Origin of the sequence: Arthrobacter sp. L77 (genome assembly GCF_000816565.1) — a bacterium.
Lineage (GTDB): Bacteria > Actinomycetota > Actinomycetes > Actinomycetales > Micrococcaceae > Arthrobacter_D > Arthrobacter_D antioxidans.
In genome coordinates, this window is sequence record NZ_JWSU01000004.1 from 335,182 (window position 1) to 448,270 (window position 113,089).

The 113,089-nt window shown below is 69.6% G+C and carries 109 protein-coding genes and 1 tRNA gene (2 of these 110 running past the window's edge); 58 read left to right on the plus strand and 52 right to left on the minus strand.

Annotated elements, in window-relative coordinates; all coding sequences use genetic code 11:
• The 4 genes from RY94_RS04115 to RY94_RS04130 form a co-directional block, all read right to left on the minus strand.
• Window positions 1-360, minus strand: the start of a protein-coding gene (locus tag RY94_RS04115; RefSeq protein ID WP_052273914.1) for an MBL fold metallo-hydrolase. 639 nt of this gene lie to the left of the window's left edge; the window shows 360 of its 999 coding nt (coding positions 1-360); it begins with the start codon at window positions 358-360; its stop codon lies off the left edge, out of view.
• Between the two features lie 98 nt (window positions 361-458).
• Window positions 459-908, minus strand: a complete 450-nt coding sequence (gene lepB / locus RY94_RS04120; protein ID WP_231554408.1) for a signal peptidase I — start codon at window positions 906-908, stop codon at window positions 459-461.
• An 86-nt stretch (window positions 909-994) separates the two neighbouring features.
• Window positions 995-2,605: a multicopper oxidase family protein gene (locus RY94_RS04125; protein ID WP_043442096.1), complete on the minus strand. Its 1,611-nt coding sequence runs from the start codon at window positions 2,603-2,605 to the stop codon at window positions 995-997.
• 128 nt (window positions 2,606-2,733) lie between these two features.
• Window positions 2,734-3,261: a hypothetical protein gene (locus RY94_RS04130; RefSeq protein ID WP_156135010.1), complete on the minus strand. Its 528-nt coding sequence runs from the start codon at window positions 3,259-3,261 to the stop codon at window positions 2,734-2,736.
• Window positions 3,262-3,458: 197 nt separating this feature from the next.
• Here RY94_RS04130 and RY94_RS04135 point away from each other — a divergent pair, with 197 nt between their 5' ends.
• Window positions 3,459-5,747: a fibronectin type III domain-containing protein gene (locus RY94_RS04135; protein ID WP_043442099.1), complete on the plus strand. Its 2,289-nt coding sequence runs from the start codon at window positions 3,459-3,461 to the stop codon at window positions 5,745-5,747.
• 78 nt (window positions 5,748-5,825) lie between these two features.
• Here RY94_RS04135 and RY94_RS04140 read toward each other — a convergent pair whose 3' ends face one another.
• From RY94_RS04140 to RY94_RS04150, 4 genes are all read right to left on the minus strand, one after another.
• The gene (locus tag RY94_RS04140) at window positions 5,826-7,247 is read right to left on the minus strand and encodes a sensor histidine kinase (protein WP_231554409.1); all 1,422 of its coding nucleotides are present in this window, start codon (window positions 7,245-7,247) and stop codon (window positions 5,826-5,828) included.
• Between the two features lie 21 nt (window positions 7,248-7,268).
• Window positions 7,269-8,543 (minus strand): BTAD domain-containing putative transcriptional regulator, encoded by a 1,275-nt coding sequence (locus tag RY94_RS04145; RefSeq protein ID WP_052273916.1) that lies wholly within the window; start codon window positions 8,541-8,543, stop codon window positions 7,269-7,271.
• A gap of 338 nt (window positions 8,544-8,881) precedes the next feature.
• A complete protein-coding gene (locus tag RY94_RS18660) occupies window positions 8,882-8,986 on the minus strand; it encodes an MFS transporter small subunit (protein WP_442853434.1) in 105 nt (34 codons plus the stop codon).
• A gap of 1 nt (window position 8,987) precedes the next feature.
• On the minus strand, window positions 8,988-10,376 hold the full coding sequence (locus RY94_RS04150; protein ID WP_043442102.1) for an OFA family MFS transporter: 1,389 nt from the start codon (window positions 10,374-10,376) through the stop codon (window positions 8,988-8,990).
• A gap of 179 nt (window positions 10,377-10,555) precedes the next feature.
• On the opposite strand from RY94_RS04150, the gene RY94_RS04155 reads away from it, so the two are divergent.
• Window positions 10,556-11,884, plus strand: coding sequence for an APC family permease (locus RY94_RS04155; protein WP_043442104.1), 1,329 nt, complete (start codon window positions 10,556-10,558; stop codon window positions 11,882-11,884).
• Between the two features lie 38 nt (window positions 11,885-11,922).
• On the opposite strand, the gene RY94_RS04160 is transcribed toward RY94_RS04155, so the two are convergent.
• A complete protein-coding gene (locus RY94_RS04160) occupies window positions 11,923-12,465 on the minus strand; it encodes an acyl-CoA thioesterase (RefSeq protein ID WP_043442106.1) in 543 nt (180 codons plus the stop codon).
• Between the two features lie 62 nt (window positions 12,466-12,527).
• Here RY94_RS04160 and RY94_RS04165 point away from each other — a divergent pair, with 62 nt between their 5' ends.
• Together RY94_RS04165 and RY94_RS04170 are read left to right on the plus strand one after the other, a co-directional pair.
• Window positions 12,528-13,265 (plus strand): maleylpyruvate isomerase family mycothiol-dependent enzyme, encoded by a 738-nt coding sequence (locus RY94_RS04165; RefSeq protein WP_052273917.1) that lies wholly within the window; start codon window positions 12,528-12,530, stop codon window positions 13,263-13,265.
• A gap of 65 nt (window positions 13,266-13,330) precedes the next feature.
• On the plus strand, window positions 13,331-14,332 hold the full coding sequence (locus RY94_RS04170) for an NADP-dependent oxidoreductase (RefSeq protein WP_043442109.1): 1,002 nt from the start codon (window positions 13,331-13,333) through the stop codon (window positions 14,330-14,332).
• Window positions 14,333-14,497: 165 nt separating this feature from the next.
• On the opposite strand, the gene RY94_RS16625 is transcribed toward RY94_RS04170, so the two are convergent.
• On the minus strand, window positions 14,498-15,130 hold the full coding sequence (locus tag RY94_RS16625) for a GNAT family N-acetyltransferase (RefSeq protein ID WP_156135011.1): 633 nt from the start codon (window positions 15,128-15,130) through the stop codon (window positions 14,498-14,500).
• Between the two features lie 266 nt (window positions 15,131-15,396).
• On the opposite strand from RY94_RS16625, the gene RY94_RS16630 reads away from it, so the two are divergent.
• Together RY94_RS16630 and RY94_RS04185 are read left to right on the plus strand one after the other, a co-directional pair.
• Entirely contained in the window at window positions 15,397-15,708 is a 312-nt protein-coding gene (locus RY94_RS16630) for a hypothetical protein (protein WP_052273919.1), read from the plus strand.
• A 189-nt stretch (window positions 15,709-15,897) separates the two neighbouring features.
• A complete protein-coding gene (locus tag RY94_RS04185) occupies window positions 15,898-16,725 on the plus strand; it encodes an aldo/keto reductase (RefSeq protein ID WP_043442112.1) in 828 nt (275 codons plus the stop codon).
• 40 nt (window positions 16,726-16,765) lie between these two features.
• On the opposite strand, the gene RY94_RS04190 is transcribed toward RY94_RS04185, so the two are convergent.
• Window positions 16,766-17,428: a pyridoxine/pyridoxamine 5'-phosphate oxidase gene (locus tag RY94_RS04190; RefSeq protein ID WP_231554410.1), complete on the minus strand. Its 663-nt coding sequence runs from the start codon at window positions 17,426-17,428 to the stop codon at window positions 16,766-16,768.
• A gap of 112 nt (window positions 17,429-17,540) precedes the next feature.
• Here RY94_RS04190 and RY94_RS04195 point away from each other — a divergent pair, with 112 nt between their 5' ends.
• The 5 genes from RY94_RS04195 (at window position 17,541) to RY94_RS16640 (ending at window position 22,638) form a co-directional block, all read left to right on the plus strand.
• Entirely contained in the window at window positions 17,541-18,335 is a 795-nt protein-coding gene (locus RY94_RS04195; RefSeq protein ID WP_043442117.1) for a phosphatase PAP2 family protein, read from the plus strand.
• Window positions 18,319-18,945, plus strand: a complete 627-nt coding sequence (locus tag RY94_RS16635; protein ID WP_052273920.1) for a TetR/AcrR family transcriptional regulator — start codon at window positions 18,319-18,321, stop codon at window positions 18,943-18,945. Before RY94_RS04195 ends, RY94_RS16635 begins: the two co-directional genes overlap by 17 nt.
• Before the next feature lie 106 nt (window positions 18,946-19,051).
• Window positions 19,052-20,512, plus strand: a complete 1,461-nt coding sequence (locus RY94_RS04205; protein ID WP_043443540.1) for an amino acid permease — start codon at window positions 19,052-19,054, stop codon at window positions 20,510-20,512.
• Window positions 20,513-20,642: 130 nt separating this feature from the next.
• A complete protein-coding gene (locus tag RY94_RS04210; RefSeq protein ID WP_043442120.1) occupies window positions 20,643-22,142 on the plus strand; it encodes an APC family permease in 1,500 nt (499 codons plus the stop codon).
• A gap of 85 nt (window positions 22,143-22,227) precedes the next feature.
• Entirely contained in the window at window positions 22,228-22,638 is a 411-nt protein-coding gene (locus RY94_RS16640) for a DUF4190 domain-containing protein (protein WP_052273921.1), read from the plus strand.
• Window positions 22,639-22,681: 43 nt separating this feature from the next.
• On the opposite strand, the gene ppk2 is transcribed toward RY94_RS16640, so the two are convergent.
• Entirely contained in the window at window positions 22,682-23,632 is a 951-nt protein-coding gene (gene ppk2, locus RY94_RS04220; protein WP_082046041.1) for a polyphosphate kinase 2, read from the minus strand.
• A 155-nt stretch (window positions 23,633-23,787) separates the two neighbouring features.
• Here ppk2 and RY94_RS04225 point away from each other — a divergent pair, with 155 nt between their 5' ends.
• Both RY94_RS04225 and RY94_RS04230 read left to right on the plus strand, forming a co-directional pair.
• On the plus strand, window positions 23,788-24,645 hold the full coding sequence (locus tag RY94_RS04225; protein ID WP_052273922.1) for a DUF1684 domain-containing protein: 858 nt from the start codon (window positions 23,788-23,790) through the stop codon (window positions 24,643-24,645).
• A 55-nt stretch (window positions 24,646-24,700) separates the two neighbouring features.
• Entirely contained in the window at window positions 24,701-25,396 is a 696-nt protein-coding gene (locus RY94_RS04230; protein WP_043442123.1) for an alpha-ketoglutarate-dependent dioxygenase AlkB family protein, read from the plus strand.
• On the opposite strand, the gene RY94_RS04235 is transcribed toward RY94_RS04230, so the two are convergent.
• Genes RY94_RS04235 through RY94_RS04245 form a run of 3 tightly spaced genes read right to left on the minus strand, consistent with a single transcriptional unit; the run spans window position 25,360 to window position 27,068 of the window.
• Window positions 25,360-25,875, minus strand: a complete 516-nt coding sequence (locus tag RY94_RS04235) for a mycothiol transferase (protein WP_043442126.1) — start codon at window positions 25,873-25,875, stop codon at window positions 25,360-25,362. The two genes, RY94_RS04230 and RY94_RS04235, sit on opposite strands and share 37 nt — an antisense overlap.
• Window positions 25,872-26,273 carry a hypothetical protein gene (locus RY94_RS04240; protein ID WP_156135012.1) on the minus strand — a complete coding sequence of 134 codons (402 nt, stop codon included), beginning with the start codon at window positions 26,271-26,273 and terminating at the stop codon, window positions 25,872-25,874. Before RY94_RS04240 ends, RY94_RS04235 begins: the two co-directional genes overlap by 4 nt.
• Window positions 26,274-26,327: 54 nt before the next feature.
• The gene (locus RY94_RS04245) at window positions 26,328-27,068 is read right to left on the minus strand and encodes a FadR/GntR family transcriptional regulator (protein WP_052273923.1); all 741 of its coding nucleotides are present in this window, start codon (window positions 27,066-27,068) and stop codon (window positions 26,328-26,330) included.
• A 115-nt stretch (window positions 27,069-27,183) separates the two neighbouring features.
• Here RY94_RS04245 and RY94_RS04250 point away from each other — a divergent pair, with 115 nt between their 5' ends.
• Window positions 27,184-28,473, plus strand: a complete 1,290-nt coding sequence (locus RY94_RS04250) for an alpha-hydroxy acid oxidase (RefSeq protein ID WP_052273924.1) — start codon at window positions 27,184-27,186, stop codon at window positions 28,471-28,473.
• Window positions 28,474-28,622: 149 nt separating this feature from the next.
• Window positions 28,623-28,943 (plus strand): hypothetical protein, encoded by a 321-nt coding sequence (locus tag RY94_RS04255; protein ID WP_156135013.1) that lies wholly within the window; start codon window positions 28,623-28,625, stop codon window positions 28,941-28,943.
• 67 nt (window positions 28,944-29,010) lie between these two features.
• Here RY94_RS04255 and RY94_RS04260 read toward each other — a convergent pair whose 3' ends face one another.
• Window positions 29,011-29,313 (minus strand): DUF4193 domain-containing protein, encoded by a 303-nt coding sequence (locus RY94_RS04260; protein WP_043442134.1) that lies wholly within the window; start codon window positions 29,311-29,313, stop codon window positions 29,011-29,013.
• Window positions 29,314-29,464: 151 nt separating this feature from the next.
• Between RY94_RS04260 and RY94_RS04265 the strand changes: the two genes are divergently transcribed.
• From RY94_RS04265 to RY94_RS04290, 6 genes are all read left to right on the plus strand, one after another.
• Window positions 29,465-30,046, plus strand: a complete 582-nt coding sequence (locus RY94_RS04265; RefSeq protein WP_331374818.1) for a DUF2243 domain-containing protein — start codon at window positions 29,465-29,467, stop codon at window positions 30,044-30,046.
• Window positions 30,039-30,884: a cytochrome c oxidase assembly protein gene (locus RY94_RS04270; RefSeq protein ID WP_197060588.1), complete on the plus strand. Its 846-nt coding sequence runs from the start codon at window positions 30,039-30,041 to the stop codon at window positions 30,882-30,884. The genes RY94_RS04265 and RY94_RS04270 overlap by 8 nt, the downstream gene beginning before the upstream one ends.
• A gap of 90 nt (window positions 30,885-30,974) precedes the next feature.
• Window positions 30,975-31,727 (plus strand): hypothetical protein, encoded by a 753-nt coding sequence (locus RY94_RS04275; RefSeq protein WP_043442137.1) that lies wholly within the window; start codon window positions 30,975-30,977, stop codon window positions 31,725-31,727.
• Window positions 31,728-31,900: 173 nt separating this feature from the next.
• A complete protein-coding gene (locus tag RY94_RS04280; protein ID WP_043442140.1) occupies window positions 31,901-33,223 on the plus strand; it encodes an alpha-amylase family glycosyl hydrolase in 1,323 nt (440 codons plus the stop codon).
• A gap of 53 nt (window positions 33,224-33,276) precedes the next feature.
• The gene (locus RY94_RS04285; RefSeq protein WP_043442142.1) at window positions 33,277-33,546 is read left to right on the plus strand and encodes a hypothetical protein; all 270 of its coding nucleotides are present in this window, start codon (window positions 33,277-33,279) and stop codon (window positions 33,544-33,546) included.
• A 109-nt stretch (window positions 33,547-33,655) separates the two neighbouring features.
• Window positions 33,656-34,111 carry a DUF5684 domain-containing protein gene (locus RY94_RS04290; protein ID WP_197060589.1) on the plus strand — a complete coding sequence of 152 codons (456 nt, stop codon included), beginning with the start codon at window positions 33,656-33,658 and terminating at the stop codon, window positions 34,109-34,111.
• A gap of 152 nt (window positions 34,112-34,263) precedes the next feature.
• Here the strand turns inward: RY94_RS04290 and RY94_RS04295 are convergent, their stop codons facing one another.
• Together RY94_RS04295 and RY94_RS04300 are read right to left on the minus strand one after the other, a co-directional pair.
• Window positions 34,264-34,902, minus strand: a complete 639-nt coding sequence (locus RY94_RS04295; RefSeq protein ID WP_043442144.1) for a hypothetical protein — start codon at window positions 34,900-34,902, stop codon at window positions 34,264-34,266.
• A 357-nt stretch (window positions 34,903-35,259) separates the two neighbouring features.
• A tRNA-Ala gene (locus RY94_RS04300) sits at window positions 35,260-35,332 on the minus strand.
• Window positions 35,333-35,444: 112 nt separating this feature from the next.
• Between RY94_RS04300 and RY94_RS04305 the strand changes: the two genes are divergently transcribed.
• The 3 genes from RY94_RS04305 to RY94_RS04315 all read left to right on the plus strand — a co-directional run bounded on the left by RY94_RS04305 (window position 35,445) and on the right by RY94_RS04315 (window position 40,526).
• Window positions 35,445-37,022, plus strand: coding sequence for a DHA2 family efflux MFS transporter permease subunit (locus RY94_RS04305; protein ID WP_052273926.1), 1,578 nt, complete (start codon window positions 35,445-35,447; stop codon window positions 37,020-37,022).
• 36 nt (window positions 37,023-37,058) lie between these two features.
• Window positions 37,059-38,537, plus strand: coding sequence for a S10 family peptidase (locus tag RY94_RS04310; RefSeq protein WP_043442145.1), 1,479 nt, complete (start codon window positions 37,059-37,061; stop codon window positions 38,535-38,537).
• Between the two features lie 219 nt (window positions 38,538-38,756).
• Window positions 38,757-40,526 carry a glycoside hydrolase family 15 protein gene (locus tag RY94_RS04315; RefSeq protein ID WP_043442147.1) on the plus strand — a complete coding sequence of 590 codons (1,770 nt, stop codon included), beginning with the start codon at window positions 38,757-38,759 and terminating at the stop codon, window positions 40,524-40,526.
• Between the two features lie 3 nt (window positions 40,527-40,529).
• On the opposite strand, the gene RY94_RS04320 is transcribed toward RY94_RS04315, so the two are convergent.
• A complete protein-coding gene (locus tag RY94_RS04320) occupies window positions 40,530-41,030 on the minus strand; it encodes a DUF456 domain-containing protein (protein ID WP_043442149.1) in 501 nt (166 codons plus the stop codon).
• A gap of 567 nt (window positions 41,031-41,597) precedes the next feature.
• On the opposite strand from RY94_RS04320, the gene RY94_RS18665 reads away from it, so the two are divergent.
• Window positions 41,598-42,197: a hypothetical protein gene (locus RY94_RS18665; protein ID WP_043443561.1), complete on the plus strand. Its 600-nt coding sequence runs from the start codon at window positions 41,598-41,600 to the stop codon at window positions 42,195-42,197.
• 85 nt (window positions 42,198-42,282) lie between these two features.
• Here RY94_RS18665 and RY94_RS04330 read toward each other — a convergent pair whose 3' ends face one another.
• Window positions 42,283-43,200, minus strand: a complete 918-nt coding sequence (locus tag RY94_RS04330) for an SDR family oxidoreductase (RefSeq protein ID WP_043442151.1) — start codon at window positions 43,198-43,200, stop codon at window positions 42,283-42,285.
• Window positions 43,201-43,578: 378 nt separating this feature from the next.
• Window positions 43,579-44,382: an SGNH/GDSL hydrolase family protein gene (locus RY94_RS04335; protein ID WP_043442153.1), complete on the minus strand. Its 804-nt coding sequence runs from the start codon at window positions 44,380-44,382 to the stop codon at window positions 43,579-43,581.
• A 103-nt stretch (window positions 44,383-44,485) separates the two neighbouring features.
• On the opposite strand from RY94_RS04335, the gene RY94_RS04340 reads away from it, so the two are divergent.
• The 3 genes from RY94_RS04340 (at window position 44,486) to RY94_RS04350 (ending at window position 46,298) form a co-directional block, all read left to right on the plus strand.
• Window positions 44,486-45,325, plus strand: coding sequence for an SDR family oxidoreductase (locus RY94_RS04340; RefSeq protein WP_043442154.1), 840 nt, complete (start codon window positions 44,486-44,488; stop codon window positions 45,323-45,325).
• 6 nt (window positions 45,326-45,331) lie between these two features.
• Entirely contained in the window at window positions 45,332-45,961 is a 630-nt protein-coding gene (locus RY94_RS04345) for a flavin reductase family protein (protein ID WP_043442156.1), read from the plus strand.
• Between the two features lie 106 nt (window positions 45,962-46,067).
• Entirely contained in the window at window positions 46,068-46,298 is a 231-nt protein-coding gene (locus RY94_RS04350; RefSeq protein WP_043442158.1) for a zinc-ribbon domain-containing protein, read from the plus strand.
• 15 nt (window positions 46,299-46,313) lie between these two features.
• Here RY94_RS04350 and RY94_RS04355 read toward each other — a convergent pair whose 3' ends face one another.
• The 5 genes from RY94_RS04355 to RY94_RS04375 all read right to left on the minus strand — a co-directional run bounded on the left by RY94_RS04355 (window position 46,314) and on the right by RY94_RS04375 (window position 53,781).
• Complete coding sequence (locus RY94_RS04355) at window positions 46,314-47,072, minus strand: anti-sigma factor domain-containing protein (protein ID WP_043442160.1); 759 nt, start codon at window positions 47,070-47,072, stop codon at window positions 46,314-46,316.
• Window positions 47,059-47,622: an RNA polymerase sigma factor gene (locus RY94_RS04360; protein ID WP_043442162.1), complete on the minus strand. Its 564-nt coding sequence runs from the start codon at window positions 47,620-47,622 to the stop codon at window positions 47,059-47,061. Before RY94_RS04360 ends, RY94_RS04355 begins: the two co-directional genes overlap by 14 nt.
• Before the next feature lie 74 nt (window positions 47,623-47,696).
• Entirely contained in the window at window positions 47,697-48,386 is a 690-nt protein-coding gene (locus RY94_RS17135) for a class F sortase (protein ID WP_043442165.1), read from the minus strand.
• A gap of 77 nt (window positions 48,387-48,463) precedes the next feature.
• Window positions 48,464-49,282, minus strand: a complete 819-nt coding sequence (locus tag RY94_RS04370) for a DUF4397 domain-containing protein (RefSeq protein WP_043442168.1) — start codon at window positions 49,280-49,282, stop codon at window positions 48,464-48,466.
• A gap of 152 nt (window positions 49,283-49,434) precedes the next feature.
• Window positions 49,435-53,781, minus strand: coding sequence for an FtsK/SpoIIIE domain-containing protein (locus tag RY94_RS04375; RefSeq protein ID WP_043442170.1), 4,347 nt, complete (start codon window positions 53,779-53,781; stop codon window positions 49,435-49,437).
• Window positions 53,782-53,896: 115 nt separating this feature from the next.
• On the opposite strand from RY94_RS04375, the gene RY94_RS04380 reads away from it, so the two are divergent.
• The 9 genes from RY94_RS04380 to RY94_RS04415 all read left to right on the plus strand — a co-directional run bounded on the left by RY94_RS04380 (window position 53,897) and on the right by RY94_RS04415 (window position 62,326).
• Window positions 53,897-54,178 (plus strand): WXG100 family type VII secretion target, encoded by a 282-nt coding sequence (locus tag RY94_RS04380; RefSeq protein WP_052273928.1) that lies wholly within the window; start codon window positions 53,897-53,899, stop codon window positions 54,176-54,178.
• Between the two features lie 52 nt (window positions 54,179-54,230).
• Window positions 54,231-56,126, plus strand: coding sequence for an RDD family protein (locus RY94_RS04385; protein ID WP_043442172.1), 1,896 nt, complete (start codon window positions 54,231-54,233; stop codon window positions 56,124-56,126).
• Between the two features lie 22 nt (window positions 56,127-56,148).
• On the plus strand, window positions 56,149-57,996 hold the full coding sequence (locus tag RY94_RS04390) for a hypothetical protein (protein WP_043442173.1): 1,848 nt from the start codon (window positions 56,149-56,151) through the stop codon (window positions 57,994-57,996).
• A gap of 27 nt (window positions 57,997-58,023) precedes the next feature.
• Window positions 58,024-58,284: a hypothetical protein gene (locus RY94_RS04395; RefSeq protein ID WP_043442175.1), complete on the plus strand. Its 261-nt coding sequence runs from the start codon at window positions 58,024-58,026 to the stop codon at window positions 58,282-58,284.
• 74 nt (window positions 58,285-58,358) lie between these two features.
• Window positions 58,359-60,356: an alpha/beta hydrolase gene (locus RY94_RS04400; RefSeq protein WP_197060590.1), complete on the plus strand. Its 1,998-nt coding sequence runs from the start codon at window positions 58,359-58,361 to the stop codon at window positions 60,354-60,356.
• Between the two features lie 89 nt (window positions 60,357-60,445).
• The gene (locus RY94_RS04405) at window positions 60,446-60,967 is read left to right on the plus strand and encodes a hypothetical protein (protein ID WP_043442179.1); all 522 of its coding nucleotides are present in this window, start codon (window positions 60,446-60,448) and stop codon (window positions 60,965-60,967) included.
• Window positions 60,968-61,117: 150 nt separating this feature from the next.
• Window positions 61,118-61,513, plus strand: coding sequence for a hypothetical protein (locus RY94_RS17665; RefSeq protein WP_156135014.1), 396 nt, complete (start codon window positions 61,118-61,120; stop codon window positions 61,511-61,513).
• Window positions 61,514-61,626: 113 nt separating this feature from the next.
• Window positions 61,627-61,788: a hypothetical protein gene (locus tag RY94_RS17670; RefSeq protein WP_156135015.1), complete on the plus strand. Its 162-nt coding sequence runs from the start codon at window positions 61,627-61,629 to the stop codon at window positions 61,786-61,788.
• A gap of 256 nt (window positions 61,789-62,044) precedes the next feature.
• A complete protein-coding gene (locus RY94_RS04415) occupies window positions 62,045-62,326 on the plus strand; it encodes a hypothetical protein (protein WP_156135016.1) in 282 nt (93 codons plus the stop codon).
• A 162-nt stretch (window positions 62,327-62,488) separates the two neighbouring features.
• On the opposite strand, the gene RY94_RS04420 is transcribed toward RY94_RS04415, so the two are convergent.
• Together RY94_RS04420 and RY94_RS04425 are read right to left on the minus strand one after the other, a co-directional pair.
• A complete protein-coding gene (locus RY94_RS04420) occupies window positions 62,489-63,337 on the minus strand; it encodes an HpcH/HpaI aldolase/citrate lyase family protein (protein WP_043442188.1) in 849 nt (282 codons plus the stop codon).
• A gap of 126 nt (window positions 63,338-63,463) precedes the next feature.
• Complete coding sequence (locus RY94_RS04425) at window positions 63,464-64,759, minus strand: DUF2254 domain-containing protein (RefSeq protein WP_052273929.1); 1,296 nt, start codon at window positions 64,757-64,759, stop codon at window positions 63,464-63,466.
• A gap of 244 nt (window positions 64,760-65,003) precedes the next feature.
• On the opposite strand from RY94_RS04425, the gene RY94_RS04430 reads away from it, so the two are divergent.
• From RY94_RS04430 to RY94_RS04440, 3 genes are all read left to right on the plus strand, one after another.
• Window positions 65,004-66,368: an MFS transporter gene (locus RY94_RS04430; RefSeq protein WP_043442191.1), complete on the plus strand. Its 1,365-nt coding sequence runs from the start codon at window positions 65,004-65,006 to the stop codon at window positions 66,366-66,368.
• Between the two features lie 374 nt (window positions 66,369-66,742).
• Window positions 66,743-67,909, plus strand: coding sequence for a thiamine pyrophosphate-binding protein (locus tag RY94_RS04435; RefSeq protein WP_442853439.1), 1,167 nt, complete (start codon window positions 66,743-66,745; stop codon window positions 67,907-67,909).
• Window positions 67,910-67,929: 20 nt separating this feature from the next.
• Window positions 67,930-68,526 carry a thiamine pyrophosphate-dependent enzyme gene (locus RY94_RS04440; RefSeq protein WP_052273932.1) on the plus strand — a complete coding sequence of 199 codons (597 nt, stop codon included), beginning with the start codon at window positions 67,930-67,932 and terminating at the stop codon, window positions 68,524-68,526.
• A 2-nt stretch (window positions 68,527-68,528) separates the two neighbouring features.
• On the opposite strand, the gene RY94_RS04445 is transcribed toward RY94_RS04440, so the two are convergent.
• Window positions 68,529-69,095, minus strand: coding sequence for a dihydrofolate reductase family protein (locus RY94_RS04445; protein ID WP_043442194.1), 567 nt, complete (start codon window positions 69,093-69,095; stop codon window positions 68,529-68,531).
• Between the two features lie 22 nt (window positions 69,096-69,117).
• The gene (locus RY94_RS04450; RefSeq protein WP_043442196.1) at window positions 69,118-69,852 is read right to left on the minus strand and encodes an MOSC domain-containing protein; all 735 of its coding nucleotides are present in this window, start codon (window positions 69,850-69,852) and stop codon (window positions 69,118-69,120) included.
• A gap of 225 nt (window positions 69,853-70,077) precedes the next feature.
• On the opposite strand from RY94_RS04450, the gene RY94_RS04455 reads away from it, so the two are divergent.
• Window positions 70,078-71,130 (plus strand): zinc-dependent alcohol dehydrogenase family protein, encoded by a 1,053-nt coding sequence (locus RY94_RS04455; protein ID WP_043442198.1) that lies wholly within the window; start codon window positions 70,078-70,080, stop codon window positions 71,128-71,130.
• Entirely contained in the window at window positions 71,120-74,362 is a 3,243-nt protein-coding gene (locus RY94_RS04460; protein ID WP_052274103.1) for an HAD-IA family hydrolase, read from the plus strand. Before RY94_RS04455 ends, RY94_RS04460 begins: the two co-directional genes overlap by 11 nt.
• Here RY94_RS04460 and RY94_RS04465 read toward each other — a convergent pair.
• From RY94_RS04465 to RY94_RS04485, 5 genes are all read right to left on the minus strand, one after another.
• Entirely contained in the window at window positions 74,325-76,958 is a 2,634-nt protein-coding gene (locus RY94_RS04465; protein WP_043443573.1) for a cation-translocating P-type ATPase, read from the minus strand. The genes RY94_RS04460 and RY94_RS04465 overlap by 38 nt on opposite strands.
• Before the next feature lie 167 nt (window positions 76,959-77,125).
• A complete protein-coding gene (locus RY94_RS04470; protein WP_043443574.1) occupies window positions 77,126-77,809 on the minus strand; it encodes an LmeA family phospholipid-binding protein in 684 nt (227 codons plus the stop codon).
• Window positions 77,810-77,886: 77 nt separating this feature from the next.
• Window positions 77,887-79,218 (minus strand): phenylacetate--CoA ligase PaaK, encoded by a 1,332-nt coding sequence (paaK, locus tag RY94_RS04475; protein WP_043442202.1) that lies wholly within the window; start codon window positions 79,216-79,218, stop codon window positions 77,887-77,889.
• A 43-nt stretch (window positions 79,219-79,261) separates the two neighbouring features.
• Complete coding sequence (locus tag RY94_RS04480) at window positions 79,262-80,005, minus strand: IclR family transcriptional regulator (RefSeq protein WP_043442203.1); 744 nt, start codon at window positions 80,003-80,005, stop codon at window positions 79,262-79,264.
• A gap of 1 nt (window position 80,006) precedes the next feature.
• On the minus strand, window positions 80,007-81,935 hold the full coding sequence (locus tag RY94_RS04485; RefSeq protein ID WP_043442206.1) for an FAD-binding monooxygenase: 1,929 nt from the start codon (window positions 81,933-81,935) through the stop codon (window positions 80,007-80,009).
• Window positions 81,936-82,166: 231 nt separating this feature from the next.
• On the opposite strand from RY94_RS04485, the gene RY94_RS04490 reads away from it, so the two are divergent.
• From RY94_RS04490 to RY94_RS04510, 5 genes are all read left to right on the plus strand, one after another.
• Window positions 82,167-82,892: a GAF and ANTAR domain-containing protein gene (locus RY94_RS04490; protein ID WP_043442209.1), complete on the plus strand. Its 726-nt coding sequence runs from the start codon at window positions 82,167-82,169 to the stop codon at window positions 82,890-82,892.
• A 278-nt stretch (window positions 82,893-83,170) separates the two neighbouring features.
• Entirely contained in the window at window positions 83,171-83,860 is a 690-nt protein-coding gene (locus RY94_RS04495) for a GAF and ANTAR domain-containing protein (protein ID WP_231554412.1), read from the plus strand.
• 64 nt (window positions 83,861-83,924) lie between these two features.
• Complete coding sequence (locus tag RY94_RS04500) at window positions 83,925-84,635, plus strand: GAF and ANTAR domain-containing protein (protein ID WP_043442210.1); 711 nt, start codon at window positions 83,925-83,927, stop codon at window positions 84,633-84,635.
• Window positions 84,636-84,805: 170 nt separating this feature from the next.
• Window positions 84,806-85,567 carry a GAF and ANTAR domain-containing protein gene (locus RY94_RS04505; protein ID WP_231554413.1) on the plus strand — a complete coding sequence of 254 codons (762 nt, stop codon included), beginning with the start codon at window positions 84,806-84,808 and terminating at the stop codon, window positions 85,565-85,567.
• 39 nt (window positions 85,568-85,606) lie between these two features.
• Entirely contained in the window at window positions 85,607-86,320 is a 714-nt protein-coding gene (locus RY94_RS04510) for a GAF and ANTAR domain-containing protein (RefSeq protein WP_043443581.1), read from the plus strand.
• Here the strand turns inward: RY94_RS04510 and RY94_RS04515 are convergent.
• From RY94_RS04515 to RY94_RS04545, 6 genes are all read right to left on the minus strand, one after another.
• Complete coding sequence (locus RY94_RS04515) at window positions 86,310-87,038, minus strand: sensor histidine kinase (RefSeq protein ID WP_043442213.1); 729 nt, start codon at window positions 87,036-87,038, stop codon at window positions 86,310-86,312. The genes RY94_RS04510 and RY94_RS04515 overlap by 11 nt on opposite strands.
• Window positions 87,039-87,124: 86 nt before the next feature.
• A complete protein-coding gene (locus RY94_RS04520; protein WP_043442215.1) occupies window positions 87,125-87,697 on the minus strand; it encodes a TetR/AcrR family transcriptional regulator in 573 nt (190 codons plus the stop codon).
• A complete protein-coding gene (locus tag RY94_RS04525; protein WP_043442218.1) occupies window positions 87,690-88,514 on the minus strand; it encodes an alpha/beta fold hydrolase in 825 nt (274 codons plus the stop codon). Before RY94_RS04525 ends, RY94_RS04520 begins: the two co-directional genes overlap by 8 nt.
• 120 nt (window positions 88,515-88,634) lie before the next feature.
• The gene (locus tag RY94_RS16650) at window positions 88,635-89,075 is read right to left on the minus strand and encodes a class F sortase (RefSeq protein ID WP_082046051.1); all 441 of its coding nucleotides are present in this window, start codon (window positions 89,073-89,075) and stop codon (window positions 88,635-88,637) included.
• 392 nt (window positions 89,076-89,467) lie between these two features.
• A complete protein-coding gene (locus RY94_RS17140) occupies window positions 89,468-90,619 on the minus strand; it encodes an ice-binding family protein (protein ID WP_231554414.1) in 1,152 nt (383 codons plus the stop codon).
• 317 nt (window positions 90,620-90,936) lie between these two features.
• Window positions 90,937-91,626 (minus strand): TetR/AcrR family transcriptional regulator, encoded by a 690-nt coding sequence (locus tag RY94_RS04545; RefSeq protein ID WP_043442223.1) that lies wholly within the window; start codon window positions 91,624-91,626, stop codon window positions 90,937-90,939.
• Between the two features lie 89 nt (window positions 91,627-91,715).
• Here RY94_RS04545 and RY94_RS04550 point away from each other — a divergent pair, with 89 nt between their 5' ends.
• From RY94_RS04550 to RY94_RS04565, 4 genes are read left to right on the plus strand one after another with little or no spacing between them, the layout of a single operon-like run.
• Entirely contained in the window at window positions 91,716-92,522 is an 807-nt protein-coding gene (locus tag RY94_RS04550) for a DUF4386 domain-containing protein (protein WP_082046052.1), read from the plus strand.
• A gap of 5 nt (window positions 92,523-92,527) precedes the next feature.
• Window positions 92,528-93,124, plus strand: a complete 597-nt coding sequence (locus RY94_RS16655) for a hypothetical protein (protein ID WP_052273935.1) — start codon at window positions 92,528-92,530, stop codon at window positions 93,122-93,124.
• The gene (locus RY94_RS04560) at window positions 93,121-94,101 is read left to right on the plus strand and encodes an NAD-dependent epimerase/dehydratase family protein (RefSeq protein ID WP_043443588.1); all 981 of its coding nucleotides are present in this window, start codon (window positions 93,121-93,123) and stop codon (window positions 94,099-94,101) included. Before RY94_RS16655 ends, RY94_RS04560 begins: the two co-directional genes overlap by 4 nt.
• 59 nt (window positions 94,102-94,160) lie before the next feature.
• Entirely contained in the window at window positions 94,161-94,949 is a 789-nt protein-coding gene (locus tag RY94_RS04565; RefSeq protein ID WP_043442229.1) for an SDR family NAD(P)-dependent oxidoreductase, read from the plus strand.
• 42 nt (window positions 94,950-94,991) lie between these two features.
• Here RY94_RS04565 and RY94_RS04570 read toward each other — a convergent pair whose 3' ends face one another.
• From RY94_RS04570 to RY94_RS04585, 4 genes are all read right to left on the minus strand, one after another.
• Entirely contained in the window at window positions 94,992-95,777 is a 786-nt protein-coding gene (locus RY94_RS04570) for a hypothetical protein (protein WP_043442231.1), read from the minus strand.
• 95 nt (window positions 95,778-95,872) lie between these two features.
• Entirely contained in the window at window positions 95,873-96,370 is a 498-nt protein-coding gene (locus RY94_RS04575) for a GNAT family N-acetyltransferase (protein WP_197060592.1), read from the minus strand.
• A 28-nt stretch (window positions 96,371-96,398) separates the two neighbouring features.
• Window positions 96,399-96,665 (minus strand): helix-turn-helix domain-containing protein, encoded by a 267-nt coding sequence (locus RY94_RS04580; RefSeq protein ID WP_052273937.1) that lies wholly within the window; start codon window positions 96,663-96,665, stop codon window positions 96,399-96,401.
• Entirely contained in the window at window positions 96,665-97,147 is a 483-nt protein-coding gene (locus RY94_RS04585; protein ID WP_331374866.1) for a DUF2975 domain-containing protein, read from the minus strand. Before RY94_RS04585 ends, RY94_RS04580 begins: the two co-directional genes overlap by 1 nt.
• 276 nt (window positions 97,148-97,423) lie before the next feature.
• On the opposite strand from RY94_RS04585, the gene RY94_RS04590 reads away from it, so the two are divergent.
• From RY94_RS04590 to RY94_RS04620, 7 genes are all read left to right on the plus strand, one after another.
• On the plus strand, window positions 97,424-98,737 hold the full coding sequence (locus tag RY94_RS04590; RefSeq protein ID WP_043442235.1) for a UDP-glucose dehydrogenase family protein: 1,314 nt from the start codon (window positions 97,424-97,426) through the stop codon (window positions 98,735-98,737).
• A 138-nt stretch (window positions 98,738-98,875) separates the two neighbouring features.
• Window positions 98,876-100,084: a glycosyltransferase family protein gene (locus tag RY94_RS04595; protein ID WP_043442237.1), complete on the plus strand. Its 1,209-nt coding sequence runs from the start codon at window positions 98,876-98,878 to the stop codon at window positions 100,082-100,084.
• A complete protein-coding gene (locus tag RY94_RS04600) occupies window positions 100,071-101,327 on the plus strand; it encodes a glycosyltransferase (protein ID WP_231554415.1) in 1,257 nt (418 codons plus the stop codon). Before RY94_RS04595 ends, RY94_RS04600 begins: the two co-directional genes overlap by 14 nt.
• Window positions 101,324-102,454 carry a glycosyltransferase family 4 protein gene (locus tag RY94_RS04605; RefSeq protein WP_043442239.1) on the plus strand — a complete coding sequence of 377 codons (1,131 nt, stop codon included), beginning with the start codon at window positions 101,324-101,326 and terminating at the stop codon, window positions 102,452-102,454. The genes RY94_RS04600 and RY94_RS04605 overlap by 4 nt, the downstream gene beginning before the upstream one ends.
• Window positions 102,455-102,522: 68 nt before the next feature.
• Entirely contained in the window at window positions 102,523-104,295 is a 1,773-nt protein-coding gene (locus tag RY94_RS04610; RefSeq protein WP_052273938.1) for an ABC transporter ATP-binding protein, read from the plus strand.
• Window positions 104,292-105,503, plus strand: a complete 1,212-nt coding sequence (locus RY94_RS04615; protein WP_043442242.1) for a phosphotransferase family protein — start codon at window positions 104,292-104,294, stop codon at window positions 105,501-105,503. The genes RY94_RS04610 and RY94_RS04615 overlap by 4 nt, the downstream gene beginning before the upstream one ends.
• Window positions 105,503-106,561: a phosphotransferase gene (locus tag RY94_RS04620; protein ID WP_043442245.1), complete on the plus strand. Its 1,059-nt coding sequence runs from the start codon at window positions 105,503-105,505 to the stop codon at window positions 106,559-106,561. Before RY94_RS04615 ends, RY94_RS04620 begins: the two co-directional genes overlap by 1 nt.
• 39 nt (window positions 106,562-106,600) lie before the next feature.
• Here RY94_RS04620 and RY94_RS04625 read toward each other — a convergent pair whose 3' ends face one another.
• From RY94_RS04625 to RY94_RS04655, 7 genes are all read right to left on the minus strand, one after another.
• Window positions 106,601-107,278 (minus strand): response regulator transcription factor, encoded by a 678-nt coding sequence (locus RY94_RS04625; RefSeq protein WP_043442248.1) that lies wholly within the window; start codon window positions 107,276-107,278, stop codon window positions 106,601-106,603.
• Window positions 107,275-108,714: a sensor histidine kinase gene (locus tag RY94_RS04630; protein ID WP_231554416.1), complete on the minus strand. Its 1,440-nt coding sequence runs from the start codon at window positions 108,712-108,714 to the stop codon at window positions 107,275-107,277. Before RY94_RS04630 ends, RY94_RS04625 begins: the two co-directional genes overlap by 4 nt.
• Window positions 108,715-108,871: 157 nt before the next feature.
• Window positions 108,872-109,300 carry a hypothetical protein gene (locus tag RY94_RS18075; RefSeq protein WP_043442250.1) on the minus strand — a complete coding sequence of 143 codons (429 nt, stop codon included), beginning with the start codon at window positions 109,298-109,300 and terminating at the stop codon, window positions 108,872-108,874.
• Between the two features lie 149 nt (window positions 109,301-109,449).
• Window positions 109,450-110,139 (minus strand): GAP family protein, encoded by a 690-nt coding sequence (locus RY94_RS04640; RefSeq protein WP_082046054.1) that lies wholly within the window; start codon window positions 110,137-110,139, stop codon window positions 109,450-109,452.
• Window positions 110,112-110,621 carry a TetR/AcrR family transcriptional regulator gene (locus tag RY94_RS04645; RefSeq protein ID WP_052273939.1) on the minus strand — a complete coding sequence of 170 codons (510 nt, stop codon included), beginning with the start codon at window positions 110,619-110,621 and terminating at the stop codon, window positions 110,112-110,114. The genes RY94_RS04640 and RY94_RS04645 overlap by 28 nt, the downstream gene beginning before the upstream one ends.
• A gap of 84 nt (window positions 110,622-110,705) precedes the next feature.
• Window positions 110,706-111,563 (minus strand): alpha/beta fold hydrolase, encoded by an 858-nt coding sequence (locus tag RY94_RS04650; protein ID WP_052273940.1) that lies wholly within the window; start codon window positions 111,561-111,563, stop codon window positions 110,706-110,708.
• Window positions 111,560-113,089, minus strand: the 3' portion of a protein-coding gene (locus RY94_RS04655) for an MFS transporter (protein WP_052273941.1). The gene runs 129 nt beyond the window's last position; 1,530 of the gene's 1,659 nt are visible here — the last part of the coding sequence; its start codon lies off the right edge, out of view — the gene reads right to left on this strand; it ends in the stop codon at window positions 111,560-111,562. The genes RY94_RS04650 and RY94_RS04655 overlap by 4 nt, the downstream gene beginning before the upstream one ends.

The window sequence follows — 113,089 nt, forward strand, 5'->3', positions numbered from 1 at the left end:
GAGGGCGGCACGCTCCGCACCGTGCATCGCCAGGGGTGCGCCCGACGCCCGCCGCAGGCGGGCGGCCATGCCCACGTGGTCGGGGTGCAGGTGCGTCCCGGTGATCCCGGTGACGGCCCCGTCCGGCGCGACCGCCACCAGCGCCGATGCCAGCCGGTCCCAGTTCGCGTCGGAGTCCCACCCGGGGTCGATGACGTGGACGCCGCCGTCCGCACCGCGCAGCAGGTACGTGAAGGAGTAGGCGAGGTGCCCGCCCGGCATGGGCTGCGCGAGGGACCAGACGTCGTCGCGCACCTGCTCCAGCGGCGGGAGCTCCCCGCGGTCGGAGGCCGCGAGGTGCTGCGTGCCGGTGTTGTGCATGTGCCCTCCCGATGGTCTCCTCCCACCGTAGCCCCGCAGCGGGACCTGCGGGACCCGGCCCGCGGGGCCGGGTCCCCCTGGCCCGCAGGGCGTGCTGCCTACTTCGTCGCCGTGATCACGATGCCCTCGATCGACGTCACGGGGATGTCCCCGAAGTCCCGGGAATCGATGGAGACGGCGCGATTGTCTCCCAGCAGGAAGACGCTCCCGGCCGCGACGGTCACGGGGCCGAAGTACGTCGCGTCGATGCGGCTGTGATCGACGAACGCCTCTGCCACGAGGACGTCGTCGACGTACAGTTCCGCGTCGCGGATGGCGACGCTCTGCCCTTCGCCGGCCACGACCCGCTTGATGGCGGTGTGGCCGTCGACGGGGTTCGTGAAGGCGACGACGGCACCGTTCTCGATCGCGCCGGCGGCCGCGGGCTTGTAGACGAAGGCAATGGAGCCGGAGGCGATCGCCGGCTCCATGCTGTCCGACCGCACGATGAAAGGCTCCACCACCCATGCCCTGAGGGACAGGACCGCCAGCACCACGATCGTCGCCACGAGGATGCCGGGTCCACGTCCGCGATGGTCGGGTGGCCGCCCGGTGCGTGGACGCCCCGACCCCTGCCCCGGTCCTCGGACGACCCTCAATCCGTCTCGTCGTCCCATTCGGGCCGGGCCACCGTCATCGGATCGTTGCGGTCGTAGTCGGTTTCCCTGAGGCCCACCCGGAACTGGGCCATCATGTCGTGGTCCTCGTGCGGCAGATTGTGGCAGTGCATCATGTAGAGGCCCTGGTGCGGGGTGAATTTCATGAGGAGACGCACGGTCTCCCCCTCCCCGACATAGACCACGTCCTTGGGGCCGCGCTCGTAGGGGAAAGCCGCCCGTCCGTTCCGGCTGAGAACCTGGAAGTCGACCAGGTGGATGTGGAGCGGGTGGAACCAGCCGCCCGAGCCGTTCTCCACCTCCCAGATCTCCACCGAATCGAGGGCGGGATCGGCGACCACCCGCTTGTACCCGGTGGCGATGACGTCCTGCCAACTGTCGTCGTTGATGGTCCACAAGTTGGTGACATCGCTACGCTTCAGCCGGAACCGGCGCGTCTTCACGGCCTGCGCGGCCGTCAGCGACATGGGTTCGCTGCCGACCAGCGTGGTGGGGATCCGGTTCCAGGTGGGGTCCGTCGTGTCCACCGGCTCGTCGGTGACGTCGAACGCCATGATCTTGTGGGTGAAGTCGTAATCGACGTTGTTCCTGTTCGAGAGGTTGCGCAGTTCGATCCGCTGCCCGGTGGCGTACTTCCGGAAATCGATGAGGACCTCGTAGCGCTCCGCTCCCGCATGGCGGTAGTTCGCCACGCTCTGGGCCGTCGGGACCAGACCGCCGTCGGTCGCCACGACGACGAGGGGGGCCCCGGTACTGAGTGTCGGCCGCAGTGACCGGGAGATGGAGCTGTTGAGGATCCGGAAGCGATACACACGCTTCTGGACCTTCATCACGGGCCACGGCCTGCCGTTGACCAGGATCACGTCGCCCCAGAGGCCGGAGTGGCTGTTGTCGTCATACCCCAGGGACCCGTTCTCCGCGAACATCGCATCACTGATGGTCAGCGCGACGTCGTACCGGCCCTGCGGGAGGAGCTGCCGCTCCACGGGGTCGTGCAGGTGGTACTGCGCCGCCAGGCCGGAGTACGCGTTGAGGGCCGTGAAGTGCACCCCGTGGTCGTGGTACCACAGGCTCCGGGCGGGCTGGACGTTGGGGTAGCGGTAGTCCTTATAGAAGCCCGGGTGCGTGATGTCGCTGGCATAGCCGTCGTACTGGGGCAGCGACGCCGAGCCGTGGAGGTGCGTGGACGTGGACAGCGCGTGTCCGTCCAGCGCATGTTGTGCCGGCAGCTGGTTGCGCACCCGCAGGACCGCCTTCGTGCCCTGGTCCAGGCTGATGGTCGGGCCCGGGAACAGTCCGTCGTAGCCGAGGACGGGTGTGGTCAGCCGAGGCAGGATCCGGGCCGTGGCGGCCTTCTGGGTCACCCTGTAGTAGTTGACGGGCAGCCCGTCCGCAGGATCGATTCCCGTGGCGTACGGCTGGAGGACGGGGGCCTGGACGAAGGGCACCTGGAAGGGCCTCGGCATCTCCCGGTCGTTGAGCCGGCTCGCGGACTTGGCGTCCACCGATCGTGTGGGCAGGATCGCACCGCCTGCACCAAGGGCGCCCAGCCCTCCCAGCAGCAGTACGCGACGACGTGACACTGACATGAGCTGTCTCCTAACCTCGATGCCGCGACTGTGCCGCACCCAGGTTGGGGATTCCCTGCACCGGACGGACCAGCCCTTGGAGAATGCCTGTAGAAGGCTTGGAGAGCCCCGGACTCGGGGCCCGCGCTCTAGCTTCCGCCCCGGTGGTGTCCGGGTCCGAGCGCCAGCCCGGGCCCGCCCGGCAGTTCGAGGGTCAGATCGATGGCCCGGTCCGGGAGGTCGAACACGAGGACGGCGTCGACGGTCTCGCCCTGGCGCGCCGTGGCAGGCGCAGGGGAGAACCAGACCGCGTCCCAGGAGCCGGAACCCAGGCCCGACACGGCGTAGCGGGAGGGGTCGAAGACCAGCCCGTCCTCCTCCATCGCCGTCAGCTCCAGCATGATCCGGACCCTGTGCAGGCCCTCTCCCGGCGGCCCGTCGAGCGCGGGGGAGGGCACGGGCGGCAGCCACTCGTCGGCCTCGACCGGTATCACCCCCTGGATGCGCGCGAGTCCCCCGTCGACGTCGGCCGAGGCACCGAGGAGCACCGGCGGTGTCCGGGGGGCGGCCGTCAGTGCGCCGACCGCGATGCTCACCACGAGGGCGAGCAGAAGCATCGGGACGAGCAATCGTGTGCGCCTGAGCGCTGCAGGGGACGCCATGCCGGTCAGTGTCACGCCGTCTCCTAGGGAATCCCTAGGAACCAGGACCGGCACGCGCGAGCGTGCTCCTCGACGGCACGGGTGCCGCCTCCCCGGGAGGCCCCGACGCACGGAACCGTGGACGAGGGCCAGCATTTCCCCAAGGTGGTCCTCCTAGCGTGTGGGCGTGCGCGAACCTCGCACACACTCACCCGAGGATCAGTGAGGTTGTCATGAATACTGCAGTGCATGAACCGGGGCAGCTGAAGTCCCGCAGCCGGAGGCACGGGCGGACGGCGATGGTCGCCACCGTCTCGGCCGTCCTTGGCGCCACGTCCCTCCTGGCCGTCCCGGCGGCCCACGCGGCCGTGCCGTCGTTCCCCGACAATCTGGTGGTCTTCCCCGATCGGGACTTCGTGACGATCGAGGGGTACCAGGACCGCATCGGCCAGACGGCCACCGTGGAGGTGCGCCGCCCCGGGGTCGGGGTCGTCGGTTCCGCACAGAGCGTCGTCTCCGCCGGCGACGTCGCCTTCGAGATCAACCATCCCGGGGGCGTGTGCTGGGGTGCCGGCACCGGCCTGAAGGTGACGCCCGATATCCTGCCGGGCGACACCGTCGCCATCAGTTTCGGCGGCAGCGAGGCCGGTGCCACCGTTGTCCAGGACACCTACGTCACGGCTGCTTCGACCCTGTCCGGCAACACCGTGACCGTGAAAGGTCATGTCGGTCCAGGGGTGGACAGGGACCAGATGGAACAGCGCATCGTCGAGCCCGCCCTCAAGGACACCGGGGTGGGGCGCCGCGACGTCCGCGCGGTCCCGGGCGACCTGGCACAGGAGGACGGCTACCGGTCGCAGCTCCAGTTCGGCATCGACGGCCCCGACACGTTCACGGCGACCTACATCCTGGACGACGCCGTTGCAGCCGAACTCGTGGCCGATGCCGGTGGCGCCCGGTCCATGGCCTGGCAGGAGCAGGACGCCGACGGCAATCGGCAGGGCCTGACCATCTCCGAGTTCGGGGAACTCGGAGGTCCCGGCATGGGCGGCTGCCCGAACGGGCCCCTGCAGTCGGGTCCGGCCGGTCCCACGAGTATCGCCGCCGCCAGGGTCGATGGGGACCTCAGGGTGAACTGGACACCGGCCCAGGCCATCCCGGGCACGCCCGCCATCACCGGCTACCGCGTCACTGCCGTGGCCCGAACAGTCACAGGCAGCGAGCAGGTCGAGACCGGGGTCCGCATCAGCAGCCCGAGAGCCACCAGCACCACCCTCCGGGGTCTTGCAGCGGAAGAGGAGTACGACGTCTACGTGGTGTCCGTCAGTGACATCGGCGAGACGTTCCCGGCTGTCCATGCGATCACCCGGACCGACACCGTGGCCCCGACCGTCCAGGCCTCCCCCAACGGCGGGACGTTCCCCACCGCGCAGCAGGTGACCCTGACGGCCGACGAACTGGGCAGCGACATCTACTACACCGTCGATGGGACCGATCCCGTCGCCGGCGATACGAGCACCACCCAGTCGATGCTCTACACCGGACCGATCACCGTCGCGCAGACCGGTACCATCACCTTCGCCGCCGTCGATCCGTCCGGCAACGTCTCCGACAACGGTGAAGTGACCTTCACCATCACCGACGACCCGGTACCCGCCGCCCCGGCCTTCACCGCCCCGCCCACCGCCGGGCAGGGAACGGCGGAGGTGTCGTGGACGGCGCCCGACCCCGGAGCACCAGGACTCACCATCGACAGCTACACGGTCCAGGCCTACACGACCGAGGGTGAGGCGGCCGGCGCCCCGAGGACCGTACCGGGCGACGTCACGACGCTGGTCTACGACGGTCTCACCGGCGACACCGCCTACCAGTTCACCGTCCGGGCGATCAACAGGAACGGTGCCGGACCCGAATCGGCCAGGAGTGCCCCTGTCACCGTGCAGGGTGCGCTGGTCGCCGTCGCAGGCGAGGACCAGACCGTCGCACGCCGGTCGACGCCGACCGCCGTCACCCTGGACGGCGCCGGCTCCACCACCACGGACGCCACCTTCCAGTGGGAGCAGGTCCTCACCGGACCCGCAGACCCCGACAGGGTCACCCTGACCGGGGGCACCACCCTGAAGCCGACGTTCACCCTCCCGGTCTACAGGACACCGATGACCAACAATCCCCTCACCTTCCGGCTGACGGTCACCTCGGGCGGAAGCACGAGGACGGACGAGGTCAAGGTGGTACCGGTACCGGACCGGGTCACCATCGGCCAGGCCCAGTGGAAGTCCGGTGACCTGCGGATCGGCGGCACCGGCACCGTGGTCGGCGGAACGATCACGGTCCGCGTGGGCGGCCCGACCGGACGGATCCTGGGAACAGCACCCGTCACCGCTGCAGCCGCGCCGGAGACCGGCGGCGTCTACACCCTCCGGTTGCGCAATGTCGCTGCAGGGACCACGAACCCCGGCAGGGTCTGGATCGAATCCACGGTGGGAGGTACCGCTGGGCCGACCACGGTCACCAACAAGTAGCACACTGCACCTGACACCCGGGGTCCGGCAGCTTCCACAGGAAGCAGCCGGGCCCCGGGTGATCTGTTTCCTGGAGGTTCACGTGGCTTCCACCTCATCGACCTCCCGCACCGGAGCAGCCGCGGGCTTCTTGCCGGACCAGCGCATCACGGGGGCGGACTCCCCGAACGTCGCGACGACCGACGTCCCGTGCCCCGGCGAGGAGCTGATGTGGAGGGATCCCCCGGCCGACCGGATGGTGTCGGCCAGGATCCTCAGGCCGAAGTGGTCCTCCGCCCGATGCTCCTTCGCATCGAAACCGATCCCGTCATCCGACACCGAGATCCGGGTCTGCCGGCCGGACTGTCGGATCCGCATCTCCACCGATCGCGCCGCGGAGTGCTTGGTGGCGTTGACCAGGGACTCACGGGCCACCCGGTAGACCAGGGCGCCCTGGTCCCGGTCCAGGACGAGAGTGTCCGGGATCTCCACGACGAAGGCGATCCCGCGCTCCACCAGGAGTGACTGCAGTCGCAGAAGGGAGGCTTTCAGCCCGAGTTCCTCGAGATCGGGCGGGTAGAGCTCGCTGGTCATGGCACGCAGTTTCCGGACATCATGCTGCAGCATCGTCCGAGCATTGGAGAACACCGGACGGAGTTCGGCGGTGCCGCGGCGTTCCTCCGATTCCAGGGCATAGGCCAGTCCGGACAGATCCTGGATGACTTCGTCATGGAGTTCGCCGGCGATCTGCCGTCGCTCGTTGTCCGATGCCTCTATGGCGCAGCGCAGGAGGGCGTTCCGGGTGGCCTGATGCACCTGGATCCTGCGTGCCAGACGAACGGCCGGCACGAGCTGCGCCAGTTGCAGGACGGCCAGCGACAGCACCATCGGCGGGATCATGCCCATCAGGACGGAATGCTGCTCACGGCGCACCGCTTCCCCGGCGGAATAGGTCTCGAAGACCATCGGGGCACCGGACCGGGAGGTGGACCGCACGTAGACCTCCACGAGTTCGCCGGAGCCGACCTCGAACGCGTTCTCGTCCGACGTCTGGTACTCCAGGCTCGCTGTTCCCGGGCCTCCCTCGAGGAGCAGGCGGGCCCATTCCTCGTGCTCGAATTCCTGGCCGATGAGCGATTCCGCATCCGAGTAGACCACCCGGCCGTTCTCGTCCCACACCTTGATCCTCGACACGTTGCCGCTGTTCAACCAGGGAGCCAGTCTCTGGTCGAGCACCTGCAATGCCGCCGGGTCACCGGCGAGGAGTTCCTCGGTGATCAGTGGCCCGACCACGTTGTCGGCCAGTCGTTGCGTGATGTCCCGGGCATTGGCCAGGGCGTGCCGCTCTGCTTCGGCCCGCACCCAGAAAGCGACAGGGGTCGCAACCAGCACGAGCGCAAGGAGGCCGACGGCGAGGAACTGCAGGACGGCGAAGCGGACCTCGCGCTGTTCTGCGACTTCATGAACAGGCAGGACGCCCGGGGGGACGTCGGTGACCTCGCCTGGTCGGGGCCCGTGCACGGCGGCGGCGCCCGGTCGGCTCTACGCGGGCTCCGGTGAGGCCTTGGCGGAGTTGCCGAGCCTCGCCACCAGCGAAGGGTGCACGATCATGTTTCCCGGGCGGGCGTGCCTCAGCGTGTCCAGCATGATCCCCAGCGCTCCGTCCTTCGGGAGGAACCCACAGATCCCCATGCGTGCTGCTTCACGGAGCGCTTCCTGGGACGGGTTGCCCGTCAACATGACGATCCGCGCCTGGGGGTCCTCCGAGAAGATCCGCTCCGCAGCGTTCAGCCCTGATCCGTCGGAGAGATACAGATCCATGACCACGACGTCGGGCCGTAGCTCACGGAACCTGTCGACAGCTTCACCCACGGTCGTCGCCGCGCCGACGCTCCTGAAATCGGGTTCCCGGTCCAGCGCACCGGCCAGCAGGTCCGAGAACGTGGTGTGGTCGTCGACGATCAGGATGCTCAGTCGCTCCCTGCCGGGTGCCGCTCCGAGCGAAGGGAAGAACCGTTCCCCCGAGGCCGGGGCCAGTGGGCGGTGGGAACCAGCCTCGTCGAACGGAGCGGTCGTCGCCAGCAACCGGGCGTGGGCCTCCTTGAGCAGCGCACCCGGAGCACACCCGAGCTCCTCGTCCATGACCCGACGGCAGCGCTCGTAGGCCCTCAGTGCGGCGGTGCTCTCGCCCTTGCCTTCGAGTCCCAGGATCAGGGCTGTCCACGCCCGCTCGTCCAGGGGGTCCTCACGGACCGCCAGGTCGCCCCAGCTGATGGCCCGGCCCACCTCGCCCACGAGAAGTGCCGATTCTGCCGCCAGGACCCGGACGCGGCGGACCCGCTCGGCATGGAGGGTCCGCTCCTCCTCGGCCCAGGCCGGCAACACCTCGTCACCGAACAGCGGGGCCGCAGCAAGGTCGAGTGCTTCGCTCAGCAGCGTGAGCGCAGCATGCGGCGTGGCTGCCTCGGCCTGCCGCGTGAGGACTCCAAACCGGTCCAGATCGAGATCGACCAGCGCCCGATCGACCACGTACCCGCCGGGGACCGTGCGTAGCGGGCCCGTTCGACCGGCACCCGGCTGGAGACTGCGGCGCAGGACGCTGACGTAGCTCTCCAGCGTGGGCAGTGCGACCGCAGGGTGCTTGTCGTTCCACAACAGATCCATGATCCGGGTCTTCGACACGGCCGAACCGAAGTTGAGGAGGAGGATCTCCAGCACCTGCCGGGGCTTGGGCCCGCCGAGATCACCGGCGCTGAGCTCGGTGTCCCCCCGAAGAACCGTCAGCGGTCCCAGGACGGAGATACTCAGCCGTACCATGTCGCTGCACACGGTCAAGGGGCCACCTGAAGTGCTTGCTTCTTCTGCCAGATCCAACGTGACCACAATGTCCTGCCCTATGTCATCGAATGCCCTGCCTGCCATCTAAGGACGCGCGACGGTGCGGCGCCAGAGGGGTACCTACGCAATGGTCGGGGCCCGCTACGCAGCGGTGGTCAGCAGGTTACTCAGCGGCAGGGACGGGCTACTGCCACCCATTCACCGGGGCTGTGGGGCTGGTCGATGGGGTCAACCAGGACGAGGCCCGAGTCGGCTGGTGGATCATCAGCAACTCGGGCCTCGTCGATCGACGGCTCACCCCGCGCGGGGCTTCCTGCTCAGCCCCCGAAGAGGGCCGCGGCGCGGGTGAGGGTCTGGAAGACACCGTAGGCGAGGGGCACTCCGACGAGTGCCCAGACTGCGGTGATTCGTGCTCCGGCCATGTCAGGCCTCCTTCGCAAATTCTCTCGGCGCGTTCCGGACGGGTTCGTGGAAGCGGGCGTTCACGGGCTTGACGAGCAGGTTGGCGATGAAGCCGATGATCAGCAGTACCACCATGGTGAGCAGGGCAGGCTGGTAGGCGCCCGCGGTGAGCTCGCCCGGGGTGCCCTGCGCGTCGAGGAAGGCGTTCACGATCAGCGGTCCGGCGATCCCGGCAGCGGACCATGCGGTGAGCAGTCGGCCGTGGATGGCGCCGACCTGGTAGGTGCCGAACAGGTCGCGCAGGTAGGCCGGTGCCGTGGCGAAGCCGCCGCCGTAGAAGGAGATGATCACGAAGGCGAGCGCCACGAACAGCAGGGTCGTGGAGGAGCCGGCCAGGGCGAGGATCAGGTACAGGACCGCGCCCACGCCGAGGTAGATCATGTAGATGCGCTTGCGGCCGATGAGGTCCGACATGGTCGACCAGCCGAACCGGCCGCCCATGTTGCCGATGGACAGCAGGCCCACGAAGCCGCCGGCGACGGCGACGGAGACCGCCGTCGTACCGTCCGCGCCGCGGAAGAAGTCCTGGATCATCGGGGAGGCCTGCTCCAGGATGCCGATGCCCGCCGTGACGTTGCAGAACAGGACCACCCACACGAGCCAGAACTGGGGCGTCCTGATCGCGTTCGCGGCGGAGACGTTGTCGGTGGTGATGAGGGGCTTGGACTTCAGCTGGGAGGGATCGAAGCCGTCCGGCTTCCAGCCCTCGGCCGGCACCTTGATGGTGAAGGCGCCGAACATCATGTAGACGAAGTAGATGACCGCGAGGGTCAGGAACAGCTTCCCGACGGCGTCGCCGCTGGCCACCCAGCCCTCGGCGCCCGAATTCGGGTCGTACATGCGGAGCAGCTGCGTGGACAGGGGGCTCGCGATGAGCGCGCCGCCGCCGAAGCCCATGATCGCCATGCCCGTGGCAAGGCCGGGGCGGTCGGGGAACCACTTGATCAGCGTGGACACGGGAGAGATGTAGCCGATCCCCAGCCCGATGCCGCCGATGAAGCCGTACCCGAGGTAGACGAGCCACAACTGGTTCGTGAAGATGCCGAGCGCTCCCACCAGGAAACCGGAGGTCCAGAGCACGGCAGAGGTGAACATGGCCTTGCGCGGACCGTTGCGATCCACCCAGGTGCCGAGGAGGGCGGCGGACAGGCCGAGCATCACGATCGCGATCGAGAAGATGATGCCGATCTGCGTCAGCGTGGCGTCGAAGTGCGCCGTCAGTGCGGTCTTGTAGACGCTGGTCGCGTACGCCTGGCCGATGCACAGGTGGACGGCCAGCGCGGCGGGCGGGATCAACCAGCGGTTGAATCCCGGTTTGGCGATGGTGTGGTCGCGGTCGAGCCAACTCATCGATGGCCTCTCTGTCAGCTTGAGTGGCCTCCCCCGGCCATTGTTGTCGAAAGCAATTATGCGGTGCATCACAGCAGGCCGGAGTACAACCCGCGATCGGCGGTAGTGGTGGCGCGTCGAGCGGTTCTGTGATCCGGAAAATACCCAGCCGACTTAGTAGTTTCGTTACACTGGCGCTCATGACCATCACCGAGCAGAGCCCCGACACCAGACTGAAGCGCGGGATCACCGGCCCGCTCCTGTACCTCTTCATCCTCGGCGACGTCCTCGGGGCCGGCGTCTACGCCCTGGTCGGTGTCATCTCGGGGGAGGTGGGCGGCGCCATCTGGATGCCGCTCATGGTCGCACTGGCGCTGGCCCTCCTGACGGCCGGATCCTACGCCGAACTGGTCACCAAGTACCCGAAGGCCGGTGGGGCCGCCGTGTTCGCCGAACGTGCCTTCAGGAAGCCGTTCATCTCGTTCCTCGTCGGCTTCTGCATGCTCGCCGCCGGGGTGACCAGCGCCGCCGGGCTCGCCCAGGCCTTCGCCGGCGGCTACCTCACCACCTTCATCGACGTGCCGGCGACGCCCGCCGCGCTCGTCTTCCTCGTGCTCCTGGGCCTGCTGAACATGCGCGGCATCAAGGAGTCGGTGCGCAGCAACGTGGTCATGACCGTCATCGAGGTCTCGGGCCTCGTCCTCGTGATCGTCGTCGTCGGGATCTTCCTGGCCGCCGGCAACGGTGACCTCTCGCGTGTCAACGAGTTCCCTCCCGGCGTGGGCCCGGCGTCGGCAGTCCTGGCGGCGTCGCTCATCGCCTACTACTCCTTCGTGGGCTTCGAGGTCTCCGCGAACGTCGCCGAGGAAGTCCGCGACGTCAGCCGCGTCTACCCGCGGGCCCTCTTCGGCGCGCTCCTCACGGCCGGCGTCGTCTATCTCCTGATCGGGCTGGCCTCCTCCGCCACCCTCGCCCCCGACCAGCTCGCGGGCTCGAGCTCGCCGCTGCTCGACGTCGTGGCGGCCACCGGCGCGGGCATCCCGGGCTGGCTCTTCAGCCTCGTGGCCCTGATCGCCGTTGCCAACGGCGCCCTGCTCACCATGATCATGTCGAGCAGGATCACCTTCGGAATGGCCGAGCAGGGCCTCTTCCCGTCGGTCTTCGACCGCCTGCTGCCCCGCCGCCGCACCCCCTGGGTGGCCATCGTCGCCACGACGCTGGTCGCCATGGCACTGACGCTGACCGGCGGGCTCGAGTCCCTCTCCCAGACCGTCGTCCTGCTGCTGCTCTTCGTCTTCCTCAGCACCAACATCGCCGTGCTCGTCCTGCGCAAGGACACGGTGGAGCACAAGCACTTCCGCATCCCGGCGGTCTTCCCCTACCTCGCCATCGCGTCCTGCATCCTGCTGCTCACCCAGCAGACGGCCGAGATCTGGGTCCGCACCGGCATCCTGCTCGCCCTCGGCCTCGTCCTGTACGGCGTGCAGCGACTGGTCCGCGGACAGGCACGAGACGCCGCCGACCGGTAGGTTCTTCCGCCGCCCCCTCGCCGGGTCACCCGCCGGTCCTACCAGGAGTGGGGTGCGGGTTTCCGGGTGCTGGGCAGTGCGTTGTTGAGGCGCCATTCGTGGATCCACTCGGGCAGCACCAGATCAGCCGGCGGCGCCCCGAACGCGGCGATGATCTCCTCGTTGCCGACCGGCCCGGAGGACGAGACGAGTCGCGTCGCGATGAACGCCCGCGCGTAGATCTCGCCGTCGGCCACGGCGCGCTGCTCGAAATAGATGGCGCGCTCGTCCAGGCCGATGATGCGCGTCTCCACGGTGTAGCGCTGGCCGAGCTGGAGCGATTTGCGGAAGCTGATGGTCTCCCCGGCGGCCACCGGGCTCCACCCGCGGCGGCGCATCAGCCGCCACACCCCGCTGCGCACCATCAGGTCGAAGCGGCCGAGGTCGAAGACCGAGAAGTACATCCCGTTGTTCATGTGCATCGCGATGTCGATGTCCGTGAGGAGGACCCGGAGGGTGACACTGCTGGATCCCCAGATACCGAGGCGCGATCGCCTGCCGGATCGGAAGAGCTGCAGCATCGTGCGGAGGATCAGGTGCATGGACAAGATATTACTCGCCAGTAACATAAGCGGGGTCGGACGCACCCGCCTACACTCGGTGGATGGACCAGGCCTCCCCGCACGCCCTTCCGTTCAGCCGGTACCGGGAGTTGCTGGACCGGGAGTACCGGATCCTCGCCGACCTCGTCCCCTCCACCCTCGACCTGCCCGTGCCCGCGTGCCCGGGCTGGACGGGCGAGGACCTCGCCCGCCACACCGCGATCGTGTTCCTCCACAAGGCGGAGACCATCCGGACGGGCGAGCGCCCGAGCCACGGGTGGCCTCCCGTGAGCATCGGCAGCTTCCCGCCGCAGGCACTGCTCGCCCATTCCTTCACCAGCCTCACCGACCAGTTCGACCGGCACCGCCCGGAGGATCCGGTGGAGACGTTCGTCCCCTGGGACCAGACCGTCGGATTCTGGATCCGGAGGCTCACCCACGAGACCGCGATCCACCGGGTGGACCTCGAGGACACGGCAGGGGGCGACCCCACCCCGATGGACCCGGATCTCACCGTGGACGGCATCGACGAGGTGCTGACCGTGATGCTCGTCCGCAGCCAGCCGGACCACGCGGCGTCCGGAGCGGTGGTACGCCTCGAGGCGGGCGGGCACTCCTGGGACGTCCGCCTAGCCCCGGGGCAGGTCGAGGTCACGCGTGACGCGACGGCGAACGGGCAGCCGACCGTCCGGGCGGAGCCGCAGGCGCTGCTCCTGTGGCTGTGGGGCCGCGCGCCGCAGCCCCTCCCGCCGTCGGATGCCGTCGAGGAACTCCGCGCACGCCTGGCCCGGGCCCTCTAAACGGAATAGATCCTCCGGATCCCGGGTTGGCACCAGCAGGAAGCAACCGAGCATGAGGAGCAGCAATGACCGCCAGTACCCAGATCCAGCTCGTCCGCCGTCCGGTCGGCGCGCCGACCCAGGAGGACTTCGCCACCGTGGCAGTGGAGCTGCCCGGACTCGGAGAGGACGAAGTGCGCGTCCGTAACGAGTACGTGTCCGTGGACCCCTACATGCGCGGCCGGATGAACGACTCCACGTCGTACGTCGCGCCCTTCGGACTCAACGAGACCATGACCGGCGGAGCGGTGGGCCGGGTGGTGGAATCCACGTCCGAGGCGATGCCCGTCGGCGCGGCGGTCCTCCACGGCTACGGATGGCGCGACGTCGCGCAGGGTCCGGCCACCCACTTCTCCCCCCTGCCCGAGACGGAACTGCCGCTGTCCGTCTTCCTCGGTGCCGCGGGCATGACCGGACTCACCGCCTACGCGGGACTCAAGCGGGTGGCCGGACTGAAGGAGGGCGACGTCGTCTTCATCTCCGGCGCGGCCGGCGCGGTCGGCTCCATCGCGGGCCAGATCGCCCGCAAGCTGGGCGCCTCGCGCGTGATCGGCTCGGCCGGCTCAGCGGAGAAGGTGGCCCTCCTCAAGGAGAAGTACGGCTACGACGAGGCGTTCAACTACAAGGACGCCCCCGTGCGCCGGCAACTCCGCGACCTCACGCCGGACGGGATCGACGTCTACTTCGACAACGTGGGCGGGGACCACCTCGAGGCCGCGATCGACCGCCTCAACACCGGAGGCCGTGCGGCCCTGTGCGGCGCGATCTCCCAGTACAACAACACCGAGCGAACCCCCGGCCCCGACAACATGGCGAACCTGGTCACGCGGTCCCTCACGCTGGAGGGCTTCATCGTGGGCCAGCACCAGGACCTGCAGGCCGAATTCGCCGAGCGCATGACCGGCTGGCTCGCCGATGGCAGCATCGTGTTCGACGAGACCGTGGTGGACGGCATCCAGAACGCCGTCGAAGCCTTCCTGGACATGATGAACGGCGCCAACACCGGCAAGATGCTCGTCCGCGCCTGAGCACCCGTGTCGCAGTCCGCCGCCCGGCGGGCTGCGCTACTGGCGCCAGCGTCCACGGACACGACGACCACCGCCGTGGGCAAGGCCGGCCCGTACCTGCGCTACCTCATCGAGGCGCGCACCCGCTTCCCGACGGCCGACCCGGCCGTCGATCCGGGCGCGGACTCAGGCGTCCGCGGAGACGAGCAGGGCCGCTTCGAGCCGCTTGCGCTGGTCCACGGGCAGGAGCGCGCGGTACTGGGGGAATTCCCGGAGGAACTCGCGCACCCGCGGGCAGTAGGGCACGACGGCGATGCGCCGCTGGTGGGCATTGAGGAGTACCCGACGGATCAGCGCGGGTTCGACGTCCACGGGGTCGAACTGCGGATCGACGACGGCCTGGATCAGCACGGCGTGCGAACCCTTCATCTCGTACTTGACGTGGCCCACCATGGTGCCGTCGCTGAAGAGCTCGAAGCGCGAGAACAGGGAATTGTCGCGGAAGCCCCCGCGCGCCTTGGTGGGTTCGCTGCGTGTCTCGGCCTGCACCTCGCGGCGCTCGATCTCCTCGACCAGCAGCTCGTAGTGGTGAACGGCTTCCATCGCGGGGAAGTCGCGGTCGAGCATCCGGTACGTCTGGTTGCAGAGGACCCTCAGCTGCCGGTTCGACACGATGGAGAGGTCGGTGGGGAAGCCCGCGTCATCCGGCCGGGCTGCCGGATTCCGGGTGGCTTCAGGGACCACGGCCATCCCGAACTGCTGGGGGGCAGCGGCCTGCGCTGTCTGGGTACGGTAATCGGCGAACGAAGAAGATCGCATGGTCAGCTCCACGATGGTGGTTCAAAGGCCCGCTGCTAGGCTCTACGACAACTATACCGTGTCCCGGACCGATCCGAAATCGGACATTCTTCACATACCGTTCCCGCCGCTGCACGATCCGATGCGGGCTTGAGTGAAACTTGAGGAGCCAAAGGAGCCCACCCGGACGCCGAGCGGACTATCGTGACAGGAGGACCGGCAGTCCGCGTCCGGATGATCCTGGACCCGAGGAGCCCGCGTTGCAGCCCCAGACAGCCTGTGCGGCCATGACGGAATCCTCCCTGACCCTCCACGAGGTGTACCTCCACTACCTCAATTCGGGTGGCTTCTTCGACGAGTTCGAGATGGATGCCTATCTCCACGGCCTCACCCCGCTGCCCCGCGAGGAACGTGACTGCATCGCCCAGGCCGTGAACGAACTCATCGACGACCTGCTCGCGAGCGGCGTACGGGGCCGCCCGTCACGCGCGTCGTACAGCCGCGCCCCTGAGCCGCTGCACTCCCCGCAGCCCGCGCGCGGGACGCCGTCCACCGGTCACGCAGGCCGCCACGGGACAGGGCCTACCCGACGGGCGTGACGGTGAGCGCGATCGCAGCGCAGGCGGCCGGGACACGACGGAGCAGGGCACACCTCGTCCCGGCGCTCCGCCCCGGCGAACCGACAGGATATCCCAACCACGAAGGAACCCGGCGGGGGTGTTTGACGGGAGGATCGCCGCGGGACAGGCTGGTGCCGACCCCCTCACCTCCCGACCAGGAGCACCACCATGGCACCCGCCCCCACCGTCCTGCTCCGCAGCGGCGCACACCTCCCCCTCCTCGGCCTCGGCACGTGGCCGCTGAACGACGCCGAGGCCGCGGACACCGTGGACCTCGCCCTCAGGACCGGCTACCGGCTGATCGATACGGCGGAGAACTACCGGAACGAGCGGGGCGTCGGGGAGGGCATCCGCCGCTCCGGAGTCCCGCGGGAGGAGCTCTTCGTCGCCACGAAGTTCAACCGTGAACACCACAGCCGGGACGGCGTCCGGCGCGCCTTCGAGACCAGCGCCGGCCTGCTGGGCCTCGACTACGTCGACCTGCTGCTGGTCCACTGGCCCAATCCCGGCCAGGGGCGCCAGGTGGAAGCGGTCGAGGGCATCGTCGCGCTGCTGGAGGAGGGCCTCGTCCGCGCGGTGGGCACCTCGAACTACAAGCCGGCGCATCTGCAGCAGGTCATCGACGCCGGGATGATCCCCGACGTGAACCAGATCCAGCTCGACCCGCAGCGGCCGCGCATCGTGGAACGCGCGTTCCACAACGACCACGGCATCGTGACCCAGGCCTGGAGCCCGCTGGGCCAGGGCAGCGGGCTGCTCGACGAGCCCGCCGTCGTCGCGATCGCCGAGGCGCACGGCCGGACCCCCGCGCAGGTGGTGCTGCGCTGGCACGTACAGCAGGGCATGGTCGCCATCCCGAAGTCCTCGAACCCCGAGCGGCTGGCCCGGAACCTGGACATCTTCGACTTCGAGCTCTCCGGGGCGGAGCTGGCCGCCCTCTACGTTCTCGACGCCGGCCGGGCCGACGTCGTCGACTCGGACGAGTTCGGGCACTGAGCCGGCGCGCGGCCCGGGTGGTACAGCGGCCGGGTCCGCCCTAGGGCCAGAGCATCTCCCGGCGCCAGCCTTCACCGAAACGGCTGTACAGCAGGCGGGTGTGGCGCCGCTCCTGGTCGGCCTGCCAGAACTCGACGACGTCGGGCGCCACGGTGAAGACCGTCCAGGTGGTCGAGGCGAGGCGGTCCGCCGCCTCGATGCGGCGCACCTGCTCCGCCACCGCGGTGTCGACGTCGTCCCGGCTGCGCACCACCGTGCTCTGGCTGCCAGCCAGCACCAGGGCACGGGCCACCGGGTGGCGGCGCTGGAAATCGGCGTCGTTCTCCTCCGTGGTTCCGGTGGAGACCGCCCCCCGGATCCTGACCTGGCGGCCGGCCTCCGGCCAGAAGAAGGTCAGCGCGGCGGAGGGAGTCCCCGCCAGCTGGCGGCCCTTCGGACTGTCGCTGCTGGAGGCCACCTGCCATCCCTCGGGCGTCAGGTCCTTCAGGATCACGATGCGCGCATCCGGCAGGCCGTCATCCCCCACCGTCGCGAGGTTGAGCGCGTGGGGAGCGGCGACGCCGTCCTCCACCGCCCGCTGCAGCCATTCGACGAACAGCGGGATCGGGGAATCGGGAGCTGCCGCAGGGTCGAAGGGCGGCATCTCGTCGGGGAACACCGGAACGCCGCGGACGATGTCGCGGATCATGCCTGGATCGCTCATGCGGCCAGCCTAGCCCTCGTGCCCTGCGGCATCCGCCCGACTGCTGCTCAACCCGGCGCCCCGGGCCTCCCCCCGGGATGCCGTTCCCCGGGCCGGGGCATAGAGTCGGTGGATGCCAGCGCACCAGGACCACTACGTCGGACCCCGAGACCTCACCCGGTGGACGTCGCCGGTGGGCCGGTTCCTCGTCCGGTGCGTCCGCCCGCTCGCCCGCTGGGCCGGTCCGCATGCGGCCCTGCTGCTCCTCATCGCGGTCGGCGGCGGGGTCGCCGCTGCCCTCACCGCGGCGTCGGCCGAAGTGTACGAGTCGGTGGTGGAGGCCGACGGCGTCGCAGCCCTGGACCAGCCGGCCCTGGACCTCGCCGTGTCGATGCGCGAGGGCTGGTTCGACGCCTTCATCACCGGCTACACGAACATCGGCGGGCCGATCGGCATGCCCATCCTCGCCGTGTCGATCATGGTGCTGCTCGCGGTCCACCGCCGCTCCTGGACCCCCGTGATCCTGCTGCCGGCCGCGGCGTTCGGCTCCCTCCTCATGACGGTCGCCGGCAAGGATGCGATCGGCCGCCTGCGTCCGCCCATCGACCTGGCCGTCCCGCCCTACGAGTCCTCGCCGTCGTTCCCCAGCGGGCATTCCCTCAACGCCGTCGTCGTCGCCGGCATCGTGGCGTACCTCCTCGTCCTGCGGCAGGAGCGCAAGCGCACCCGCGCGCTGACCGTCACCCTCGCCGTCGCCTTCGCCGTGACCATGGGCCTCAGCCGGGTCTACCTCGGCCACCACTGGCTCACGGACGTGCTGGTCGCCTGGACGCTCGGGGTCGCCTGGCTCGCCGTCGTCATCACCGCGCACCGGCTCTACCTGACGTTCCGCCTGCACCGGACAGCCACCCGTGGCGTCCCCGCCTGAGCAGCCCAACGCCGGCCCGATGCCCGCCCTGCGGCCGCTCCGGCGGGACGCCCGGCACAACCGCGAGGTGGTCCTCGCCGCCGCCCGGCGCATGTTCGCCGTCCACGGCGCGGAGTGCAGCTTCGAGGACATCGCCCGCGAGGCCGGGGTGGGCGTGGGGACCGTGTACCGACGGTTCCCCGATCGCCGCACCCTCATCGAGGCCATCCTCGAACAGCGCGTGACGGACGTCGACGCGGCGGTCTCCGAGGCCCTCGCGCTCGAGGACACCTGGGCGGCAGCGCGCCTGTTCATCGGTTCGGCGGCCCGCATGCAGCTCGAGGACCGCGGACTGCGCGAGCTCCTGCACGACCACGGCTTCGTGTCCGCGGGGCTCGCGATGCTGCGGCATCGGATCGCTCCGGCCGCCGAGGAGTTCGCCGCACGGCTGAGGCACGCCGGCGCGCGGGAGGACCTCACCGGCGACGACGTGCTGGTGCTCATCCGCATGCTGGGCTCACTGCCTCCGGAGGCAGGCACGGCGGCCGCGACCGGCCGGGATGCGGGGTTCGAGCGATACCTCGGCCTCGTCCTGGACGGCGTCCGCCGGCGGCCGGCCGCGGAAGGATAAGCAGAACCGACGGATTTCCGTCAAGAATAATGATTACCCCTTACCGACGGCCCGCTTCATACTGGGGGGTGCCATACAGGCATCCCCCACCCAGGAACGGACGATGATGTCGGACAAATCAGCCCTGCAAGGCTCACGATCGGTGTTGCGGCGCAAACCGATCGACAACGTCGAGGACGAGACGGGCCGCTCGACCCTGTTCAAGAGCCTCGGCCTCTGGCAGCTGACCGCCATCGGCGTCGGCGGCATCATCGGCGTCGGGATCTTCACGCTCGCGGGGCTCGTCGCGAACGGCGGCCCGGACGGCGAGCCGGTGGGCCCGGCCGTCCTCATCTCCTTCCTCATCGCGGGCCTGGCCAGTGCGGCCGCCGCGCTGTCCTACGCCGAGTTCGCCGGGATGATCCCCCGCGCCGGCTCCGCCTACACCTACGGCTACGTGGCCCTCGGTGAGATCATCGGCTGGTTCATCGGCTGGGACCTGCTCCTCGAGTACATCGCGATCGTGGCCGTCGTGGCCATCGGCATCTCGGGGTACTTCACCGAGTTCATGTCCGGCATCGGCGTCACCGTGCCCACGTGGATGCAGGGCACGCCGGACACGATCGAGGGCGGCGTGATCAACGTGCCGGCCATCGTGGTCTGCCTGCTCGTCACCTTCATCCTCAGCCGCGGCACCAAGACCTTCGGCCGGTTCGAACTCATCGCGGTCGGCCTGAAGATCCTGCTGATCCTCGGCATCGTGGGCCTCGGCTTCTTCTACGTGAACGCCGAGAACTACTCACCGTTCGTCCCGTCCGGTTTCGGCGCCGTCTTCGCCGGTGCCGCCACCGTGTTCTTCGCCGTGTTCGGGTACGACGCCATGAGCACCGCCGCCGAGGAGGCCAAGGACGGCAAGAAGCACATGCCGAAGGCCATCCTCCTGTCCCTCCTCATCGCGATGATCCTGTACGTCCTGGCGACCCTCGTCCTCACCGGGATGCAGAACTACAAGGACATCAGCCCCACCGCAGGCTTCGCCTCGGCCTTCCAGTCCGTGGGGCTCCCCGTCGTCGCGACGATCATCTCGGCCTTCGCCGTCATCTCCATCCTCACCGTCATGCTGACCTTCCTCCTCGGCGTCACCCGGGTCTGGTTCTCGATGAGCCGCGACGGGCTCCTGCCGGCCTGGTTCTCGACGACGGACCGCAACGGCACGCCGCAGCGCGTCACCTGGATCGCCGGGATCGCCTCGGCGTTCCTCGCCGGGGTGTTCCCCATCCGAGCCGTCGCCGACCTCACCAACATCGGCATCCTCGCGGCGTTCGTCGTCGTCTGCATCGCGGTGATCGTCCTGCGGCGCACACGTCCCGAGGTGCCCCGGACGTTCAAGCTGCCGCTGATGCCGATCGTCCCCGCGTTCGGCGTCCTCGCATCGCTGTTCCTGATGCTGCAGCTGCACTGGGAGACGTGGCTGCGCTTCGGCGTGTGGCTCCTGATCGGCCTCGCCATCTACTTCTTCTACGGCCGGAAGCACTCGCTCATGAACCCGGACAGCCCGCGCCACGCGCTCATGAAGCAGCAGGCCTAGCCTTCACCGGGTGGGACGGGGCCCGCGTCACGAACGTGCGGCGGGCCCCGCCAGCTCCTATCCTCGACAGGTGCGCGGCCTCCCCGCGGCCCGAGACCCACCTCCCCCACCACCGAAGGACCAGCCCCCCATGGACCTCTTCCGGACCAAGTCCATCGAGCAGTCGATCAAGGACTCCGATGAAAAGGGGCACGGCCTCAAACGGTCCCTCACCACGTGGGACCTCATGGTGATGGGCGTCGCCGTCGCCGTGGGCGCCGGCATCTTCTCGGTGGGCGCGCAGGCCGCCGCCTTCAACGCGGGCCCCGCGGTGACCATCTCCTTCGTCCTCGCCGCGATCACGTGCGCCCTCGCGATCATGTGCTACGCCGAGTTCGCGACGGCACTGCCCGTCGCGGGAAGCGCCTACGTCTTCACCTACGCCACGATGGGTGAGCTGATCGCCTGGATCATCGGCTGGAACCTGATCCTCGAGCTGCTCATGGCCGCCGCGGTCATCGCGAAGTTCTGGGGCGTCTACCTCTCCGATCTGTTCAGCGCGCTCGACCTCGACGTCCCCGCGGAGGTCAGCCTGCTGGGCCTCGACCTCGCCTGGGGGCCGCTGCTGATCGTCGCGGTCTTCACCGCCGTCCTGATCTGGGGCACCAAGCTGTCCGCGCGGGTCAACAGCGTCTTCACGATCATCAAGATCGGCATCGTGCTGTTCGTGATCGTCGTGGGCTTCTTCTACGTGAACCCCGAGAACTACACGCCGTTCATCCCCGCCTCCGAGCCGGCGACGGACGGCGGCACCGGCTGGGCCGACCAGCCCTTCCTCTCCTTCCTCAGCGGGGCCACACCGGCCGCCTTCGGTTTCACCGGCATCATCTCGGGCGCGGCGCTGGTATTCTTCGCATTCATCGGGTTCGACGTCGTCGCCACCTCCGCCGAGGAGGTGAAGAACCCGAGCCGCACCCTCCCCCGCGGCATCTTCGCGGGCCTCGCCGTCGTCAGCGTGCTCTACATCCTGGTGACCCTGGTCGTGACCGGCATGGTCCCCTACACCGAGCTCGGGGCCTCCGGCGCCCCCTCGCTCGCCACCGCCTTCCAGCTGGTCGGCGCGGACTGGGCCGCGGGCGTCATCTCTGTGGGCAGCCTGATCGGGCTGACCACCGTGATCATGGTGCTGCTGATGGGCCTGGCGCGCGTGATCTTCGCGCTCAGCCGCGACGGGCTGATGCCGCGCGCGCTCAGCCGCACCTCGGACAAGCATGGGACGCCGGCGCGGACGCAGGTGCTCTGCGGTGTGGTCGTCGCCCTGCTCGCCGGGTTCACGCAGGTGGAGGTCCTCGCCGAGATGATCAACATCGGCACGCTGTCCGCCTTCATCACGGTGAGCCTCGGGATCATCGTCCTGCGCCACAAGCGGCCGGACCTCACGCCGGCCTTCCGCGTCCCGTTCGGCAAGGTCATCCCGATCGCCTCCGCCCTCCTCTGCCTCTACCTGATGTTCAACCTCGCCACCATCACGTGGCTGTTCTTCGCGGGGTGGCTGGTACTCGGCTTCGCCATCTACTTCGCCTACGGCAACCGGCATTCCCGCCTCGGGGCGCAGCAGCGCACGGAGGCGGAGGATTCCGCGTCCGTGTGAGGTGCGCGGGCGTCCCGGACACGAGATGATGGTCTCCCCGGGGTAGCGTCGCCGGGGGACCGCCGAGCCGATCAGGAGAACCACGATGTCCCAGGATCCCTATCCCAGCGAACTCCCCTCCCCCGGCCACAGGAACCCGTACGACGGCGGTGCCTACGGGAATCCCGGCGGCTACCCGCCGGGCAGCCCCTACCAGCCGACCGGCAGCTATCCGTCGGGCCTCTACCAGTCCTCGTACCAGACGATGGAGGGCGAGAAGGCGGCCCAGCTCTCCCTGATCCTCGGCCTCGTGGGGTTCTTCGTGGCGGGCATCATCCTCGGGCCGCTCGCCATCTGGCAGGCCCGGAAGGCCGAACGCCTCGGCGTGCCCGCCACCGCGGGGAAGGTCCTCGGCTGGATCGTCACGGCCCTCTACGCGCTCGCGATCCTGGCCGGCATCCTGTTCGTCGTCCTCATCATCGTGGGATTCGGCGCCACGGCCAGTTTCGGCGGCTGACCAGCGGTTCCAGCGGCCGACGGCCACTCGGGTCGGCGGCCCCTCAGAGCGTGGGGAACAGGTGGGTGGCCTGCTCGCCCGCCTCGAACACGCGCGAGTGCGGCCCCGTCCCGACGATCAGCGGATCGGGCGTCCCCACGATGTCGTGGTCCTTCTCGTCGTAGTCGAGGACGTACAGGATGTAGCGCATCGCCTCGATCCGGGCCCGCTTCTTGTCATTGCTCTTGATGACCGTCCACGGGGCATCGGCCGTGTTCGTGTAGAAGAACATCGCCTCCTTGGCCGCCGTGTACTCGTCCCACTTGTCGAGGGACTGCAGGTCCATGGGGCTGAGCTTCCAGCGCCGCACCGGGTCCGTGTGTCGCTTGGCGAAGCGGCGCCGCTGTTCCGCCTGCGACACCGAGAACCAGAACTTGGTGAGATGCGTGTCGCTGCGGACGAGCATGCGTTCGAATTCGGGGGCCTGCCGCATGAACTCGAGGTACTCCGTGGGCGAGCAGAACCCCATGACGCGCTCCACCCCGGCCCGGTTGTACCAGGACCGGTCGAACAGCACGATCTCGCCGCCCGAGGGGAGCGTGGAGACGTAGCGCTGGAAGTACCACTGCGTCTTCTCCTTGTCGCTCGGCTTGTCCAGGGCCACGATCCGCGCGCCGCGCGGGTTCAGGTTCTCCATGAAGCGCTTGATGGTCCCGCCCTTGCCGGCGGCGTCACGCCCCTCGAACACCAGCGCGACCTTGGCCTCGTTCGCCCTGACCCATCCCTGCATCTTGAGCAGTTCGATCTGGAGGGCCCGCTTGGCCGTCTGGTACTCCCGCTCCGTCATCTTCTTCTTGTACGGGTAGTCCTCGCGCCACGTCGGCTGGTCCGGGTGCGGCAGGAGCATGGGGGCATCGCCCGCCGTGTGGGGGCTGGGGACCGGGATGGCCGGCGCTTCGAGGGCGGGGGCGCTGTCGACCACGGCGCCGTTGCGGACTGCTTTTCCTGAACTCATCCCTGGTCCTCCGGATTCGACCGTGCCGCGCGGATGCCCCATCCTCTCAGAGAAAGCGCCCCGGAGATACGGTGCCGGGAGATACGGTGCCGGGGAATCCCCGGCGCCCCCCACGGGTTACAGCCCACGACCGACCCGCCGAGCAAGGAGCACCCGTGACCCATGTCCCGACCCCTGAGGAACGCTGGCTCCGCTTCCGGGCCTCCCGTGATGCGGCACTGGCCGAGGAGCACGGCTGGCTGACCCTGACCTCCTTCCAGTGGCTCGGCAGGGAGCCGGCGCGGGTCGACGTCGTGCCCGGGCTCTGGTCCTCCACGGGCGACGCCGCGCGGCTGACCGCAGGGGCGTCGGACGGCCTGACCGACCTGACCGATCCGACCGGCGGCAGGATCGTGGAGGGGACCGTCGAGGCGACCCTCGACGACGAGGGATCGCTGATGTGGGTGGCGCACGGCGGGGCGGACGGACGCCGCGTCGTCGTCGAACTGGCGCGGCGCGCCGGCCGCTACGCCCTCCGGACCAGGGATGCCTCCTCGCCCACGCTGACCCGCTTCACCGGCGTACCCACCTTCGACTACCGGCCCGATCTCGTGGTGGAGGGACGGTTCGAACCGTACGGGGAGCCCCTGCACGAACCGACCCCCACCGCCCACCCGAAGGTGCCGGGCATGCACGAGACGGCAGGCGACGTGGTCTTCTCCCTTCCCGGCACCCGCCGCCCGTTCCGGCTCCACGCCGCCCAGGACGCGTCAGGGGCGCTCTCGATCACCTTCCACGACACGACGAACGGCATCACCACCGCGGCATGGCGCAAGGTGACCACGCGCCGGCCCCGCCCGGACGGCGGAGTGGTCCTCGACTTCAACCGGGCGATCAACTACCCGAGCGCCTTCACGCTCTACGGGACCTGCCCCGCGCCGGTCGGCGCGAACGTGGTCGACGCCCCCATCGAGGCGGGGGAGAGAAGCCCGGCGGGCGTTCCGGCGGCGTCCGGGGCCTCCATGACGGGGTAGATGCACGGGAGGAACGCCGCGCATCGGCGGGACGAGGCCGGAGCACAATGGTGGGGTGACCGATCCGTTCGACGCCCTGATTCCCCGCCCGCGACGGGAGCTCGCACCCGGCGCCGTGCACATCCCCGACTGGCTGGACCCCGACCGGCAGCGCCGCCTGGTGGACCTCTGCCGCACCTGGGCGAGCGGTCCCGTCCCGATGCGCGCGGTGACCATGCCGACCGGCGGGGTGATGTCCGTGAAGAGCGTGAGCCTCGGCTGGCACTGGCTGCCGTACCGGTACAGCCGCACGGCCGACGACGTCGGAGGCGCCGCCGTCGCGCCCTTTCCGGACGTGCTGCGCTCGCTGGGGCGTGACGCCGTGACGGCCGCCTACGGGGAGCACGAGGGCTCCTCCTACGAGCCCGACGCCGCCCTCGTGAACTACTACGACGACGCGGCCCGGATGGGCATGCACCAGGACCGCGAGGAGCGGATGAACGCTCCGGTCGTCTCGCTGAGCCTCGGTGCGGCGTGCGTGTTCCGCTTCGGCAACACGGAAAGCCGGAACCGCCCCTGGCAGGACGTGCAGCTCGCCTCCGGCGATCTGTTCGTCTTCGGCGGACCCTCGCGCTTCGCCTATCACGGTGTCCTGCGGACCCTTCCCGGGACCGCGCCGGCCGGCATCGGCTTCGAAGGGCGGCTCAACATCACGCTGCGGCAGACGGGCCTCGATCAGGGCCGGTCGGCGAGGATGATCCCGCGGGCGTAGGCGGCCTGGCCGGCGTGCTGCACGGCGTCGTCGAGCACGCTCACGAGCCGGACGAGCAGGGTGACCGGCGGATCCCACCGCTCATCGACCACCCGGTGCAGGTCCTGTTCCCCGAGGTCCGCCACGAGGCTCCGGGAGAGCCGGTGGACCGCGTCGAAATAATCCAGCAGCTGCTGGGCGGACGCCACGCGCACGGCGTCGACCTGGTCCCCCGAGTGCCCGTAGCCGGTGTCCTCGCGGTCCAGCGGGAGGTCCCAGAGGTCGGCGAAGCCACCGGCCCGCCACACCTGGTCGTGGCCGAACGCCTCGGCGAGGTGGCTGTCCTCCACGCGGGTGAGGTGCCAGACCAGCCAGGCGATCGAGTTCGCGGATCCACCCGGGCGGACGGACAGCTGGTGGGCATCGAGGCCGCGCACGGCGCCGCGGACGAGGTCCGGCAGCCGACCCAAGGCTTCGGAGAGGACCTCGACGGACGTCATCGGCCATCCCGTCCTGCGGCGCGGGCCGTCCCGGGCCGGCGGAGCCGACGGCGCCGGGCGCCCGGCACGAGCGGGAGGATCACGGCAGTGTCGCGAAGCCCCGCGGGCGCGTCCTCGGCATCCGGCTGCTCCGCGCGGGCTTCCCGCCGTTCGAGCTCCTCGACGACGGCGTGGTAGCGCTCCCGGCTCTCGAGGGACGGACGGTCCAGGTCGAGGACCTGGTAGGTGCGGTTGCAGAGGATCCGGAGGTGGCGGGTCGACATGCTCCGGAGATCGTCAGGGACGTCGGCATCCGCCCCGAGGAGGCCGGGGAGGAGGGTGCGCCGGCTCTCCCGGACGGGTGGCACCCCGTGCAACCACGCGGTGGGATGTTCGAGGTTGTGAGGAAGATGTTCCATGGCCTGCTCCACTGTGAAGGTCCATGGCCCGCTGCTCGACCAGTTCCCTGCAGTCTAGGTGTCCGGCATCCTGATGGAAAGCGTCTCGCGCTGGAAGGAATCGCTTGCACCGTGCGGTACGCCGGCCTCCCGGTAGAAGCCCTCGATATGGTCGCGGATCAGGTCCGCCGCCGCCACGCCCCGGCCGGCCAGCACCGCCTCCAGGATGGCGCGATGCTCGCTCCGGAGGCGGTCCGAGGTGGCGCTCCAGTCCGGGAGTCCGGCCGTGAGCCGCTGCGTGTACGCGGCGATCGATCCGCGGAGCGATCCCATCATGGCCCCGATCAGCACATTGCCGGCCGCCTCGGCGAGCGCCACGTGGAAGAGGGCATCGCGCTCGAGGAAACCGTCCGGGCCGTCGTCGTGCTGGTCCATCTCGTCGAGGAGGAGGGCTGCGCGCGCCAGGGCGGGCGAGTCCGGGGAGGCATGGGCCGCCGCCCACGTCTCGAGCAGCAGTCGTGTCTCGACGACATCCGTGACGGGCAGGTGCGTGCTCGCGACGTGGAGCCGCAGCGCGGAGTCCAGGGCCAGCGCCGGGTTGCCGGTGATGACCGTCCCCGCCTGCGGGCCGGAGCCCACACCGGCGCGGACGACGCCGAGCGCCTCGAGCACACGGGTCCCCTCGCGCACGGACGCGCGGGAGATGCCGAGCCGCTCCGCCATCGCGCGCTCCCCCGGCAGGCGTGAGCCGATGGCCAGCCGACCCGCCGCGAGTTCCTGCTCGAGCCATGCAGAGACCGCCTGGTGATTGCGCATGCGGCCAGCATAGCTTGTGTGGTCGGACCACAGGCCGTAGGATCTGTGGCCTGACCTCACCCGGCGCTCGACGACCGCCGGTGGGCGTCGGCCCGACGACGAGCAAAGGCAGACCATGCAGACACCCTCGAAGGCATCCGTCCCTCCCGCCCTGAGGCGCCGCATCCCCAGGGTCGCGGACCTCGCACCGCTCATGCAGTTCAAGAAGCCGGAGTTCGGTGGCGCCGCGCGCCTCCAGCGGGCCAACACCATCTGGGATCTCCGCGACCTCGCCAAGCGGCGCACGCCCACCGCGCCCTTCGACTACACGGACGGTGCGGCGGAGGCCGAGATCTCCCTGGGGCGTGCACGGCAGGCGTTCCTCGACGTCGAGTTCCGGCCGGGCATCCTGCGGGACGTGGAGACGGTCAGTACGGTCACCCCGATCCTCGGGCGGGACGCCGCGCTGCCGTTCGGCATCGCTCCGACAGGCTTCACCCGCATGATGCAGTCCGAGGGCGAGTACGCCGGCTCCCAGGCCGCCGCGGCAGCGGGAATCCCCTACACGCTCTCGACCATGGGCACGGCGTCCATCGAGGACGTGGCGCAGGCGGCGCCGGACGGGCGCAACTGGTTCCAGCTGTATCTGTGGACGGATCGCGACCGTTCCATGGAGCTCATCGCCCGCGCCGCCGCCGCGCGCAACGACACCCTCATGGTCACGGTGGACACCGCCGTCGCCGGAGCCCGGCTCCGGGACGTCCGGAACGGGATGACGATCCCGCCAGCGCTGACCCTGAAGACCGTCGTGGACGCTTCGTACCGGCCGGCCTGGTGGTTCAACTTCCTCACCCACGAGCCGCTGTCCTTCGCCTCCCTCTCCCGCTACTCCGGCACGGTGGCGGACCTCATCAACTCGATGTTCGACCCCACCCTCACGTTCGAGGACCTCGACTGGCTGCGCAGCGTGTGGAAGGGCAATCTCGTGGTGAAGGGCATCCAGACGCTCGACGACGCCAAGAAGGCGGTGGACCACGGCGCCGACGGCATCATCCTGTCCAACCACGGTGGACGCCAGCTGGACCGCGCTCCCGTCCCGCTGCACCTGCTGCCGCGCGTCGCCGCCGAACTGAAGGGCAAGACGGCGATCATCCTCGACACGGGCATCATGAGCGGCGGGGACGTCGTCGCCGCCGTGGCACTCGGCGCCGACTTCACCCTGATCGGCCGGGCCTACCTGTACGGGCTCATGGCCGGAGGCCGGAAGGGCGTGGACCGCACCATCGAGATCCTCGGCACGCAGACCGCGCGCACCATGCAACTGCTGGGCGTGGACCGGATCGGGGACCTCAACCCCGACCACGTCCGGTTGCTCGGCGAGGCCCCTGCCGACGCGGATCTGCCGGACGCCGCGATGACCCTGTAGGTACCGTTGCCGAGGACCGTCCCGGGCCTCCGGATCCAGTTACATCCCGATTCGATAACGATTGCCTGAAGAGCCCGGATGCCGGTCTAGTCTTTTCTGCAGTGGACCTGCTTCGGGCGGAGCCCAGGGATCAGTCGTGGGAGACCAATATGGCGCGTAGTCGGGTGCACCATCCGCTGCACTACCGGCGCGCCCGCTCCCTGCTGTTCGTGATCGGCCTCTTCTGGCTGTGGCTGTGGCTCGGCAGCGGGGCACTCCTGGACGGGCTCCACCACTCCCCGGTCCACGCGGCGCTGGCGGTGTACGCGCTCGCCATCGTCATCCTCGTATCCATCCCCGCCGCGCTGCTCGCCGTGATCCGGATGATCCTCACACACCCCCGCCGGACCGCCGTCGTCGTACCACTGCCCGCCGCCCGGCAGGCACCGCGCGAGGACGCGCACTGGTGGTACGGCGAGAAGGCCTCCTGAGGACGGCCGGCCGGAGACCGGGTCGGCCCCCTGGCGAGGGAGCACCACCGGCCCGCTCCAGCGGTGACTAGTCCGCGCAGTCGGTGCAGTACTGACGGCCGTTCTTCTCGAGGGCCACCTGGCTGCGGTGCCGGACCAGGAAGCAGGACGCACACGTGAACTCGTCCTCCTGCGGCGGGATCACCTGGATGAGGAGCTCCTCGCCGGAGAGGTCGGCGCCCGGCAGGTCGATGCCCTCCGCGGTGTCCCCGTCCTCGACGTCGACCGACGACGACTGGGCGGTACTGCCGCGGTTCGCCTGCAGCGCCTCCAGGGATTCCGCTTCCTTGTCCTCGTCGTTGTTGCGCGGTGCGTCGTAGTCCGTTGCCATGCCGATACCGTTCTTCGTGGGGGGCCGGTGCCCGATGGGGCTCGTGCAGCAATCGATTGTAGTAGCAGGAACCGACGCCGGCCCGGGTTCCAGCGCTCGGCGTGGCGCCCGTCATACCACCCGGCGCCCGAGGCGGCCCGTCCGGGAAGCGGTGGACTCTTCCCGGGTCCACTGGCACGCTGGAGACCGGCCCAACCCATCGACGACGGGGACCATCATCGCCTCCTCCACGCGACCTCCCGCACCCGCTCCACGGACGGGCCCGCATCAGTTCGGGCGCCGGAACGTGCTGGTGGGGGTCCTGTTCGGCTGCGGGATCATCGCGTTCATCGACGAAGCCGTGTTCCACCAGTTGCTCCACTGGCACCACTTCTACGACCGGTCGACGCCCGCCGCCGGCCTCGTGTCCGACGGCCTGTTCCACGCCTTCAGCTGGTTCGCGACCGTGGCCTCGCTCTTCCTGTTCGCCGACCTCCGACGCCGCGGCGCGCTCGACACCCGCCGATGGGTGGGCGGAATCCTCGTGGGAATCGGCGCCTTCCAGCTGTACGACGGCCTGGTGCACCACAAGGTCCTGGATCTGCACCAGATCCGCTACGGCGTGGACCTCCTTCCGTACGACCTGCTGTGGAACGGTGCCGCCGTGGTGTTCGTGGTCGCGGGCCTCCTGGTGCTCCGGACGGCCGGGCGTGCCGGGCGTGCCGGGCGTGCCGGCGCCGCGGATCGTGCCTGACGCTCCGCACCACCCCGGCTCGCCGACGTCCGGCGCCACCGACCCGGCCGTCTTCGCGCTCGATGCCGCCGCCGGCGTCGTCTGGCTCGGTCTCGCGGTGCTGTACCTCGCGGCCGGGCGTGCCGCGGTGCTGCGCGGGCGCGACGCCCGTCCGCTCCGGCACTCGATCGCCTGGCTGTCCGGGACGGCGCTCGGACTCGCAGTGACCGCCGGCCCCCTCGCACGCGCAGCCGCCACGAGCTTCACCGGGCACATGGCCGTCCACCTGGTCCTCGGCATGGTCGTCCCGCTGCTGCTCGTCCTCGGCGCTCCCGCCACGGCCTTCCTGCGTGCAGTGCCGGCCAGGGTGGGGCGCGGGTACAGCAGGATCGTCCGTGCCGCGCCACTCCGACTGCTCGTCCATCCCGTCACCGCAATGGTCCTCGCCACGGCGCCCATGGCCCTCCTGTACTGGGACGGCGCTGCGCTCGCGGTGCAGCACCATGCCGCCCTCGGACCACTCCTCCACGTCCACTTCGTAGCGTCCGGCGCCCTCTTCGCCTATGCCGTCATCGGAATAGATCCTCATCCACAGCGTGCCCCCGCCTGGGTCAGGGCCGGAGCGATCGTCGTGTCGATCGCCGTGCACGGGATGGTCGCCAAGCACCTGTACGCCGTGGCCGGCCGGGATGGGCTGCCGCCCGACACCGAGCAGGCGGCGCAGCTGATGTACTACGGCGGCGACGTGGCGCACGCCCTCCTGCTCGTCCTCTTCTGCGCACAGGTCTATCGCGACACCGGGCGACGCCTGTCCCCGGGCAGGGCGAAGCGAAGGGCCCCGACGAGCGGCGGCGCATGACCGGGCGGGGCGCGCCGGTCCTGGTGACACCGGGTTGGTATCGTCACCCCAGCAGGGCCACGAGTGCCCCGCCACACCTGGGGGTCCTTCATGTCGCGTGTCCTGTTCCGCCCCGTCCTCGCCGGCAGCATCCTGCTGGCCCTGACCGCCTGCGGCGGCGGAGGCACACCGTCCGGCGAACCCGCACCGACGGCCGGCTCCGTGGAGACGGCTCCTGCCGCCAGCTCCTCACCGGCAGAGGTGGATCCGGGTACCTACTCCAGCGAGGACCTCGCGGAGATCCTGGCGACCATCACGACGCCGGATGGCTCGCCCCTCACCATCGTGCCCCCGGATCAGGTGTCGGCAGCCCTGGGCCAGGCCACCCTGTTGATGGACGGCGTGACGATCACGCCGTCCGAGTGCGACGTCGTCCCCCAGGACTTCGCGAAGCTGGCCGGGGACGCGGAAACGGCCATCGGCGTGGCGCCGGCGGCCGACGGCCTGTCCGCCGTGTCGGCGAGTATCGCGGTCGCGGACGGAGTCGAGGACCGGCTCGCGGAGAACGCCGAGAAGGAGCTCGCCCTCGTCTCGACCTGCTCGACGTACCAGATCGAGATGCAGGGAGTCATCGTGCGGGGCACCATGGAATCCGCGGGGACCGGCATGGAGGGTTCCACGTCCTTCGGGATCAGGAACTCCATCGTGCTGCCCGACGGCCAGCAGCAGAACAACACCACCGTGACGGCTGCTCGAGGCGACCTGCTGGTCACCGTCACGAGCCAGGTGACGGGTTCACCCAGCGCGTCCTCGGCAGTTCTGGAACAGCTGGCGGGACGCGTCCTCGCAGCGGCCGAGGGGTAGACCCCGACATGGACACCGGCACTGCGGGGAGTCCGCGCACCTGGATCCGCGCCTTGTCCAGGATCTCGCCGCGGGCGGCCGGCAGCTCGTCGACGTAGGCTGGTCAGCGCCCCGGCTGCAGCCGGGGCGCTGCCCGACCAGGGCGGGCGTGAGCAGACGGAAGGGCCTGTGCCATGAACGAACCCGAGTGGGTCCAGCACGCGATCTGGTGGCAGGTCTATCCTCTCGGCTTCACGGGCGCGGAGAAATCCGCCACCCAGGAGCCGGCCGCGGCGCATCGCCTGCTCGATCTGATCCCCTGGCTCGACTACGCCGTGGAGCTGGGCACATCAGGACTGGCACTCGGCCCCGTCTTCACCTCCGAGACGCACGGCTACGACACCACCGACTACTTCACGATCGACCCGCGACTGGGCACGCTCGAGGACTTCGACACCCTCGTCGCGGAAGCAGCCGGGCGCGGACTGCGCATCATCCTCGACGGCGTCTTCAACCACACGGGCCGCTCCTTCGCGCCGTTCCAGCAGGTCCTCGCACAGGGGCCGGATGCCCCGACCGCTGCCTGGTTCTCCCTCGACTGGCCCGACGGCGCCGGTCCCGGCGTCGAGCCCGGGTACCGCGACTTCGAGGGCCATCACCACCTGGTGGCCCTGAACCACGAGGAGCCCGCCGTCGCGGACTTCGTCGTCGAGGTCATGGAGTACTGGCTGGGGCGCGGGGCGGACGGCTGGCGGCTCGACGCCGCCTACGCCGCGCCGTCGCAGTTCTGGGCCGGGGTCACGCGGCGCGTCCGGGCGGCGTATCCCGATGCGTACTTCGTGGGTGAATACATCCACGGGGACTATGCGGCGGCGGTCCGGACCGGAGGCATCGATTCCACCACGCAGTACGAGCTGTGGAAGGCCATCTGGAGCTCGCTCAACGATGCGAACTTCTACGAACTCGCCGCCGCCCTCGAGCGGCACGACGCGCTCCTCGACGCCTTCGCTCCGCTGACCTTCATCGGGAACCACGACGTCACGCGCATCGCGAGCAAGCTCGAGGACCCCGCCCTCGTGGAGCACGCCGCCGTCGTCCTCTTCACGGTCGGCGGCACGCCGTCCGTGTACTACGGGGATGAGCAGGGCTACCGCGGCATCAAGGCGGACCGCGCCGGGGGCGACGACGACGTCCGCCCGCTCTTCCCGCCCTCACCGGACGATCTCTCCCCGATCGGCCATCCCGTCTTCGCCCTGCACCAGGAACTCATCGGACTGCGCCGTCGGCATGCATGGCTGCACCGGGCGACGACCACCATGCTCCACCTGTCCAACGAGGTGCTCGCCTACCGCACCGCGCTGGGCCCCGACGCGCTCGTGGTGCTGCTGAACCTCTCGCACGAGGCCCGGCGGGTCGGGATCGCGGGGGCCTCGTCCGTCCTCGCCGGGCAGGCGGCGGTCGACGACGGCACGGACTCGGCGCTCGTGCCGGCACGCGGCTGGGCGGTCCTCGGCTGAGGCACCTCCCGCGTGGATAATGGAGTCCCACACCATGTTGCAGGGAGGGTCTGATGAGTTGGGACGCGCAGTCCGGGACCACGGACACGGCCGATTTCACGCCCTGGCCACGGCCGGTCCCGTGGCATGTGCTCAGTGCGATCAAGAAGGTGCTCCTCGTGGCCGCGGTCCTGGTGGGAGTCCACCAGCTCTTCCCCTCCACGAGCATCGGCTCCTCCCTGAGCAGTACCTTCACGCTGCTGGTCGTGATGTCCTGGCTCGGACCGCTCGCCCGCATCCTCGCGGCGAAGCCCTGGACACGCAAGGCGCCCGACGCCGAGTAGCCGACGCGGCGCGACGGTGACCCTCGCCTCGTCCCCTTTTCATTAAGCGCGCTGCACTGTTCGATTCATGACACTGACCTCCGCCCTTGCCTCAGGCATGCTCCCGGCGATGACCACCACCACGACCGACCCCGCCGCTGCCGCGGGTGCCGCGATCGGCGGCCTCCTCGGCTTCGTGATCGCCATCGTGATCACCGGCCTCGCCCTCATGGGGATGTTCAAGAAGGCCGGCCAGCCCGCATGGGCCGCCTTCGTGCCGCTCTACAACATCATCGTCCTGCTGCGCATCTCGGGGCTGTCCCCGTGGCTGGTCATCCTGGCGTTCATCCCCGTCGCGCAGATCGTCCTCGCCGTACTCCTCGCCATCAACGTCGCCAAGGTCTTCGGCAAGGGCGTCGGCACGGCGGTCCTGATCTTCTTCTTCGCCGTGATCATGTACTTCGTCCTGTCCTACGGATCGGCGCGCTACCTCGGCCCCGAAGCCGCCCGCCACCCCCTCGGCCAGGCTCCCCAGCAGGGCCGCGACGCCGTCGACTCCTTCAAGACCGGCCAGTACCAGTCCTGATCCCCTGATTCCCGGCCCGGGTCCCCGGGCCTCCACGACGACAGAAGCGGGGCCCCTGGTGACAGGGGCCCCGCTTCGTCCGTGCGGGACCGTGGAGCGATCATCGTCCCGCCGGAGCGGACGTGGCTGGACGGACGGTCCTCGTCAGCCGGCTAGGAATGGTCCGTCGAATCCTCGAGTACCTGGCACAGATCGACCACACCCCGGGTGGTGTCCCTCACGATCTCCACGGAATCGGGTTCCGCGGCGTTCTCGTCCTCGGAGAGGCTGGTCTCGATCTTCAGCTTTCCGTCGTCGAAGGAGAAGAGCTCCGGGAACCCTCCTCTGTCCAGCGCCGCCGAGTCGGTCGCACTCACCGGGTAGACGATCGAGGGCCCTTCCAGCACTTCCACGACGACCGACTTGTCCGCCGAGATCCGCTGGCTGCCCGGTCCGGAGACGTCCAGCTCGTCGATGAAGCCCCCGTCCGGGAGGTCCCCGCCAGGGTCCGCCGTCAGATCCACGGTGCCGCTGCCCCGGAATTTGACCACCGTGGACCCGTCGCGCTTGACCCTGGACTTGTAGTGGACGTCCTGGACGTCTCCGGAGGTCATGGTGACACTGGTCCCGCACGCCGGGAACGCGATGGGCTCGTAGTACTCGTCGGGGACGGGAAGGTACTCACCATCGGTGTCCGCCGGGGGCCAGGGAGCGGGGGATCCCTCCTCGGCGGCCGTAGCGGAAGGGGCCGTTCCAGCGACCAGGGACAGCGTGGCGAGAAGGGAAAGGCACAGCTTGTTCTGGGGTCTCATCTCGGACTCCTCGGTGTGGCAGGAGTGCAGCCGTGATGCGTCCTGCCCGGACAAGGGTTGGATGCCGTGAAGGCGACGGGTCCACCGGCAGAACGGCCATCTCCGTGTCCGCCGGTCCGGCCGTGCACCGCTACAAGGTACGCCCGCATTTTTCGAGCTGTCAATGGCAGCCGGCCACCTACCGCTACCCCACTACAGGGGGGACCTACTCGCCGGGGCACTGCCTCGTCGTGGGGTCGGCCACTCCTCCGACGGAGGACGTGCCGCCGCGGATCGCGAGGAAATTGCTGCTTCGCCCCGCGGCGACGACGGGTGGCACATCATGATGCGAGGCCGTGCACATGCGACGATCTCGAGTGGAGCTTAGGGGAATCGAACCCCTGACCTTTTCATTGCGAACGAAACGCTCTACCAACTGAGCTAAAGCCCCGGATACTACTTCCGGACACCAACACTGTACCCAGAAGTTCCCGCTACGCCCAAAGCGTGGGCGCATCCCGACCACGGCACGGATGTCAGCGGTCGGGCGTAGTCTTCTCCCCATGTCCAGCACCCCCACACCGGCCACCGCCGACTCCCTGCAGCACGACGGCGTCAGGGCGTGGCCGGCCCTCTGGTCGCTCGTCATCGGCTTCTTCATGATCCTCGTGGATTCGACGATCGTCTCGGTGGCAACCCCGGCCATCATGGAGGGGCTGAACGCCGGGATCGACAGCGTCATCTGGGTGACCAGTGCCTATCTGCTGGCCTATGCCGTCCCGCTGCTCGTGACGGGCCGGCTGGGCGACCGCTTCGGACCCAAGCGCATCTATCTGGTGGGTCTGGTGGTCTTCACGCTTTCGAGCGCCTGGTGCGGGCTCTCCGGCACGGTGGAGGCGCTCATCCTCGCCCGTGTGCTGCAGGGACTGGGCGCCGCGCTCATGACGCCGCAGACCATGTCCGTCATCACCCGGATCTTCCCGCCCGAGCGGCGCGGTGCCGCCATGGGCCTGTGGGGTTCGGTCGCCGGGATCGCGACCCTCGTGGGTCCCGTGCTCGGCGGCATCATCGTGGACTCCGCCGGGTGGGAATGGATCTTCTTCATCAACGTCCCGATCGGCGTCATCGGCTTCATCCTCGCCTCCCGCCTCGTCCCGACCCTGCCCACCACCTCCCACCGCTTCGACATGCTGGGTGTGTTCCTCAGCGCAGCCGGCCTGTTCTGCCTCGTCTTCGGCATCCAGGAGGGCGAGACCTACGACTGGGGCACCATCGCCGGCCCCCTCTCCGTCTGGTCGCTGATCATCACGGGCATCGTTCTGCTCGTCGCCTTCGTGGTCTGGCAGAAGATCAACCGTGGCGAGCCCCTCGTGCCGCTGCGGCTGTTCCGGGACCGCAACTTCTCCCTTGCCAACACCTCCATCAGCGCGATGGGCTTCGCCATCACCACCATGACACTTCCCCTCATGCTGTACGCGCAGACGGTCCGCGGCCTCTCGCCCACACAGGCGGCGCTGCTCCTGACCCCCATGGCCATCATCTCCGGCGCCCTCGCCCCCTTCGTCGGCAAGTTCGTCCAGCGGGGCAACCCCAAGTACATGGCGATCGCGGGTTTCGCCGGCATGTCGGCGTCCCTCTTCTGGATGGGATCCATCCTCACGCCGGACGTCCCGATCTGGCAGCTCCTGCTGCCGATCTCCCTGCTCGGCCTCTCCAGCGCGGGGATCTGGGCGCCGGTGTCCCTCACCGCCACCAGGAACCTCGCCCCATCGCTGGCGGGAGCGGGGTCCGGCGTCTACAACACGACCCGCCAGATGGGCGCCGTGCTCGGCAGTGCCGCGATCGCAGCGATGATGCAGTCACGCCTCATGGCGAACCTCGATGGTGGCGGCGTGAGCGCCACGCCCGGGGGGTCGCTGCCCGACGAGGCGAAGGCGGGTTACGCCCTCTCGATGGGCCAGTCCCTCTACCTCCCGGCCGCCGTCGTCATCATCGGCTTCCTCGCCGCGCTGTTCTTCGCCAGGCCGCAGCCGAACAACCAGTGGTCCCGCGACGCCGGGGCAGCGAGCGCGACGCAGGCACCCCCGACCGACTCGCGGCCGGCGACGAGCTCCCGGGCGACGACACCCGCCGAATCCTGAGCTGTTGCCTCAGGGAACTACCGGTAGTCTTCTGGCATGGCCGATGAGACGAAGGACACCCCGGGTACCCCCACGCAGGAACCGGACACCCGGGCCAGGGAGGTGACGGACGATTTCGCCGTCCGGGAGCACACCTCCGCCTCGGGCCTGAAGTACACGACGACGACGGGGCGCCTCGTCCTGCGGCGCGAGGAGACGAAGGACGGCAAGGCGGACGGCTTCAAGCCGAAGGCCGAGATCTTCATCGTGGCGTACACCAAGCAGGACGCGGAGCCGGACCGGCCCGTCACCTTCGCCTTCAACGGCGGCCCCGGGTCCGCCTCCGTATGGCTCCACCTGGGACTGCTGGGTCCGCGCCTGGTGGACTCGGGGGACGTCGGCGCCATGACGCCCGCCCCCTTCGGACTCGTCGACAACCCGGGCAGCCTGCTCGAGTCGAGCGACCTCGTCATGATCGACCCCGTGAACACCGGCTACTCCCGCGTCGTCGACGGCGAGGCGGCCGACGAGTTCCACGCCTTCGTGCAGGACCGCGACCTCGTGGCCGAGGTCATCCGCCTCTGGACCACGCGCAACAACCGCTGGCTCTCCCCCAAGTACCTCGTGGGCGAGTCGTACGGCACGCTGCGCGCCGTCGCGGTGGCCGGGCGCCTGTTCGACGCCTACGGCATGGCGGTCAACGGACTCGGCCTGATCTCGACCGTGCTCAACATGTCCACCCTGCGCTTCTTCCCGGGCAGCGACCTGCCCTACGCACTCCACCTGCCCACCTATGCAGCCATCGCGCACTACCACGGGCGGCACGGCGACCGGGAGCTCCCCGACGTGCTCCGCGAGGCCGAGGAGTTCGCGGCCCGCGACTTCGGCTACGCGCTGACGCAGGGCAGCCGCTTGAGCCCGGCGGAGTACGACGACGTCGTCACGCGACTGCATGCCATCACGACGCTCGACGAGGCCTTCATCCGCCGCACGAACCTCCGCTGGGCGTACCACGAGTTCGCCGCCGAGCTCCTGCGCGGGGAGGGCCTCGCGGTCGGTCGCATCGACGGCCGGTTCGCGGCCCGCCCCGAGAACCGGCAGGCCTCGGACTCCTTCGACGACCCGAGCATGCGGGCGATCACCGGACCGTATTCGGCAGCCATGAACCACTACGTCCGGGCGGAACTCGGCTACGAGAACGACCTCCCCTACGAGATCCTCACCGCCCGCGTCCAGCCCTGGAGCTACCGGACGTTCGAGGGCGCCCCCGTCGACGTCTCGGGCGTCCTCGAACGGCTCCTCGTGCACAATCCGGCGCTGCGCGTACACGTGGACTACGGCTACCACGACGGCGCCACGCCCCACTTCGCGGCCGAGTACGTCTGGGCGCACATGGACCTCGACGATGCCGCCCGGGCCCGCTTCACGCACCACTATCACGAGGCCGGCCACATGATGTACCTCAACCCGGTAGCACGCGACGCCCAGCTGCGCGCGCTGGCGGCATTCGTCACGGAGATCCGGACCGCGCAGTAAATCATCAGTAGGATGATGAAATCGACCGGACGTGACCCTCACGGCCGGCCCTGACCATAAGGACACACCATGCTGCTGAAGAGAATCCTCTGGGCCCTCGTACCCGTCATCGCATCGCGCCTGATGAACCGACGTGGGGGCCAGCCGTCACGCGCCAGCAAGACGCGCTACAACGGCAGGTAGCAGCGGCCGGACACCACGGAACAGGAAGGCACCGGTATCGCACTCCGGGATGAGGCAGGCTTCGTAGATCTCCGCTCCTATGCAGCAATCGGCGACGGCCGGACCGTCGCACTGGTGGCGCTCGACGGTTCCATCGACTGGTACCCCACCCCGGACCTCGACTCGGCCCCGGCCTTCGCCCGGATGATGGATGCCGAGGAGGGCTTCCTCGCCCTCGCCCCCACGGAGGACTTCTCGGTGGAGCGCCGCTACGCGGACGGCTCCAACGTCCTGGAGACCACCTACACCACGGCCGCGGGCACGGTGCGGGTCACCGATTCACTCAACACGGGGGTTGCCGGCCGGCTTCCGTGGGGCGAGCTCGCCCGGCGCGTGGACGGCCTGACGGGCTCCGTGGAGATGGCATGGTCCGTCGCACCCGGCACCTGTTTCGGCGCCGCGTCGCCGTGGGTGGACACAGGCGCCGGGCACCCGATCCTGCGCATCGACGGCGTCGCGCTCGGCATCCTCGGCATCGACCACGGCCTCCGGCATTCCGAAGGGCGATCCGTCGCCGGCGCCTTCACCACCTCGCCGGGCTCGAGGCACCTGGTCGCCGTCGTCTCCACGCACGGCGAGCCGCTCCCACTCCCGGAGCCGCAGACCATCGACGACGGCGTGGACCGCACCATCGCGAACTGGCAGTCGTGGTCGGACGCCTTCGCCTACGACGGCGAGTACCGGCACGCGGTGTTGCGCAGCGCCCTCACCCTGAAGCTGCTGCTCCACAGTCCATCCGGATCCATCGCCGCCGCGGCGACGACCTCCCTTCCCGAGAGCGCGGGAGGCGGCAAGAACTGGGACTACCGCTATGCGTGGGTGCGGGACACCGCTTACACGCTGCACGCCCTCACGCGGGCGGGGGTCCGTGAGGAGGTCCACGCCGCCGTGTCGTGGATGCTGAAGAACCTGCGGGCACAGGGTACCGAGCTGGAGGTCTTCACCCGGCTCAACGGTGACATCCCCGAGGGCACCGATCGCCCGGACCTGACCGGCTGGCGCCACATCGGCCCCGTCGTGGACGGCAACCCTGCCGCGGGCCAGCTGCAACTCGGTGTGTTCGGGGACATCTTCGACATCGTGTGGCAGTACGTCCAGGCCGGCCACGCCCTCGATCCGGCGACGATGCGGCAGCTCGCGGACCTCGCGGACCTCACCTGCGACATCTGGCAGCGACGCGACGCCGGCATGTGGGAGCTGCCGGAGGAACGGCACTACGTGACCTCCAAGCTCGGGTGCTGGAACGCGCTGCGGTGCGCCGTCCTGCTCGCCGAGCGCGGCCAGCTCCAGGGGCCGGTCGGGCGGTGGGCCGCGGAGCGTGACCGCATCCGCGACTGGGTGCATGAGCACGGCTGGTCCGAGGAGCGCCAGAGCTACATCTGGTACCCGGGATCCACCGAACTCGACGCCTCGATCCTCCTGCACGCGATGAGCGGCTTCGACACCGGACCGCGCATGTCCTCCACCCTCGATGCCCTCCGCGCGGAACTCGGTGCCGGGCCCCTGCTCTACCGGTACAGCGGGATGCAGGAGGAAGAGGCGACATTCGTGGCGTGCGCCTACTGGATGGTGTCGGCGCTCGTCGCCGTCGGGCGCCGTGACGAGGCCGTGGACCTGATGGAGGAGCTCGTGCCCCTGGCCAACGACGTCGGCATCATGGCCGAGATGATCGAACCGTCCGACGGCGCGTTCATGGGCAACCTGCCGCAGGGGCTGAGCCATCTCGCGCTGATCGTCGCGGCGCTGACCCTCTCGGGAGACTCCTGACGCTTACTGACCGGCGAAATGGATCCAGACCCCGACGACCCAGGTGGCCCCGGCCAGGCAGGCGAGCGCCAGCTCGGCGAGGATCCCGAAGCCCGTCGCCTTCAGGGCGTGGAGGCTGGAGGTCACCGCCTCCCGCGCGTTCCGCTGCCGGGCGAACTCGCTCAGGAACAGTCCGAGGGCGAACCCGACGAACAGGCCGACGACGGGGATGACGAACATGCCGGCGATCCCCGTGAGCACGCCGATGGTGACGGACCGGCCCGGGATCCGGCGCTGCCGGAGCGTCCTGCCGGTGAGGACGAGTCCGGCGGCGAGGCCTGCACCCGCGAGGACGGCCCCGATCGTGAAGACCGTCCAGCCCGTGGCGCTGCCCACCGTGAGCGCCCAGACGAGCATCGACACGATGATCAGGATGCTGCCCGGCAGCACCGGCACCACGACACCCGCGATGCCGACGGCGATCAGGGCCCCGCACACCACGGTCATGAGCAGCTGAAGATCCATGGACCCAGTCTTGCATCCCGCCGTGCGGCGCGGCGCCCGCGGTCTTTCCACCCGCCGTCATGGGATACTTCTAGGGAATACTAAGCCACCTTAGCGAGCCTGCGGGCCCTGAGACCAGGAGGACCGATGAGCACACCGGCAACAGGGAACACGGACGGCGAGCGGCGCGGCGCCGACGCGCCCGAGCACGCCCAGGACAACCCCACCGAGCTGATGGACACCCACCGCACGGGAGCCGGGGAGAACGCCTCCGGCGCGTCGGCCGCGGGACCGTCGGCCACACGGGGCAGGGGGAACGACGCCGGGAGCGGTTACGACTCCGACGACGACGACTCGGGCGGCGACTACGTCCCGGGCATGTATTCCGGCAGCTCGGCCGACACCGAGGACGGCACACCCACCCGCCGGCAGGCCGCGCCGATCTCCGCCTCGCGGGACGAGCCGCGCCCCGCGGAGCACACGAGGACGCAGCCCCACACGCAGGTGGTCCCCGTGACGTCCACCGGCAAGCGCGACGAGCGCGGCACCACCGATTCCGGCAGCGACCGTCCGCTCCCGCGCGGCGCCATGGTCGCATCGGGGGTCCCCAGCCCGTCCGACCGCAAGCTGCTGCACCAGCGCGAGAAGGAACACTTCGGGGGCATGAAGTTCGGCTCCGCGTTCTTCGGCTGGCTCACCGCCACGGGCATGTTCGTGCTGCTCTCCGCCCTCGTAGGCGGTCTGGCCGCGCTGTTCGGCGTCGACGGCAACCTCTCCACGGAGGACCTCACGGGCGGCCCGGGCGAGGCTCAGACCGCGGCCATCACGACCGCCGTCGTCCTCGGCATCATGCTGCTCATCGCCTACTACACCGGCGGCTACGTCGCGGGACGCATGGCACGCTTCAGCGGCGCCAAGCAGGGTGTCGCCGTCTGGCTCTGGGCGGTGGTCGTCACCCTCGTACTGGCCATCATCGGGCTCATCGTCGGCAACCAGCCGACCGTCACCGAGCGGATCCAGAACCTCGGGCTCCCCGCCCTGCAGGACTTCTCCGGACCCGAGCTCCTCACCCTGCTCGTGGTGGCCGTCATCACACTCGCCGGGGCCATCCTCGGCGGGCTCGCCGGCATGCGGTACCACCGTCGGATCGACCGCGCGGACTTCGACGCCCTGGACGAGGCCCGCTAGCCGCCCGGCACGACGCCCCACACCGCGGATGACAGCAGCCCCGGACTCGCAGGAGTCCGGGGCTGCTGTCATCTGCCGTCAGGGGCTACGGCGAAGGCATGCCGCCGTTGACGTTCAGGGTCTCGCCGAGCACGTAGCTCGACTCGGAGGACGCCAGGAAGACGTACGCCGGCGCGAGTTCGACCGGCTGGCCCGCACGGCCCAGCGGGGTGTCCTTGCCGAACTCGGGCAGCGCCTCCTTCGGCTGTCCGCCCGAGGGCTGCAGCGGCGTCCAGATGGGCCCGGGAGCCACGGCGTTGACCCGGATGCCCTTGGGCGCGAGCTGCTGCGCGAGCCCCTTGGTGAAGTTGTTGATCGCGGCCTTGGTGCTCGCGTAGTCCACGAGGGTGGGCGAGGGCTCGTAGGCCTGGATCGAGGTGGAGTTGATGATCGCCGAGCCGGGCTTGAGGTGCTTGAGCGCCTCCTTGGTCACGCGGAAGAACGAGTAGATGTTCGTCTTGTACGTGTGGTCCAGCTGCTCGTCGCTCAGGTCCTCGAGGGACTCGACGGCCACCTGCTTGCCGGCGTTGTTGACGAGGGTGTCCAGTCCGCCGAGGCCGTCCACGGCCTGCTGCACGAGGGAGATGCAGTACGCGGGGTCCTTCAGGTCACCGGGGATGCACACGGCCGTGCGACCCTCAGCCTCGATGAGGGCTTTGACGACCTGCGCGTCGCCCTCCTCCTCGGGAAGGTAGGACAGGGCGACGTCGGCTCCTTCGCGGGCGAACGCGATGGCCACGGCGGCGCCGATCCCGGAGTCCGCCCCGGTGATGAGGGCCTTGCGACCCGTGAGCCGGCCCGTCCCGCGGTAGGAGGTCTCGCCACGGTCGGCCTTGATGTCCATGCTGGACTCGAGTCCCGGCTCCGCCGTGTGCTCGGCGGGAGGGGTGATGCTCTCGAACCGCGTGACGGGGTTCTGGAAGGTGTACTGGTCGGTCGATCCTGCGGTGTTCTCGGAGGTCATATGTGTTCTCCCTGGGTTGGTGCGTGTCCTGCGCCGCGACGGACGCGGGAGCGAAGGTCGGCCAGCCGGTGAAGCTAAGCCTACTTACGACCTTAGGGGCGCGGGGACGCCGCCGACAAGTCGGACGCCAGGGCCGGTCCGCGCTGGCGGAAAGCGGCCTCGAGGGCTACAGGGGATGCCGGCCGGGCAGGGCTCCCGGCCGAGGAGTCATCGCTGGAAGATGACGGAGAAGAAACCCGCACCGATGCTGAGGACCAGGGCGGCGACGAGCAGCCAGACGATCGGGGTGCGGAGCCTGCGCATGTGATCCATAGGCGCCGAGTCTAGTCGCCACCGGTCGGCCACCTTGCATCGCCTCGGGACGGCGGGGCACCCTCCCTAGCCCACGGCCGTCCGCCGGGCGCGCGCCAGGCGCTTCAGGCCGTCGGCCGGGCGGACGGGCTCCGGCCACCGCGGCTGCAGGTCGTCGCCGAGCGTGACCTTCCGCAGGCGCCGCCCGAACATGGGCACCACCCACTCCCCGAGCCAGGCCGACTCTCGGCGCAGCCCCGCCACCAGCCCCGCATACCCCTCCCGCTCGGGCAGGCGCGGGGTGAGGGAATGGTCCACGCCGAGGACCCGCAGCACGTGCGCCGCGAGGTTCCGGTGCCCGGCGGGCGACATGTGCAGGCGGTCGGCGTCCCACAGTCCCGGATCCGAGTACTCGTCGAAGCACCAGTAGTCCACCAGGACGGCGTCGTACGTGCGCGCGATCCGCCGCACGTGGTCGTTGTAGAGCCAGTTGCGGCGCTTCATCGGCTCGAAGACGGGGCTCAGGGGGATGTCGAACCCGGTGAACAGGAGCGGGCGGGCACCCGACGCGGCGATGCGCGCCACCACGGACTCGTACTCCCGCATGAGGGCCACCATGTCGGTGCGCAGCTCGAGGATGTCGTTGCCGCCGGCGTAGAGGCTCACGAGGGTCGGCTGGAGGGCCAGCGCGCGGTCCACCTGTTCGTCCCGCACATGATGCAGCCGCTTGCTGCGGATCGCCAGGTTCGCGTACTCCCAGGCGGGATCCTGGCGCCCCAGCTGCTTGGCCACGCGGTCCGCCCAGCCCCGCACCCCGTTGGGGAAGGAGGTGTTCCAGTCACCGACCCCCTCGGTGAAGGAATCCCCGATCGCCACGAACCGTCCAGCCATTCGAAGGAGCCTAATCACGCCCGGCGACCCGCGGACCATCGGGCGGCGAACGGACGGTGAAGCGGGAGGAAATATTTCCGGCCCCGCGGCGGCTGTTCCGGGCATGGAACAGCGCATCGCAGTCACAGGCTCGACCGGCACCGTGGGCGGACGTGTCGCCCGGGACCTCGCCGCCGAGGGGGTGCCGCTCATCCTCCCGGTCAGATCACCGGACCGGGCGGACCGCCTCCCCGACGCCGTCATCCGGCAGTGCACCTACGACGACGCCGACGCGTCCGTCGCGGCGCTCGCGGGCGTCGATGTCCTGTTCATGGTCTCCGCCGCGGAGGAGGCCGACCGCGTGGCGACCCACCGCACCTTCATCGACGCGGCGAAGGCGGCAGGCGTGCGGCACGTCGTCTACACCTCGTTCCTCGGCGCCGCCCCCGACGCCACGTTCCTGCTCGGCCGCGACCACTGGGCCACGGAGGAGTACCTGCGACGCTCGGGCATGGCCTGGACGTTCCTCCGCGACAACCTCTACCTCGACGTCGTGCCCGCCCTCGCGGAGGACGGCGTCATCCGCGGTCCGGCCGGGGACGGCCGACTCTCCGCCGTCGCGCAGTCCGACGTCGCACGGTCCGCCGCCGCAGTGCTGCGAGCGCCCGCGGACCATGAGGGGAAGGCGTACCGGCTGACCGGCCCGGAGGCCTTCACCCTGGCCGGGGCTGCCGCGCTCCTGACGGAGCTCACCCCCGCGACCGTGCGGTTCGAGGACCAGACGTACGACGACGCGATGGCCTCCCGCGCCCACCACGGCGCCCCCCGCTGGCAGGTCGAGGCCTGGGTGAGCACGTACACGGCCATCGCCCGCGGCGAGATGGCCGAGGTGTCCCCCGACGTCGAACACCTCACCGGACAGCGCCCGCTCAGCCTCCGCGACCTCCTCTCGGCGCAGGGCTAGGCCCGGATGCGCAAGGACGTCGTCCCGGACCCCGCGAACAGCCGCGCGTTCTACAGGTTCCTGACCTCCGTCGTCGTGCCGCGCCCCATCGCCTGGGTCTCGTCCACATCGCCGGACGGCGTGGACAACCTCGCGCCGCACTCCTTCTTCACGATCGCCTCCGTCAACCCGCCGATCGTCCAGTTCACGTCCGTGGGGCGCAAGGACTCCGTGCGCAACATCGAGGCCACGGGCGAGTTCGTGGTGAGCTTCACCCCGGAGGACCTGTTCGAGGCCGTCAATGCCACCGGCACTGCCTTCCCGCCGGAGGTCAGCGAGTTCGATGCCGCCGGCCTCACCCGGGAGCCGAGCACCACGGTGCGGCCCCCGCGCGTCCGGGAGTCACCCGTGGCCCTCGAGTGCCGCCTCCACCTGATCCAGGACATGGGCGACTGCACCCTCGTCTTCGGCGAGGTGCTGCACGCGGTGGTCTCCGAGGACGTGCTCGACGGCGAGCTCCCCTCCATCGCCGCACTCCGGCCGCTCTCGAGGCTGGGGAAGAACGAGTGGGGGACGGCGGGGACCATCCGGACGATCCCGCGCATTCCCGTCGGGGACTGGCCCGGGCACTACCGCGGGGCGCACCCCGCCCCCTGATACGGGCAGGTCCGTCACCGGCCGCCGCTGAGTACCACGCGGGGCGCCGGACGAGGGGATACTAAGGGAGCTTTCTTCTTCCTCCGCACGCCCTTACCGTGAAGGGATGTTCTTCCTCTTCGGCCTCACCACACGTGAGCACCTCCAGTCCACCCATTCCGCTTCCTGCCGCTACTGCGGGAGGTTCGCACCGCAGCAGGTGATCCAGCGCAGGACGAAGATCTCCGTGTTCTTCATCCCGCTCCTCACCGTGAAGAAGACACGCCTGCAGGCGTGCACGAACTGCGGCGGCACCTCGCGCATCGACGGTGCGGGACAGCGCACCATGGCGCACTGACCGAGGCTGCGGACCTCAGCCGCCGACGGCCCCGATGGTGCCCCGGACCATGCTGACGCTGGAATGGGTGGGATCCCCGTCGAAGGGCTCGTCGGAGACATCCACGATGGGATACCGCGCCAGATCGATATCGGCAGGGACCGCGAAACTGCCGTGGTCCGCCTCCATCAGACCGACGCTGTACATCTCCTGCAGGTCGGGGGCGATCAGCCACACCTGCCGGAACCCCTCCGGCGTCGCCCCCGTGAGGTCGACGTCGAGGCTCCGGGTACCGTTGTCGGCGCGGGAGATCGTTGCCTCTCCCGAGCCCGAGAAGCCGGGCAGGGGGTCCAACTCGGCCTGGGCCAGCACCACACTGCTGCCGCCCGAGCGCAGGGTCTCCCACCCCCAGAGCGCTCCTCCACCCACGAGGATGCCGACGCCGGCGGCGACCGCCAGCCATCGGGTGGAGATCTGGCGCCGGCCGCGTCCCGGCCGGTCCCTGACCGCGGACAGGCTCCGCACGTTGGCCGACGGCTCGGCGCGGGCTTCCGCGCTGTCCGCCTGCAGGTCCGCGGGCAGGCCGAGTTCGCCCTTGATCGCCTCCCAGACCGCTGGGTCCGGCCGCTCCAGGACCACTACCGACCCGTCGGCCTTCGCGGTGGCGACGACGCTCCGCAGCCCGTCCACCTCGGCGGAACAGGTACCGCACTGTCCCAGGTGCTCCTGCGACCAGGACTCGAGTGGTTCACCCAGCGCGGCGAGACCGGCCGCGTCGGGGTCAAGATGCTGCATTCCACTCCCCCAATCGATTGCGTAGGTGCACGAGACTCCTTCGGATGTGGCTCTTGACGGTTCCCAGGGGAAGATTCATCCGCGCCGAGATCTGTTGATGTGTGAGGTCTTCGTAGAAGGCCAGCCTGAGGATGGACCCCTGGGGCTCCCCGAGCCGTTCGAGCTCCGATCCCAGGACCACGCGGTCGGTGATGGTGTCCACACCGTGATCGAGGGTGGCACCGTATTCCGGGGCGACGCCGGCCCGGACCACCAGATGCTCCTGCCGGCTCCGGGCCGACAGCGAGTCGAGGATGACGTTCCGGCAGATCCCCATGATCCAGGCCGGCACCACGCCCGACTCGGGATCGAAGCGGTCCCGGGAGCGCCACGCCCTGACGAAGACATCCTGGGTGATGTCGGCGGCGGCCGCACGGTCCCTCACCGACCGCAGGGCGATCGTGTAGACCAGGGGTGAGAACGTCTCGTACGCAGCAGTCATCGCGCGCTCGTCCCCTGCAGAGAAATCCAGGTCGAGCTGCTTCGTCCAGTCAGGGCCCGGAGATGCCACGTGTCACTCCTCAAGCCGGGGCCGTTGCCGCACCGGTGCGGCGTCCTGCGATCCTTGGCTCTTACCCGTCGGACTCAGAGCGGTAAGGCTGTGAGCACTACATTATCCTCATAGTCTCCTTCCTCGGCCAGCCATTCACCCCCGCAGGTGATGATCTTGAGCTCGTGGTCGCCGTCGCGCTTGAAGATCTCCGACCCGTTCAGCGTGGCCTTCGGGACGTTGCGCACATCCGAGACCGCGTAGGTCAGGGACCGGCCGTCCTCCAGACCCACCGTGACGGTGGTCCCGATCGCCACGTCCTTCAGCTGGGCGAAGGGCATCACCTCCGTGAGGCTGTCCACGTGCGCGGCGATCACCGCATTACCGGCCTCCGCGCCTGGCGCCGGGCCGTACCGGTACCACCCCGCTTCGTAGAAGCTGTCGGGGATCTCCATGGCGTCGTTCTCCTCGATACCGACGTCCACGACCTCCACGGAGATGTCGGTGCCGGCGACGACGAGCGAGACCGGGGCCGGGTCCCGTGGCTGGAGTGCCCCGTCCGCCTTCTGGAGGGGCACATCGGCCGTCACCGTCGGGGGCGCGGCGGCGTCCGGCGTCGGCACGGCATCGGGCGCGTCCCCGTCGTCCGTCGGTGCCGGCCGGGTGGGGACGGGCGCCGTGATGGCCGGTGCCGGGTCCGCCAGCGGATCGTCGGCCTGCGCACATCCCACGAGGAGGATGGAGGCGAAGGCCGCCGCGGCCAGGGCAGTTCGTCTGGAATGCACTGTCTGGGACTCTCCTGCGAAGGGTGGCGTGCCGGGCGGGGAGGGGTGGAGCACCTTCCCGCCCGGCACTGCTGGCATCAGACCCGCGCGGTCCGACGGCGGGCGACGGCTGCCGCTCCGCCCAGCAGGACCAGGAGGAACGCGCCGATTCCGACGGCCGCTCCGTTGTCGTCCTGCGCGGCGAGGCCGGACTGGCCTCCGGGGACGGCGCCGGGCGAGGAGTGGAGCCCCTCGATCGACTGCGTGGCGAGGGCGAGGTTCCCGGCCTCGAGGCTGCCCCAGGCGTAGACGATCGTCGAGGTGCCCTCGGGGAGGTTCAGATCGGCAGGGCCGATCACCGGGTCGGTGGTACCCGTGGCCGCGACGGTCGCCGACACCGTGCCGGGATCCGTGGTCAGCGAGGCCTCAGCCGGATTGCTCAGGTTCTGGACGATCGGCGCACCTCCGGCCAGGACGTCGACGGCAGGTGCGGCCGCGACGTGGCGGACCGTCAGCCGTGTCTTGCCGGCCTCGATGGTCGAGACGTCATTGGTGTAGAAGTTCGCCGTCGGCTGCCCCGCGGCGTCGAGATTCGCCGTCGCGGTGTAGTTCCCGCCGGCCTCGAGCGTCACGTCGACGGGGCCGATCACCGGCGCGCTGGCGTCGGCGGCGTCGGACGCCGTGATGGCCAGCTGGTAGTTCCCCGCCGGCAGGGCGAGCGGACCGGCCAGCGTGCCCGGCGTGAAGTCGTCCAGCGTGAGGGCGCCGTTGACATAGACGTCCACGGTGAGGTCCGGGACGCCGTGGAGGACGGACAGGGACGCATCGGCCGGCGCCTCGGCGGCGGTTGCCGGGGCGGCGATGGACGCTGCTCCCAGGGCTGCTACGGCTCCAATGGCGTACAGGCTTCGTTGCATGGCTACTCCTTGGTGTGGCCCCGGTCACGGGGCTTTTTCGCTGACATCCGGTACTACCCGCGTGCGGGGCGATATGGATGCACGGAGCACGAAAAACTTTTCCCGGACGTCGTCTGCCGCCGATCGGGGGCGCCCCCGATCGGCGGGAGGCGTCATACCAGCGGCACCTGCACCGCGACGATCCGCCCGTCACCGTGATTGACCAGGGCACGGCCCACCGGCCGGGGCTGGGCGAGGATCTGCTGCGTCAGGGGGAGCCCGATGCACCGACCGTCGTAGATGCCGGCAGGTTGGAGGACCGCTCCGTGACGCCGCTTGACCAGTTCGTGCATCCAGCTGAGGGCACCTACGCGGTCCAGCTCGTCGGTGCCGTCCGCCGCGATGATGCGGAGCCTGCCGGTGTTCAGCGCGGAACCCGCGCCCTTGAGTGCGTCAGTGACCTTGAAATCCGCGATGGCGGAGGCATCGTCGACGATCAGCACCAGGTCCTCGTGCCGCAGCAGCGCCGTCACGGCATCCGCGGTGATCTCTTCCGCGGCCAGCGACTGCACCAGGTGGGGATGACCTGCCAGCGCACGGAGCGGTGACCGCAGCGGCGTCAGCACCGCCACGGCGGCCCCCGCCTCGAGGAGCCCTGCCGCGAGGGCCGCGAGCGCCGTCGACTTCCCCGAACGCGGCGGGCCGCCGACGACGAACGTGGGGATGGCATCAAGGTCCAGCTGGACGGGGCGCACATCCTCGCCGCCGACGCCGAGGATCGGCGTGCGGGAGCCCGAGCTCACGCCGTACTGCGCCAGTTCGGGGAGGGTGAGCCGTCCGGGTAGGTCCTGGAACCGGATCGGCGCATGCCACTGCGGCTCGGCGTCATGGCGTTGCCGTGCACGTTCCGCGATGCCTGCGAGTGCTGTCGCCTGGGCCTGGCTCCCGGGATCCGCGGCCAGGAGTGCTACCTGCACCTCCCTGCCGCTCCCGGTGGCGAAGGCCCGGCCGTCCGGGATGCGCTCCGGCATCTCGCGCGGGTTCAGCCCTGCGATCGCGTAGTCGGAGCGGTCGGCGAGGCGGAGCATGAGCTTGTTGTCCACCAGCGAACCGGTCCGCGAGGACAGGAGCGTGCGGTCGCCCGTGATGACGAGGTGGACGCCGGCCGAGGCTCCCTCACGGAGGAGCTCGAGCACGGCCTGCCCCGAGGTGCTCTGTCCCGCGTCCCCGATGCCGTGAGCGAAGCCTTCCCACTGGTCGAAGAGGATCACGATGTGGGGGATGCGCTCGGCCGCCGGGGCGTGCTTGCGCTGCTCGGCGACGGATGCGAAGCCCGACGCCGCCAGGACCGAACGCCGCTCGGTGACCTCCCGCCCCATCCTGCTGATGAAGCGCTCGAGCAGGCCGGTCTGCGTCCGCGTGACCACGGCGCCGGTGTGCGGCAGCTCGGCGAGCACGCCGAGGCCGCCGTTGCCGAAGTCCACCCCGTAGAGATGGACGTCATTGGGTGAGGTCCGCTGGGCGATCGACCCGGCGAGTGTCCGCAGCGTCTGGGTGCGGCCGCTGCGGGGTGAGCCCACGACGAACAGGTGTGAGAAGTCCTCGAAGTCGATGGTGAAGGCCTGCTGGTCCTGGAGGGACGGGAGGTCCTGCAGTCCGAAGGGCACCTCGGACAGGTTCCCGCTGGGGTCGGGAAGGTCGGGCAGGACGACGGTACCGGGCAGCGCCGGAAGCCAGGGGCTGGGCTGCCGCTCGATCCGGCCGAGCTCGGTCGCCTCCCGCATCGCCGCGACCAGGACGCGCAGGTCGGTGACCGGCGAGCCGGCGTCGTCGCCCGCCTTCTTCCGGACGCCCACCGGTCGGCCGATCCCCTCCCACGGCACCGTCGTCACCAGGGGCGGCTCGAGGTGGCTGGCGGCGGCGGACGGCCGGGGTCCGCCGATCCTCGCGGACTGGAAGGGCAGCAGTGGGCTCGCACCGGACCGGACGAAGGCGCGTCCCGGCGTCGAGGTGGCGATGTCCGCCGCATCGGAGGTGCCGATGACGTCGCGGCTCTCCGCGTCATCAGCCATGCGCAGGGCGATGCGCAGGTTGGTGTTGGCCAGGATGTCGGCGGTGATGGCGCCGGCCGGGCGCTGCGTGGCCATGACGAGGTGGATGCCGAGGGAGCGTCCCCGCTGGGCGATGCCGACGATCCCGGAGACGAAGTCCGGCAGTTCGGCCTTCAACGCGGCGAATTCGTCGATCACCAGGACCAGGCGCGGCATCAGGGCGTCCGTCTCACCGCGCTCGCGTGCGGCGGTGAAGTCCTCGATGTCCTTCGCGCCGACCGTGCCGAGCAACCGTTCACGGCGACGCAGTTCCGCCGCCAGCGATTCCATGGCCCGCTCCACCAGGTGCCCGTCGAGATCGGTCACGATCCCGGCCGTGTGCGGCAGGTCGGCGAAGTCCCTGAAGGCCGCGTTGCCCTTGTAGTCGATCAGGACGAAGGACATCTCGTCCGGACGGTTCACCAGCGCGAGGGAGGCGATGAAGGTCTGGAGCAGTTCCGACTTGCCCGCGCCGGTGGTGCCGGCGATGAGCGCGTGCGGTCCGTCCCGGCGGAGGTCGATGGTCAGGGGGCCGTCGAAGGACTCCCCGAGCACCACGGAGGTGGACCGTCGGGAGCTGTTCCAGCCGAGCAGTACGCCCTGGGGGTCCGGGTCCTGCATCCCCACCACGTCCAGGAACCTCGAGACCGCGGGGAGGGAGGAGTCCCCTTCGTCACTGGCATCACGGATGGGCGTCAGCGCGCGGGCCACCCACTCGAACCAGTTCCACCCGGGCAGGTCGGGGATCATGTCCGTGGTGCTCGCCTCACGGTCGCGGCCCAGCACCCACGAGTCGGTGCCGGCCACCACGATGGCGCGTGACTCCTCGGGCAGCAGCCGCTCCTCGGAGTCGATGCACAACGAGTAGACGCCCACACCGGGACCGTCAGCGAGCACGCGGGAGGCCCCGGGCCACTGCCGGAGGCGGCGGACGCCGTCCAGGACGACCACGACGGCGGGGAAGGATGCAGGGTCCCTCTTCTTGTCCCGGTTCTCCTCCAGCCGCTGCTCGATCAGCCGGGTGAGCTCGTTGAGCCGCTGTCCGATGCTCCGGGTGTCATTGCCGATCATCGCGACGGCCTCGGTTCCCGCGACGTGGGGCAGCCACCGGGTCCAGGCCCACTCCTTCTCCCGGGCGGCGTCGGTGAGCACCACGATCGACACGTCGCGGGGGCTCTGCGTCACTGCCAGCTGAGCCACCATCCACGCGCTGCTGCGGTGCACCGCGTCGTCGGGGCCGCAGATGCCCACCACGCCGTATTGGGCGAAGGAGACCGTCACGGGGACGTCGGATGCCGTGATGTTCTGCCGGCGCCGGTGATCCACCTCCTCCGGGTTGTCGATCGTGACGTCCGAGGGGACCTCGGCGACTCCCACCCGGACGGAGAGGTGCATGGGATCGGACCGGCGCCGTTCCCAGAGCCGCGGCGACGGCAGCGTCGCCATCAGGCCTGCCGTCGCGGGGTCGGGGCTGAGGAGGCGCCGTTCCCGGGCGAAGGCGATGACGGCGTCCTGTGCGTCCCTCTCGATGGTCGCCTTCGTGGCCCGGTACTTCGCTTTCCGCTCGCGATAGGTCACTTTGCCGTTGCGGCGCGAATTGAAGTGATTACCCAGCATCATCACGGGCGACATCAGACCGAAGATGAGGAAATACGGCCGCTGGAACACCACCGCCAGTGCTACCGCCAGAATCAAGGGCGCCACCATGGCCAGCATCGGCAATGAATTCTTGCTTCCCGCCTCCGGCGGGGTCGGCAGGCGGAATTCCCTCGGACGGTCCGGTGGGAAGAGGCGGGGAGGCCGGTTGAAATCGATGGCGCCGGGAATGTCCGAGGGTTTCAACGACGCGCGCGTCTGTTCCGAGGATTCCACTTCGAAGGCGCGGTCCTTGACGCGCAGCGTGCTTCCCGCGGTCCAGGCAGTGCGCGCCGTCAACTGCCGTCCGTCGAGGGTCACCAGGGCGGAGGCGCTCGTGTGCTGCACGACGACGGAACCCCCCGCACCCACATCGATCAGCGCGGCGATCAGGGGGACCGACGGGTCATCCACGTGCAGGGCGTTGCGCGGGTCGGAGCCGACGGCGGCCTTGCCGTCCGCCAGCCGGTAGATGGTGCCGGCGCCCGGTCCGGACACCTGCTTGACCAGCACGGCATTGCCCGAGCCGGGAGGACTCCCCTCCGGAGACCGCGTTGCGGAGGCGTCGGACGGCAGGTCCGCGACCCGGAGGACGGTGCCGTCGCCCACGCCGGTCGCACCCCAGGGAACATCGCTCGAATCCAGCGGCGTCAGGGGGGAATCCGCGGTCGAGGGATCGGAGAGCGAGGTCCTGATCGCCGCGAGGACGTCGCGGGCGGGAAGAGCCGGGTCCGCGTCCACGAGGACGTCCGTGGCGTCCGTGGCACTGGAGACCACCGTGATGAATTGCCGCATAACCTCGCGTAGCCCCCGTTTTAATGAAAATGTATGCTCATCGTATAGTCTCGACCGCGGGTCTCAATTCCAGAACGGGGCCTCGATCAATCCAACACCATAGGAGCATGGATTCATGGCCATTCAGATCGATTACGCCGCTATGGAAAACGAGGCGTCCGCCCTCCAGGCCGCCGCCAGTGACTTCGAATCATCATTGGCAACACTTCTGAGCCGGATCACCAATCTCACCTCGCCCTCGGGCGGTTTCTCGACCGAAGTGGCGAGCGGCAAGTTCGGGACGAGTTACCAGGACTTCGATCACCAGGCCCGCAACCTCATTCCTGCTCTCCACGCCTTCCAGTCGGATCTGAGAAACTCCATTGACCGCTTCAAGACTGCTGACGGCGCCGTCTGACGCTTCCCGCACACTCGAGGCTGGTGCGGCACCATTGCCGCACCAGCTTTCTGTGTCAGCGCAGACGGAGCAGCCTGCTCCCCTGACCGACCGCCCGGCCGAGGCGGCCTCCACCGCACGCAGATCCCTGGCCTACGGGATCGACGCGGCGCTCGTCGTCGTGCCCGCGGCCGCGGCGGCCTGGTGGACGGTCGCGCACTCCTTCTCCCCGCGTCCCCTGTTCGGCTGGATGACGCTGGCGGCGATCCTGCTCGTGGCGGTGCTGGTGCTGTTCGTCTACGCCGCGCAGAACGCGGGCACCGGCCAGACCCTCGGCAAGCGCCTGGCCGGCATCCGGGTGCTGCGGGCGGAGGACCTCACCACCACGGACTACTCCGATGCCCTGTCCCGCGGGTTCTCCTACCTGCTGGGCGTCCTCGGGCTGGGCATCGCCCCCATCATCGCCGCCGTCCGCCGCACTGCCGGCCGCGGCGGCGGCGTCGAGGACTGGACGGTCTGGCCGCACCGGCTGGACGGCTCCCGCGTCATCGATGTCCGGCACGGCCCGGACCCCCTGAGGCCTGCCGAGGAGACATTCCCGCTGTACCCCGAGGAGTGGATCGCCGACGACGAGGCCGCCACGGTGTCCGTCTCCCCCCTGCCCGCACCGGCCTGGTCCCCCGCCCATCGGGACACCGCGGGGCCCGACGCCGTGCCACACCCCGCGGCAGACGCCGCGCCGAGGACCACTCCCGACTCAACCGCAGAGCGCCGCAGGTCGGAGACCACAAGGCTGCGCTGGGCGCTCGCAGCACGGGCGCTCATCACCACGACCTCCATCGTGGGCCTGCTCGGTGCGCTCGTCGCCACCGGCCACCTGCTGCAGCCGGCTCCGCCCAGGCCCACCGACGAGCGGGAGGTCCTGGCGGCCACCCTCGGGGACGCACTCCCGGTGGCCGGCTACTCGGGTACCGGCTTCCCGGACTACGCCACGACGGCGGACTGGACCATCCCGGTCCCGGCGTCGGCCACTACCGTGGCCACCCGGGCACACATCTACACCCTGGACAACCGCACCCTGACGGCGTTCGACGCCCTCACCGGCACCGTGGCGGCCACGCTGCCGCTGACCTCCAGCGTGGATGTCGCGGCGGAGACCCAGTACGACGGCGCCCCGAGCCTGTTCTGGTCCGTGGGCGACACGGCCTACGGCTGGTCCCCCGAGCGCGGCAGCGAGGCGTTCTCCGCGGAGATCCCCGCGGGGGCCACGCCCTATGCCGCCGGCGCCGAACTGCTGTTCGTCTCGGCACCCGACGACGACGGCAACTACGCCGCCTGGCGGTTCGGGCCGTCGGGCTTCGCCGCCATGACCGTGCCACAGGGATTCGTGCCCGGCGCACTGACCGGGGAGACGCTGGTGAGCACGAACGCCGGCGGGGAGGTCACGGTCACCGGAGCGGACGGCAGCGAGGTGACCTCCTATCCCCTGCAGGCGCCGACGGGCAATGTCTCCTTCGGCCGCACGGTCGCGGTGGGTCACAACACCATCGCCGCGGTGTGGTCGCCGTTCCCCGACAGCTCCAGCCCCTCCACCCCGGTGACGGTCGCCACGTACGCGGCGGACACCGGGACGCTCAAGTCCTTCATCACCACGACGTTCGAGCGCACCGACAGCGCGCCGTCGTGGTTGTGGGGAGGGGATGGCACCTGGGCCTCGTACGCGGGCTTCGCCTTCGAGGTGGGCTCGGGCCGCGCCGTCGTCGATCTTGCGGCGCAGGGCGTCGACGCCACCACGGTGGTGGGCGCCGGCGTCCTCGGGCAGGGGCCGCAGGGCAACACGTACGCGACGGACTCGAACGCGTGGGCCATTTCCGGGGTGGTGCCGCTGATCGTGGACGAATCCGGCGCAGTAGTGAAGACCAGCAGGGCGACGGTCGAGAAGTACTCGGCACGTCAGGACGATCGCTAGAGATCGAAGGAGATTACACCCGGTGAGCAACTCCCCCTACCGCCGCACGGCCCTCATGGCCGGTGCCCTGGTCCTCGCGGCAGCGCTCGGCGCCGTGGGACCGGCAGCGTGGGCGACCACCGCTCCCGGTCCGGACCCCGGCCCGACGGCGACGGCGACCGACATGGCCACTGACACTGCCACCGACGCAGCGACTGCTCCCCCGAGCGGCGGGGAGCAGGACGGGGACGGCCCCCTCCAGGGCCTTCCAGGTCCAGTGCTCGGGACGCAGCCGCCGGACCCACTCCCGACGACTACCGCCACCCCTTCGCAGCCCTCCGCGGAGCCGACGGAGACTGCAGAGCCCGTCGAACTGCCGCCGCTGGACGTCGAGACCCGCGAGCGGTCCGTCCGCCCTGGGCGAGCAGTCCATGCCACGGCGAAGACAGTCCCTGAGGGCTTCTCGATCGCTGCGGACGTGGTGCGGACGGCACCGGCCGACGGCGGTCCGGATCCCTCGCCGTGCGATGCCACCGCGGCGAAGACCGAAGGACACGTCGCGGTGACGTGCGACATCCCTGCCGACTGGGACTGGGGAACGTACGTGGTCCGCGTGCGCCTCCTCGACCAGGACGGCGAGCCTGTGCTCGACAGGGACGGCAACGCCGTCGAGGCGGATTCGGACTTGGTCTTCGTCATCGGCTCGGAGACCTACTCGCCCGGCATCGAACTCGCGTCTCCGGCGGTGGAGGCCGGGAAGATGGTGCAGCTGACCGGATCGGGATTCGCACCCACGACGCGGGTCCTGGTGTACGGGCCCACCGCGGAGGGGACGGCGGAACAGCGCGAGGACGTGTTCTTCTCGAGCTCGATCGACGAACAAGCCATCGACGACACCACGCGTTCACTGGCAGTTGAAACGGATGAGAAGGGTGAGTTCACCGCCTTCGTCGGCACGAGCCCCTACGCGGCCCCCGAGAGCCTGCTGGTCGCCGCGCAGGACACGACGACGGACGTCGTCGTCACCGATCGCCTCACCCTCCTCGGTGCCGAGCGGGCCTCCCTCCGCCCGGAGACGCTGACGTCCACGGCGGGCGCCGGAGCAACCGTCGAGGTCTCCGGCGCTGCGTTCGCGCCCCACTTCAAGGGATATCCGCTCGAGGTGCGACTGGTGGGTTATGGCAGTGCATCGGGGGCCGTCGCCACCGGGACAGCGGAGGTGAAGGACGGCGTGTTCTCGGCCGCGTCTCTGACCGTGCAGCCCGACACGCCCGTCGGCGTCTACTACATCGAGGCCCTCGCCCCCACCGGTGACGGTCTGCCGGAGTCCGTCCGCGGTCGGGTCCTGGCCCGCGCGCCGTTCGCCGTGCTGCCCGCCGTGGGCTCCGGCAGCCCCACAAATCCGCCTGGAGACCCGGATGCGACACCCGACGGGCCCGAACCGGTCACACCTGCTGCGCCGGTCGCCCCACCAGTGTCGCTCGAGCGGGTCCCTGCGGAACAGGCGCCTGAGCGCGCGGTCCCGAGGGAGCGACCCAGCGCGCCGGCTGCGCGGCAGCTGCCACTGCAGCAGAACCCCGCGTGGCTGCAGACAACGGCGGTCCGGGCCGACGATCCGCTGCTGGAGTCGGGGAAGAACGAGGAGCTGAAATCGTCAGTCCTCCGGGAGTTGGGCGGCAAGGCGCTCAAGAGCGGCGTGGAGGCGGAAAGCGGGGAGACGTCCGCGAGTGGCGAGGCGTCCGAGGATACGGCCCTGGCCGGTGAGGACGGTCCGTCGGCGGTGGCGGCGAGCGAGGATCGGCCTGTGTGGCCCTTCGTCCTGTTCGGGGCCGTCGTCCTGATCGGACTCTGCGTTGGCCTCGTCGTGGTGCAGTCGGCTCGGAAAAGGTAGCGGTCAGGAAGATGATGGGGGATTCGCGTGGCTGATGTCGAGATCGATTACGGAGTACTGCAGACGGTGATCGACGCGTTCACGGAGGTGGAGAGGGTGCTGTCGGACGCCGCCGGGCAGGCTGTACCCAGCGTGGACAGTGAGGATCCGGTGGCGGCGGACGCCGCACCCGCGGCAGCAGCCGCGGCGATGGCACTGCTGCGGGCAGGCGCCGATTCGTGCGGTCACGGTCGGGCCGGGGCGCAGGCCGCCTATGACGGCTTCAAGCACGCGGACGGGGCGAACTGATGCGGCCCACCGACTGGTTCCCGTTGACCGGGGGCGACCCTGCGCCGGGAAACCCAGCGGCATGGCGTCAGTTGGTGCGCTTCCTGCTCTCGCGGCGCGACGAGTTGAACGACCAGGCGCACAAGTTGGGCAGCCATCTGCCGGTCGAAGGATCCGGGAACCGTATCGAGAATCTGCGGGCGATGCTCGCCGGCACCCAGATCTTCGCCTCTCGGCTCGCGGAGCAGTTCGATACTGCCGCTGAGACCTTCCACTCGTGGCGCAACACCCTGGACGGACTCCAGGTGCAGTCCGAAGCAGCGCTGAGTCGCGCGCGGACGGCCCAGGAGGACCTCGAATCCGCTCGGGCGAGCATCACCGCGCTGGAGGAGGAGGCTGCCCGCGATTCCTCCTGGGACCCGATGATCGGGCTGGAGCTCGACGGGATGCTGTGGGTCGACGGCCACAGGGACGCCGCCGCCGCCGCCGCCGAAGTCATCGCTGAGCAGCAACAATTCGTCGACCAACTCCGGGTGGAGTACAGGGACAAGGCGGCAGCGATGAATACCACTACCATCTTCAGGGATCTCGATGCGCTGGATGTCACGATGTATTCCTCGGCCTCGGCGGCGGCGCAGGCCATCACCAATTCCGACGTGGACCTCAGCGTCCTCGAAGCGTCGTTCCACAGCGCCCAGTACGGCACCGCGGAGTACAAGGAGCTTCTCGACAACCTGTCCCTGATGACTCCAGCCCAGCTATCGACCTTCTTCTTGATGCACCCCGCTCTCGTGAGCTACCCCGTCCCGGTCTCCGCTGACACGATCGCCAACACGGCGGCGGCTAAGAACTGGTGGGCCGCTCTCAGCCTGGATCAGCAAGCGGCGCTGATCCAGTTCGCGCCCGGCATGATCGGCAACACGGAGGGCGTCACGTACGGCGCACGCGACGAAGCGAACCGCATCCTCCTTGCCAACGCCCTGGCGGCTCCGACCACACCGGAGCACGTCAAGACTGCGCTGAAAAGCCTGGATGACGCAGCACGCCGCCCGGGTGCCGGATCAGCGGAACGTCACATCGTGAGCCTTGACCTTTCCGGCTACCGCCAGCGGGACAAGCACGACACCGACACGAACCCACGTGACGACGTCCTCGCAGCCGTTGCAATCGGGAACATCGACACCGCTGCCGCGGTAACCGTCGTCATCCCCGGCATGAACAATGACGTCGCCAGCAGCATGGGCAATCTGACCGACGGCGCGGAAAACTTGCACCGGCAGCAGGGCCGTGTCTACGGGCAGTCGGGTGGCAAGACGGATCAGCATGCAGTGATCGCGTGGATGGGATACGGGACCCCGCCGTCGGTCGAGGATACCGGGATTCTTCTCTGGGACACCGATTCCGTGTTGAGCAATGACCTGGCCCGGGCGGGTGGGGTGAAGTTGGCCGCTATGGCAGACGGCGTGAACGTCACCCGGAACCCTGGCGCGACCCTGAACCTGGTCGCTCACTCCTATGGCACCACCACTACCGGTGAGGCACTGCGGGTCATGGAGACCAAAGCCGACACCGTGAGCCTGCTGGCGTCTGCGGGAGTTACGGACGGGTCCGTCGATCAGGCGAATGAAGAATCCGATCTCGCGGTCGAAACCGACGCCGCCGGTAATCCGAATATTTTCTATACCCAGGCCAGCAGCGACAAAATCGCCGGAATGGGCGTTTTCGGCAGCGGGCGGGAAATTCCTGATGACATCGATGGTTCCACCGAGTTCTCCGCCGGCGGGGGTTACGACACGTTCGGCAGGTACTACGGGGATACCGATGCGCACGACCTGTACGGGGATGACGACTCCAGGGTCCAGGGGTATCTGTCGAGCGGCACGTCAAGCCTGTACTACGCTGCCCTGACGAGCACCGGCCACGGCGAGTCGATGGGGCATCTGGCACCGACCATAGTGGACTGGAAGACGACTTACAGAGGTGATTCGTATTCGGTTCCGCGCGAGCACCCTGTCACCCCGGCACAAATCAGAGAAGCGTACGACTATTCCGATGAAGAGTGGAACCAATTGAGCAACGGAACAGACCGATGACCCGAGAACTACCTTCACGGCCTCGCAATCGATCGCTTACACCATTCGCAGCACTACTTGCGTGTTGCCTGAGCCTCACAGGATGCGCCATGACTGACGCCAGCAACGGCACCGACGAGAGCAAATCACTACAGCCCGTGAGCGAGGAGGACAAAACCGTGGTCTTCGATGATTTCTACGCCGCGATCATCGGCACCATCGATGCAACCGGGAAGACCGGATTCACCACGGAAGCCGGTGGACCATTCCCCGACGGCGGCGACACCCTCCAGGACTTCATGCCGGGATCTCGATGCTCCGTGTCCATCCACAGGGAACTGGACGCCAGACGCATCGGCTTGTTCGTGTCGACGTACGGTTCGGATCAGGGGTACACGGACTATGACGAGCCTCTGGCCAGGGTCGCCGCGTACTGGGAATCGCAGGGCTGGGAACCGAAATCGTCGGGTGGCGCCGGCGGAAACATGAAGGCCATTGCCACCACCACTTCCGAGGGCACCTTCATCCAGTACACCGCTGGCGCCGGAGGCGAAGACGTAGAAGCCAAGTCTCCGTGTTTGCATGCCTTCAACGAGGACTACGACCCCGACTACTCCCCACCCCCGCAGTGACCGTCGATGATCGGCCCGGTGAATTCAATCGGCAGGACGGAGACGGACAGGTGCGCCACGGTCTCGGCTTACGGTTTCAGGAGATCAGGGTGGGCGCCTCCTGCGATAACGTCCGCACCGAGAACGGTCCTCCCTGACAGGAAGCAGCGCATGAACGATCTCACCCCGCCAGTTCACCCCGCCGACCAAGAGGCGGGTCGGCCGGTGACTGCCACCAAGAAGTCACCGCCACCATCCATCACGGCACTCAAGTGGGTGTCCTTCCTGGCTGTACTCGCCCCGCTCGCACAATATGGCCTGTTCACGATTGAGGATTCGGGGTGGGCGAACGTCCTGTCAGCGGAAGCGGAGGGGATGACAGGCTTCATCATCTTCGCCTTGCTGCTCCTCGGTACGGTGATCTTCACGCTCGTCTACCTCCTGACCGTCATCGTCACGCGTCGCCGGTATGCCCACCGGGGCTTCGTGCACTACACGACGCTGGTGCTCGGTCTCCTCATCCTGATGTATCAGGTGGTCGGTGCGACAGGACTCCTTCGTTCGTGAGGTGGCATCTCTCCGCGGCCAGTTCGAGGACGCACATGAGCAACCCGATGACGCGCGCACTACCATCACGGCCGCGCAATCGATCGCTTACTCCTTCAGCTGCGCTGCTTGCGATGTTCCTGAGCCTCACGGGATGCGCCTCGACCACCAGCGAGATCGATGAGGGCACATCCCTGCGCCCCCTGAGCGATGAGGATGGACCCGTGGTGTTCGATGACTTCTACCCCGCGATCGTGGGCACCATGGACGCCACCTACTCCCCACCCCCGCAGTGATCACCCTCGGATGTGGCCGCACGACGGAGATGGACAATGACGCCACGATCTCGTCCCGCGGATCCAGGGGATCAGATCGGGCATCTTTTGGGATGCCGTGCACACCGAGAAGGAACCCTCCTTCAACAGAAAGCCGCACATGAACAATCCGACCCCGCCAGTACAACCCGCCGACCATGGGAGTGCTCGGCCTGCGACCGCCACGAGGAAGTCACCACCAGGGCCCGTCGCGGCGCTCATGTGGGTGTTGTTCCTGATGATCCTGGCCTTACTCGCCGTACTCGGTCTGGGCTGGCTGCACGATTCGGGCCGGGTGCATCTCCTGTCCGGGACGGCGGATGGGATGGCGTACGTGGCCGTCCTCGTCCTGCTGCTCTTCGGGACGACGGTCTTCACGCTCGCCTACCTCCTGACCGTCATCCTTACGCGGCGCCGATACGTTCACCGGGGCGTCGTGCACTACACGGCACTGGTGCTTGGTCTCCTTGTCTCCATCTTCACCGTGGTGAACTTCGCGAACCTCTGGTTTGTGGAGTGACCAGGACCCTGCCCGGATCACCCAGCTCATCGCACATCGCGACGATGGAGATGGGCGTGCCGGGTAAAGGCGAGAGGGACGAAGGCGCGCCCGAGGTGCCGCGCTGCAGCGGACATGCGAGGACGCACGGCGTCGTCGCTCACGGACCGGCGTGACCTGGAGCTAGGCGTTCCAGAGGCCGTAGGAGTCCGCGAGGGAGGAGATCTTCTGCGCTCGCGCCAGACGCGGCAGGTAGGAGCCGTCGCCCACCACGGCTCCGGCGGCGTGCTCGCGGAGGAGCTCGGCAGCCCAGCTGATCTCGGACTCGCTGGGCGACAGCCCGCGGTTGATGGTGTCGGTCGCATCGGTCAGCAGGCACAGCTTGCCCGTCATCCCCATGGAGGCCGTGACCTTGCAGGCCTCGAGCAGCTCGTCCCCGAGCGCACCGACGGTGGGACCGTCGATCGGCCCGGGCAGTTGCCCCACGCGGGAGGCGACCACGAGCTTCGACCGCGCATAGGCGAGCGCCATCGGGTCGTCGGAGGCTCCTGTGTCGCGCCGGAAATCGCCGACGCCGAACGCGAGCCGGAACGTGCCGGGAGCGCTGGCGATCGCCGTCGCGTTCTCGATGCCGAGCGCCGATTCGATGAGCGCAAGAACGGGCGTACCCGCCTGCAGGCGCATGGCCGTGTGGGTGACCTGTTCGGGCTTCTCCGTCATCGCCAGCATGACGCCACGCAGGCCTGGCGCCTTGGACAGGGCGGCCAGGTCGTCGGCCCAGTACTCCGTCTCGATGCCGTTGACCCGCACCCACGCCGTCATGCCGGTGGACAGGGCCTCGACCACGCGCTCACGGGCTTCGGCCTTGCCGGGCGCGGGGACGGCGTCCTCCATGTCGAACACCACGGAATCGGCCTCGGAGGTGAGGGCGGGGATGAAGGTGTCCTCGGACGCCGCGGAGGCCAGCAGCCAGGATCGTGAGAGCTTGGCGGGAAGCGCGGCGGCGCGGCTGTTTCTGAGGAAGGTGGCCATGCTCAAACACTACTGAGGATCGCTCCGTGTTATCCAACGAACGTCACGGCATGGCGTGAACACTACGACCAAAACCGTGCGGACGGGCCGGCGCTGCGCGCGGGAACCTCCCGTGGAGGCTCTCGCTCACCGCGCAGCGGACCCCTGCGCGTCACGCGTGGGGTGCGACATGGTGAGTTCGTCCGCCGATCCGATTCCGGACGGGTCAGCTACCAGCATCGCCCTCCGGTCCGCGTCGCTGACCGCCGCAGCGGCGGCGGCCTGGGTCAGCAGGGTCAGCTGCCGCTCGAGCGCCGCCCGCCGCTCGGGCAGGGCGACGGTCAGCAGGTCCTCCAGTGCTGCCCGCAGGCGCCTGATGACCTGGGGTGAGCCCGCCCCGGCCTGCCGGATCTCGTCGAACGCGATACGCACGTAACCGTCCCAGTGCATGGTCGGCACGGTGAGCCTCAGCGTCCCGTCCCTGTCCTCGTACCGGCCGTCGTGCAGCGGTCGCTGGGCGATCTGGCGCAGGATGTCGTGAATGCGGTCGATGGACTGCACGGCGGTGGTGGGATCATCGAGGGGTCCCGATGACAGCGAGTGCTCGGCGATGTCCACCAGCATCCTCATGCCGTAGGCCACGTCCTGGTTCATGGTCCGTTCGGGGCCGGTGACGATGGCCCTGCTCACGGCGCGGTGGGACACGCTGGACGGATCCCCGATGACGCGCACGAGCGAGGCACCGGTCGGCACGAAGTCCCCCACCGCCCACAGCAGTTCGAACTGACAGTCCGCTTTGGTGGCCAGGAGGGTCAGGCGGTCGTGGGCGATGGTGAAGATGACCCCGCCGTTCGGCGACGAGACGAACCCGGGATCAGGGTCCGCCGTCGTCCCCGATCCCGGGTAGACGCGGTCGAGGGTCCTCATCGTGTCGCGGGCCACCCAGCCGACCAGCGCGGCGGCGCGCAGGGACTGACCGATGTGGTTCAGGTACCAGACGAGTGTCGCGATGCACGTGAGGACCAGCACGATGGCGATGAGGACGGCAAGGCCGGGGACGGTCCCGCCGTCGGGAGTCGTCTTGATCGCCCGCATCGACAGCAGGGCGTGGCTGAACGTACCGGCGAACAGGCCGAGGGCCACCTGGCTGGGGCGGTCCTGCAGGATCTGCCGGACGATGCGCGGTGAGAAGCTGCCCATCGCGAGCTGAACGACCAGCACCAGCAGCGAGAGCACCAGCCCGGTCAGGGTCAGCATCGCGAAGGCGATGAGATAGAGGATCTGCATCGCCGCCGTGGTGTCACCGGTGACACTCTCGGGGATCATGCCTCCGTCATCGATCGACGTGGTGATCAGTGACAGAGCGATGCCCCCGAGGATGAACAGCACCGGCACCACCCACAGGCTCGTCTTGAGCCAGTGTTCGAGGCGGAATCGTCTCATGACCAACTACTTCTGAACCATCGAGTGCATCCCGCCAACCCTGCTCGCTCCGCGGTCCTGGTGCAAGGACTCTTCTTCTTCGGTCCGTGGTCGCCACCGCCGGGCTTTCCTGCATAGGGACAGACCCTTGACCCCTACCGATGCGCGGCCTAGCATTCGTATACGATTTTGTGCCCGGCGGTGGCGACGACGGCGTCCTCACCAGACACACGGCACACGCACTGCAAAAACAAGGGAGTTTTTCATGGCACTAGCGTCAGAGCGTCCGGACGCCCGGTCCGGGGGCGGCATGAGTGCGGCCGACCGCAAGGTCCTCGCGGGGACCATGGTCGGCACCACGATCGAGTGGTACGACTTCTTCATCTTCGCCCAGGCCGCGGGGCTCGTGTTCGCGTCCCTCTACTTCGGCCCCCTCGAGGGCGAGAGCCCCGGCCTCGCGCAGCTCGTCGCCTGGGCCACGATCGGCATCAGCTTCTTCTTCCGCCCGCTCGGCGCCGTCATCGCCGGACGCCTCGGCGACCGCATCGGCCGGAAGGCGATGCTCGTCTTCACGCTCGTCATGATGGGCTCCGCCACCGCGCTGATCGGCCTGCTGCCCACCTACGCGCAGATCGGCGTCTGGGCTCCCATTCTCCTCATGCTCCTGCGCATCCTCCAGGGCTTCTCGGCCGGCGGGGAGTGGGGCGGCGCCGCGCTCATGGCCGTGGAACACGCACCGGTGAACAAGCGCGGCTTCTGGGGCGCCTACCCGCAGATCGGCGTACCCGTCGGGATGATCCTCGCCACCCTCGTGCTGTTCCTGCTCCGCAGTTCCCTGTCCCCCGAGGACTTCCTCGCCTGGGGCTGGCGCATCCCGTTCCTGCTCTCCGTCGTCCTGATCGTCGTCGGCTACTTCATCCGCGCCGCCGTCGCCGAGAGTCCCGTGTTCAAGCGCATGATCGAGCGCAAGAGGGACACCGCGACCCCGCTGCGGGACCTGATGCGGACGCACAAACGGCCCGTGATCCTCGCCGCCGTCATCTTCATCGGCAACAACGCGGCCGGCTACCTCGTGATCGCGTTCCTCTCCTCCTACGCGCAGCGCGCTCTCGGCATGCCGGCGGCGCCCGTACTCCTCGCGACGCTCCTGGCATCCTTCGGCTGGCTCATCTTCACCCTCTACGGCGGCATCCTCTCGGACCGCATCGGACGGGTGCGGACCTTCCAGATCGGGTACGGGCTGATCTTCGTCTGGATGATCCCGATGTTCATGATGATCGACACCCGCAACATCTGGGCGTACGGCATCGCGATCTTCGTGCTGACCATCGGACTCGGGCTCTCCTACGGGCCCATGTCCGCGATGTACGCCGAGATGTTCCCGGCGAACGTCCGCTACTCGGGCATCGGCATCGGCTACGCCCTCGGGGCCATCCTCGGTGGCGCGTTCGCACCCCTCATCGCCCAGGCGCTGCTGGACAGCACGGGATGGTCGGGCTCCATCGGTCTCTACATCATGGGTCTCTGCGTCATCTCCTTCATCGGTGTCACCCTGGCCAAGGAGACCAAGGGGGCGCCCCTGGAGGCGGAGAAGGACGACGCCGGCGCGGGGGCCGGCCGCCGCGCCTGACCGGCCGACGTCGTCGGGCCCGGCCCGCCGCACCCGCGGACATGCCCACCGACCGCACCGGGTCGGTGGGCATCGTCGGGGAGGCCCACCGAGCAGGCAGGGCCGGTGGGCAGAACGGGCAGGGACGACACCGGGATCCCCGCGCCGTGCCCGCTATAGTGGCAAGCGTCGGGCGCCATGGGCGCCGTGCCTGAAAAAGAGGCAATAAGGGCATGGCCCGAGGCACATACGGAACTCACCCACCAGGTCCCCGGGTGACCGTGTGCCTGCACCAGCGCGCCGGGGACCTCGCCTGCAAGGATCCGAGAATGGCCACCGTCTCCGCCCGTATCGTCTCCGCCCTCCTGCCCGCCACCACCGAGGTGTTCGGCGTCATGGGCAACGGGAACGCACACTTCCTCGACGCCGTCATGGCCGCACCCTCCCTCCACTTCACCGCGGTGCGGCACGAGGCCGGGGCCGTCGCCGCCGCCGACGCCTACCACCGGGCCGGTGGCCGCCTCGCCGTCGCCACCACCACGTACGGCGCCGGGTTCACGAACGCCCTGACCCCGCTGGCCGAGGCCGTGCAGGCGGACACCCCCCTGCTGCTCGTGGTCGGCGATGCGCCCACCGCCGGCCTGCGCGCGTGGGACGTCGACCAGTCCCTCATGGCCAAGGGCCTCGGTGCCACGACGTTCACGGTGTCCGCCGCGCGTCCGCTGGCAGTGACGACGGCGGCGGTCGAGCACGCGCTCCGTCACCGCGAGGCCGTGGTGGTGGCCATCCCGTACGACCTCGCGGCCGCCGAGGCCGCCGAGGAGGAAGCCCCGGCCGCACCGTCCCCCCTCCCCCGTCCGGCACCGGAGACGGCCGACGTCGACAGCGTCGCGGCGCTGCTCTCGTCCGCCGAACGGCCCCTGGTCCTGGCCGGCCGCGGCGCGTGGGTGAGCGGGGCCGGCGACGCCGCGGCACGCCTCACCGACCGTCTCGGCGCACTCACCGCCACCTCGGGTCTCGGCGCGGGTCTCTTCGGGGACGACGCCGCCGCCCTCGGCATCGCGGGTGGATGGGCCTCCGAACGCACGGCCGGTCTGATCGGGCAGGCCGATGTCGTCCTCGTCCTCGGCGCGCGGCTCAACCAGTTCACGCTGCGCTTCGGCCACTCCTTCGCCCCGGATGCCCGGGTCATTCAGGTGGATCTCGCCAGCGGCCCCACCTCGGCCGCGGTCACCGACTTCGTGCACGCCGACGCGCGCCTCGCGGCGGAGGCGCTGCTCGCCGCCGTCGACCGCCGCGAGGGCGAGCAGCGGTGGAGCACGCGTGCAGCCGGGGTCGCCCTGCGCGCCCATGACGCCCGGGACGACGGCGAGCCGACCGCCCCCGACGGCCGCCTGGACCCGCGGAGCCTGTGCCGCGCGCTGGACCGGATGCTGCCCGCGGACCGGACGATCGTGCAGGACGGCGGCCACTTCATCGGCTGGGCGCCCGGCTACCTCCACGTGCCTGCGCCGAACCGCCTGATCATGGNCAGGCGGTTCGGCGCAGGCACGTGGAGGTAGCCGGGCGCCCAGCCGATGAAGTGGCCGCCGTCCTGCACGATCGTCCGGTCCGCGCGCTGGACCGGATGCTGCCCGCGGACCGGACGATCGTGCAGGACGGCGGCCACTTCATCGGCTGGGCGCCCGGCTACCTCCACGTGCCTGCGCCGAACCGCCTGATCATGGTGGGCACCGCGTACCAGACCATCGGCCTCGGCTTCCCCAGCGCCGTCGGTGCGGCCCGCGCTCTGCCGGACTCCACCGTGGTCCTGTGCACGGGCGACGGCGGAGCGCTCATGGCCCTCGCCGATCTCGACACGGTCATCCGGACTGCACGCCGCGCCGTCATCGTGGTCTTCAACGATGCCGCCTACGGCGCCGAGATCCACCAGTATGCCGTTCGCGGCATAGACCCGGGGCCGATGCTGATCGACGAGGTGGACTTCGCCGCCGTCGCCGCAGCCCTCGGGGCGCGGTCCGCGACCATCGCCGCACTGGGCGACCTCGCCGCGGTGGAGGGCTGGCTCGCCTCCGACGACGACGGCGTCCTCCTGCTGGACTGCAGGATCTCCCGGCAGGTCGTGGCTCCCTATATGCAGGAGATCGTCGCCGTCGCCACCCGGGTGGGCGCCCGCTGAGGTCAGCGCTTCACGCGGTAGCGGGAGATCACCACGCCCGAACGGAAGACCCGGCTGCCCACGAGCTCGAGATCCGTGCGGCGATGGTGGGGCGGGAAGAACGGGCGCCCGCCGCCCACCAGCACCGGGTGGACCCGCACCTGGTACTCGTCGATGAGATTCAGCGCCGCCGCCTCCTCGGCCAGGGTGGCCCCTCCGATCGCGATGTCCCCCTCCCTCGGATCGGCGCGCAGCCGTTCGATCTCGTCCGCCAGGCTGCCGGACGCCAGCCGGGTGTTGCTCCCCTGGACCGCCGACAGCGAGTGGGAGAACACCACCTTCGGCAGCCGCTTCCACAGCGCGGTCCACTCGAGGTCCGGCTCGTCGGCGGAGGCGTCCTGGTCGGCGGTCTCCCAGTACAGCATCGTCTCGTAGAGCCGGCGCCCCAGGAGGTGGACGCCGACCGCACGGACCTCGTCGATGGCGGACCGGAAGACCTCCTCGTCCGGCGTCGTGAAGTCGAAACCACCATCCGGACCGACGATGTAGCCGTCCAGGGAGACTCCCATCGAGTAGGTCACGTTGCGCATCAGCTCTCTCCTCCGTGATGTATCAGGACGCGGTATCTTGCAGGGTCACCAGGTCTCCCACGCTGATCGCTCCGATGCGGTCGACGCGTGCCTGCACCCCGAACTCCAACCCGTTGTGAAGCGACAGTGCCTTCAGCGCCCTGGGACCGGCGCCCACCCCGGCCTGGGGCTGGTCGATCATCGTGCAGCGGGGCATGCCGGCGTCGACGGTGATGATCACGTCAGCCCCGATCGCCAGCTCCCCTCCCGCCCAGTCGCGTTCGAGGAACAGCGGAGCGGACCCCGTGTCCAGGACGAGGTTCGGACGGAAGCGGCGTTCCTCGACCACCCCGCCCAGCAGCTCCGCGAGCGCGGCGAGGGACGACGTCGTCAGCAGGTGGAGCGGCGACTCGTCGTGGTGCTGGAGCGTGGTTCCCTGCTTCAGCACGAGGGCCTGGCCGAACCCCGCGGTCAGCGCCTCGGAGGCGGCGGGGTCGTCCACCCGATACCGGACACCCGCGGGGCTGCGGAGGAGGGGGACGCCGTCGTGCCCGTCCAGCTCCGAGGTCCAGTCCAGCAGCCCGGGGACGGGCCGGAAGCGGCGCGTCCGCTTGCCGCTGGCGATTCCGCCGTCGCGCGTGTAGACCGCCCAGCGGCGGTCGTGGTCCAGCCCTGACGGGGTGACGGCGGCGGTTCCCAGCGCCTGGCCCGACGTCGACTTCACCGGATAGCGGTACAGCGCGTGGACCCGCCCGACGGGTGTTCCCTGGTGCGGCATGCGGTCATTCTCGCACCACGGTCCGCAGGCGTCACGGATGGCCCGCCGCCGGCCACCACCCGGCCCGGGCGAGCCACCGTCCGGAGAACCGGATCGGGGCATGCGAAGCGTACGATGAGGCCTCTACCAGGGGGTCCCATGGCGCTCGAGGACGATGCACAGACCCGCGATGCGGCGCGGCATCGGACGGGCTGCGTCCGTCCCGCCCCGGATCGAGGGTGAGCCATGCGCGCCTGGTGGATCGACGACGCCGCCCGCGACGCCCCGTCCGGGGCGGGCGCGGGGACGACGTCGGCCCTGGTGTTCGGCACCCGGCCGGACCCGGTGCCCGGCCCCGGCGAGCTGCTGGTGGACGTCCGGGCGTGCGGGGTGTGCCGGACGGACCTGCACCTGGTCGAGGGCGATCTGCCGGCGAAGCATCCGCGCACCGTGCCGGGACACGAGATCGTCGGCGAGGTGGTGGGGTCCGGCCCCGGGTGCCGGCTGTTCCGCGTGGGCGACAGGGTGGGCATCGCGTGGCTCCGTTCCACGTGCGGAGCCTGCCGTTTCTGCCTCCGCGGCGACGAGAACCTGTGCCTGTCACCGCGGTTCACCGGCTGGGACGACGACGGCGGCTACGCCGAGCTCGTCACCGTGCCCGAGGCCTTCGCGTACGCCGTGCCGCCGGGGTTCGCCGACGAGGAGGCGGCGCCGCTGCTCTGCGCCGGGATCATCGGGTACCGGGCGCTGCGCCGGTCCGGGGTGCGGCCCGGCGGCCGGCTCGGCATCTATGGCTTCGGGGCGTCCGCCCACCTCGCCGCGCAGGTGGCGATGTTCGAGGGCGTGGAGGTGTCCGTCATGACGCGCTCGGCGAGCGCGCGGCGCCTGGCCTCGGAGCTGGGCGCCGCCTTCGTGGGGGACGCCGCCGCGGAACCGCCGCAGCCGCTGGACGCCGCCATCCTCTTCGCGCCCGCCGGCGGCCTGGTGCCCGCCGCCCTGCGGGCCCTGGACCGCGGCGGCACCCTGGCCATCGCGGGCATCTACCTCAGCGACATCCCGGTGCTCCACTATGCGGACGAGCTCTTCCAGGAACGCCGGCTCTGCAGTGTCACCGCGAACACCCGCGCCGACGGCCATGAACTCCTGGCGCTGGCCGCCCGCATCCCGCTGCGCCCCACCATCCAGCGGTATCCGTTCACCGCCGCGGACCGCGCCCTGGCCGACCTGGCAGCGGACCGCGTCGACGGCGCCGCGGTCCTGCACCTGACCGGCGGTTCCGGTGGGGGCCATGGGGCCTGAACGCGGCGCGGGGGTGCGCCAGACCATCCGGCCGGGGCGGCGCGGGACCGGCTCCCCCACGGTCGCGGCCACCGCATCCCCGTTCGACGCCGTGATCCTCGACCTGGACGGCGTGGTCACGGACACGGCCTCGGTGCACCGGGCCGCGTGGAAGCAGCTGTTCGACGCCGTGCTCGCGGATCCGCGCGTGCCCGCCGGCGCGGACCTACGCCCCTTCGACGACAGCGACTACTACGCCTGCGTGGACGGCCGACCCCGGGAGCAGGGCGTCGCCGTGTTCCTGCGCTCCCGCGGGATCCGCCTGCCGCCCGGCACGCCGTCGGACCCGCCGGAGGCCTGGACCGAGCAGGGCCTCGGGGCGGCCAAGAACGCCCTGTTCCTCGACGAACTGCGCCGGCACGGGGTGAGGGCCTTCCCCGACACGGTGGAGCTGATCCGCCGGCTGCAGGAGAGCCGGGTCCCGTGCGCCCTGGTGACGGCGAGCCGCAACGCCGCCTCGGTGCTCGCCGCCACCGGCTTGGAGGGGGCGTTCGACGTCGTCGTCGACGGGACCGTGGCCGCGGACCTGGGCCTGCCCGGCAAGCCCGACCCGGCCACCTTCCTCGAAGCAGCACGCCGGCTGACGGTGCGCCCCGCCCGCACCGTGGTCATCGAGGACGCCACGAGCGGGGTGGCCGCCGCCCACGCCGGCGGGTTCGGGCTGATCGTGGGGATCGACCGCGCCGAGCAGCGGACGGCGCTCGAACGCGCCGGCGCCCACATGGTGCTCGACGACGCCCGCCAGCTGGACATGGGCCTGGTCCTGACGCACCGCTGGCACCTGATCTACGACGGGTTCGACCCCTGGCACGAGGGCCATCGTGAAGCGCTGACCACCCTGGGCAACGGCCGCATGGCCACCCGCGGCGCCGCCCCGGAAGCACCGGCCGACGCCGCCCACTACCCCGGCACGTACCTCGCGGGCATCTACAACCGGTGCCCCGAGCTGGTGCACGGGCAGGAGGCGGAAGGCGAGCACCTGGTCAACCTCCCCAACTGGCTCCCCCTCGATCTGCGGCTGCCGCCCGGCCCGTGGTGGTCCGACGGCGGGCTGACCATGGTGGAGCAGCACCGGGAGCTGGACCTGAAGCGGGCCGTCCTGTTCCGGCGGGCGGTCCTCGAGGATGCGCACGGCCGGCGGCTCGACGTCCACCAGCGGCGCATCGTCTCCATGGCCCAGCCCGGCCTGGCGCTGCTGGAGACCACGCTGACCGCCCGCGGCTGGGGCGGCGCCGTGGAGGTCCGCACGGGCATCGACGCGGACGTGGTGAACGGCAACGTCCCCGAGGACGCCGCACTGGGAGGGCGGCACCTCCGTGTCCTGGACCGCCGGGTGCTCTCGGGCGTCGAGATCGTGGAGGTGCTGACCCGGCAGAGCCTTCTCCGGGTCGCCGTCGCCGCCGCGGTCACGTTCACCGGCCCGGACGGCGCCCCCGCGGCGGCGGGCAGCACCCCGATCCCCGCGGGGACCGGCCACTCCCGCTGGCTGCAGCACCACACCATCACCCTGGCGGACGGGGTGCCGCTGACCGTCTGCAAGACGGTCGCCGTCGTCAGTTCGAGGGACCGCGCGGTGTCCTCGCCCCTGTCCGCGGCCCTCGCCGTCCTGGCCCGTGCGCGCGGCGGCCTCCCACCGGCGCTCGCCGCCCACGAGGACGCGTGGCGGCCGCTGGTGGAGCTGTTCGGCTTCGACCTGCACGCCGACCGGCAGACCCAGTTCATCCTGAACCTCCACGTGTTCCACCTGCTGCAGACCCTCTCGGAGCACACCGCGGAGCTCGACGCCGGCGTCCCGGCACGCGGTCTCCACGGCGAGGGCTACCGGGGGCACATCTTCTGGGACGACCTCTTCGTGCTGCCCCTGATCACGTCCCGCCTGCCCTCGGTGACCCGCTCGCTGCTGGACTACCGGTGGCGCCGGCTGGACGCGGCCCGGGACCGGGCGCGCGCGGCCGGGCTCGCCGGCGCCATGTTCCCCTGGCGCAGCGGCAGCGACGGCACCGAGGACACCCCGCCGTGGCTCTACAACCGCTTCTCCGGGCAGTGGACACCGGATCACTCCCACCTGCAGCGCCATGGCAGCCTCGCCGTGGCGTACAACGCCTGGCAGTACTACGAGGCCACCGCGGACCGGGAATGGATCATGGGCCACGGCGCCGACCTGATCGTCGAGGTGGCCCGGTCCTTCGCCGCGGCGGCCGAGTTCGACGCCGGGGACGGCAGGTTCCACCTGCGCGGCGTGGTGGGCCCGGACGAGTACCACGACGGCTATCCGGACCACGCCGGGGAGGGCGTCGACGACAACGCCTACACCAACGTGATGGCCTCCTGGGTGTGCTCCCGCCCGGCGAGGATCATGGACGCCGTCCGCGGCCGGGACCGCCGGGACCTGCGCCGGCGGCTCCGCATCACCGGCGGCGAGCTGGACCAGTGGAACCGCCTGGCACGCCTGCTCCACGTGCCCTTCCACGACGGCGTCATCAGCCAGTTCGCGGGCTACGAGCGGCTCGAGGAACTGGACTGGGACCGCTACCGGCGGACCTATGGCACCATCGAGCGGCTGGACCTCCTCCTCGGCGCCGAGGGGGACAGCACCAACCGGTACAGGCTCTCCAAGCAGGCGGACGTCCTCATGCTGTTCTACCTGCTGGGCCAGGACCAGCTGATGCGCCGGCTCCGACGCATGGGGTACACGCCGACGAAGGAGCAGATGGCGCGGACCGTCGAGTACTACCTCGCCCGGGTGGCCCATGGGTCCACCCTCAGCCGGGTGGCACACGCCTCGGTGCTCGCGGCGTCGCACCCGGAACGGGCGTGGGCCACCTTCCGCGAGGCCCTCGACGCCGACCTCGACGACACCCAGGGTGGCACCACACGCACGGGGATCCACCTCGGGGCGATGGCCGGCAGCGTGGACGTGGTCCAGCGGAGTTTCGCGGGCCTGCGGATGCACGCCGATGCGCTCGTGTTCACCCCGCGCCTCCCCGCGGAACTGCGGCAGGTCTCCTTCCGGATCCGGTACCGGGGGTTGCCGCTGGGGATCACCCTCGAGAAGGACACGCTGACGGTGATCGCCGCCGAGAGCACCGCCGCTGCGGTCCGCGTCCGCGTGGGACGGCGCCTGACGGTGGTGGAGCCCGGCAGCACCGTGCGGATCAGCCTGCGGACGGGTTCCCCGCCGTCCGGTGCCTGAGCCGTTTGTGCCAGTAGTCCACCGCCAGCAGGGCCGGCATGGAGAGCAGCGCCACGAGCAGCCCCGCCACCGTAGGAGGCGCATGGCCGAGCATGGCGGCCACCGGCACGATGAACAGGAAGCCGATCAGGGCCAACAGTTCCACGCCCACGGCCTTGAGCATCAGCGGGTTGGACCGCCAGCCCAGGCGCCACGGGGGAACGGACTCGCTCCGGCAGGCGAAGGCGTTGGCGAGCTGGGCGAGGACCACCGTGGTGAACGCCGCCCCGGATGCCGCCGCGAGGACCCCGACGGCGGGGAACGCCGCCCCGGGGCGCCACCCGGCCAGCCAGAGGGTGAGGGTGAACGCCGCCATCTCGAAGACGGCCTCCACCGGGCCGAGGACCGCGAACACGCGCACCATCAGCCGGGTGTCCATCAGGTGCCGACGCTCCGGCGGGCGGTGCATGACGCGCTTGTCGGCCTTCTCGCTGCCCAGGGCCAGGGCCGGGAGGAGGTCCGTCCCGATGTCCAGGAAGAGGATCTGCAGCACCCCGAGCGCCAGCGGGAAGCTCCCGCCGGACAGCGCCCACACCACGAAGGGGGTGAGTTCCGCGACGTTGTCGGTCAGGTGGTAGGTGAGGAACCGGCGGATGTTCGCGTAGGTGGCACGGCCCTGCTCGACGGCGGCGATGATGGTCGCGAAGTCGTCGTCCAGCAGCACGAGGTCCGCCGCTTCCCGCGCCACGTCCGTGCCGCTGGCGCCCATGGCCACGCCAATGTCCGCCTCCTGCAGGGCCGGGCCGTCGTTGACGCCGTCCCCGGTCATCGCCAGGACGTGCCCGCGCAGCTGCAGGGCCTTGGCCACCCTCAGCTTCTGCTCCGGGGACACCCTGCTGACCACCACGCCGTCCCGGTCCAGGAGTGCTCCGAGCAGGTGCTCGTCCTCCGGCAGGTCCTTGCCCTCGAGCACGGTGCGGTCGGGGCCGAGCAGCCCGATCTCCGCGGCGATCGCCGCCGCCGTCGTCGGATGGTCCCCGGTGAGCATGGCCACCTTGATGCCGGCCGTCCGCGCGGCGCGCAGCGCTTCCGCCACCGAGTCCCGCGGCGGGTCGTGCAGGCCCACCAGGCCGAGCAGGGTCAGCCCCCGCTCGAACGCGGCCGGCTCCTCCGGCCAGATGCCGTCCGGGCCCGGTGTCCCGGGCAGCGCCCGCTCGGCCACCGCCAGGACACGCAGTCCGCGCCCTGCCATCTCGTCGAGTGCGGCCTGGCACGCCGAGAGATCGGCCGGCGCCACGCACAGCGGCAGCACGAATTCGGGGGCGCCCTTCAGCAGGAGGCGCCCCGCGACGGCCACGGATTCACGCTTCCTGACCGGATCGAACGGCCAGCGGGCATCGACGGGGACCTCACCGGCATCCTGTCCGGCGGCATGATCCGCGTCGGCACTCTCCCCGTCGGCGCGATCCAACCGGCGGGCCAGCGCGTCCAGGGCCGCCTCCATCGGGTCCCCCTCGGCCACCCACTGGTCCCCGTGCAGCACCGCCCGCCCACGGGACGCCGCCCGGGCGGCGCGCGCCAGCCGGCGGGCCTGCACGACGGCGTCCTGGCTGCCCGTGATGCTCGCGCTCGGGGCGTACCCGGTACCGCTCAGCACCACCACGCCGTGCGGCGTCCACACGTCGACGGCGCTCATCCGGTTCTGCGTCAGGGTGCCGGTCTTGTCGGTGCAGATGAACGTCGTGGAGCCGAGCGTCTCCACGGCCTGCAGGTGCCGCACCAGGGCGTTCCGTCCCGCCATGCGCTGGGCTCCCATGGCCAGGGACAGCGTGACCGTGGGCAGGAGGCCCTCGGGGATCAGGGCCACGGAGACACCGATGGCGAACAGGAACGCGTTCCGCCAGGACGTCCCGGACAGCAGGGAGACCGCGAAGAACACGCCCCCGAAGGTCAGGGCGACCACCGAGATGATGCGGACCACCCGGCGCAGCTCGACGTTGAGGGGGCTCTGGGGTGGCTGGGCGGTGGCGGTCAGGGTCGCGATGGCCGCGAGCCTCGTCTGCGCGCCGGTGGCGATGACCTCGGCCTCGGCGTTCCCGTTGACCAGGAAGGTCCCGCCGAAGCCCCCGTCACCGGGTTTCTTGGGCACGGGGTCGCTCTCCCCCGAGAGCATCGATTCGTCCACGGTGCAGGATTCCGTCACGGTGAAGTCGACGTCGCCCGGGATCCTGTCGCCCGCGGAGAGGAGCACCACGTCCCCGTGCACGATCTCGGCGGCGGGAATGCTCACCGCCGCGCCGTCGCGCCGCACGAGGACCTGCGCCGGGAGCATGGCCCGCAGCTGTGACGCCGCGCGTTCGGCCCGGGCTTCCTGCACGTACGAGAAGACCCCGTTGATGATGACCACGATGGTCACGGCGACGCCGAGTTGCGGCATGCCGGCGATGAAGGCCAGGGCGGCGGCCACCCACAGCATGACCGCGAAGAAGTGGGTGAACTGGGCGGCGAACGCCCGCCAGCGCGGGACGGTGTACGCCTGCGGCAGGAGGTTGGGCCCGTTCTCGGCCAGCAGGCGGGCCGCGTCCGCCGTGCTGAGGCCCGCTACGACGGTGGTCATCGACGGGACCCGCGGCAGGCGGCCGCCACGGCGGCGTCCGGACACGGCGTTCGCGCCGGTCCGGTCCGACGAGCAGGAACCAGGATCTTCCCTCGGGGCACGGGTCCCAGTATCAGCCTCCGATCCGCCGCTGGGGAGGGTCCTTGGTCGCTCGGTCGGAAGCTACCTCAGGGTGCGAGCGCGACGTCCTCGCCGGTGAGGGAGGCACGGAATCCGTCGCCCTGGACGGCGACGTCCCGCAGCACGAGCCCCTCGGGCAGACCCTCGATGCGGTGCTCGATCGTGACGAAGCGGCGGACCACGGCGGCGATCCCGTCGGAGAGGAAGCCCGGGCCGCCGAGGTCGATCGAGCGCGGCTCCATGACGAGCCTGCCGCCCTCGACGTCGACGGTGCCGGTGGCCGTGACGGGCAGGTCACGGCCCAGGGCCTCGACGGTGCGCACCACGCTCACCTGTCCGTCGTCGGCCGGGCGGACCACGGTGCCATCGCCGAGCTCGGCGGCGACGGCGTCGAACGGGACCGTCGCGTCCACGGTGAGCCGGTCGGCCACCAGCCCGCCCGGTCCGGTGACCACGCCCTGCCCCACCGCCCGGACGTCCCGCAGGGTCGAATTCGCCGCCACCACGGTCCCGGCGCCCAACTCGAGGTCGGCGAGCCACACCTCGTCCTCGCCCAGTCCGGCCGGTGGCGCCGCCGGGGGCTCCGCCTGGGGCGGGGGTCCGGAACCCGCGCCCCCGTCCGCGCCGGCCGGACCGCTCGCCGCCCACCAGAGGACCGCGACGGCGACCCCGAGGACCACGAGCATCCCGAGAGCACCGATCAGCCAGTCCCTGACGCGCGTCCACTCCATCAGCACAGTCCGTCCATCAGCACAGTCTGGTGGAGTGGACGCCCGGACGCGACCCTCCGCGACGGGACGGCCCGCCGTCAGCCGCGGGGCCGGAGGTCGTAGATCCGCCGGAGCTTCCCGCTGGAGCGCACGAGGGACCCCTGCTCCACGACGGTGACGGCGCACGTGGAACCGATGTGCGTCTTGACCTGGTGCCGCAGTTCGACGGCGGCCGCGGCGGCATCGGCCGCCGTGACCCCCTCGCGCGGTTCCACCTTGATGGTCAGCTGGTCCATCCGCTGGCCCTCGGGGCGTGTCAGCTCGAGCTGGAAGTGCGGGCTGAGGGCGGGGATGCGCAGCGTGAGCTCCTCGACCTGCGTGGGGAACAGGTTCACGCCGCGCACGATCACCATGTCATCGCTGCGCCCGGTGATGCGCTCCATGCGGCGCATGCCGGGCCGCGCGGTGCCGGGCTGCAGGCGGGTGAGGTCGTGGGTGCGGTAGCGGATGATCGGCAGCGCCTCCTTGGTGAGGGAGGTGAAGACGAGTTCGCCCGCCTGGCCGTCGCCCTGCACCTGCTCCGTGAACGGGTCGATGATCTCCGGCCGGAAGTGGTCCTCCCAGATGTGGGAGCCGTCCTTGGACTCCACGCATTCGCCCGCGACGCCGGGGCCCATGACCTCGGAGAGGCCGTAGATGTCGCACGCGTCGAAGCCCGCGCGCCCCTCGAGTTCCTGCCGCATGCCCTCCGTCCACGGCTCGGCCCCGAGCACGCCGGTCTTCAGGGACGTCGAGGCCGGGTCGATCCCGGCGGCGGCCATGGCGTCGAGGATGGTCAGCAGGTAGGTGGGCGTGGCGAGGATGGCGTCGGGTTCGAAGTCCCGGATGAGCTGCACCTGCCGTTCGGTCTGTCCGCCCGAGATGGGGATGACGGTGCAGCCCAGCCGCTCCGCGCCCGCGTGCGCACCGAGGCCGCCGGTGAACAGCCCGTACCCGTAGGCGTTGTGGACCTTCCAGCCGGCCTTCACACCGGAGGCACGCAGCGAGCGCGCCACGAGGGACGCCCACCGGTCGAGGTCCCCGGCCGTGTAGCCGACGACGGTGGGCTGGCCGGTGGTGCCGGAGGACGCGTGGATGCGGGCCACCTGTGACTGCGGGACGGCGAACATGCCGAACGGGTAGGTGCTGCGCAGGTCCTCCTTGGTGGTGAAGGGGAACTTCGCGAGGTCGGCGAGGTCGCGCAGGTCCTCGGGGTGGACGCCGGCGTCGTCGAACTTCCGCCGGTACAGGGGCACCCGCGCATAGGCGTGGGCGAGCGTGGCCTGCAGGCGGTCCAGCTGGACGGATTCCAGGTGGTCGCGGGACCACGTCTCCTCGACGTCGAGGGTGGCGGGATCCGCGGCGGACGCGCGGAGGGGGGTGGTGGTCATGGCTGATCCTTCGCACGGAGGGGTGTGGGGTGGTGGGGCCGTCTCACAGGACGGATCCGACGGCGCGGGCCGCCGCGGCGACGCGGGCACCGATGGCCTCGACCGGCTGGTCGCTGCGGAGGTAGACGACGGCGAGGGCGGCCGGGAGGCGGCCGCGGACCTGAACGGGGGCGGCGACGGAGCTGACGCCGGGGATCACCTCGTCCTGGCTCGTGGCGTATCCGGTGGCCGCCGCGATCCTGGATGCCTCCCGGTAGGGCGAGCCCGGCGCCAGGCGCTGCCAGTGGGCCTCGGTGAGGGCGGACTGGATGGCGATGCCGGGTGCCCCGGCGTCGAACGGGTGGCGCGAGCCCGGCCGCTGGACGAGGGTGCCCTCGCCCTGCGGGGGTTCGACGGCCACGAGGGTGACGCAGTGGTGCCGGTCCCAGACGGCGATGAACGCGGTCATCTGCAGCTCGGACGCCACCGCGGTGAGCTCGGGCAGCGCGGCCGTCTGCAGCCGCGGTGCCACGCCCCGGGCGAGGTTGGCGAGTCCCGGGCCGGGCTGGAACCGGCCTCCGGCGTCCCGGACCACGAGCGAGTGCTCCTCGAGGGTGCGCAGGATCCGGTAGGCGATGGATCGGTGCACCCCCAGCGCGCCCGCGACCTCCGCCGTCGTCAGCCCGTCCGGGGTCTCCGCGAGGATCTCCAGGGCGCGGATGCCCCGGGACAGGGTCTGGGAGGCGGGGGCCGACGGCGCAGCTCCCGTGGCGGCGGTCGTGGCCGGGCCCGCGTGTGCCGTCCGCATGTCAGGCGACGTCCCGTCCGGCTCCGGGCGTGTCGGCACGGTCCGCCCGGGACGCCAGGAGCGGGGCGAAGAACGCGGCGAGGCCCGCGGTGTCGGCGAGCGGGAGCACGTGCGCCACGTACTGGTCGGGCCGGACGACGACGACGACGCCCGCACGGTCCAGTCCGCGCAGGTCGAAGATGTCCGCGGTCGGATCCGCGGCGTACACCTTCTCGTAGTCGGTGAGCCCGAACGGCCCCACCGACGGTGTGAACTCCGCCGGGACCCGCCCGATGTCCACCTGCCTGTGGTCCTGCTGGTAGATCACCTTCACGTCGAACCAGGCGTCCCGGTCGGCGTCCGGGGGCATGGCGGCGAGCGGCGAGTCGGGGTGCGCGCCGATCCAGTCGGCGAACCCCGCCACGCCGGAGGCCGCGCCGGGCTCCGCGGCGTCGGCGAACACGTAGAGGCGCCACCGGCCGTCCGCCGTCGCGTGGTGGCCGAGGTGCATCGGGACACCGTCGCACACCCGGACCACGGGCGCGGACTTGAAGCGCTTGCCGATGGGGAACCCGGTGGCGAGGTCCTGGTGCGCACCCTCGGCGATGAGCATCGACGGCGCGTACTGCGTCATGAAGCCCGCCGGGAACTCCATCGTCCGCACGTAGAAGTCCTCGAGTTCGGACGGGTCGGCGAACTCCTCCGGCTTCCGCGCCATGAGGGCCGACCATTCCTTGTCGAACGCGATGAGGTCCTTCGCGACGACCTGCCGTTCCGCCGAGTACGTGGCCAGCAGGGCCTCCGGGCTGCGCCCCTCGAGGACGTGGCCGAGTTTCCAGCCGAGGTTGAAGCCGTCCTGCATGGACACGTTCATGCCCTGGCCGGCCTTGGCGCTGTGCGTGTGGCAGGCGTCGCCGGTGATGAAGACGCGCGGGGTACGGGTGCCCACGTCCTCGGGCAGGACGTCGTCGAACCTGTCGGTGAGGCGGTGGCCCACCTCGTAGACGCTGTGCCAGGCGACGTTCCGCACGTCGAGGGTGTAGGGGCTGAGGATCGTGTTGGCCTTGGCGATGATCTGCTCGAGCGTCGTGGACCTGACCGCTCCGTTGTCCGCCGGGTCCACCTCTCCGAGGTCCACGTACATGCGGAAGAGATGCCCGCCCTCGCGCGGGATCAGCAGGATGCTGCCGCCGGCCCCGGACTGGATGGCGCACTTGCGGCGGATGTCGGGGAAGTCGGTGACGGCGAGGGCGTCCATCACGCCCCACGCGTGGTTGGCCTGGTCCCCGGCCAGGGTGCAGCCGATCGCCTGGCGCACGGGGCTGCGCGCGCCGTCGGCCCCCACCACGTATCTGGCCCGCACCGTGCGTTCGGCGCCCTCGTGCTCCCCGGCGGTGTGCGCGAGGGTGACCCGCACCGGGTACTCCTGCTCGTCGTCGACCTCCAGTCCCGCGAAGGCGTAGCCGTAGTCGGGCTCCATGCGGGTGGGCGCGTTCTTCATGAACTCGGCGAAGTAGTCGAGGACGCGGGCCTGGTTGACGATCAGGTGCGGGAACTCGCTGATGCCGGTCGGGTCGTCCTCGGGGCGGGCCGTGCTGATGATGCGCGAGGAGTCCGCGGGATCGGGCTTCCAGAAGGCCATCTCGACGATCCGGTACGCCTCGTCGATGATCCGGTGGGCGAACCCGAAGGCCTGGAACGTCTCGACGCTGCGGGCCTGGATGCCGTCGGCCTGCCCGATCACCAGCCTCCCCGGTCGGCGCTCGACGATCCGCGTGGTGATGCCCGGGAACTGGGAGAGCTGTGCGGCGGCGATCATGCCGGCGGGTCCGGTGCCGACGATGAGGACGTCGACCTCGTCGGGGAGCTCCTGCGGACGGTCGACCCCGACGCCGGCGGCCGGCTGGACGCGGGGGTCACCGGACACGTAGCCGTGGTGGTGGAATTGCACGGGCTGGCCTCACTTCATTGTGGATGTGCCGTTGCTCGCGTTCGATAATCGAACACGCCGTTCTTCTTTCGTAGGGCGATGGTAGCCCGGGTGGTTACGGGACTCAATGGCGCTGGGGAGCGGTCCTGTCGCGCGGGACCAGGTTTGCTGCGACGGGCGAGATCACCCCTTCAGGACGAAATCCTCGCCGTGGTCGAAATACTTCACACATTGTGGCGTAGGTTACCTATCATGCAGAACGGCGAGCGTTCGGACGCGGCAGATCCGCAGTCCCTCCTGCTCGAGGACCGGAGTATCACGGACTTCCTCGACCAGCTGTCGGTGCTGGGTGAGCAGCTCTTCGCCGGCGATGCGTCGGTGCTGTGCGGGCTGATGTCACGGCGGGGGAACCGGCACGTGAGTGTCAGGAGCAGTTCGTCGAGGGCCGCGGCCCTCAGCGAACTCCAGCACGATGTGGGAGAGGGACCATCGCTGGCGGCGATGACCACGCAGGAGACGGTGGTCGTCGACGACGGACGGCGTGACCGGCGGTGGCCGCACTATTTCGCCTCCTCCACCGTGTCCGGGTTCGCATCGATGCTCAGCGTTCCGCTGCAACTCGGACCCGAGGGAACCGCGACGCTGAACTTCTACGCCCGCCCGACCGGATATTTCACCTCCGAGAGGCGGAGGGTCGCCGCCGTGTTCGCCGCCCAGGCCGGCAAGGCCCTCGAGATGGCGATGCGTGTAGCCCGCTACCAGGACGCCGCCGCCGACATGTATGCGGCAATGGAGTCACGGACCAGTATCGACATCGCCGTCGGGATCATCCTCGCCCAGAGCCGGTGCACCCAGGACGAAGCCTTCGAGATGCTCCAGCGGGCCTCCAACACCCGGCGCCAGAAGCTCAGCGAGGTCGCCCGCGACCTGATCGTCCAAGCCACCGGCACCACACCCCGCACCCATTTCACGAACTGACAAGCACCTCCGGCGACAATGCTCAACCACGTGGTCCTCCGACGGCGCTTGTCGTGACCGCACGGGCCCTGCACTGGGATACTGGGCATGCAAGTCCCTTGAACGGGAAGGTCGGGCTATGGTGGGATCAGTTCTTCGTGAAATTCAGTGATCATCGGCGGATTGTTGAGGGGCCTTCAGAACGATGAGTGTGCCTGCGGCCGTAGGGCCCAAGCCGACGATCCGAGACCTGCCATGACGACCGCACCTTCCGTCCCGAACCCCCCGGTCGGGTTCGCGTGTTGAATCTCCACAGCAACGACGATCTGTGTGCGGTGTTCCTGACGGACCTACCGGTGACCGGTGCTGCCATCTCCATTTTCGTCGGGACCGCGAACGAGACCCGCATGGGTGCGACCGATGACTGCGCGATCGCGCTGGACGAGGCGCAGTTCTCGGTGGGGGAGGGGCCACGATGGGACGCAGTGCGGACCCGCGCGCCCGTCATCGTCCCGGATACACGCGCCGCTCACCTGGAATGGCCGGGTCTCGGTACCGCCCTTGCCGATGCGGGGGCGGCCGCGGTCTTCGCCCTGCCCTTGATCGTCGGTGCCGTCAACATCGGTGTCGTCGAGCTCTATCACACCCTTCCTGGGCCGCTCAGTCGATCGAAACTCCTGCACGCGCTGGCCCTGACCGGTAAGACGTCCTGGGCCCTGATGCACTCCATCCTGGACGACAGTCGCCGCAGCACAGGGGCGACGACGGAGTCCGAACCGCTCGCGCGTCGGGAGATCCACCAGGCCACGGGCATGATCCTCGTGCAGGCGAGTGTGTCGGCTGCTGAAGCTCTCATGCTGCTGCGGGCCCATGCCTTCGCCCACGAGCAGACCCTCGAAGAGGCGGCACAGGCGGTCATCAGCCGACGTCTCACCTTCACGGCGAAGCCGGATGCCGTGAAGGACAATGCAAGCGGTGAGGAACACTAATGGAAGTACTTCTACATCCCCGCCACCAGGGCGACGATACGATGCAGTGCCGGAGGACAGGACAATGGTGACCCGATCACGACCCGAAAAGGTGAGTACCGCGTTCGTCAGGCTCGCCGATACCCTGGTCGCCGACTACGACGTCCTCGACCTGCTCCACACTCTCGCGGAGGAATGCGTCGATCTGCTGCAGGTCGACCAGGTAGGCATCCTGCTTGCCAGCCCCAACGGGGACCTGCAGGTCGTGGCGTCGACCAGCGAGGAGTCGGAGCTCGTCGAGATCCTCCAGCTCCAGGCCGGAGAAGGCCCCTGCATCGAGTGCTACCACTCCGGATCCGTCGTCACGATCGCCGATATCGCCGCTCTCGACAAGTGGCCGGCCTTCCGACGCGCTGCCCTCCGGCAAGGTTTCGCGTCCGTCCATGTGGTTCCCCTGCGCATCCACGAACGGGTCATCGGCGCCATGGGCCTCTTCGGCTCGGCAGTCGGTGAGCTGGAGCAGGAGGATGCGGTGATCGCCCAGGCGCTGGCGTCCGTGGCCACGATCAGCCTCCTGCAGGAGCGGACGATCCGGGAGAGCCAGATCGTCAACGATCAATTGCAGAGGGCCCTGAACAGCAGGATCATGATCGAGCAGGCCAAGGGCGTCATCGCCCAGATCTCCACCGTCACCATGGACGAGGCGTTCAATCGCCTGCGCAGCCATGCCCGCTCCACCCACCAGACGCTCAACGACACCAGCCAGCAGGTCATCGACCGCACGCTCGTTCTCTGAAGTACGCACCGGGGCCGCCCGGCCCGGTGCTGCCGAGGGTGCACGACCCGGCGCCACTCTCCTACCGAGGCCGTCGTGAGTACAAATCGAGTGCTGAAAGGCCTGATCCTGGTGGCCATGGACGGCTAGAGTTACACCACAAGATTCACCGGGGCCGCTGACGGACCCGCATGATCTTCCCGTCGTCTATTCGCACTGTCTGCGGAAAGGGTGAGGAAGATGCTGGGCTCGCGTTACCTTCCACCACCCCCGATCGGGTGATGCACATGACCGTGGATAAACCGTCAGGGCTGGACCAGTGGTGTTCGACTCTGTGCACGTCGTTCATCGAGGCGATCCCGGTGTCGGGTGCCGCGCTTTCGGCATTCAGCGGGTCCGCCCAGGAGACCATGCTGGGAGCCAGCGACGGACTCGCCGCCACACTCGACGAACTCCAGTTCGACCTCGGTGAAGGCCCCCGATGGGAAGCCGCCCGCTCCCGGACACCCGTCCTCCTCCCCTATGTGCGCTCGATGACCCACGAGAAATGGCCGGTCTTCGGAAAGGCGCTGTCCGGCACCGAGGTGCAAGCCCTGTTCGTCCTCCCCCTGATCATCGGGGCCCTGGATGTGGGGGTCGTGGAGCTCTACCGGACCACCCCGGGGGAATTGAACCCCTCCGAGATGACCACAGCACGAGCTCTGGCTGACGCGGCCGCATGGAGTCTGCTGCGCCACATCCTCGCCCCCGACGATGAAGACGATCCCGAAGCAGGGCTGACACCCTCACGCCGCGAGATACACCAGGCAACGGGTATGGTGCTCGCCCAGACCGGGGGGACAGCGGCCGAAGCGCTGATGCTCCTGCGTGGACACGCCTTCGCGAACGGACAGACGGTACGGGAGACATCCAGCGATGTCCTCGACCGACGGCTGGACTTCTCACCCCTTTGAATCTATGAAATGAACCTAAGGAGGCCTACCGTGGGCTTCATGGAATCCACCACCCGGGCAAGCCGGGTCAGTGCCGCCTTCGTCAGGATCGCGGACACCCTGGTCGATGAATACGATGTGCTGGACCTTCTGCACACGCTCGTCGATGAGTGCGTGGGACTGCTCGACGCGACCGCTGCCGGGCTGATGCTCGCCGGCCCGGACGGCGTCCTGCAAGTGCTGGCGTCGACCAGCGAGGAAAGTCGCCTCATCGAAGTCCTGCAGCAGGAGACGGGGGCCGGCCCGTGCGTGGAATGCTTCGTCACGGGTGTTCCCGTCACCATCCGGGACATCGCCGGAACCGGGGACCGGTGGCCGAAGTTCAAGCATGCCGCCGCGGCCCAGGGCTTCCAGTCCGTGCACGCCTTTCCACTCCGCGTACGCGGGAAGACCATCGGAGCGATGAACCTGTTCCGCACCGACACCGGCGAACTGAGCGAGGAGGACGTCGCCATCGGGCAGGCGCTCGCCGACGTGTCGACGATCAGCATCCTGCAGGAACGCTCCATCCGGGAATCGGCGATCGTCAATGATCAGTTGCAACGGGCCCTGAACAGCCGGATCCTCGTCGAGCAGGCGAAGGGCGTGATCTCCCAGGTCTCGAACGTCACCACCAACGAGGCCTTCGAACGCCTGCGTGCATATGCCCGATCCCACCGGACCAGCCTGACCGACACAGCCGAAGCAGTGCTGGGGCGCACACTTACCCTCTGACCACCGACAGACCTGTCCGCACGCCGACCGTGCGGACGCTCGTCGTCGCGGTTCCCTCCCGCTCAGCGGCCGCGCCGGGCACGATGAGCAGGACGCGCGTTCCCTCGCCGGGGGAACTCGAGACGGACAGAGTGCCCGCACAGAGTTCGGCGTGGCGCCGCATCGCCGTCAGGCCCCTGCAGGACGGTGGTTCGGCGAACCCGGAGCCGTTGTCGCTGATTCCCATCTCGAGGCGACCCCGAAGGACGCGCAGCGTGACGGTGATGGAGGCCGTGGTGGCGTCCCGGAGTGCACGGCACAGGCCTTCCTCGAGGATTGCCCGCACATGGTCGGCCACCACGGGGTGGACACCGGCGTCGAGGGGCCCGGTGAGATGCAGCTCGGGCTGAAGGGCATGATCCCGGGCCGTGGCCGCTACGACGGCCAGCACTCCGGCGCTGAAGGTCGGTGGGGTCGGCGGGCCGGATTGCAGGGAGTGGATGGTGCGGCGCAGATCCCTGATCGCGGCGTCGAGTTCAGCGCTCACGAGGCTGATGCGTTCGAGTGCTTCACGATCCGCGAGGTGTTTGCGGAGGCCCTGGATGCGCAGCCCCGCCGCGAACAGGCGTTGAATGACCTGATCGTGCTGCTGAACAGCCTGCTCGTTTCCGGCACCACTCCCCGACCACGGCGCGTCGAGATGGGAGGTAGGGGGTCGTGAATCGACGATGGACGACATGATGCGGATCCTTCGTGGCAGGGAAGTGATGGTGCCACCGGGGTCCGGGGTGTCTTATTCAAGGGTCCGCCAGAGCAGCTCCGAGGTCAAGAAGTATCGGTCCACTGCGTGAGGGCGACCGTGAAGCCGTGGACGAGCCGCTCGAAGCTGCGGTCGACGTTCGCGCTCATGGCAAAGGATCCCGTGGTCTCGAACGAGACGAAACCGTGCAGGGCGGAGCGGAGGGCGCGGATCGCGTCGATGGCGTCGTCGCCGGCCAGGTCGTAGGCGACGAGCACGTCGGCGATGACCTGGATGCCCTCGAGTGAGACGGCCTCGTCCTCGATGTCGCCGGGCGAGGGCATGCGCTGGGAGGATTCGTAGCGGGCGGGGTGCTCGCGAGCCCAGTCGCGGTAGGCGTGGGACATGGAGTGGATGGCGGTGGCGCCGGACCGGCCGACGGCGGCGCGGGCGAGCACCGCGCCGAATTCGCGTTTCGCGCGGACCGAGATGTCGCGATGCAGTCCCGCCATCGAGTCGATGTGCTTGTAGAGGGAGGGCTGGCGGATACCGAGCCGTTCGGCCAGGGCGGCGAGGGTCAGCCGGTGCAGACCGACTTCGTCGACCATCAGCGCGGCCTCCTCCACCACCCGGTCGCGGGACAGGCCTGCCCTAGGCATGCTGCACCGTGCTGAGGAACCGCAGGACGGCGTCGGAGGTCACTGCGGGCTGCTGGGACTGGGGGTAGTGGCCGGCGTCGGCGACCATGACGACCTCCGCCCGAAGGGCATCACCGACGAAGCGGGCCTCCGCGGCGGGATCCTTGAAGTCGGGGTCTTCCTCCCCCATGATCACCATCGTCGGGGCGGCCACCGAGCCGAGCTTCGCCTCGGCGGGGTCATGGTCGGTCTGCCGGGTGGTCAGCGAGAAGGCCTTGCCGTAGGGCCTGCGCTTGAGGCTTGCCACGACCGCCGTGCGGTAGTCCTGGAAATCGTCCGGCTTGCGGCCGGCATAGAGGGTGGGCATGTAGCCCTTCCACACGGCGGCGCCCCAGGGCGCGGCCATCATGGTGCGGAACATGGCCCGGGTGAAGGCATTGGACGGCGGGTTGCGCACGAACGGGCCGACCAGCACCAGTCCGTCCACCTGATCGGGGTGCTCGGCCGCGACGATGACAGCGGAACCGGCAGCCAGAGAGTTGCCGACGATGACCGCCCTCCCCCCGAGCTGCGCGATCAGGGCCTGGATGTCGCCGGCCGTCTCGACATCCCCGTAGGAGGAGAAGGTGGTGTCGCTGTCACCGTGACCCCGGAGGTCGGTGCTTGCGACCGCGTAGCCGGCCGCGACGAGCGTCGGCGCCAGGAAGCGGTAGGAGGAGCGAAGCTCGCCCATACCGGGCACGAGGACGACGAGCGGGCCGGAGCCCTGAAGATCGTAGGCGATGCGCCCCTCGGGGCGGGCGATGTACCGGGTGGAAGCTGAAGGAGAGAAGGTCATGCAGCTAGTGTGTATCCCTGTTTAGCTATAGTCAATAGCTAAACGACGCCAAGTGGTCGTTTGCTCGTCGCTCATCGTGCACGGGCTCGGCCAGGACGCGCGCCCCGACGCCGACTGATGTCAGGAAGGCTTCGGCGTCGCGGTGACCACGATGTTCTTGCCCCACGGGTCTTCCGTGTAGCAGCTGATCAGCACCACGCGGCCGGGCACGATGTCCCAGATATCACTGTCCTTCAACGTGTCCTTGTCGTGGGTGGTGACGGAATCGACGACATAGGTGAGCCGGCCCGTGAACGTCGTCAGGGTGAATTCGGATCCGACGAGCGATGTGTTGCTGAGCCGGTTGAAGGGCGCGTCCCGCCCCTCCCAACTGTGTCCCACGATGTACGTGGTGTTCACGGATCCCGAGCCGGGGGATCCGTAGGCGGTCAGCCAATAGGCATCGAGTGTCAGGGGTGGAGCGAGCGATTCCGACGCCCGATCGGCGTCGGTGGCGGTCAGCGGAAGGATTGCGACGTCCATGCCGGCGGCCGCGAAGGACAGACCGATGGGCTGGGACATCGCGGGCACGGCGGCTGGTTCCGGGTCCGCTGCTTCCGGGTCCGCTGCTTCCTGGTCCGCTGCTTCCTGGTCCGCTGCGTCCGGGGCCCCCGGCAGCCCCCCGCCGCTCAGGGGTGGGTCGGCAGGGGGTGCGGGTGTGGCAGCCGCGGTCAGCGTACTGGACGGTGAGGGGGCTCCCGATGGCGCTCGAACCGTTTCGAGCGGCACGGCGGCCGCCGCTGCCGCAAGAGCGAGGCTGACGGATGCGAGAAGAGCGAGGCCGATGCGTCGCTTCCTCGTTGTCCTGTGGAGCAACCGCTGCACCGGTTCATCGGGTGCAGCCTCCTGGTGGGCGTCCCCCGCCCGGCGCTCACGCATGAGGCGCCGGCGGGGTGACAGCCGTGCCACTGGTTCTAGTGCCTGCGAGTCGAGCGCGGTACGGCCCGGGCTGCGTGCGCACAGAGGAGGAGGCATGCCGCTGCTCCGGCGAAGAGAACGGCCGGCAGGACCTGCTGCCCTTCGCGGGAGGTGGTTGCCGCGGTCTGGATGTTCGTCCCACGATTGGTCGCGGGCACTCCTGGCTGCTTGTCGGAAGCCGCACCCGTCCCGCCGACATCGGAGTTTCCGCCCAGCAGCGGCGCGGACGAGGTTTCGGTCGGAACGGGAACCGGCACCCCCGAGGGAACCGGAGCAGACACCGACGGAACAGGAACCGGCGCAGGAACCGGCACCCCCGAAGGAACCGGAGCAGACACCGACGGAACAGGAACCGGCGCAGGAACCGGCACCCCCGAAGGAACCGGAGCAGACACCGACGGAACAGGAACCGGCGCAGGAACCGGCACCCCCGAAGGAACCGGAGCAGTCACCGACGGCTCCGGCGTCGGGGCGCAGTCGGAGGTGAGGAAGGTGTTGTTGTCCAGCGTCACCGCTCCCTCGCGGGCCAGCGCTCGGCCCTCGACGACGGCATCCGTGGTGACCGATATGGACGCCAGAGCGAGGATCGTGCCCTTGAAGGACGAGCCGGTGCCCAGGGTCGCGGAGCTGCCGACCTGCCAGTAGACGTTGCATGCCTGGGCGCCTCCGATGAGCGCCACATGGCTCGCGGAGGCGGTGATGAGAGTGCTTGGGACCTGGAAGATGAACACGGCGTCAGGGTCGCCTGCCGCGTCCAGCGTCAGAGTCCCACTGAGTGCCAACGGACCTGTCGATCCATAGACCCCGGCTTGGAGCGTGCGCCCCACCAGATCGCCCTCGACATTCTCTGTCAGCGCCCTTCCTGCAGCGTCGTTGTAGGCGATCGTCAGATCGGATTGGGCCTGCAATGATGCGGCGTTCGCGGCATTGGTCGCACCGGTTGTCAGACCCGGGGGAAAGCCGGTGATCGCACTACCGGGACTCACCCCCAGATCGGCATTCAGACGGGTGGGACCGGCATTCGTCACGGTCTGCCCGCCCAGCACGGAGTATGCACCTGCCGTGCCGAGGCCTATGGGCGCTTCCGCCGCGAAGGCTTCCCACGGGCCGCTGACCAGGGTGAGGCCGGTGAGTGTGATGACACCCATCGCGGCGCCTACCGTTGCGGTCCGCCCCCACATGTTCGACCGGGTGAGGGCATGGCGGGGTAGAGAATCGGAGCGTTTCATCGAGAACCTTCCAGCAAGGCAGAGGGCCGGAAAAGGGATCACGCTGCTGAGGATCCAGAAGACGATGATCTCGGATCAGGCGAGAAGTGGTTCTGCACCAGTCGAGGAGACAGGTCGCGGTGCTTCCCTCAAAGTAGCCCCGAACGGACACCCGTACGCCGGTCGACCGAAGGAAAAAGCCGTTGACATCGGAGGAGCACGGTGATTGTCGCGGTCCTTCACGCAGGGTTCCCGGTTCAGCGGGTCGGTGGGTGGCTGATGCCGTCGAGTATCCGGTGCAATCCCCAGAGATACTGCTCGGTCGACACGTAGCGGGCCATGACAGGCGCGGCGGCGGCAGACAGCGGATAGGTTTCGGCGGGTATCGAGGAGAACCCCGCATGCCGCGTCGCGATGCGCTCGGCTTCGAGGGGCGCCTGGCGGAGGTCGCCGAGGTCCGCCACGTCCAGGGCCATGGAGCCGAAGACATAGACGATCAGCAGGTAGGAGGCCTTCGCCGCGTCCGTGGGGCTGAACCCTGCGCTGGAGAGGACCTCCATCAGGCGTTCGTTCAGGGCGAGGGCGCGGGGACCGTCCATGGGACCGCCGATCATCAACCCGACCGCGCCAGGATGGGCCGTGAGGCGCTCCCGCAGTTCGACGGCGAGGAGTTCGATGCGCCGACGCCAGGGGACATCGGGGTCGGCGAACACCGCATGATCGACCTGCCCGAGCAGATGCTCGACGATCGCCTTGACGACGGCCGCCTTGTCGGGGAAGTACGTGTAGACCGCATTCGGAGCCACGCCCACCCGGGCGGCGATCCCTCGGATGGAGGCGGCATTCGCGCCACCCTCGTCCAGCAGGCCGAGTGCGGCCTCCACGATCTCCTCCTCGGTCGAGGCCCTCCGTGGGCCGCGACGGAAGCCCTTGAGCTGCTCTGTCACGTACGCGACTCCTTACCCTTGACACTTTTCTGTACACGGTACACCATTTGTACACCGTACAGATCAGGTCTCGGGAAGCAGGCCCCCTCATGACAACCACACACAGCAGTAGCAGCCTCCGGCGCCTCACCGGCGCCCTCTTCGTGGTCAGCGCCGTCGCTTTCGCTGCTGCGGCGACAGCCCTGTCCATCACCTTCGATTGGCCGGACATCCTGCGGGAACCGCCCGGCATCGTCCTGCCGGCCTTCGCCGCCGGCGGACCCGGTCTGGTCTGGCTCTGGTTCACGACGGCGTGGACCTACGGCCTCCTCGCCCTGCCCGTCCTCCTCCTACCCGCAGCGCTCGGGCTACGGTCGAACCCCGCGCTGCAGGTGGCTACCTCGGTAGGAGCGGTCTCGGTGCTGGTCTCCCTCATCGGGTTCCTCCGCTGGGTGTTCGTGGTCCCACCACTCGCCGACTCCCATGTCACCGGCGATGCCCGGACCCGGGCGGCGGTGGAGGCGACCTGGACCGCGCAGCACCAGTTCGGGGGCGCACTGCTGGGAGAACATCTGGGCCAACTGCTCGTCATCGGCTGGTCGGTCACGCTCAGCGTGATCATCCTGCGCAGCGGGATCCTCCCACGCTGGCTCGGCACCGTGGGCATCGCTGCGAGCGCGACCTACCTGCTCAACCAGGGGGACATCCTCTCGACCGCCGTGCCCGGCTTCCCTGTCTGGGACCTGGCCGGGCTCCTCGGCAGCACCGCCTGGGGCCTTTGGGTGGCCGCCCTCGGCGTCGTCCTGCTGGCCCGCCCTGCTCCTGAGAACGTGAGCTCCACCGGCCGGCCGGACTCCGCGTCCTTCCTCCACTCCCCGACGAACAGTCGACCTACCCAGGCCGGACCAAGGAACTGATCCTCATGGCACACTCCCCCTCATCCCGCCCGCCGTTCCTGCGCAACTGGCTCGTGTGGGTCGCCGGATTCCTCGCCTTCCCCGTCGCCGGCCTCATCGGCGGTGTCGTCGTCGGCCGCGTCGACGACACGGCCTCGGCGCTGATCGGTGGCGCTGTCGCCGGGCTCGTCATCGGCGTCGGCCAGACGCTGGCCAGCAACCACCGCCTGCAGGCCGTCAGGTGGATACCCGCGACCATCGTGGGCATGAGTGCAGGACTGTTCCTCGGCGCCGCCGCGGTGGACTACCGCACCTCCCTCGCCGATCTCGCGCTGATGGGAGCCCTCAACGGCCTCATCGTGGGCGCCTGCCAGGCTGCAGCATTGCCGCGCGGCGTCCCTCGACGCTGGGTCTGGGGCGCCGTCGCGCCTCTCCTGTGGGCATTGGGCTGGACCGTCACGACCCTCCTGCTGATCAGGGTGGACGAACAGTTCATCGTCTTCGGTGCCAGCGGAGCCCTTGTCTTCGCCGCACTTTCCGGACTCGTCCTCTACGGGATCCTTCCCTCCCGGTCGAACGCCGACACACCCGCATCGCTCCCGACGACGGCGGCAACCACATGAACGCCGGGCTGCACGTCATCTTCGGCACCGGCGCGATCGGACTCGCCACCTTCGACGCGCTCCGCCGCCGCGGCCGCACCGTGCGCCTCGTCAACCGCTCAGGTCATGCCCCTGTCGGTGCTGACGTCGAGATCCTCGCCGGCGATGCGAGGGATACCTCCTTCACCGTCGACGCGGCCCGTGGCGCCGCCGTCGTCTACCAGGCACTGAACCCGCCGTACTCCCAGTGGAGTCAACAGTTCCCGGCACTGCAGGCCGGCGTACTGACTGCTGCCGAAACGGCCGGCGCACGCCTGGTGAGCCTGGAGAACGTCTACATGTACGGGCGTCCCGCGGGACGCCCGCTCACCGAGGACCGCGAGAACAATGCCCACACCAGGAAAGGGCGACTCCGCGCCGGCATGGCCGAGGAACTGCTCGCAGCGCACAGGGCCGGCCGCGTCGAGATCACCATCGGCCGGGCGTCGGACTACTTCGGCCCCCGCGGCGGGGCCCAGTCGAATCTCGGCGACCGCGTCTTCCCCGCCGCGCTGAAGGGGAGAACCGCGACGGTCCTCGGTAACCCCGACCAACCGCACACCTACACGTACCTCCCGGACATCGGCGAGGGCCTTGCCGTGCTCGGGGAACACCCCGACGCGCCTGGGAGGATCTGGCATCTGCCCAACGACCCCGACACCCGCACCACACGTCAGCTCGTCCGGATCATCTACCGGCAGGCCGGCCAGGACCGGCCCGGGCTCCGCGTCGTCCCGCCGTTGCTGCTCCGCACCCTCGGGCTGGTCAACCCCACCGTGCGCGAACTCCTCGAGATGCAGTACCAGTTCGAGGAACCCTTCATCGTCGACAGCAGCACGATCACCAGCACCCTCGGCGTCACCGCCACACCGATCGAACAAGCCCTCGCCGAGACGCTCAGGAGCTACCGCCTGGAGCAGGACCGATCAGCAGACCCCGACCGGAGACCCCCGGAATAGCTCCCTCACTGCCCGCTGTTGGCAGTGACAACGTCCCCCCCTGATCCAGGAGTCAGCTCATGGCCCTTCAGTTCGCAGGTACCACCGCCCTGGTCACGGGCGCCAGTTCCGGCCTGGGCGCCGAGTTCGCCCGCGCCCTCGCCACACGCGGCGCCGATCTGGTGCTGATCGCTCGACGCGTCGATCGGCTCGGGACGCTGGCGCGGGACCTGGAGGCCCGACACGGCATCACGGCGCGGACCTTCGGCGCCGACCTGGGTGACCCCGCATCGTGGGCTCGCGTGAGGGCCTTCACCGAGGCGGAAGGGGTTCGGGTGTCCACGCTCGTGAACAATGCCGGGTTCGCGACGCACGGCGTCCTCGCCGAGGCCGACCCCGACCGTACCGACGAGGAGGTTCGGCTGAACGTGGGCGCGCTGACCGCCCTGACCCGGTTGTACCTGCCGGATCTCGTGAGCGCGGGCTCGGGCGCCCTGGTCAACGTTGCCAGCACCGCAGGTTTCCAGCCCGTCCCGTTGATGGCGGTGTACGGGGCGACGAAGGCCTATGTGCGCAGCTTCACCGCCGCGGTGGCATGGGAGACCCGCGACACCGGGCTGCGGGTCACCGCCCTGTGTCCTGGCGCCACGAGGACGGAGTTCTTCGACGTGGTCGGGTCGGAGGATCCGAAGGTGGGTCGCTACCAGAGCCCCGAACAGGTTGTCCGGACGGCCCTGCGTGCCCTCGATGCCAGGCGCACCCCTCCCGTCGTCGTTTCGGGTGCGGCCAATCGGGTCGGAGCAGCCCTCGGTCGACTCGCGCCGACCCGCCTGGGATTGCCGCTGACCGCAGCGCTGATGAGGCGCTAGTCCATATCGCTCGACGGACAGCTGTAGCCGGCGGGCACGCTGTCAGCGTTCACGCATCCCGGCGACCAGCATGGTGACCGCAGCGCAGGCCGCGGCAGCAGCGGCGGACGGGGACCGTCGGCGCTGCCCGACCATGACGCCGGCGAACGCCCAGAGGAGAGTGCCGGCGTAGAACCGGGACGAGGCGGTTGCCCGGTCCGGACCCGCGACCGCCCTGGCACCGAGCGTGCCGAGCCCCGCGAGGAGTGCCACGCCGATCGTGGCGGCTCGTGGCCCGGCGGGAACGATGCCCTTGGCGACGAGCATGGACGCCAGGTTCACCCCGCAGGCCGCCTGCCCCCAGGCGGCGAGCATGCCTGCTGCGGGAGCGGCCGCAGCCACCTCGGCGGCGCTCAGCTCGCCCCCCATCTCCGCTCGAGCAGTTCGACGTCGTCCCGTCTCTGCGAGCACGGCAATCGCGGCCAGTGCCGCCTGCGCGCCCCAGAACCTACCCGACCGCACCAGCGGCGCCCAGAGGCCGGTTGCTGCGAACGCCCCGGCCAGGGGCCAGCCCGCCCTGCGCCAGACATCCCGGGTGCGGGCGGGACCGCGGGCCTGGTGGACCGCGTAGGCGATGGATGAAGCGAAGATGGGGAACCAGACGGTGAAGGCGTAGGGGGCCGGCTGGATCACGTTGGGCGGTGCATCCTCACGGCGGAACCGCGGACCGTAGAACGTGGGGAGCAGCACCTGGGCGGCAGCCGCCCCGCAGGTGAGCACCTGACGGGAGCGATCTCCCGAGACCACGGCCCACACTCGGTTCGCACTGCGGGGCGGGAGGACGGACATGGAAGCTCCTGATGGTCGAAGGGCGGCCCGGCTCCGGCGCCGAGGCAACGGTGCGGCGCCTGCAAGGATCTTCCTCACCGTGCGCCGCCGGCGCCTCAGCCTTTGAAGGTGAACATCGTGACCGGGGAGGCGGCGGCTCCCAGCGCTCGGTAGAACTTCAGGGCGTGGGCATCCTCGTCGTCGGCCGGAACGAAGATCTCGTGGATGCCTTCCGCCGCGGCGGCGGCCCGCAGTCCGACGACGAGTCGGCGACCAATGCCGTGCCGCTGATGGTCCGGTCGCACGGCGAGATCGTAGATGAACAGCTCCGACGACCGTGAGCGCGTCATCGGCAGGGTGTGAGCAGTGAGGCCGGCGACGATCTCCGGGCCGACGGATGCCGCGAGAGCCCAGAAGCCCGGTCGGCCGAGAAGGTCACGCACGTAGTCCGCGCCGAGGGGCTCACGCTCCTCCCCGAAGACCCGCGCCATCATCTCGAACATGACCTGTGCCGCAGCCGTGTCCCCGGAAACCAAGCGCCTGACGTCGAGCCCGCTCATCGCAGCATCATCCCACGCTACGGCGTCCCGGTGCAGGCCAAAGGCGCGGTTCATCGAGGAACTCCGAGTAGGAGGCCGCCGATCATGAGCGCTCGTCCGTGCCGATGATCGGACGTGAGGACTGCGGGAGGCCCTGCTCGCCCACGTCATCGACCCATTCCAGGAGGTCTCCCGGTTGGCAGTCGAGGACCTTGCACATTGCTTCCAGTGTGCTGAAGCGGACGGCCTTGGCGCGCCCGTTCTTCAGGACGGCGACGTTCGCCGGCGTCAAACCGATTCGATCGGCGAACTCCCCGACGCTCATCTTCCGGCGGGCGAGCTCCAGGTCGATGCGGACGACGATCGGCATCAGATCACCTCGTCGAGCTCGGTGCGCAGGGTGCGCGCTTCGACATCGCGTGCCACCGCCTGCTCCAGCAGGGCCTTCAGCACCAGGACGATCAGGGCGACGGCCGCCAGCATGACCGCGACCCCGCCGATCAGCAGAACGACACCGGGCGGCACCGCCTCCCCGGGGGCGAGGGCGACGCCGAGCCCGAAGGTCAACAGTGAAGCGGCCGCGAAAGCACCGATCACGAGATGCACCAGACGGAAAGCACCGGTCGAGAACACGGTTCCCCGCCGCACCATCGTCAGCAGTCCCCACACGCAGACCACCGCGACCTGGCCTGCCAGGATCGCGGTGACGGTCAGGATCACCATCGGGGTGCGGATCATCGCGACATCGGGATCCGCCGTCGTGACGTCTCGGGTCAGCAGGAACAGCACCACCGTCTGGATGAAGATCGACCCCGCGAACATCATCGCCAGGACAACGCGCAACGCGGCCACCGTCAGTTTTCCCATGTCTTCCCCTCCCCCTGAATGTTGGTAACAAATTATCGTTAATCGATAGAAAGTACAAGCATTGCGATGGATCAAGCAGGGAGCCTGCCGCCCGTCCTCGGGCCTCCGCCCTGTGACGGATGAGAACCTTCTCATCGGCGGCTCATGAGGAACCAACGTCCGGGTGACTGAATGAGGACTTCCAGAGGATCAGCACCCGATCAGTACCCGGGTGCCGCCCCTTCGTCACCCGCAGATCTCTGCGCACATCAAAGGACAAGCATGCGCATCTCCGTCATCGGTTGTGGATATCTGGGGGCCGTCCATGCGGCGTGCATGGCCAAGCTCGGCCATGACGTCGTGGGTATCGACGTGGACCCCCGCAGGATCGACGACCTGCAGGCAGGCCGTGCCCCGTTCTTCGAGCCGGGGCTGCCCGAACTGCTCGACGAGACCCTGACGACCGGCCTGCTGAAATTCAGCTCCAGCATGGCCGATGCCTCGGGTGCGGACGTGCATTTCCTGTGCGTCGGCACGCCGCAGCGCAAGGGCGAATACGGGGCGGACCTGCGCCATGTCGACAGCGCCTTCGCGTCGCTGCTCGATGCCCTCGAGCCGGGCAATCTCATCGTCGGCAAGTCCACGGTCCCCGTGGGCACCGCGGCCCGCCTGGCGGACGACCTCTCACGGCAGTACCCGGACGCCGTCCTCGCATGGAATCCCGAGTTCCTCCGTGAAGGATTCGCCATCGACGACACGCTCTCGCCCGATCGTCTCGTGTACGGCCTCCCGGCCGGCGAGGCCGGCCTCCGCGCCACCCGCATGCTCGACGCCGTGTATGCGACGCCGCTGTCGACGGGGACCCCGCGCCTGTGCTCCGATTACGCCACCGCCGAGCTGGTCAAAGCCGCGGCGAACTCGTTCCTCGCGACCAAGATCTCCTTCATCAACGCCATGGCCGAGGTATGCGAGGTCACCGGCGCGGACATCACGCTCCTTGCCGACGCGATCGGTCTCGACGAGCGGATCGGCCGGAAGTTCCTCAATGCGGGTGTGGGCTTCGGCGGTGGCTGCCTCCCGAAGGACATCAGGGCCTTCATGGCACGCGCCGGAGAGCTGGGTGCCGACCAGGCGCTCACCTTCCTGCGCGAGGTGGACGACATCAATGTCCGGCGTCGCATCCGCACCGTCGAGCTCACCCGCACCCTGCTGGGAGGCTCGCTCCTCGGCAAGCGCATCACCGTGCTGGGGGCGGCGTTCAAACCCGACAGCGACGATGTCCGCGACTCCCCGGCCCTGAGCATTGCCGCGCAGCTGCAGTTGCAGGGCGCGGAGGTCACCGTCACCGACCCCGAGGCGATCGACGGTGCACGGCGCCGCTTCCCGGAGCTCATGTACGAGGACGACCTGACGCGGGCCATGGATGGCGCCGACGCCCTGCTGCTGCTCACCGAATGGGAGGAGTACCGCGACCTCACCCCGGACGTGGCCGCGGCATCGGTGGGCACGAAGAACATCCTGGACGGTCGCAACGTGCTGGAGCCCGCCCTGTGGCGGCGCGCCGGCTGGAACTACAAGGGAATCGGCAGGCCCTAGGCCCTTGCCGGGACGACGGCGCGAGCCGTGCGAAGTATGAGAAGTCCCTCATGCCCCCATCATGCGCGGCTCATGCGCAGCTGACGTACTGATACCTCCACCAAGCCACCACCAGGTCAAGAAAGTCGGCAATCCACGATGGCAGATTTGCAGCCCGAGGAGCTCAGGGTCGTCCTCTACTCCCACGACTCCCAGGGGCTCGGGCACACACGCCGTAACCTCGCCATCGCCCACGCGCTCTCGTCCGGCCTGCCCGGCCACGCACACCGGAAGGTGACCGGCCTCCTCGTCACGGGGGAATCCTCCGCGACACGCTTCGATGTCCCTGCGGGATGGGACTGGGTGGTCCTGCCGGGGATCCGCAAGGGCACCGACGGCTACCGTCCACGCCACCTGTCCATCGGACAGGATGCCCTCGTCCAGCTGCGTACGCACATGGTCGACGCCGTGCTCGGCCGCTTCCGACCGGACCTGGTCGTCGTCGACCGCCATGCGTTCGGAGTGGATGGGGAACTGCGACAGGCCCTGACCAACCTCCGGCGCGAACGGCCGTCCTGCAAGGTGGTCCTCGGGCTGCGTGAGGTGCTCGACAGCCCCCACGCCATGAAGCGGGAGTGGGACAGGATGGGTGGAACCGACCCCCTCCGGTCGGTCTTCGACCAGATCTGGGTCTACGGAGATCCTGCGATCCACGACCCCCTGAGGACGGGGGAGATCCCGGGGAGTCTCGCCCCCCTCGTCCGCTACACGGGCTATCTCGCCGCGGGCCGGGTGTCCCGCGGCCGGTCCACCCCCGTGGGTCGGCCGTACCTGCTGACCATGGCCGGCGGCGGATCGGACGGCCTCGCGCTGGTGCTCGCAGCGGCCGGCGCCGAGGTCCCCGAGGGCTACGGGCATCTCGTCATCACCGGGCCCCAGATGCCGAAGGAGCACCGCCGCCTGGTCGAGCGGGCCGCGAGAGCCGGCACGTCGGTGGTCGTGAAAGTGCGCGACGCACTGTCCGAGATCGAGGGGGCCTCGGCGATCGTGTCGATGGGCGGGTACAACTCCGTCAGCGAGATCATGAGCACGTCCACTCCAGCGCTCATCGTCCCGCGGACCGAGCCCCGGATGGAGCAACTCATCCGGGCCTCGGCACTGGCCCGGCATGGCGTCGTCGAGATGTGCCACCCCGACGACCTCTCCCCGGAACTCATCGCCGCCTGGTTCGCGCGCGCCGCAGGCACCCGCGTGGGCCGTTCCACGGTCGATCTGACCGGCGTCACCGCACTCGCCTCACTGGCTGCCGAGCTCCTCGCCGCCGGATCGGACTCCCAGGCGCGGAGGTGGGAACGTGCTGCTGTCTGAGCGATCCGCCCCCTCCCGCACCGCCTATGTCCTGAAGATGTATCCGCGGTTCTCGGAGACCTTCATCGTGACCGAGATCCTTGCCCGGGAAGCACAGGGCGAGGACCTCCGCCTCTTCTCGTTGCGTCCGCCGATCGACCCCCGGTTCCATCCGGAGCTCGCGCGCGTCCGGGCCGGCGTGACGTACATACCGAAGCCCTCCAAGATCCTCGAAGCATGGAGCCTGCTCGGGGAGGGCCTGGTGACCGTCCCGGGGTTCGTGGAACGCTTCGCCCGCATGCTGCCGGGACTACTGGCCATGGACCCGATCGAAGCCCACCAGGGTGTCGGGCTGGCCTCGGAGTTCGTCCGCCAGGGCATCACCCACGCGCACGCGCACTTCGGGTCGATGGCCGCCCGTGTCACGGCGATCGCCGCCGATCTCGTGGACATCCCCTTCTCCTTCACGGCCCACGCGAAGGACATCTTCCATGAGGAGGTGGACGCGGCGGTCCTGGTGGATCTCATGCGCCGGGCTCATCACGTGGTGACGGTCAGCGACTTCAACCACCGTTTCCTGGACCGGATCGCGGCCGGCGCGGACACCTCCGTGCACCGCGTCTACAACGGTCTGGAACTCAGCCGATTCCCCTACGAGGACCCGGCCCCACGCGGGCCGGTACTGCGTGTCTGCGCCGTGGGACGACTGGTCGAGAAGAAGGGTTTCCCCCACCTGCTCGACGCCGTCGCCCGGCTGAAAGCCGACGGCCTCGCCCTGGACGTCCGCATCGCGGGAGGCGGACCGCAGCACGAGGACCTCCTCGCGCACGTGCGAGCGCTCGAGCTGGCGGAGGACGTCACGCTGCTCGGCCCACGGACGCAGGACGAAGTCCTCGCCCTGCTGCGGTGGGCGGACGTCTTCGTGGCCCCGTGCGTCGTGGCCGCCGACGGCAACATGGACGGCTTGCCGACCGTGCTCCTCGAGGCCATGGCGACCGGCGTCCCGTGCATCGCGAGCGACGTCACCGGGATTCCGGAGGTCTTCGCCTCGGGGGACGGCGTCGCCACAGGCCTTCTGACCCGGGCCGGATCCACCGCCGACCTCGTCGCAGCCCTCGCCCACTGTGCATCCGCCGACCTGACCGGGATGACGCGCGCGGCGCGTCATCTGATCGAGTCCGCCTTCGACTCCCGGCACCAGGCGCGTCGCCTGCGCGAGCTGCAGAACGAACAGGGCGCCCTGAGCTGCTCGAGGGCATCATGAGGCATGTCGGCTATGTGTGCGTGGACCCCGGCATCCCGGTGTTCGGCTCGAAGGGGGCCTCCGTCCATGTGCAGGAGATCATCCGGAGCTGGCGTGCCCGCGGCGCCGACGTCACCGTCTACTGCACGAGGATCGGTGACTCCGTTCCCGGCGATCTTGCCGGCGTCCGGGTGGTCACCCATCCCGTTCCCCGCGGCACCGGCCCGGAGCGTGAACGGTCGCAGCGGGACGCCGCCGCCGCACTGGCTGCGCAGGCCGTGGCGGACGGTGTCACGGCGGTCTACGAACGGTATTCCCTGTTCAGTGACGCGCTCGCCCGGATCACGGGCGCACTGTCCGTTCCCGGCATCCTCGAGGTGAACGCACCACTCATCGATGAACAGCGGACCCACCGCGCACTGCACGACGAGGGGGCGGCGCTGCGTGCTCTCGGCATCCAGCTCTCGGCGGCGACGGTCATCGCGTGCGTGTCCGATCCCGTCGCGGCCTGGGTTGCCGGACACGCATCCTCCGGGTCCCTGTCCAGGATCGTCACCGCACCGAACGGGGTGAACGTGCAGCGCATCGCGCCCACCCCGGAAGCCGACGGCACCCCGACCGTCGTCTTCGTCGGCACCCTCAAGCCATGGCACGGGGTCAGCGACCTCATCGAGGCGATGGCGCTGTCCGACGGTTCCTGGAAGCTGCGGATCGTCGGGGACGGCCCCGAAGCCGCGAACCTGCGCGCACTGGCCGGCGCGAGAGGTGTGGACGCCGATTTCACCGGGGCCCTGACCCCCGCGGAGGTACCCCGGGCCCTTGCCGGCTGCGCGATCGCAGTGGCCCCCTACCCCCGGACCGAGCGGGAGGAGGAACAGTACTTCTCCCCGCTGAAGATCTACGAGTACTGCGCCGCCGGGTTACCGGTCGTGGCATCGGCGGTCGGGCAGGTTCCGGACATCATCGACCACGGTGTGACGGGCCTCCTCGTCGACCCCTCACACCCCGCGGCGCTGGCAGCCGCCCTGGACGAACTGGCGGGGGCCCCCCTCGCACGCCGCGCCATGTCACGGGCCGCCCGCCGCTTCGCGGAGGACCACAGCTGGGACGCCGTCCTCGATGCCATCCTGGAAGGGGCCACGCTGTGAGCAGGCCGACCACCCCCGGTGCTCCACCGTCCACGCCACCGGCACAACCGCTGCGGAGGACCCTGCGCATGGTGCGGCCGCACCTCGGCCGGCACAGGAAGCTCATGGCCGGTGGCGTCACGGCACTCCTGCTGGAGGTCGCGTTCCGCGTCCTGGAACCCTGGCCCGTGAAATTCGTGATCGACGCCGTGACCAGGAGCCTCGGTGCCGATTTCTCCGGTGGCGGACCCGCGGCATCCCCCGGCTTGCTGATCCTGTGCGGAGCCGCGCTGGTGGCGATCATCGGGTTCCGCGCCCTGTTCAACTTCCTTGCGACCATCGCCTTCGCCCTCACCGGTTCCCGCGTGGCCACCGACCTGCGCTCCCGTGTCTTCGCGCACGTCCAGTCGCTGTCGCTCTCCTATCACGCCTCGTCCCGCACGGGCGACATGGTCCAGCGCCTCATCGGTGATGTGGGGAAGCTCCAGGAGGTCGCCGTCAGTGCCGGCCTGCCCCTGATCGCGAACTGCATCACCCTCGTGGCCATGGCAGGCGTGATGTTCTGGCTGGATCCCCTCCTCGCCCTCGTCGTCGTCGTCGCGTCGGCGGCGTTCCTCGTGCTGTCGAGGCTGAGCACAGGGAAGATCACCGTCGCCGCGCGCCGCACCCGGAAGGGCGAGGGCGCCCTGGCGAACACCGCGCAGGAGAGCCTGGGCGCCATCCGCGTGGTCCAGACGTATGGCCTCGAGCAGACGCTGGCACGCCAGTTCGGGACCAACAACGAGAAGACGCTGCGCGAAGGCGTGCTGGCCCGGCGTCTGGCCGCGGCCCTCGAGCGTCGCACCGATGTCATCGTCGGCATCGCGACCGCCCTCGTCCTCACGGGAGGCGGCTGGCGTGTGGTGCAGGGCGCCATGACACCGGGCGACCTCGTGCTGTTCCTCATGTACCTGAAGACGGCGATGAAGCCCCTGCGGGACCTCGCGAAGTACACCGGCCGCATCGCCCGCGCGACCGCTTCGGGCGAGCGGGTCGCCGATCTGCTCGACGAGCCGGTCGACATCGAGGACACCCCGCACGCGACGCCCCTGTCCCAGGTGTGGGGTGACCTCGAGCTGCGGGGCGTGACGGCGGGGTACACACCCGGCAAGCCCGTCCTGAAGGATGTGGACGTGACATTCATGGGTCACCGCCGCACGGCCGTCGTCGGCCCGTCGGGCTCGGGGAAGTCGACCCTCGCCTCCCTCGCGGTACGGATGATGGACCCGCTGGCCGGCAGCGTCCACCTGGACGGGAAGGACCTCCGGCACGTTACCCTCGAATCACTCCGCTCCCGGGTCAGCCTGGTACTGCAGGACGCCGTCCTCTTCACGGGCACCATCCGGGAGAACATCCGCTACGGCCGCATCGACGCGTCGGACGAGGAGGTGGAGTACGCGGCGAAGCTCGCCAACGTGCACGGTTTCGTCGCGCACTTCCCCGACGGCTACGACACGACGGTGGGTGAGCGGGGCGGGACGCTCTCCGGAGGCCAGCGCCAGCGGATAGCGATCGCGCGGGCGCTGCTGCGCGATGCACCGCTCGTGATTCTCGACGAGGTCACCACCGGCCTCGACAAGGACTCGCGCATGGAGGTCCTGAAAGGGCTGGACCTGCTCTCGCAGCATCGCACCACGATCACCATCACCCACGAACCCGCCGTCGCCCTGACGCACGACTGGATCATCTGGCTCGAGGACGGGACCGTCCGCTTCGAAGGGTCCCCCGCGGACATCAGGGAGCACCCCGTCTACGGCGCGTGGGCCACGGAAGCGGACGACGATGCTAGGGACCTCTCGGCCAACGGCAGGCGGCAGCCATGAGCGCCGCCTGCATCGACCCGGCGCTGCCGGTGCTGCCGACACTCTTCGATCCGGCCGAGCTGTCCGCCCTGTTCTCACGACCGGTGCGCGCCGACCGGCTCCGTCACAAGCGGGGCGTCTCCGCCGTCGCGCGCCTTCGGACCCTCCCGCCACGCCAGGACCCGACGGACGGCACCACGCCGGCACTCGCAGCGGATACGGCCCCACGATGGCTGGCGACCTACGCCCCGCACCACGCGCCCAAATTGGGCAGGACGCTCGCGCGGGCGGCGCGACACGGATACGACCTCGACGTGATCGACCTCCCCGGACGGCAGACACTCGTCGCCGGCCCCATCGGCCTGGACATGAAGCTGTACGACACCCTCCGGGCCTTCGACGGGCGCCACGGCCCCACCCTCGAGCCGGGCGCGGTGCTCAACTACAACCCGCACCGCCGCGTGGTCTTCCGGATCGGGACAGCCGGCGGCACCGTCGTCTGCAAGGCGGGGCGCACCGATCCCTCGGAAACAGCGTTCCTCGCCGATCTCGCGGCCCGCGGCGTCCCGGTCCTGCAGCGGATCCTCCCCCCTGATGTGCCGAGCGCCGGCACGCTGCGCTACTACCCGTGGTTCGGGCAGGGGGATCTCCAGCACGCGGCCGGATGGCGTGACCACGACGCCGCCCGCTCCGCGCACTCCGCCGGCGCCGCCCTCGCACTCCTGCATGCACAGCCCACCCACCTCGCCCCAGGGCCGGGAAAGGATCCGCTCCACACACTGGGCACCCTGCGCGAACGGAACCTGCACCTGGCGCCGGGAGACCAGGCGCGGCTGGACCGGATCCACGCCGCACTCGTGCGACGCCTGAGCGACGACGACCGCACCGTCCTCGTCCATGGCGACTTCTCCGCCGATCAGGTGCTCGTGGACGCCTCCCACGTGCTGCTCGCCGATTTCGACCGGGTGACCACAGCGCCACCCGGCATGGACCTCGGCTCGTTCCTGGCCGTCGACCTGCTGCAGGAACGCGCGTCCGGCCGCAGTCTTCGCCACCACCTCCTCGAGGGCTACCAGGACGCCGGGGGGCGGGTCGACGACGAGACCGTGCTCGCCTGGACCGCGGTGCATCTCCTGGATCGCCTCAATGAGCCGTTCCGGTCCTGTTCACCCTCCTGGCGCGACGACACCGAGGAGCGGCTCGAGATGCTCGCCGCCCTGGTCGCGTGATGCTCGTCCCCGACAGCGTCCTTGATGACGAGGGAACCCGGCTCACTATCCGTCGGGCCTGGCCGCACGACGACGGTCGGCTCACCATCGAAGCCGTCGACGAGACCACGGGGCGGCTCCGGGCAGGACGCCTCGATGCGGACGGCACGGTGACGGTGACGGCCTTCGGGAAGGACCCCGCCCTGACAGGCCTCCCCGCAGCCGCTGATACCGGCGAGCTCCTGGTGCACCGCTTCACCAGGAGGGCCGTCGTGAGGACGGACAGCGGGTACCTCAAGGTGCTGCCGACCCGGAAGGCCGCCCGGGTGGTCACCGCTCACGCCACGGCCGCCGAGCTGATCGCCGGCGCGGGCATCGCCACTCCCCGCGTCACCTCCGTCGACGGCGGGACGCTCAGCCTGTCCACGGTGCCGGGGACCAGCCTCTACGACCTCGGCCTCCCACGGGCGGATGCCGGTGGCGAGGACACGGCGACGGTCGACCACGCCTGGTCCGTCTGGGCCGACGGCTGGCCGGTCTTCGCCGCAGCCCCGGGCGGTGACACCGCTCGTCTGCCCTCCTACCGGCCGGAGGACGAAGCCCGGACCCTCACCGCCTGGATGGACCGCTGCCTCGATTTCGGGGCTTCACCGGTCCCGGACACGGCCCTGCGTTCAGCAGTCCACACCGCGGCCGGCCATCTTCTGCACGGCACGATGCAGACACCCGTCCTGTCCCACCGCGACCTCCATGACAAGCAGGTGCTCATCTCCGGCGGAGACACCGGCCGGGGGGCTCTCGGGCTGATCGACTGTGACACGCTCGCCCGTGCCGAGCCGGCGCTCGATCTGGCGAACCTCCTGGTGCATCTGTCCTTCCGTGAGGCGCAGGGCCTCCTCAGCGCCTCACGGCGCGCCGCGGGGGAACGTGCCATTCTCACGGTGGCGGAGGAACTCCAGGTACCCGACGAGCGACTGCACGCCTACGCGCTGTCGACGAAACTGCGACTCGCCTGCATCTACGCCTTCCGCCCGCGCTGGCGGCAGCTGACGAAGGACTGGTTCCACGACGCCCCCTGATACCGGCCGGCGAGGTCGGTACGCGGCAGGAGTGTCCGGCTAGGGCTGGGAGCGATCGGCGACCAGCCGGTACCCCATGCCGCGGACGGTCGCGAACCGCTCCGGTCCGAGCTTGTTGCGCAGGTACCTCACATAGACGTCGACCACGTTGGAGCCGGGGTCGAAGTCGTACCCCCAGACCCGGGACAGCAGCTGCTCACGGCTGAGCACCTGGCCGGGATTGCGCAGGAACGCCTCGGTCAGGGCGAATTCCCGGGCGGACAGATCCACCTCCCGGCCGTCGATCAGGGCACGGCGGGTGCGGAGGTCCAACTGGAGGCCGTCCTGCGAGAGGACGGAGCTCTCCGTCCGGGACGGATCCGGGCGCAGGCGCAGCCGGACGCGCGCCAGCAGCTCTTCGAAACGGAATGGCTTGGTCATGTAGTCGTCGGCGCCACCCTCGAGCCCGGCCACGGTTGCGTCGGTGGTGTTGCGCGCGGACAGAATGATGACGGGGGTGTCGTTGCGGGCCTCCCGGAGTCTCCGGAGCACGGTGAAACCGTCCTGGTCCGGCAGGCCGAGGTCGAGGATGACGAGCTCGAAGTCCCCGCTCTGCGCCAGGTGATAGCCGTCCCGTCCGTTGACCGCGCTGGTCGGCACGTAGCCCGCCGCCCGGAGCCCCTTCGCGATGAAGGCGCTGATGCGCTCCTCGTCCTCGACGATCAAGATCTGGGTCACGGTTCCTCTTTCGTGGCGGGGGAAGAATGCTCGCGGGCTACTGCAGCGGACGGGTTCCGGCGGGTCGCCGCCGGAAAGTCGAGGGTGAAGGTGGAACCTCTGCCCGGCGCGGACAGGACACTGACGCCGCCTCCGTGGGCCTGGGCGATCGCTTCGACGATGGACAACCCGAGTCCCGCACCCTCTGCCCGCCTGCCTTCGGAGCCGCGTTCGAAGCGGCCGAAGATCCGCTGCTGGTCGGCGGCACTGATGCCGACGCCCTCATCACGCACCCACATGCTGAGACGGTCGCCGTCCAGCCTGGAGCCGACGGCGATCGTCGAACCGTCCGCGGAGAACTTCACGGCGTTCGCTGCGAGTTGAAGCAGCGCCTGCGTGACCCGTCGGGCGTCGAGCGGGACCTCTCCCTCGGCCCGTGCGTCGACGATCCATCGTCGGTGACCCAGTCCGCGCGCCTTGTCGAGGATGTCGTCCGTCAGGCGATCGACGCCGGTCGGTTGCGGGCGCACGAAATCGGGACGGGCGCTCCCGGCCAGGGTGACCAGGTCGTCGACGAGCAGACGCATGCGTTCCAGCTCGTCGAGCGCCACGGCCCGCACGGCGTCGACATCCCGCCGATCGGTGGGATCCTGCAGCTCGAGGTGCCCCTGGATGATGGTGATCGGGGTGCGGAGCTCATGCCCGACGTCGTCGAGCAGCTGTCGCTGCGACGTGAAGGACTTCTCGAGGCGGTCGAGCATCGCGTTGAAGGTCCGCGTCAGATCGGACAGGTCGTCGTTCCCTGTGACGAGGATCCGTTGGGAGAGGTCACTGTCATTGATGGTCCGGGCGGTGTCCCGGAGGCGCCGCACCGGATGCAGCAGGTTGCCGATGAGCAACCAGCCGACCGCGCCGATGAGCAGCAGGGCACCGAGGCTGATCAGGGCGAAAGTGGTGAACGTCCGGTTCAGTTCCGCTCGTTCAGCATCGATGTCGTAGGCGAGGACGAAGGCGGTGGGCTCCGTGTCCTCGCTCAGCATGACCGGCACGACGATGGTGCGATAGGTGGCTCTGGTGGTTTCGATCGTCGTGATCGCGACGTCGGCCGCCGGCGAGCGTTCCGCAGCGGCGGCCACCAGCTCGGGGTCGTCCTCGAGGCGCAGGGACACGGCATTGTTGGCGAGGAGAACCGCACGACTGTCGCGGACGCCCATCATGCCTTCGTTCGGAGAAGGAAGTGTGCGCTGCATGACGAGGTAGACGAGGGTCTCGGCCGTGACGAACGGCGACCGCGTGGCGGGATCGATGCCTGTCGCCAGGAGGGTCTCGAACTCCCCGAAACTACGTTCCAGTGAATCGTCGATGTCGGCGTTGAGCGTTGCCCGTTGCAGTCCGTACGCGGTGGTCCCTGCGAACAGGAGACCCAGGGCGGACAGGGCGAGAAGTGCGCTCAGCACGCGCGAACGGACCGACCAGCGACGCGTCGCACGGCTGAAGTCGCGGCTGATCCGATCCAGCCTGCCCCTGGCCTGCTCCGTCGGGGTGGACCGGGGCGGAGGCGGGCGGCGCACCCTGTGCCCGAGGGCAGGCACTGCGGGGAGAGGCCGCGTCTTCTCAGTCGTCATCGTCGTCCCCATCGTCCACGTCATCATCGTCGTCCACGTCGTCGTCGTCGATGATCGGCGGCGGAGCCGGCACGACTTCCGGTCGAGGAGCAGGGGCGGGCGCGGGAGCGGGAGCGGGAGCCGGCGCGGGAGCGGGTGCAGGCGCGGGGGCAGGAGCGGGGGCGGGCGTGGAGGCAGGGGCGGACGGCGTCGGGGAATCAGCTACGGGAGGCTCCGGGGTCGAGGACTCCGGGGTGGGATCTGCCGGCGGGAGCGACGGCGGATCCGGAACGGACGCCGGGTCGGTGAAGACGACCGCGGGTCCGAGCTGCTGATCGGGAGGATCACGGACGATATTGATGAGTGTGAGTACGCCGGTCACCATGAGGGCGGCAAGTACCGCACCCAGGAGCCACATCTGGAGCGCCGCGGATCGCATGGGTCAAGTATCACGCCGCTTCGTGAGACCAAGATGAGAAGGAGTGGTCGAACAGGACCGTCCCGACCCACGACCGCTTCTGCAGTGAGTGGGGAGCGGGGTGGCAGCGCGTGCTCGCTCTCGTCGTCCTAGTCCCGGGTGCCGCGTCGTCAGGGCCAGAGAGCGAGGGTGAGAACCGCGGCGGCGAGGGCGAACAAGATGAGCGCTGCCGGGACGGAGCGTTCGATGATGCCCGTCGAGAACCGATCCAGGACGCTCCGTAGGCGTGTCCTGACCTTGTCGCCGTGCGCCAGGCCGAAGGCGAGCAGGACCAGGCACGGGATGCAGTAGACGAGTGCGTAGCCGGCGAGGACGGACAAACCGACGGGGACGTCGACGTCCGCGGCGACCATGCGTTCGATGGCGATGAAGTAGGGGAATGCGTTGGGCAGGTCGGCTCCGGTGATGAGGATGCCGAGCGGGAAAGCCGTCCACACCCCGAACCAGCGAGGCAGCTCGACCCCTTTCCTTTCCCGGTCCTTGAAGCGGCGGAACCCGGCAACGGCGAGAGTGATGGCTGCGATGAGGAACACCGTGCGGCGGAGCCAGATGAGTCCTTCTCCGACGGCGTCGGCGGCTGCGCTGGCGCCGAGGAAGATCGCCGTACCGAGCACGAAGACGGTACTCATCGCTCCCAGAACGAAGGTCACGGCCGATCCGACCGGCCGATGCCTGACGGTGAGCAGGATCAGGGTGATGACGACGATGGTCGCCGGGTTCAGCGAATCCGCAAGAGCGAGGCCGACGATCCCGACGAGCAGTCCACCGCCGATCATCTGGTGGACCGGCGATTCAGCCATAGCAGGATGGAGTCGACGCCGGGTCCGTGGTCGTTGTCGGCGAGGCTGTTCAGCAGCATCCCGTCACCCAGGAGACGGATGATCGAGGCTGCCACCGGATCCCCTGTTTCGACGGCGAAGAGGCGTTCCCACCGCTGGGCGGCCTCAGCCGCCAACTGCAGAAGCGTCGCCGTCGACGAGGTCTGATCGGTGAGAAGGATCGATATGGTCCTGTAGAGAGCAGCCTCCTCAGGGGAGGACGACAGGCGCAGCCAGGTCTCGACCACCATGCCTCGCTCAGCGGCTGCGGCCAGCGCGTGGTCCAGATCCTGTATCGCCTGCGCCGCGATGCCCTCCACCAGGGCAGTACGTGAGGTGAAGTGATGCATCAGCCCGCCCTTGGACACCCCCGCCTGCTGAGCGATCACACCCATCGACGGCACCGACCCGGTCTCGATCGCCAGTCGTCGAACGGTCTGCAGGATGTGTTCCCTGTTGCTCATGCATCCACGGTACCACGCAACCCGACCGACCGGTCGGGCTGCTTTGTGGGAATACTGGACCTGCGCCGCCCCGATCGCCCCCGATCAATACGTCGCAAGCCAGTCACGTACCGCGGTGGCGGTCCTGCCGGGTTGTTCAAGGTGCGGGAAGTGGCCTGTGTCTTCCCACAGGTCGCGCCGGTAGCTGGTCGGGAAGAGGGATTCCTGCCCGTCGGACATCTCCGGCAGGATGCAGCCGTCGTCGTTTCCCGCGATGAACAGGGTGGGCACCGGGATCGGGCGCTTCCCGATCCCGAATCCTCCACCCCGATACATGGCGACCGGGGCCGGCATGCTCCTGGCGAGTGTTGCCTTGACCCGCGTGCGGTGATCGTGGCCGAGCACGGACGTCGGGGACCAGCGGCGCCAGAGGCGGTCGATGTACGCGAAGGAGCGTGCTGCCACCATGCGGTCCGCGAACCTGCCGAGCTGGAAGAAGATGATGTAGCGGCTGAGCCATAGCTGCTTCGGGTGGCGCCGGGTGTTCTTCGCGATCGACGCCGGGTGCGCGCCTGAGAGTGTGACCGCGGCGCGGAAGCGGTGCGGATGGCGCGCCATCGCCGCGAAACCTATCTGTGCGCCGTAGTCGTGCCCGATCAGGTACACCGGATCCGTCCAGCCGAGGGCATCGAGGACTGCGATGAGGTCCTCGGTGAGCAGGGGCAGGTCATAGGGGCCTTCGAGAACAGAGGGGTGGTATCCACGGAGAAACATGGACGCGACGTCATGCCCGTTGTCGCCCAGCGCGATGGAGAGCGTGTCGAAGCTCGATGCGTCATCGGGGAATCCATGAAGACAGATCACCTTCTTGCCCGTGGAGCGTGCCGAACCCCTCGGGGCGGGGTCGATCCGCACACCGAACCGCCCTCGCGGCGTGCCCAGGATTCTCGTGTCGATGGTCATGGCGCCGGGTTCCCATGCGTGGGGGTTCGCTCGGGCAGGCCGTCTGCGATGAGGCCCGGGCGGACTTCCTGGTCCTGCGGGCCGGTACCGCCGGTGCTGCCGGTAGCGCTCGTGGTGTCGACCGTCTTCCGGGGGGCGATGATTGCCGTGATGAGTGCGGCCACTACGAGGACGACGGCGCCGACCCACATGGATGCGCCGAGTCCTCGGGCGAATGCTTCCCGGGCGGCCGTGGCGAGATTCTCGCCGTCGGGCCCGAGGGAGCCGGCGATGCCGATCGCGGCCCCGGCTCCGGAATCGGCGACGTCCCGCACCTGGTCAGGGAGTCCTGAAAGGGCCGGGGCGATGTCCGAGCGGTAGTAGCTGACGAGGATGCTGGACAGGACGGCGATCCCGAGGACGCCGCCCACTTCCCGGGTGATGTCGTTGACGGCGCTGGCGACGGAGCGGCGCTCGGCGGGCAGTCCCTCGATGATGAGCTCGGTGCCGGGCGTGATGCCCATCCCGAAGCCGACGCCGAACACGGTGACCCCTGCTCCCATGACCCAGAGGGAGGCATCCAGCCCCCCGGCGAGGCCGGTCGCGAAGACGGCGAAACCCACCCCCATCAGGAGGAGCCCGAGCGCTCCGGGAATACGCGGTCCATACCGGCCGGCGAGCGCGCCGGCGAGACCGATACCCGTGCCGACCCCCACCGGGATGATCAGCAGGGCCAAAGCCGAAGCGAGCGGGGTGTACTCGAGCACGATCTGCAGATACTGGGGCGTCAGGACGAAGAATCCGAGGGATGCGAAGAACTGGACGGTGACGATGAGGGATCCGGCCGCGAGTCCTCGGTTCCTGAACAACCGCACATCCAGGGAGGGCGCTGTCGAACGCAGTTGATGCACGATGAAGGCTGCGAGACCGACGACACCCACGGCAAGCGAGATCACGGTGATCGCATCGAACCAGCCGCGCTGCGGGCCCTCGATCACCCCGAAGACGAGGCCGGCCAGCGCGACGACCGACCATACGGCTCCGAAGGGGTCCAGGGAGAGCGAACGATTCCGGGACTGGGCGACGAGAACCATCACGGGAACGATGATCACAAGGGCGACGACTCCGAACAGGAGTTGCACGCTCCCCCACCAGAAGGCCTCGAGGAGCGCTCCGGCGACAATAGTGCCCGCGACCGCCCCGGCAGAGCTGACCCCGGACCACACCCCGATGGCAAAGGTCCTTCGCTCCTCCGGGTAGGCGTCCACCAGCGCGGAGAGGGTGACCGGAAAGACGGCCGCCGCGCCGACTCCGGACAGCGCGCGAAGAGCGATGAACCAGGTCGGGTCCGGGGAGAAGGCAGACGCGACGCAGGCGAGGCCGAAGATCAGAAGCCCCGTCACCAGGATGGTGCGGCGGCCGACGCGGTCCGCCGCGATCCCCGCAGTCAGCAGAAGCGCGGCGAATGTCAGCGCGTACGCGTCGATGATCCATGTCAGTTCGGACTGATCGGCCCCCAGGTCCAGTGCGATGTCCGGAAGCGCGAT

Bases quoted from the DNA above. Each gene is read 5' to 3' on its own strand.
- RY94_RS04125 (WP_043442096.1), bottom strand. From the start codon at position 2,605: ATGTCAGTGTCACGTCGTCGCGTACTGCTGCTGGGAGGGCTGGGCGCC.
- RY94_RS04135 (WP_043442099.1), top strand. From the start codon at position 3,459: ATGAATACTGCAGTGCATGAACCGGGGCAGCTGAAGTCCCGCAGCCGG.
- RY94_RS04145 (WP_052273916.1), bottom strand. From the start codon at position 8,543: ATGGTACGGCTGAGTATCTCCGTCCTGGGACCGCTGACGGTTCTTCGG.
- RY94_RS18660 (WP_442853434.1), bottom strand. From the start codon at position 8,986: ATGGCCGGAGCACGAATCACCGCAGTCTGGGCACTCGTCGGAGTGCCC.
- RY94_RS04150 (WP_043442102.1), bottom strand. From the start codon at position 10,376: ATGAGTTGGCTCGACCGCGACCACACCATCGCCAAACCGGGATTCAAC.
- RY94_RS04155 (WP_043442104.1), top strand. From the start codon at position 10,556: ATGACCATCACCGAGCAGAGCCCCGACACCAGACTGAAGCGCGGGATC.
- RY94_RS04160 (WP_043442106.1), bottom strand. From the start codon at position 12,465: ATGCACCTGATCCTCCGCACGATGCTGCAGCTCTTCCGATCCGGCAGG.
- RY94_RS04165 (WP_052273917.1), top strand. From the start codon at position 12,528: ATGGACCAGGCCTCCCCGCACGCCCTTCCGTTCAGCCGGTACCGGGAG.
- RY94_RS04170 (WP_043442109.1), top strand. From the start codon at position 13,331: ATGACCGCCAGTACCCAGATCCAGCTCGTCCGCCGTCCGGTCGGCGCG.
- RY94_RS16625 (WP_156135011.1), bottom strand. From the start codon at position 15,130: ATGCGATCTTCTTCGTTCGCCGATTACCGTACCCAGACAGCGCAGGCC.
- RY94_RS16630 (WP_052273919.1), top strand. From the start codon at position 15,397: ATGACGGAATCCTCCCTGACCCTCCACGAGGTGTACCTCCACTACCTC.
- RY94_RS04185 (WP_043442112.1), top strand. From the start codon at position 15,898: ATGGCACCCGCCCCCACCGTCCTGCTCCGCAGCGGCGCACACCTCCCC.
- RY94_RS04190 (WP_231554410.1), bottom strand. From the start codon at position 17,428: ATGAGCGATCCAGGCATGATCCGCGACATCGTCCGCGGCGTTCCGGTG.
- RY94_RS04195 (WP_043442117.1), top strand. From the start codon at position 17,541: ATGCCAGCGCACCAGGACCACTACGTCGGACCCCGAGACCTCACCCGG.
- RY94_RS04205 (WP_043443540.1), top strand. From the start codon at position 19,052: ATGTCGGACAAATCAGCCCTGCAAGGCTCACGATCGGTGTTGCGGCGC.
- RY94_RS04210 (WP_043442120.1), top strand. From the start codon at position 20,643: ATGGACCTCTTCCGGACCAAGTCCATCGAGCAGTCGATCAAGGACTCC.
- RY94_RS16640 (WP_052273921.1), top strand. From the start codon at position 22,228: ATGTCCCAGGATCCCTATCCCAGCGAACTCCCCTCCCCCGGCCACAGG.
- ppk2 (WP_082046041.1), bottom strand. From the start codon at position 23,632: ATGAGTTCAGGAAAAGCAGTCCGCAACGGCGCCGTGGTCGACAGCGCC.
- RY94_RS04235 (WP_043442126.1), bottom strand. From the start codon at position 25,875: ATGACGTCCGTCGAGGTCCTCTCCGAAGCCTTGGGTCGGCTGCCGGAC.
- RY94_RS04240 (WP_156135012.1), bottom strand. From the start codon at position 26,273: ATGGAACATCTTCCTCACAACCTCGAACATCCCACCGCGTGGTTGCAC.
- RY94_RS04245 (WP_052273923.1), bottom strand. From the start codon at position 27,068: ATGCGCAATCACCAGGCGGTCTCTGCATGGCTCGAGCAGGAACTCGCG.
- RY94_RS04250 (WP_052273924.1), top strand. From the start codon at position 27,184: ATGCAGACACCCTCGAAGGCATCCGTCCCTCCCGCCCTGAGGCGCCGC.
- RY94_RS04255 (WP_156135013.1), top strand. From the start codon at position 28,623: ATGGCGCGTAGTCGGGTGCACCATCCGCTGCACTACCGGCGCGCCCGC.
- RY94_RS04260 (WP_043442134.1), bottom strand. From the start codon at position 29,313: ATGGCAACGGACTACGACGCACCGCGCAACAACGACGAGGACAAGGAA.
- RY94_RS04275 (WP_043442137.1), top strand. From the start codon at position 30,975: ATGTCGCGTGTCCTGTTCCGCCCCGTCCTCGCCGGCAGCATCCTGCTG.
- RY94_RS04280 (WP_043442140.1), top strand. From the start codon at position 31,901: ATGAACGAACCCGAGTGGGTCCAGCACGCGATCTGGTGGCAGGTCTAT.
- RY94_RS04285 (WP_043442142.1), top strand. From the start codon at position 33,277: ATGAGTTGGGACGCGCAGTCCGGGACCACGGACACGGCCGATTTCACG.
- RY94_RS04290 (WP_197060589.1), top strand. From the start codon at position 33,656: ATGACCACCACCACGACCGACCCCGCCGCTGCCGCGGGTGCCGCGATC.
- RY94_RS04295 (WP_043442144.1), bottom strand. From the start codon at position 34,902: ATGAGACCCCAGAACAAGCTGTGCCTTTCCCTTCTCGCCACGCTGTCC.
- RY94_RS04305 (WP_052273926.1), top strand. From the start codon at position 35,445: ATGTCCAGCACCCCCACACCGGCCACCGCCGACTCCCTGCAGCACGAC.
- RY94_RS04310 (WP_043442145.1), top strand. From the start codon at position 37,059: ATGGCCGATGAGACGAAGGACACCCCGGGTACCCCCACGCAGGAACCG.
- RY94_RS04320 (WP_043442149.1), bottom strand. From the start codon at position 41,030: ATGGATCTTCAGCTGCTCATGACCGTGGTGTGCGGGGCCCTGATCGCC.
- RY94_RS18665 (WP_043443561.1), top strand. From the start codon at position 41,598: ATGGTCGCATCGGGGGTCCCCAGCCCGTCCGACCGCAAGCTGCTGCAC.
- RY94_RS04330 (WP_043442151.1), bottom strand. From the start codon at position 43,200: ATGACCTCCGAGAACACCGCAGGATCGACCGACCAGTACACCTTCCAG.
- RY94_RS04335 (WP_043442153.1), bottom strand. From the start codon at position 44,382: ATGGCTGGACGGTTCGTGGCGATCGGGGATTCCTTCACCGAGGGGGTC.
- RY94_RS04340 (WP_043442154.1), top strand. From the start codon at position 44,486: ATGGAACAGCGCATCGCAGTCACAGGCTCGACCGGCACCGTGGGCGGA.
- RY94_RS04345 (WP_043442156.1), top strand. From the start codon at position 45,332: ATGCGCAAGGACGTCGTCCCGGACCCCGCGAACAGCCGCGCGTTCTAC.
- RY94_RS04350 (WP_043442158.1), top strand. From the start codon at position 46,068: ATGTTCTTCCTCTTCGGCCTCACCACACGTGAGCACCTCCAGTCCACC.
- RY94_RS04355 (WP_043442160.1), bottom strand. From the start codon at position 47,072: ATGCAGCATCTTGACCCCGACGCGGCCGGTCTCGCCGCGCTGGGTGAA.
- RY94_RS04370 (WP_043442168.1), bottom strand. From the start codon at position 49,282: ATGCAACGAAGCCTGTACGCCATTGGAGCCGTAGCAGCCCTGGGAGCA.
- RY94_RS04375 (WP_043442170.1), bottom strand. From the start codon at position 53,781: ATGCGGCAATTCATCACGGTGGTCTCCAGTGCCACGGACGCCACGGAC.
- RY94_RS04380 (WP_052273928.1), top strand. From the start codon at position 53,897: ATGGCCATTCAGATCGATTACGCCGCTATGGAAAACGAGGCGTCCGCC.
- RY94_RS04405 (WP_043442179.1), top strand. From the start codon at position 60,446: ATGACTGACGCCAGCAACGGCACCGACGAGAGCAAATCACTACAGCCC.
- RY94_RS17665 (WP_156135014.1), top strand. From the start codon at position 61,118: ATGAACGATCTCACCCCGCCAGTTCACCCCGCCGACCAAGAGGCGGGT.
- RY94_RS17670 (WP_156135015.1), top strand. From the start codon at position 61,627: ATGTTCCTGAGCCTCACGGGATGCGCCTCGACCACCAGCGAGATCGAT.
- RY94_RS04415 (WP_156135016.1), top strand. From the start codon at position 62,045: ATGATCCTGGCCTTACTCGCCGTACTCGGTCTGGGCTGGCTGCACGAT.
- RY94_RS04420 (WP_043442188.1), bottom strand. From the start codon at position 63,337: ATGGCCACCTTCCTCAGAAACAGCCGCGCCGCCGCGCTTCCCGCCAAG.
- RY94_RS04425 (WP_052273929.1), bottom strand. From the start codon at position 64,759: ATGAGACGATTCCGCCTCGAACACTGGCTCAAGACGAGCCTGTGGGTG.
- RY94_RS04430 (WP_043442191.1), top strand. From the start codon at position 65,004: ATGGCACTAGCGTCAGAGCGTCCGGACGCCCGGTCCGGGGGCGGCATG.
- RY94_RS04445 (WP_043442194.1), bottom strand. From the start codon at position 69,095: ATGCGCAACGTGACCTACTCGATGGGAGTCTCCCTGGACGGCTACATC.
- RY94_RS04450 (WP_043442196.1), bottom strand. From the start codon at position 69,852: ATGCCGCACCAGGGAACACCCGTCGGGCGGGTCCACGCGCTGTACCGC.
- RY94_RS04455 (WP_043442198.1), top strand. From the start codon at position 70,078: ATGCGCGCCTGGTGGATCGACGACGCCGCCCGCGACGCCCCGTCCGGG.
- RY94_RS04460 (WP_052274103.1), top strand. From the start codon at position 71,120: ATGGGGCCTGAACGCGGCGCGGGGGTGCGCCAGACCATCCGGCCGGGG.
- RY94_RS04465 (WP_043443573.1), bottom strand. From the start codon at position 76,958: ATGACCACCGTCGTAGCGGGCCTCAGCACGGCGGACGCGGCCCGCCTG.
- RY94_RS04470 (WP_043443574.1), bottom strand. From the start codon at position 77,809: ATGGAGTGGACGCGCGTCAGGGACTGGCTGATCGGTGCTCTCGGGATG.
- paaK (WP_043442202.1), bottom strand. From the start codon at position 79,218: ATGACCACCACCCCCCTCCGCGCGTCCGCCGCGGATCCCGCCACCCTC.
- RY94_RS04480 (WP_043442203.1), bottom strand. From the start codon at position 80,005: ATGCGGACGGCACACGCGGGCCCGGCCACGACCGCCGCCACGGGAGCT.
- RY94_RS04490 (WP_043442209.1), top strand. From the start codon at position 82,167: ATGCAGAACGGCGAGCGTTCGGACGCGGCAGATCCGCAGTCCCTCCTG.
- RY94_RS04500 (WP_043442210.1), top strand. From the start codon at position 83,925: ATGGTGACCCGATCACGACCCGAAAAGGTGAGTACCGCGTTCGTCAGG.
- RY94_RS04505 (WP_231554413.1), top strand. From the start codon at position 84,806: ATGATCTTCCCGTCGTCTATTCGCACTGTCTGCGGAAAGGGTGAGGAA.
- RY94_RS04510 (WP_043443581.1), top strand. From the start codon at position 85,607: ATGGAATCCACCACCCGGGCAAGCCGGGTCAGTGCCGCCTTCGTCAGG.
- RY94_RS04515 (WP_043442213.1), bottom strand. From the start codon at position 87,038: ATGTCGTCCATCGTCGATTCACGACCCCCTACCTCCCATCTCGACGCG.
- RY94_RS04520 (WP_043442215.1), bottom strand. From the start codon at position 87,697: ATGCCTAGGGCAGGCCTGTCCCGCGACCGGGTGGTGGAGGAGGCCGCG.
- RY94_RS04525 (WP_043442218.1), bottom strand. From the start codon at position 88,514: ATGACCTTCTCTCCTTCAGCTTCCACCCGGTACATCGCCCGCCCCGAG.
- RY94_RS16650 (WP_082046051.1), bottom strand. From the start codon at position 89,075: ATGTCCCAGCCCATCGGTCTGTCCTTCGCGGCCGCCGGCATGGACGTC.
- RY94_RS17140 (WP_231554414.1), bottom strand. From the start codon at position 90,619: ATGGGTGTCATCACACTCACCGGCCTCACCCTGGTCAGCGGCCCGTGG.
- RY94_RS04550 (WP_082046052.1), top strand. From the start codon at position 91,716: ATGACAACCACACACAGCAGTAGCAGCCTCCGGCGCCTCACCGGCGCC.
- RY94_RS16655 (WP_052273935.1), top strand. From the start codon at position 92,528: ATGGCACACTCCCCCTCATCCCGCCCGCCGTTCCTGCGCAACTGGCTC.
- RY94_RS04560 (WP_043443588.1), top strand. From the start codon at position 93,121: ATGAACGCCGGGCTGCACGTCATCTTCGGCACCGGCGCGATCGGACTC.
- RY94_RS04565 (WP_043442229.1), top strand. From the start codon at position 94,161: ATGGCCCTTCAGTTCGCAGGTACCACCGCCCTGGTCACGGGCGCCAGT.
- RY94_RS04570 (WP_043442231.1), bottom strand. From the start codon at position 95,777: ATGTCCGTCCTCCCGCCCCGCAGTGCGAACCGAGTGTGGGCCGTGGTC.
- RY94_RS04575 (WP_197060592.1), bottom strand. From the start codon at position 96,370: ATGAACCGCGCCTTTGGCCTGCACCGGGACGCCGTAGCGTGGGATGAT.
- RY94_RS04580 (WP_052273937.1), bottom strand. From the start codon at position 96,665: ATGCCGATCGTCGTCCGCATCGACCTGGAGCTCGCCCGCCGGAAGATG.
- RY94_RS04590 (WP_043442235.1), top strand. From the start codon at position 97,424: ATGCGCATCTCCGTCATCGGTTGTGGATATCTGGGGGCCGTCCATGCG.
- RY94_RS04595 (WP_043442237.1), top strand. From the start codon at position 98,876: ATGGCAGATTTGCAGCCCGAGGAGCTCAGGGTCGTCCTCTACTCCCAC.
- RY94_RS04605 (WP_043442239.1), top strand. From the start codon at position 101,324: ATGAGGCATGTCGGCTATGTGTGCGTGGACCCCGGCATCCCGGTGTTC.
- RY94_RS04610 (WP_052273938.1), top strand. From the start codon at position 102,523: ATGGTGCGGCCGCACCTCGGCCGGCACAGGAAGCTCATGGCCGGTGGC.
- RY94_RS04615 (WP_043442242.1), top strand. From the start codon at position 104,292: ATGAGCGCCGCCTGCATCGACCCGGCGCTGCCGGTGCTGCCGACACTC.
- RY94_RS04620 (WP_043442245.1), top strand. From the start codon at position 105,503: ATGCTCGTCCCCGACAGCGTCCTTGATGACGAGGGAACCCGGCTCACT.
- RY94_RS18075 (WP_043442250.1), bottom strand. From the start codon at position 109,300: ATGCGATCCGCGGCGCTCCAGATGTGGCTCCTGGGTGCGGTACTTGCC.
- RY94_RS04640 (WP_082046054.1), bottom strand. From the start codon at position 110,139: ATGGCTGAATCGCCGGTCCACCAGATGATCGGCGGTGGACTGCTCGTC.
- RY94_RS04645 (WP_052273939.1), bottom strand. From the start codon at position 110,621: ATGAGCAACAGGGAACACATCCTGCAGACCGTTCGACGACTGGCGATC.
- RY94_RS04650 (WP_052273940.1), bottom strand. From the start codon at position 111,563: ATGACCATCGACACGAGAATCCTGGGCACGCCGCGAGGGCGGTTCGGT.